The sequence below is a fragment of the Marinobacter sp. G5_S1_61_S3 genome (assembly GCF_054968585.1).
The window spans coordinates 1-115,343 of the sequence record NZ_JBQKUK010000013.1; the positions used below are offsets into that span (position 1 = coordinate 1).

At 56.4% G+C, this 115,343-nt stretch carries 95 protein-coding genes, 1 tRNA gene and 1 riboswitch; of the genes, 33 read left to right on the forward strand and 63 right to left on the reverse strand.

The annotated features are described in order from the left end of the window. Positions 1-201 (forward strand): hypothetical protein (locus ACTRWH_RS13735; protein ID WP_462826521.1); only part of this gene is annotated, 201 nt, incomplete at its 5' end. A gap of 28 nt (positions 202-229) precedes the next feature. Here the strand turns inward: ACTRWH_RS13735 and purT are convergent. From purT to ACTRWH_RS13830, 19 genes are all read right to left on the reverse strand, one after another. After that, complete coding sequence (purT, locus tag ACTRWH_RS13740) at positions 230-1,420, reverse strand: formate-dependent phosphoribosylglycinamide formyltransferase (protein WP_036206548.1); 1,191 nt, start codon at positions 1,418-1,420, stop codon at positions 230-232. A 38-nt stretch (positions 1,421-1,458) separates the two neighbouring features. Continuing rightward, positions 1,459-1,641 (reverse strand): DUF1289 domain-containing protein, encoded by a 183-nt coding sequence (locus tag ACTRWH_RS13745; RefSeq protein WP_007154793.1) that lies wholly within the window; start codon positions 1,639-1,641, stop codon positions 1,459-1,461. Between the two features lie 33 nt (positions 1,642-1,674). Beyond that, complete coding sequence (gene bluB, locus ACTRWH_RS13750) at positions 1,675-2,397, reverse strand: 5,6-dimethylbenzimidazole synthase (RefSeq protein WP_075194597.1); 723 nt, start codon at positions 2,395-2,397, stop codon at positions 1,675-1,677. Between the two features lie 9 nt (positions 2,398-2,406). Next, entirely contained in the window at positions 2,407-3,873 is a 1,467-nt protein-coding gene (locus tag ACTRWH_RS13755) for a cobyric acid synthase (protein ID WP_428398753.1), read from the reverse strand. Between the two features lie 15 nt (positions 3,874-3,888). Further along, complete coding sequence (gene cobO, locus ACTRWH_RS13760) at positions 3,889-4,500, reverse strand: cob(I)yrinic acid a,c-diamide adenosyltransferase (RefSeq protein WP_007154796.1); 612 nt, start codon at positions 4,498-4,500, stop codon at positions 3,889-3,891. After that, positions 4,493-5,821 carry a cobyrinate a,c-diamide synthase gene (locus tag ACTRWH_RS13765; protein ID WP_428398755.1) on the reverse strand — a complete coding sequence of 443 codons (1,329 nt, stop codon included), beginning with the start codon at positions 5,819-5,821 and terminating at the stop codon, positions 4,493-4,495. The genes cobO and ACTRWH_RS13765 overlap by 8 nt, the downstream gene beginning before the upstream one ends. A gap of 13 nt (positions 5,822-5,834) precedes the next feature. Then, positions 5,835-6,605, reverse strand: a complete 771-nt coding sequence (locus ACTRWH_RS13770) for an ABC transporter ATP-binding protein (protein ID WP_085681135.1) — start codon at positions 6,603-6,605, stop codon at positions 5,835-5,837. Further along, positions 6,605-7,558 (reverse strand): FecCD family ABC transporter permease, encoded by a 954-nt coding sequence (locus ACTRWH_RS13775; RefSeq protein WP_300498503.1) that lies wholly within the window; start codon positions 7,556-7,558, stop codon positions 6,605-6,607. Before ACTRWH_RS13775 ends, ACTRWH_RS13770 begins: the two co-directional genes overlap by 1 nt. Positions 7,559-7,591: 33 nt before the next feature. Next, complete coding sequence (locus ACTRWH_RS13780; protein ID WP_462826522.1) at positions 7,592-8,488, reverse strand: helical backbone metal receptor; 897 nt, start codon at positions 8,486-8,488, stop codon at positions 7,592-7,594. Then, positions 8,482-12,630 (reverse strand): cobaltochelatase subunit CobN, encoded by a 4,149-nt coding sequence (locus ACTRWH_RS13785; RefSeq protein ID WP_462826523.1) that lies wholly within the window; start codon positions 12,628-12,630, stop codon positions 8,482-8,484. Before ACTRWH_RS13785 ends, ACTRWH_RS13780 begins: the two co-directional genes overlap by 7 nt. 88 nt (positions 12,631-12,718) lie before the next feature. Beyond that, a complete protein-coding gene (locus ACTRWH_RS13790; RefSeq protein WP_462826524.1) occupies positions 12,719-14,440 on the reverse strand; it encodes a TonB-dependent receptor domain-containing protein in 1,722 nt (573 codons plus the stop codon). A 245-nt stretch (positions 14,441-14,685) separates the two neighbouring features. Beyond that, positions 14,686-14,887: riboswitch (cobalamin riboswitch) on the reverse strand. A gap of 47 nt (positions 14,888-14,934) precedes the next feature. Beyond that, a complete protein-coding gene (gene cobD / locus ACTRWH_RS13795; protein WP_462826525.1) occupies positions 14,935-15,954 on the reverse strand; it encodes a threonine-phosphate decarboxylase CobD in 1,020 nt (339 codons plus the stop codon). Positions 15,955-15,982: 28 nt separating this feature from the next. Next, complete coding sequence (locus ACTRWH_RS13800; protein WP_126810330.1) at positions 15,983-16,540, reverse strand: cob(I)yrinic acid a,c-diamide adenosyltransferase; 558 nt, start codon at positions 16,538-16,540, stop codon at positions 15,983-15,985. Positions 16,541-16,582: 42 nt separating this feature from the next. Next, positions 16,583-18,280, reverse strand: coding sequence for a methylmalonyl-CoA mutase family protein (locus ACTRWH_RS13805; RefSeq protein WP_075194588.1), 1,698 nt, complete (start codon positions 18,278-18,280; stop codon positions 16,583-16,585). Continuing rightward, on the reverse strand, positions 18,267-19,247 hold the full coding sequence (meaB, locus tag ACTRWH_RS13810) for a methylmalonyl Co-A mutase-associated GTPase MeaB (RefSeq protein ID WP_083637141.1): 981 nt from the start codon (positions 19,245-19,247) through the stop codon (positions 18,267-18,269). The genes ACTRWH_RS13805 and meaB overlap by 14 nt, the downstream gene beginning before the upstream one ends. After that, positions 19,248-20,669 (reverse strand): AMP-binding protein, encoded by a 1,422-nt coding sequence (locus ACTRWH_RS13815; RefSeq protein WP_462826526.1) that lies wholly within the window; start codon positions 20,667-20,669, stop codon positions 19,248-19,250. Positions 20,670-20,729: 60 nt separating this feature from the next. Further along, the gene (locus tag ACTRWH_RS13820; protein ID WP_007151650.1) at positions 20,730-21,155 is read right to left on the reverse strand and encodes a cobalamin B12-binding domain-containing protein; all 426 of its coding nucleotides are present in this window, start codon (positions 21,153-21,155) and stop codon (positions 20,730-20,732) included. A 15-nt stretch (positions 21,156-21,170) separates the two neighbouring features. Beyond that, positions 21,171-21,863, reverse strand: a complete 693-nt coding sequence (locus tag ACTRWH_RS13825; RefSeq protein WP_036206493.1) for a GntR family transcriptional regulator — start codon at positions 21,861-21,863, stop codon at positions 21,171-21,173. Positions 21,864-22,070: 207 nt separating this feature from the next. Further along, positions 22,071-22,658: an NUDIX hydrolase gene (locus ACTRWH_RS13830; protein WP_007151652.1), complete on the reverse strand. Its 588-nt coding sequence runs from the start codon at positions 22,656-22,658 to the stop codon at positions 22,071-22,073. A gap of 102 nt (positions 22,659-22,760) precedes the next feature. Between ACTRWH_RS13830 and ACTRWH_RS13835 the strand changes: the two genes are divergently transcribed. Continuing rightward, positions 22,761-23,309, forward strand: a complete 549-nt coding sequence (locus ACTRWH_RS13835; RefSeq protein WP_036206490.1) for an NUDIX hydrolase — start codon at positions 22,761-22,763, stop codon at positions 23,307-23,309. Positions 23,310-23,329: 20 nt separating this feature from the next. On the opposite strand, the gene ACTRWH_RS13840 is transcribed toward ACTRWH_RS13835, so the two are convergent. Next, positions 23,330-23,641, reverse strand: a complete 312-nt coding sequence (locus ACTRWH_RS13840; protein ID WP_036206488.1) for a YqfO family protein — start codon at positions 23,639-23,641, stop codon at positions 23,330-23,332. A gap of 467 nt (positions 23,642-24,108) precedes the next feature. Then, positions 24,109-28,014, reverse strand: a complete 3,906-nt coding sequence (gene purL / locus ACTRWH_RS13845; protein WP_428398770.1) for a phosphoribosylformylglycinamidine synthase — start codon at positions 28,012-28,014, stop codon at positions 24,109-24,111. Positions 28,015-28,550: 536 nt separating this feature from the next. On the opposite strand from purL, the gene mltF reads away from it, so the two are divergent. Continuing rightward, positions 28,551-29,945 (forward strand): membrane-bound lytic murein transglycosylase MltF, encoded by a 1,395-nt coding sequence (gene mltF / locus ACTRWH_RS13850; protein ID WP_319830334.1) that lies wholly within the window; start codon positions 28,551-28,553, stop codon positions 29,943-29,945. On the opposite strand, the gene ACTRWH_RS13855 is transcribed toward mltF, so the two are convergent. Beyond that, positions 29,940-30,407, reverse strand: a complete 468-nt coding sequence (locus ACTRWH_RS13855) for a regulatory protein RecX (RefSeq protein WP_085681149.1) — start codon at positions 30,405-30,407, stop codon at positions 29,940-29,942. The two genes, mltF and ACTRWH_RS13855, sit on opposite strands and share 6 nt — an antisense overlap. Positions 30,408-30,592: 185 nt before the next feature. Here ACTRWH_RS13855 and ACTRWH_RS13860 point away from each other — a divergent pair, with 185 nt between their 5' ends. Continuing rightward, positions 30,593-33,058: a DUF349 domain-containing protein gene (locus ACTRWH_RS13860; RefSeq protein ID WP_462826527.1), complete on the forward strand. Its 2,466-nt coding sequence runs from the start codon at positions 30,593-30,595 to the stop codon at positions 33,056-33,058. Positions 33,059-33,097: 39 nt separating this feature from the next. Here ACTRWH_RS13860 and ACTRWH_RS13865 read toward each other — a convergent pair whose 3' ends face one another. After that, the gene (locus ACTRWH_RS13865; protein ID WP_126810335.1) at positions 33,098-33,361 is read right to left on the reverse strand and encodes a late competence development ComFB family protein; all 264 of its coding nucleotides are present in this window, start codon (positions 33,359-33,361) and stop codon (positions 33,098-33,100) included. A 188-nt stretch (positions 33,362-33,549) separates the two neighbouring features. Between ACTRWH_RS13865 and ACTRWH_RS13870 the strand changes: the two genes are divergently transcribed. The 3 genes from ACTRWH_RS13870 (at position 33,550) to ACTRWH_RS13880 (ending at position 39,427) form a co-directional block, all read left to right on the forward strand. Continuing rightward, positions 33,550-34,758, forward strand: a complete 1,209-nt coding sequence (locus tag ACTRWH_RS13870) for an acetyl-CoA C-acetyltransferase (protein WP_075194607.1) — start codon at positions 33,550-33,552, stop codon at positions 34,756-34,758. Positions 34,759-34,790: 32 nt separating this feature from the next. Further along, positions 34,791-36,941, forward strand: coding sequence for a 3-hydroxyacyl-CoA dehydrogenase NAD-binding domain-containing protein (locus tag ACTRWH_RS13875; RefSeq protein WP_228210894.1), 2,151 nt, complete (start codon positions 34,791-34,793; stop codon positions 36,939-36,941). A 293-nt stretch (positions 36,942-37,234) separates the two neighbouring features. Then, positions 37,235-39,427, forward strand: coding sequence for a carboxy terminal-processing peptidase (locus tag ACTRWH_RS13880; RefSeq protein WP_193216587.1), 2,193 nt, complete (start codon positions 37,235-37,237; stop codon positions 39,425-39,427). 6 nt (positions 39,428-39,433) lie between these two features. On the opposite strand, the gene mtnA is transcribed toward ACTRWH_RS13880, so the two are convergent. Then, the gene (gene mtnA, locus ACTRWH_RS13885) at positions 39,434-40,498 is read right to left on the reverse strand and encodes an S-methyl-5-thioribose-1-phosphate isomerase (protein WP_075194582.1); all 1,065 of its coding nucleotides are present in this window, start codon (positions 40,496-40,498) and stop codon (positions 39,434-39,436) included. 159 nt (positions 40,499-40,657) lie between these two features. Between mtnA and ACTRWH_RS13890 the strand changes: the two genes are divergently transcribed. The 8 genes from ACTRWH_RS13890 to rdgC all read left to right on the forward strand — a co-directional run bounded on the left by ACTRWH_RS13890 (position 40,658) and on the right by rdgC (position 46,528). Continuing rightward, entirely contained in the window at positions 40,658-41,998 is a 1,341-nt protein-coding gene (locus ACTRWH_RS13890) for a TRZ/ATZ family hydrolase (protein WP_136633315.1), read from the forward strand. 34 nt (positions 41,999-42,032) lie between these two features. Further along, complete coding sequence (gene ubiG / locus ACTRWH_RS13895) at positions 42,033-42,761, forward strand: bifunctional 2-polyprenyl-6-hydroxyphenol methylase/3-demethylubiquinol 3-O-methyltransferase UbiG (RefSeq protein ID WP_036206458.1); 729 nt, start codon at positions 42,033-42,035, stop codon at positions 42,759-42,761. Between the two features lie 23 nt (positions 42,762-42,784). Then, a complete protein-coding gene (locus ACTRWH_RS13900) occupies positions 42,785-43,444 on the forward strand; it encodes an HAD-IA family hydrolase (RefSeq protein ID WP_228210893.1) in 660 nt (219 codons plus the stop codon). Between the two features lie 46 nt (positions 43,445-43,490). Then, positions 43,491-44,240, forward strand: coding sequence for a YciK family oxidoreductase (locus tag ACTRWH_RS13905; protein ID WP_036206452.1), 750 nt, complete (start codon positions 43,491-43,493; stop codon positions 44,238-44,240). Further along, positions 44,240-44,473 (forward strand): glutaredoxin family protein, encoded by a 234-nt coding sequence (locus ACTRWH_RS13910; RefSeq protein WP_007151668.1) that lies wholly within the window; start codon positions 44,240-44,242, stop codon positions 44,471-44,473. Before ACTRWH_RS13905 ends, ACTRWH_RS13910 begins: the two co-directional genes overlap by 1 nt. 12 nt (positions 44,474-44,485) lie before the next feature. Continuing rightward, positions 44,486-45,256 (forward strand): peroxide stress protein YaaA, encoded by a 771-nt coding sequence (yaaA, locus tag ACTRWH_RS13915; protein WP_036206445.1) that lies wholly within the window; start codon positions 44,486-44,488, stop codon positions 45,254-45,256. Between the two features lie 26 nt (positions 45,257-45,282). Beyond that, positions 45,283-45,483 carry a DUF2788 domain-containing protein gene (locus tag ACTRWH_RS13920; protein ID WP_036206443.1) on the forward strand — a complete coding sequence of 67 codons (201 nt, stop codon included), beginning with the start codon at positions 45,283-45,285 and terminating at the stop codon, positions 45,481-45,483. Between the two features lie 115 nt (positions 45,484-45,598). Then, positions 45,599-46,528: a recombination-associated protein RdgC gene (gene rdgC / locus ACTRWH_RS13925; protein WP_075194581.1), complete on the forward strand. Its 930-nt coding sequence runs from the start codon at positions 45,599-45,601 to the stop codon at positions 46,526-46,528. Positions 46,529-46,538: 10 nt separating this feature from the next. Here rdgC and ACTRWH_RS13930 read toward each other — a convergent pair whose 3' ends face one another. Beyond that, positions 46,539-49,283 (reverse strand): bifunctional acetate--CoA ligase family protein/GNAT family N-acetyltransferase, encoded by a 2,745-nt coding sequence (locus ACTRWH_RS13930; RefSeq protein WP_085681165.1) that lies wholly within the window; start codon positions 49,281-49,283, stop codon positions 46,539-46,541. Positions 49,284-49,455: 172 nt separating this feature from the next. Here ACTRWH_RS13930 and ACTRWH_RS13935 point away from each other — a divergent pair, with 172 nt between their 5' ends. Next, positions 49,456-50,382, forward strand: a complete 927-nt coding sequence (locus tag ACTRWH_RS13935) for a histone deacetylase family protein (RefSeq protein WP_036206435.1) — start codon at positions 49,456-49,458, stop codon at positions 50,380-50,382. A gap of 17 nt (positions 50,383-50,399) precedes the next feature. Here the strand turns inward: ACTRWH_RS13935 and ACTRWH_RS13940 are convergent, their stop codons facing one another. Then, entirely contained in the window at positions 50,400-51,323 is a 924-nt protein-coding gene (locus ACTRWH_RS13940) for a flagellar protein MotY (protein WP_410174377.1), read from the reverse strand. Positions 51,324-51,489: 166 nt separating this feature from the next. Here ACTRWH_RS13940 and pyrC point away from each other — a divergent pair, with 166 nt between their 5' ends. Further along, positions 51,490-52,521 carry a dihydroorotase gene (pyrC, locus tag ACTRWH_RS13945; RefSeq protein WP_228210891.1) on the forward strand — a complete coding sequence of 344 codons (1,032 nt, stop codon included), beginning with the start codon at positions 51,490-51,492 and terminating at the stop codon, positions 52,519-52,521. A 123-nt stretch (positions 52,522-52,644) separates the two neighbouring features. Next, positions 52,645-53,280 (forward strand): ribonuclease T, encoded by a 636-nt coding sequence (gene rnt, locus ACTRWH_RS13950; RefSeq protein ID WP_036206941.1) that lies wholly within the window; start codon positions 52,645-52,647, stop codon positions 53,278-53,280. 58 nt (positions 53,281-53,338) lie between these two features. Here the strand turns inward: rnt and ACTRWH_RS13955 are convergent, their stop codons facing one another. Continuing rightward, on the reverse strand, positions 53,339-55,324 hold the full coding sequence (locus ACTRWH_RS13955) for an SDR family oxidoreductase (RefSeq protein WP_036206426.1): 1,986 nt from the start codon (positions 55,322-55,324) through the stop codon (positions 53,339-53,341). 401 nt (positions 55,325-55,725) lie between these two features. Between ACTRWH_RS13955 and ACTRWH_RS13960 the strand changes: the two genes are divergently transcribed. Next, on the forward strand, positions 55,726-56,025 hold the full coding sequence (locus ACTRWH_RS13960) for a hypothetical protein (RefSeq protein ID WP_007151678.1): 300 nt from the start codon (positions 55,726-55,728) through the stop codon (positions 56,023-56,025). Between the two features lie 24 nt (positions 56,026-56,049). Then, on the forward strand, positions 56,050-58,902 hold the full coding sequence (locus ACTRWH_RS13965; RefSeq protein ID WP_228210890.1) for an insulinase family protein: 2,853 nt from the start codon (positions 56,050-56,052) through the stop codon (positions 58,900-58,902). Positions 58,903-58,909: 7 nt separating this feature from the next. Here ACTRWH_RS13965 and ACTRWH_RS13970 read toward each other — a convergent pair whose 3' ends face one another. The 3 genes from ACTRWH_RS13970 to ACTRWH_RS13980 are packed head-to-tail and all read right to left on the reverse strand — an operon-like array spanning position 58,910 to position 60,669. After that, entirely contained in the window at positions 58,910-59,548 is a 639-nt protein-coding gene (locus ACTRWH_RS13970; RefSeq protein ID WP_228210889.1) for a TIGR04282 family arsenosugar biosynthesis glycosyltransferase, read from the reverse strand. Further along, positions 59,532-60,275 carry a TIGR04283 family arsenosugar biosynthesis glycosyltransferase gene (locus ACTRWH_RS13975; RefSeq protein ID WP_228210888.1) on the reverse strand — a complete coding sequence of 248 codons (744 nt, stop codon included), beginning with the start codon at positions 60,273-60,275 and terminating at the stop codon, positions 59,532-59,534. The genes ACTRWH_RS13970 and ACTRWH_RS13975 overlap by 17 nt, the downstream gene beginning before the upstream one ends. Before the next feature lie 25 nt (positions 60,276-60,300). Beyond that, positions 60,301-60,669 (reverse strand): DUF488 domain-containing protein, encoded by a 369-nt coding sequence (locus ACTRWH_RS13980; RefSeq protein WP_085681177.1) that lies wholly within the window; start codon positions 60,667-60,669, stop codon positions 60,301-60,303. A gap of 87 nt (positions 60,670-60,756) precedes the next feature. Here ACTRWH_RS13980 and ACTRWH_RS13985 point away from each other — a divergent pair. Further along, positions 60,757-60,833 (forward strand) — tRNA-Arg (locus tag ACTRWH_RS13985). A gap of 22 nt (positions 60,834-60,855) precedes the next feature. Here the strand turns inward: ACTRWH_RS13985 and merR are convergent. The 14 genes from merR to ACTRWH_RS14055 all read right to left on the reverse strand — a co-directional run bounded on the left by merR (position 60,856) and on the right by ACTRWH_RS14055 (position 77,011). After that, the gene (merR, locus tag ACTRWH_RS13990) at positions 60,856-61,290 is read right to left on the reverse strand and encodes an Hg(II)-responsive transcriptional regulator (RefSeq protein ID WP_228210887.1); all 435 of its coding nucleotides are present in this window, start codon (positions 61,288-61,290) and stop codon (positions 60,856-60,858) included. A 97-nt stretch (positions 61,291-61,387) separates the two neighbouring features. Next, the gene (gene merA / locus ACTRWH_RS13995) at positions 61,388-62,791 is read right to left on the reverse strand and encodes a mercury(II) reductase (protein WP_228210886.1); all 1,404 of its coding nucleotides are present in this window, start codon (positions 62,789-62,791) and stop codon (positions 61,388-61,390) included. Between the two features lie 5 nt (positions 62,792-62,796). Next, positions 62,797-63,036, reverse strand: coding sequence for a mercury resistance system transport protein MerF (merF, locus tag ACTRWH_RS14000; protein ID WP_228210885.1), 240 nt, complete (start codon positions 63,034-63,036; stop codon positions 62,797-62,799). A gap of 527 nt (positions 63,037-63,563) precedes the next feature. Next, positions 63,564-64,403: an ABC transporter ATP-binding protein gene (locus ACTRWH_RS14005; protein WP_228210884.1), complete on the reverse strand. Its 840-nt coding sequence runs from the start codon at positions 64,401-64,403 to the stop codon at positions 63,564-63,566. A gap of 14 nt (positions 64,404-64,417) precedes the next feature. Continuing rightward, a complete protein-coding gene (locus ACTRWH_RS14010; RefSeq protein ID WP_228210883.1) occupies positions 64,418-65,494 on the reverse strand; it encodes a FecCD family ABC transporter permease in 1,077 nt (358 codons plus the stop codon). A gap of 1 nt (position 65,495) precedes the next feature. After that, on the reverse strand, positions 65,496-66,500 hold the full coding sequence (locus tag ACTRWH_RS14015) for a FecCD family ABC transporter permease (protein WP_075194565.1): 1,005 nt from the start codon (positions 66,498-66,500) through the stop codon (positions 65,496-65,498). Then, a complete protein-coding gene (locus ACTRWH_RS14020) occupies positions 66,497-67,420 on the reverse strand; it encodes an ABC transporter substrate-binding protein (protein WP_228210882.1) in 924 nt (307 codons plus the stop codon). The genes ACTRWH_RS14015 and ACTRWH_RS14020 overlap by 4 nt, the downstream gene beginning before the upstream one ends. Beyond that, entirely contained in the window at positions 67,420-69,528 is a 2,109-nt protein-coding gene (locus ACTRWH_RS14025; RefSeq protein WP_036206338.1) for a TonB-dependent receptor family protein, read from the reverse strand. Before ACTRWH_RS14025 ends, ACTRWH_RS14020 begins: the two co-directional genes overlap by 1 nt. 266 nt (positions 69,529-69,794) lie before the next feature. After that, positions 69,795-70,004 (reverse strand): hypothetical protein, encoded by a 210-nt coding sequence (locus tag ACTRWH_RS14030; protein WP_036206335.1) that lies wholly within the window; start codon positions 70,002-70,004, stop codon positions 69,795-69,797. A 13-nt stretch (positions 70,005-70,017) separates the two neighbouring features. After that, the gene (locus ACTRWH_RS14035; RefSeq protein ID WP_036206332.1) at positions 70,018-71,250 is read right to left on the reverse strand and encodes a TolC family protein; all 1,233 of its coding nucleotides are present in this window, start codon (positions 71,248-71,250) and stop codon (positions 70,018-70,020) included. Further along, positions 71,247-74,393 carry an efflux RND transporter permease subunit gene (locus ACTRWH_RS14040; protein ID WP_228210881.1) on the reverse strand — a complete coding sequence of 1,049 codons (3,147 nt, stop codon included), beginning with the start codon at positions 74,391-74,393 and terminating at the stop codon, positions 71,247-71,249. The genes ACTRWH_RS14035 and ACTRWH_RS14040 overlap by 4 nt, the downstream gene beginning before the upstream one ends. After that, positions 74,386-75,912 carry an efflux RND transporter periplasmic adaptor subunit gene (locus tag ACTRWH_RS14045; RefSeq protein WP_228210880.1) on the reverse strand — a complete coding sequence of 509 codons (1,527 nt, stop codon included), beginning with the start codon at positions 75,910-75,912 and terminating at the stop codon, positions 74,386-74,388. The genes ACTRWH_RS14040 and ACTRWH_RS14045 overlap by 8 nt, the downstream gene beginning before the upstream one ends. Before the next feature lie 80 nt (positions 75,913-75,992). Continuing rightward, a complete protein-coding gene (locus ACTRWH_RS14050; protein ID WP_136633538.1) occupies positions 75,993-76,388 on the reverse strand; it encodes a hypothetical protein in 396 nt (131 codons plus the stop codon). A gap of 221 nt (positions 76,389-76,609) precedes the next feature. After that, positions 76,610-77,011 carry a MerR family transcriptional regulator gene (locus tag ACTRWH_RS14055; RefSeq protein ID WP_085681284.1) on the reverse strand — a complete coding sequence of 134 codons (402 nt, stop codon included), beginning with the start codon at positions 77,009-77,011 and terminating at the stop codon, positions 76,610-76,612. Positions 77,012-77,859: 848 nt separating this feature from the next. Here ACTRWH_RS14055 and ACTRWH_RS14060 point away from each other — a divergent pair. Continuing rightward, entirely contained in the window at positions 77,860-78,129 is a 270-nt protein-coding gene (locus ACTRWH_RS14060) for a hypothetical protein (RefSeq protein ID WP_136633152.1), read from the forward strand. A gap of 76 nt (positions 78,130-78,205) precedes the next feature. Continuing rightward, entirely contained in the window at positions 78,206-78,712 is a 507-nt protein-coding gene (locus ACTRWH_RS14065) for a DUF411 domain-containing protein (protein ID WP_228210879.1), read from the forward strand. A 77-nt stretch (positions 78,713-78,789) separates the two neighbouring features. On the opposite strand, the gene ACTRWH_RS14070 is transcribed toward ACTRWH_RS14065, so the two are convergent. Together ACTRWH_RS14070 and ACTRWH_RS14075 are read right to left on the reverse strand one after the other, a co-directional pair. Next, entirely contained in the window at positions 78,790-80,502 is a 1,713-nt protein-coding gene (locus ACTRWH_RS14070) for a SulP family inorganic anion transporter (RefSeq protein ID WP_323133537.1), read from the reverse strand. Positions 80,503-80,577: 75 nt separating this feature from the next. After that, a complete protein-coding gene (locus ACTRWH_RS14075) occupies positions 80,578-81,444 on the reverse strand; it encodes an MBL fold metallo-hydrolase (RefSeq protein ID WP_228210878.1) in 867 nt (288 codons plus the stop codon). 258 nt (positions 81,445-81,702) lie between these two features. Between ACTRWH_RS14075 and ACTRWH_RS14080 the strand changes: the two genes are divergently transcribed. The 4 genes from ACTRWH_RS14080 to ACTRWH_RS14095 all read left to right on the forward strand — a co-directional run bounded on the left by ACTRWH_RS14080 (position 81,703) and on the right by ACTRWH_RS14095 (position 83,253). After that, positions 81,703-82,095 carry a YeeE/YedE family protein gene (locus ACTRWH_RS14080; RefSeq protein WP_228210877.1) on the forward strand — a complete coding sequence of 131 codons (393 nt, stop codon included), beginning with the start codon at positions 81,703-81,705 and terminating at the stop codon, positions 82,093-82,095. Continuing rightward, a complete protein-coding gene (locus ACTRWH_RS14085; RefSeq protein WP_036206247.1) occupies positions 82,092-82,493 on the forward strand; it encodes a DUF6691 family protein in 402 nt (133 codons plus the stop codon). Before ACTRWH_RS14080 ends, ACTRWH_RS14085 begins: the two co-directional genes overlap by 4 nt. A 134-nt stretch (positions 82,494-82,627) precedes the next feature. Then, positions 82,628-82,915, forward strand: coding sequence for a hypothetical protein (locus ACTRWH_RS14090; protein ID WP_085681298.1), 288 nt, complete (start codon positions 82,628-82,630; stop codon positions 82,913-82,915). Positions 82,916-83,019: 104 nt separating this feature from the next. Continuing rightward, positions 83,020-83,253: a hypothetical protein gene (locus ACTRWH_RS14095; protein ID WP_228210876.1), complete on the forward strand. Its 234-nt coding sequence runs from the start codon at positions 83,020-83,022 to the stop codon at positions 83,251-83,253. A 90-nt stretch (positions 83,254-83,343) separates the two neighbouring features. Here the strand turns inward: ACTRWH_RS14095 and ACTRWH_RS14100 are convergent, their stop codons facing one another. The 5 genes from ACTRWH_RS14100 to ACTRWH_RS14120 all read right to left on the reverse strand — a co-directional run bounded on the left by ACTRWH_RS14100 (position 83,344) and on the right by ACTRWH_RS14120 (position 90,288). Next, a complete protein-coding gene (locus ACTRWH_RS14100) occupies positions 83,344-85,656 on the reverse strand; it encodes a heavy metal translocating P-type ATPase (protein ID WP_228210875.1) in 2,313 nt (770 codons plus the stop codon). A gap of 30 nt (positions 85,657-85,686) precedes the next feature. Continuing rightward, positions 85,687-87,039 (reverse strand): APC family permease, encoded by a 1,353-nt coding sequence (locus tag ACTRWH_RS14105; protein ID WP_228210874.1) that lies wholly within the window; start codon positions 87,037-87,039, stop codon positions 85,687-85,689. Positions 87,040-87,168: 129 nt separating this feature from the next. Next, positions 87,169-87,918: a copper resistance protein B gene (locus ACTRWH_RS14110; RefSeq protein ID WP_228210873.1), complete on the reverse strand. Its 750-nt coding sequence runs from the start codon at positions 87,916-87,918 to the stop codon at positions 87,169-87,171. Next, complete coding sequence (locus tag ACTRWH_RS14115) at positions 87,915-89,672, reverse strand: copper resistance system multicopper oxidase (protein ID WP_228210872.1); 1,758 nt, start codon at positions 89,670-89,672, stop codon at positions 87,915-87,917. Before ACTRWH_RS14115 ends, ACTRWH_RS14110 begins: the two co-directional genes overlap by 4 nt. An 88-nt stretch (positions 89,673-89,760) precedes the next feature. Continuing rightward, a complete protein-coding gene (locus ACTRWH_RS14120; RefSeq protein WP_151981723.1) occupies positions 89,761-90,288 on the reverse strand; it encodes a cupredoxin domain-containing protein in 528 nt (175 codons plus the stop codon). Positions 90,289-90,501: 213 nt separating this feature from the next. Here ACTRWH_RS14120 and ACTRWH_RS14125 point away from each other — a divergent pair, with 213 nt between their 5' ends. The 3 genes from ACTRWH_RS14125 to ACTRWH_RS14135 all read left to right on the forward strand — a co-directional run bounded on the left by ACTRWH_RS14125 (position 90,502) and on the right by ACTRWH_RS14135 (position 93,387). After that, positions 90,502-91,167 carry a response regulator transcription factor gene (locus ACTRWH_RS14125; protein WP_228210871.1) on the forward strand — a complete coding sequence of 222 codons (666 nt, stop codon included), beginning with the start codon at positions 90,502-90,504 and terminating at the stop codon, positions 91,165-91,167. Continuing rightward, a complete protein-coding gene (locus tag ACTRWH_RS14130; RefSeq protein ID WP_228210870.1) occupies positions 91,154-92,509 on the forward strand; it encodes an ATP-binding protein in 1,356 nt (451 codons plus the stop codon). Before ACTRWH_RS14125 ends, ACTRWH_RS14130 begins: the two co-directional genes overlap by 14 nt. A gap of 209 nt (positions 92,510-92,718) precedes the next feature. Beyond that, on the forward strand, positions 92,719-93,387 hold the full coding sequence (locus ACTRWH_RS14135; protein ID WP_072676521.1) for a response regulator transcription factor: 669 nt from the start codon (positions 92,719-92,721) through the stop codon (positions 93,385-93,387). Between the two features lie 59 nt (positions 93,388-93,446). Here ACTRWH_RS14135 and ACTRWH_RS14140 read toward each other — a convergent pair whose 3' ends face one another. Beyond that, complete coding sequence (locus ACTRWH_RS14140) at positions 93,447-93,686, reverse strand: hypothetical protein (RefSeq protein WP_072676519.1); 240 nt, start codon at positions 93,684-93,686, stop codon at positions 93,447-93,449. A 302-nt stretch (positions 93,687-93,988) separates the two neighbouring features. Between ACTRWH_RS14140 and ACTRWH_RS14145 the strand changes: the two genes are divergently transcribed. Then, complete coding sequence (locus ACTRWH_RS14145) at positions 93,989-95,311, forward strand: sensor histidine kinase (protein ID WP_085681212.1); 1,323 nt, start codon at positions 93,989-93,991, stop codon at positions 95,309-95,311. 87 nt (positions 95,312-95,398) lie between these two features. On the opposite strand, the gene ACTRWH_RS14150 is transcribed toward ACTRWH_RS14145, so the two are convergent. From ACTRWH_RS14150 to ACTRWH_RS14185, 8 genes are all read right to left on the reverse strand, one after another. Then, positions 95,399-98,596 (reverse strand): efflux RND transporter permease subunit, encoded by a 3,198-nt coding sequence (locus ACTRWH_RS14150; protein ID WP_228210869.1) that lies wholly within the window; start codon positions 98,594-98,596, stop codon positions 95,399-95,401. A 14-nt stretch (positions 98,597-98,610) separates the two neighbouring features. Next, positions 98,611-99,861: an efflux RND transporter periplasmic adaptor subunit gene (locus ACTRWH_RS14155; protein ID WP_228210868.1), complete on the reverse strand. Its 1,251-nt coding sequence runs from the start codon at positions 99,859-99,861 to the stop codon at positions 98,611-98,613. Between the two features lie 24 nt (positions 99,862-99,885). Further along, positions 99,886-101,103, reverse strand: a complete 1,218-nt coding sequence (locus tag ACTRWH_RS14160) for a TolC family protein (RefSeq protein WP_228210867.1) — start codon at positions 101,101-101,103, stop codon at positions 99,886-99,888. 227 nt (positions 101,104-101,330) lie between these two features. Continuing rightward, positions 101,331-101,675, reverse strand: coding sequence for a P-II family nitrogen regulator (locus tag ACTRWH_RS14165; RefSeq protein ID WP_007151691.1), 345 nt, complete (start codon positions 101,673-101,675; stop codon positions 101,331-101,333). 17 nt (positions 101,676-101,692) lie between these two features. Beyond that, positions 101,693-104,800, reverse strand: coding sequence for an efflux RND transporter permease subunit (locus tag ACTRWH_RS14170; RefSeq protein ID WP_228210866.1), 3,108 nt, complete (start codon positions 104,798-104,800; stop codon positions 101,693-101,695). Between the two features lie 14 nt (positions 104,801-104,814). Further along, complete coding sequence (locus ACTRWH_RS14175; RefSeq protein ID WP_228210865.1) at positions 104,815-105,999, reverse strand: efflux RND transporter periplasmic adaptor subunit; 1,185 nt, start codon at positions 105,997-105,999, stop codon at positions 104,815-104,817. A 49-nt stretch (positions 106,000-106,048) separates the two neighbouring features. Continuing rightward, the gene (locus ACTRWH_RS14180; protein ID WP_228210864.1) at positions 106,049-107,350 is read right to left on the reverse strand and encodes a TolC family protein; all 1,302 of its coding nucleotides are present in this window, start codon (positions 107,348-107,350) and stop codon (positions 106,049-106,051) included. A gap of 290 nt (positions 107,351-107,640) precedes the next feature. Continuing rightward, entirely contained in the window at positions 107,641-108,867 is a 1,227-nt protein-coding gene (locus tag ACTRWH_RS14185) for a DcaP family trimeric outer membrane transporter (RefSeq protein ID WP_462826528.1), read from the reverse strand. Positions 108,868-109,226: 359 nt separating this feature from the next. Here ACTRWH_RS14185 and ACTRWH_RS14190 point away from each other — a divergent pair, with 359 nt between their 5' ends. After that, a complete protein-coding gene (locus tag ACTRWH_RS14190; RefSeq protein WP_228210862.1) occupies positions 109,227-109,523 on the forward strand; it encodes a hypothetical protein in 297 nt (98 codons plus the stop codon). Between the two features lie 186 nt (positions 109,524-109,709). Next, positions 109,710-111,023: an ATP-binding protein gene (locus ACTRWH_RS14195; protein ID WP_228210861.1), complete on the forward strand. Its 1,314-nt coding sequence runs from the start codon at positions 109,710-109,712 to the stop codon at positions 111,021-111,023. 30 nt (positions 111,024-111,053) lie between these two features. Here the strand turns inward: ACTRWH_RS14195 and ACTRWH_RS14200 are convergent, their stop codons facing one another. The 3 genes from ACTRWH_RS14200 to ACTRWH_RS14210 all read right to left on the reverse strand — a co-directional run bounded on the left by ACTRWH_RS14200 (position 111,054) and on the right by ACTRWH_RS14210 (position 115,310). After that, positions 111,054-112,592 (reverse strand): hypothetical protein, encoded by a 1,539-nt coding sequence (locus ACTRWH_RS14200; protein ID WP_228210860.1) that lies wholly within the window; start codon positions 112,590-112,592, stop codon positions 111,054-111,056. 73 nt (positions 112,593-112,665) lie between these two features. Further along, positions 112,666-114,072, reverse strand: coding sequence for a hypothetical protein (locus tag ACTRWH_RS14205; protein WP_228210859.1), 1,407 nt, complete (start codon positions 114,070-114,072; stop codon positions 112,666-112,668). 248 nt (positions 114,073-114,320) lie between these two features. Further along, positions 114,321-115,310: a porin gene (locus ACTRWH_RS14210; RefSeq protein ID WP_226909893.1), complete on the reverse strand. Its 990-nt coding sequence runs from the start codon at positions 115,308-115,310 to the stop codon at positions 114,321-114,323. Positions 115,311-115,343 lie beyond the last annotated feature (33 nt).

A 115,343-nucleotide genomic window follows, 5' to 3' on the forward strand; every position in this document is an offset into this window, starting at 1 on the left:
CTCGGGGCTTGCCCGATCAAGGTGGCGTATTCTACATCGAATCGCCGCCTTGTCAACCGCTTTCTGAAGAATTTTGAAATTCGAAATCTTCAATTAATTCAAACGGTTGTCTTTCAATTTTTGACCCACCTCAGTGGCGTGCCCCTCGAAAGAGATGCGTATTCTACAGAGCTCACTCCGACTGTCAACGGTTCGTTATAACTTTTTCAGGAAACCTGACGATTTATCGTCAAAGCTCGGTTTTCACAGCGGCCGCAGCCTGGGTTGCTTTCTCCCTGGCCTCGTCAATCGAGCTACCGGACGCAAGCGCGACCCCCATTCTCCGCCGCCCCTTCAGTTCAGGTTTCCCAAAGAGCCTGATAAAGATGTCAGGTTGAGCCAACGCTTTTTCAAGCCCGGTATAGGCAACCGCATCCGAATCACCCTCCGGCAATATCACTGCGGAGGCTGAGGGGCCCTGTTGACGGATCGCCGGTATCGGCAACCCGAGGATGGCGCGGGCGTGCAAGGCAAACTCGGACAGATCCTGGGAAACCAGAGTCACCAACCCCGTGTCGTGAGGGCGTGGCGACACTTCTGAAAACCATACGTCATCGCCCTTCACAAACAATTCCACACCGTAGACACCATAGCCACCCAGATTGCTGGCAACCGCTTCCGCGATTTCCCGGGAACGGGCCAGCGCCTTGTCACTCATTGGTTGCGGCTGCCAGGATTCACGGTAATCGCCGTCTTCCTGATGGTGCCCAATAGGATCACAGAATGAAATACCGTCGCGGTGCTTCACGGTCAGCAAGGTAATTTCGTAGTCAAAATCCACAAACCCTTCGACAATCACCCTTCCCTTGCCGGCTCGACCACCGGTCTGGGCATAATCCCAAGCGGTCTCAATATCATCGGCGGACTTGACCGTGCTCTGCCCTTTTCCTGAAGAACTCATAACGGGCTTCACCACCAGAGGCATTCCGATGGCTTCGACGGCCGCAAGATACTCCTCTTTCGACTCGGCAAATCGATAGGGTGACGTTGCAAGCCCGAGCTCTTCGGCGGCCAGGCGACGGATACCTTCCCGGTTCATGGTGAGATTGACGGCTCTTGCGGTGGGAATCACCCGATAGCCTTCCTGCTCGAGCTTTACCAGCTCCGGCGTGGCAATCGCCTCAATTTCCGGCACGATGAGGTTTGGCTTTTCCGCCTCAATAATGCTGCGTAAGGCAGCGCCATCGAGCATATCGACAACGTGACTCCGATGGGCCACCTGCATGGCCGGGGCGTTGGCGTAACGGTCAACTGCGATAACTTCCACGCCAAAGCGCTGGAGTTCAATCACAACTTCCTTGCCCAGCTCTCCCGAGCCACAGAAGAGAACCCTGAAAGCATTTCCTTTCAGCGGAGTACCAATACGAACTGTGTCAGTCATGAAAGTTTCTGCCTTTCCTGATATCGGGGGTCAAAGACCTAGATCAAAAATTTGCTTTCACGCTCGGCCACTTTGCGCAGCACTTCCTGGCGTTCTTCATTGCTCATCTGGGACCATCGCGTGATCTCATCACCACTGCGATGGCACCCAACACACATATCGTTGTCATCAAGGGCGCAAATACTCACACAGGGCGAGCGCACCTTATCAGCCACTTTCATTCCGCAACCTCACCTAACGTCTTGACCACTACTTTAACCTTTCCTGATCTCTGCTTCTAACGCCGGTTCCGTCAACGACTCACCCCAGGTGCTTCCATGCACAAGATCAGCCAGAGGCAACCGCGAGCGCCATCCCTTTTTCTGTAGTTCAGGCTGTTCAAGAAACTCGCTGACAAAGCCAAGGCAAAGATAGGCCAACGGGTACACGTGTTCGGGGAGCTTCAGTGTCTTCGCCAGCTTTTCCTGATCCAGAATACTGACCCAGCCCACACCGATCCCTTCAGCCCTTGCTGCCAGCCAAAAGTTCTGTACCGCCAGGCACGTACTGAAAAGATCCGTTTCGACGATCGAGTTACGTCCCAGCACATGGCTACCACCACGACTTCGGTCACAGGTGATGCATAGATTAATCGGGCTCTCCAGGATGCCCTGGAGCTTCAGACTCTTATACTGTGTATTGCGATCGCCTTCATAATTTTCCGCGGCTTTCCGGTTTTCTTCCTCGAAAATGGAAAGCACTGCGCTGCGCACTGACTTGCTATCGATCACGAGAAAGTCCCACGGCTGCATAAAACCGACGGAGGGTGCGTGGTGGGCCGCGTCGAGCAGTCGGGCAAGGACATCAGGGGGAATCGGATCAGGAAGAAACTGCGAGCGCACATCCCGGCGTTCATGGATCGCACGATAAAGCCCGCTCGTTTCTTCATCACTAAAGGGGCGATTCTGGTTTGGCCGGTGAGTTCTGTGGTCTGTCATTCTTTGCCTCTAATGCCGTCGGTTGAGTCCCAGCAAATGCTTCAGAAACCCCGTGTCCAGACACTCCTCAACGAGATCCGCCAGGCGATCCAGCTGTTCCAGGCGATGTGCCTTGTAGTCTACAGCCTGATGCTGAGCTCCCAAGCCCGCCCATTCGAGTATCTCACGGGTCGCTTCAGGCTGATCGAAAATGCCGTGAACATAGGTTCCAATTATCTGGCCATCCTCACTCACTGCGCCTTCAGGCTGTCCATTCAGCGTCGCCATGGGGCGTTCAAGCGCGGGGCCACAGGAAATACCGTTATGCATCTCATAACCTGTGAACCCCGGCCTTCCACTGCCAAGCGTTAACTCTCCGGAAACCTCCTTCAGCGTTTTGCCGGCAACCATTCGTGTGGTCATGTTGAGCAACTCAAGGCCAGGCGTGGTACCGGCATCCCCTTCCAGGCCGTCCGGGTCGGATACCGACCGCCCCATCATCTGAAAACCGCCGCAAATGCCTAACACCTTGCCGCCATAACGGAGGTGTTTCTGAATAGCCTCAGGCCAGCCCTGGGATCTCAGCCATCGCAGATCATGCCGGGTGCTTTTGCTGCCCGGTAACAGGATCAGGTCAGCCGGGGGAATCCGCTGGTCGGGGCCGATGAATTGGAGGTTGACGCCCGGGTGCAGACGAAGGGGGTCAAAGTCATTGTGATTGCTGATGCGAGGTAACACCGGGACGATCACATTCAGTGCATCGGGTTCATTGGTGCCACTGGTGCCAACGCTGTCTTCTGCGTCAATCACCAAGCCATGCAGATACGGCAATACGCCAGCTACGGCTTTATCAGTGCGTTCGGCCAGCCAATCCAGGCCTGGCTTCAACAAGGCAATATCGCCCCGAAAACGGTTGATAACGAAGCCTTTCGTGCGCGCTCGTTCGCTCTCGGTGATGAGTTCAAGCGTGCCCACCAGTTGGGCAAATACACCACCCTTGTCAATATCGCCGACGAGGAGCACTGGGCAATCGGCCGCTTCGGCGAAGCCCATGTTGGCAATATCATTCGCACGCAAGTTGATCTCGGCGGGGCTACCAGCCCCTTCGGCAATGATTACGTCATAGCGGGCACTCAGGTCACGCCATGCCTCCATCACCGAGGCCATCGCCTCGGCCTTGTAGGCATGGTAATCCAGAGCGTTCATATTGCCGTGAACCTTGCCTCGCAGGATTACCTGGGCACCGCAGTCACTCTGGGGCTTGAGCAACACCGGATTCATATCGCTATGCGGGGCGAGCCCGCAGGCCAGTGCCTGAAGTGCCGTGGAACGGCCTATTTCACCGCCGTCGACGGTAACCGCACTGTTCAGGGCCATGTTCTGGGGTTTGAAAGGCGCTACGGAAACACCCTGCCGCGCCAGCCACCGACACAGGGCGGCGACGACCGTCGTTTTGCCGGCATCGGAAGTCGTTCCCTGTATCATCAACGTGGTCATGGGTAGCAGCCTCTGTTACAGCTCGACACCTTTCTGGGCTTTCACACCTTGGTCCTTGAAGGCATGCTTCACCACGCCCATTTCCGTGACAGTGTCCGCCAGGTCCACCAGTTCCTGTGGTGCCGACCGACCGGTCACTACCACATGCTGCATCTCCGGGCGGCCCTGGAGGTCGTCCAGAACACGGTCGAGATCAATATAGTCGTACTTCAGGGCGATGTTGAGTTCGTCCAGCAGGACCAGGTCGTAGCTGTCGTCTTTCAACATGTTGGCGGCCACATCCCAGGCGGCATTGGCTGCCTCCACGTCCTGCTCCCGGTTCTTGGTATCCCAGGTATAGCCCTGGCCCATCACGTGATAACTCACGTTGGGCAATTCGCGGAAGAACGCTTCTTCACCGGTGCTGAATGCGCCTTTGATGAACTGGACAATACCCACTTTCATGCCATGGCCGAGCGCCCGGGCCACCATGCCAAAACCGGAACTGCTCTTGCCTTTACCCGGGCCGGTCAGCACCAGCAGCACACCCTGTTCTTTCTGGGCACGGGCGATGCGCTCCTGCATGATCTTCTGCTTTGCGTCCATGCGGCGGGCATGGCGTTCGGGGTCTTTGGCGCGTTCACGCATAGTCAGGCTCCTTATCGATAAGCGGGCGAATGGCCTGCCCGCGAAAAATTCCGGCCACCAGTTCTGGGGCGGAGGGGAAATAGCCGTGGAAATAGCTGGCCACCAGCCCCTTCCGGCAATACACCGGTTCAGCCTCGGTGCCCGCAACCTTGCGGGTTCGGGCCAGGGGTTGCCAGTCAGTTTCCAGTCGCGAGTGATGATAGGTATGCCCCCGCAACTGCCCCTGCTCGGTATTCAGGCTCTGCAGACCCAGCGCCTGCAGGCGGCCGGCCATACTGGCTCGACCCGGGATAATTCCGAGCAGGTTGTGGATCTCTCCGTCGTGGTCCGCCAGTTCCTCCACACAGGCCATTAACCCGCCACACTCGGCCAGCATGGGTTTACCGGCGCTGTAGTGGTTGCGAATCGCCTCCAACATCGGACGGTTACCGGCCAGAGTGGCACCATGAAGTTCCGGGTACCCGCCTGGTAACCAGAGGGCGTCGGCGTCTGGCAATGCAGAATCTATCAGCGGGGAGAAAAAAGACAGTTTTGCCCCCATCGCCTGCAACAGGTCCAGATTGGCGCGGTAAATAAAACTCAGCGCTGCGTCCCGGGCAATGGCGATGCGAACGCCCTCAAGCAACGGTGGTGGGGACTCCGGGGGTTCAGCTTCCAGCGTCACGGGAAGCGGCAGGCCATCCAGCCCTGCTTCCGCAAGAACGTCAGCGGCGGCGTCCAGACGCTGCTCCAGATCGCCCAACTCGCCGGCCTGAACCAGCCCAAGATGCCGGTTTGGGAGACTCATGGCCTCGTTTCGGGGAATGGCCCCTAGCAGACTGATCCCCTCAGGCAGGCTCTCCCGCAGCATAGCCCCATGTCGGGGACTGCCGATGCGGTTGGCAATCACCTGATAAACCGGAAGCGCGGAGTCGAATTTTGATAATCCCAGAGCCACCGCTCCAAAGGTCTGAGCCATGCCGCGGGCATCAATGACCGGCAGAGCGGGAATACCCATCAGCTTGGCGAGGTCCGCACTGGAAGGGTCACCGTCAAACAATCCCATTGATCCTTCCACCAGAATAAGGTCGGCATCCTGCGCGGCTTCCGCCAGACGCCAGCGACACTCGTCCTCGCCCGTCATCCACGGATGCAACTGGTACACCGGCTGTCCGGATGCGACTTCCAGCACCATCGGGTCCAGGTAATCCGGGCCGTGCTTGAACACCCGTACCTTTCGTCCGGCATTCCTATGCAATCTCGCCAGTGCTGCGGTCACCATGGACTTCCCCTGGCCAGAACCTGGTGCGGTAATCATTGCGGCTGGTACGGTTGCTTTCATATAGCTCCTACGTTCAATACTTAACAGGGACAAATAGCGGCGCACCATCCACGTCCACTGTCAGAAGTTCCTGATCATAAAGCCGTTCAAGTGCAGCCGGCACGAGCATTCGTTCTGCAGGCCCCCAGCACGCTTCGCCGTTGGGGTACAGCAACAACAGATGGTCACACCATCGTGCCGCGAGATTCAGATCGTGCAAACACATGAATACCGAACGCCCACTACGCGCCTGCTCGGTCAGTAACTGGAGTACCGACACTTGATGGTGCAGATCAAGATGGTTGGTGGGTTCATCCAGAAGCCAGGTATCAGGCGCCTGGGTCAGCACTGTGGCAATGGCTACTCTCTGGCGTTCACCGCCGGAGAGTGTGTTCACCAGCCGATCACTGAGATGGCCCACATCCAGCTGTTCCAGAGCGCCTCTCGCAAGACGTTCATCGGCCCCGGACTCCATCTGCCAGGGTGACAACCAGGGGTGGCGTCCGATCAGCGCCGTTTCCAGTACCGTCGCGGGAAAACCGTCCTGCCGTTCCTGGAAAACCATCCCCAGTTGTTGCGATATTGTCCTGCGCTTCAGGTCTGCCAAAGGATGCTCTCCCAGGCAAACCGATCCGTGACGTGGTGCTCGCAACCCCGCCAGTGTGTGCAAGAGCGTCGTCTTGCCGGCACCATTTGGCCCCAAAACGCCCCAGATCTGCCCGGGTTCCACGGCAAAGTTCAGCGCTTCCCCATCGCCCCGCCCGGGAATGTCGATGACCAACTGTCTAGCCTGCAACGGATTCATCAGCGGCTCCGGTACAACAGGTAAAGGAAGGTGGGTACACCCAGCAAGGCCGTAATCACACCTACCGGCAACTGCTCGGGCGCAATCACCACCCGTGCCAGGGTATCCGCCAGCACCAGCAGCGTGCCGCCACCCAATGCACAGGCAGGGAGGATCAGGCGCTGGTCATTACCGAGGACCAGCCGCAGCATGTGGGGCACCACCAAGCCGACAAAACCAATACTGCCAGCCATGGTGACCGCGGTGGCCGTGAGCAGGCTGGCAAGGATATAGATCGTCCATTCCAGCGGTCGCACCGCCACTCCAAGGGCTGCCGCCTGCATGGGACCGCGTGCCAGTACGTTAAGGCTCCGCCCCAGGGGCACCACCAAAAGACACACCAGCACCAGGAAAGCCAGTGCGGGCCAGGGCGTTCTAGCGTAGGACACATCGCCCATCAACCAGTACAACATTCCCGGTAAGCGCTGGGCCGGGCTGATCGCTAACATCAGGGTAATCACCGCGCCCCAGCCTGCGGCGACCACCACACCGGTGAGCAACAAACGCGACGGCGTCCAGCTTCCGGTGCCATGGGCCAGGCCGAACACCATCAGTGTGGCCAACAACGCACCGGCAAAAGCCGATCCCGAAATCATCAAACCGCCCAGGCCCGCCAGCATCGCAAACAAGGCCCCGACGGCAGCACCGCCAGACAGCCCCAGAACGTAGGGGTCCGCCAACGGATTGCGTAACAGCACCTGCATCAGAGCCCCGGCCACGGCCAGCAAACCGCCCGTTGCGAAAGCAGACAGTGTCCGTGGCAGGCGCAATTCCAGCACCAGGGTTTGCTGCAGGTTGCTGCCCTCACCCAGAATGACGGCGACAACGTCTCCCGGTGCCACGCTGACACTGCCAACACCCACCGACAACATCATGGCGACGAGGCTGGCCAGAGCCAACAACACAAGTGGCATGGTCAGAGGCCTGCTCAAAGGGTCTGTCTCCCACTAACGTTTGGCACGGGCATCATCCAGTTTCTCGCAAAACAGTTGTGAACCTTTCAGAATACGCGGCGTCGGGCGCTGGATCAGCGACGGTGGAACGAAGTACAGGTTCTCCTTCGTGGTGGCATCGATACTCTGGAAAGCCTCCCAGCGGGTCAGCCAGTGCCGGTTCTCTTCACCCATGCCACCGGCCAGAATGGCCTCAGGGTTGGCGCCGATAACCGCCTCGGCACTGATCCTCGGCACCAGGCGATCAAGATCACCGAATACGTTCACGCCACCGCATAGCGTGATCACCTTACCAATCAGGTGCTCGTCGTTCACGGTCATCAGAGGCTCATCCCACACCTGATAGAACACCGAGACCGGCTCCGCACCCTGATATTGTTTTTTCAGTGCGGCCATTCCCTTGCGGAAACGATCCGCTTCGGCAAAGCCTTCATCTTCGGTACCCGCCAGAATCGACAGCCGTTCGATGGTGCTTGAAACGCCCTCAAAACTTCGGGGTTCAATGGAGAATACCGGCAAACCCAGGTCCTTCAGGGCCGCAATCTGTTCCGGCGGGTTGCCTGTCACCCAACCAATGACCAGATCAGGTTTCAGTGCCATCACGCGCTCAAGGTCCATGCGAGTGTGGCTACCCACAGAGGTGACCTGCTTCGCCTGCTCGGGGTAATCACTGTACGAAACCACCGCGATGACCTGATCACCGGCGCCTGCAGCCCAGACAAGTTCGGTTGCTCCGGGAGACAAGGCCGCGATCCGGCTGGCCGGTTGTTCAAGGCAGACTTCCTGGCCGGTGTCGTCGGTTGCACATCGCTCAGTACCGGCCACAGCCCCCGGTGACATGGCCAGAGCTAACGACATCAGCGCAGCGGTATGCCGGAACGATTTCAACATGAGGCCCTCTGGTTTCCGGGAGTCTGACAATCATCGTTGGCAGCGCCTATCGGGGGAAAGTCGGCCGACCCACCTTTTCGCGCGGATTCGAAGGCTTCCCGCTGCCGGGGGTCCAACTGGTCCGCGACCCAATCCATCAGCGGGTGATCCGGACGGGTGTGGCCACTGCCGGGAAGGCCATGGTCGATGATGTTTCCCGCGAAGTCACGTGCCAGGGCCTGACGGGTGAAGACGTCCGCCTCCCAGAAGCCCCGTTTCGCGGCCAGGAGCGCAATCGCCTGCATGTGGGTTTTGACATACACGTTGTGGCCCTCTGCCAGGAAGTCGTCCAGGCCAAGGCCGTGGCGATCCTGAAAGTACACTTCATTGACCTCGTCCCACACACTGGAACGAAGCACTTGTGGGCTTGTGATCTGCCAGCCCCAGAGGTTGTCGAGAAAATCACTGCCCATGGTGCGGGCACCGGCATAGCCGTGCTCCATCAGTGGGGCCAACCATTGCGGGTTCAGATTACGGGCTCTCAGCTCTACCTGCAGCGCTCGCTGAAGCGAATCCACCCGGGGATTTCGTGGGTCTGCGTACTGGAGCACCCGGTTCTGCGGTGGCTTGCCGCGCAAGTGCTCCACGGCGTTGGACAGCCCGCCCTGGAAATCGAAACCGTCATCGTTGTCCAGCAGGCCATAGAGGTGGCTGGCCCGCCCAAGATAGGTATGGTTCACCGACCGCAATTGTCGGTCGAAAGCATCGTGAGCCGGTTCACCCTGGCTGCCCTTGCCATAGACGTGCCCCATGCGCCGGCGATAAGCGTCACCCAGTTGCTCCCGGTCCTGCCAGGCGCCCGTGCGGGTAGCAAGCCGGTTGACCCCCGCACCGTATGCGCCCGGAGCCGTACCGAAGACCCGGTATGCGGCCTTTGCCCCCGCATCCCGAGCCGACGCACCTGCGGCCAGCAGTACTCGTGTATCAGCGACCCAGTGGGCGGCAACACCGTTGGTGGACAGGGATTCCTCGCCCGGCTTACGCATGTCGACCGGCAGAACCGATAGCGCCTGATCCAGTGCCTCTTCCAGCTCGGGGTGCTCGGCCCTGATGGATCCCGCCGCACCCGCCAAGGCGTAACGCGATGCCATATCCAGCCATTCCAGTTGGCTTTCATAGAGATCCCGGAACAAGCCGGACGTGGTGAAAACCACATTGCGGCGAATGGGTGTATCGGTTCCCGGGCCCGCTGGCAAACGCTCCAGGCCTTTCACGATGCCCCGACTGTTCCACACCGGGCGCACACCTAATAGCTTCATGCCAAACGCGATCATGACCCCTTCGTCTCGCACCGTATCCGAGGCCCAGAGCACCAGTGCATCGCTTTGTTCTGAGGTGCTGTCTTTTGTGGCCCTGGCCTCCTCGACCAGTTCTTCAGCCAGCGACCAGGCCACGCGGGTTGGAATCAGGTCATCCGACAAGGCGTGAAAATTGCGCCCCGTTGGCAATACCGCCGGCGTTCGCAATGGATCGTTGCCCTGCCCCGGAGCAACAAACCGGCCATTCAACGCGTTGAGAAAGCTGGTGCGCTCAGAAGCAGGAGACGCTTCAAGATCGGTGCGCCAGGCTGGCTCTGGCTTGCCGGCCTTACCCGCCATGGAGTCGAGCATGGTGTCCACCATGTCTGTGCTCCAGTCCCGGCCAAACACATGCAGCCCCAGAGGCATAAAGTGTTCCTGCATATCAGTGACGTAGTGGCCGGCTTCGTGAACCAGCAGGTCGGGTGAAAGTTCATCGAGGGACACCTCCTCCACCGACAATCCCATCTCGCCAGCGATTTCCTGTTCGAGATCGTCGGAGATATCCAGCACCTGGATTTTCTCCCGCAGCATCTTCAGCGCCCGCTCTCTTGTAGGACTGTCGGGCTCATTGGCGGACTCCCAGGTTTCCACGAGCTGTCGAAGCTCCAGCAGTTCGTCATAAAGCTCCGTCGCGGCCAGTGGCGGCGTCAGGTGACTGATCATGACTCCCAGCGCCCGGCGCTTGGCCTGGATGCCCTCGCCCACACCGTCGACGATGTAAGGGTAGATCAATGGCAGGTCGCCCCCCAGCAGGTCCGGGTAGTCATCCCCTGTTAAACCAGCACGGCGGCGTGGCAGGAATTCCCTGGTTGAATGGCGCCCAACGTAGACCAGCGCATCAGCCTGGTAGTGATCCCGTAACCAGTGGTAGAAACCCACGTACTGGTGGGTCGGGGGGAAGGTGGTATTGGCGTGCAACAATTCTTCATCCACTTCCCAGCCCCGGGGCGGTTGCGGACCGATGTAAATATTACCGAATCGAAGCCCAGGGAAAATCAGCCTGTCATCAACCACCATGGACTGGCCCGGCGCTTCTCCCCACCCCTTGAGTCCGGGAATGCCCGTATCGGCCAGCGCAACCCGGCTGTCATCCAGTTCCGCACTGTGACCACCTTCATCGAGACGTGCTTGCCAGAGCGCTTCGTACTCGTCCAGTCGGCTCAGGGCCGCCTTTCGGTTCGGGTGCTGGAGGTGTTCAATCAGGTGCCGCAAGTCACGAATTCCCCGACTCAACAGACCGGTTGCCAATTCTTTCTCGCCCAACCTATGTGCCTGCTCAAGTCGCTCATGCAGATAACCCAGGGGGCCATGGACCATTTCCTGCTGGACAACCCTGGGCAAGGTTTCGAGATACTGACGATAGGTTCTGCCCGCCATTGAGGCAACGTCACCGGCCATTTCCCTCAGCGCGCGAGGATCATCCGGCAGGCTCACGCCTCGTTGCTGGAGGAGGTCGGTGAGGGCTTCCGGACTCTCCGGCAGTGGGCCGGTTTCGTAGCCCTCGGCTTTAAGCCAGTGCAGCATTTCATATAGGGAAGCTGGCACATCGAGATTGTCCGCCCCAATATTCTGCCGGCCCGGTGGATGATTGTAGTAGATGATGGCCACGCGCTTGTCGGCGTTGCCCTTGGCTTGCAGCGTCTGCCAGCGTTTCAGGCGGTCCGCAACGGCGTCCACCCGCTCCGGCACCGGCTGGGTAAGCGTCAGAGCCACACCGGTGTTTTCGTCAATCACTTCCGGCTCCGCCGTAGCCAGCACCATAGGCTGACTGACCCCCTGGAGCTCGGGCATCGCCAATTTGTAGTGCACCTTGTCAGACGGAATACCATCGATCGACAATTGCCATTGGTTGGTGGTGCGGGAGGCCAGGCGCAAGCCCTTGATCACCGGCACATTCAACCGGACCAACGCTTCCGTGACCTGACGCCGACCCTCGCCGCCTCCAATAATAAAGTCCTGAAGACTGACAATACCGGATAGTGTCGCCGGGCCTACCGTTTCATTCAGGGCACGAACAGCCTCCAGGCTGGCACCACCCCAACGGGACAGAATTGCAAAGCATTGCATCCCTCTGGATTCCATCGCTGCACAGGTTGCATCCAGCAGTGCCCGATCGCCCGGGCGATCACCGCTATCCAGATCCAGAAGTGCGACCACAGGGCCGGATTGCAGGTTAAGGTTCGCCGCGCTATCCGTAGCTTCCCCATAACGGTAATAGCGGATCAGCGACCGGGGCGGCAGATCCGGCACGTCAAGCTCTTCGCCCGCCTGAACAAGCAACCAACGCAATAAGGCATCCAGGTGTTGCGGGGTGCGTCCCTGGTAAAGGGCCCGGCCTTCAAGCCAGGGTTCCTGTTCGGGGAAGCGGGCCTTAAGCTCTGCCTGATGAGCTTTCAAGTCCGTGCCGGGGTCCGGCGCTTTCATCAGGTTGTTCAGGGTTGTGGCATCCAGCCCTTCCAGCAGGGGCTTGCGCCCCTGTAATCGTGACAGCACAGTCAGCGCCCTGTCGCCATTCACCCCCAGAACCGGAAACTCGCGAACGGCGGCCTGCTCGCCCACAGCACGCTCAATCCGGCCCACCTGCTCTCCGAAAACCGCCGCCATCAATAAGGCATCGGCCTGGCTCACCAGATCGTCGAGAGCGCTGTTGTCCAGGTTTGCCAATTGCTCCGGTGTTCGCAGAATAATGCGGTGATCTGGCTGGGCTGCCAGAAAGCGTTCCGCACCAGCAGCCATCTCCGCAGCGGAACGCTCAGACACTACCCCAAATACCGTGGCGCCGGACACTGGTTGGGAAAGCATTAACAGAAGCCCGAAAAGGCAGCCGAACAACGGGCGTCTCAGAGTCCTATACAGGCGCTCAATCATGCCCTTACCTCTCCATGGTTGATCATAGGTCGTAGCGAATCGTCAGCATTGCGGTGCGGCCAGCGGCTATGTAAGCACTTCCATCAAAGCGCTGCGCCGTGGCGTATTCTCTGTCCAGCACGTTGTCGACCGTCAGATTGGTGGTCCAATGGCTGTCGATTTCCCACTTTGCTCGCAGGTCCCAAGTGACAAAGCCGGCGAGGCGCTCTTCGTTTTCGGCATCGTCGTAACGATACCCCTGGCCCTTAACGGTGGTTCCCAACGACACTCGGCCGAAGTCCCGATCCAGGTCCACCCGGAACTGTTTCGCGCTACGGCGACGAATTCTATTGTCGGTCTCACGGTCGCGGGGGTCGGTTACCGACGCCCCAGCCTGCACGGTCCATTCGTCCAATTCCAGGCCAGCACTCAGCTCAACCCCCCTGATGCGTGCTTCGTTAACATTGAATGGTGCGAACCGACCGTCCCTAAAGACAAATACAATCAGATCATCAGCGTCTGTCTGATAGATCGCGGCATCCCAGAACCAACGGGCGTAATTTCCGCCAATACCAAGCTCCACGCTACCTGCGGTTTCCGGTTGAAGATCCGCATTGCCGAAGTTCGGGAAGTAGAGGTCATTGAACGTGGGCGCCCGGAAGGATGTGCTGTAGCTCACCCTTACTCTATGGTTGCGATCTATATCGACACCCATGGCGATCGCACCAGTTTCCTCACGACCAAAAGCTTCGTTATCGTCGGCGCGCAAACTCAACTGAAAGTCCGTCGGACCAAAATTCAACAGGGCCTGGCCAAAAACAGCGGCGTTGGTGCGGCTGGTTTCGTCAAAGTCGGTGGTGCTGTCTACTTCATCCATCAAGAGCTCACCGCCCAAGATGTACTCATGGCGGCCGACACTGATCTGGTTCTCCCAACGGGCACTGCGGGTTTTGGTATCGAAGGTGCTGTCACCAAATTCGTCCCGTGTATCCTGCTCATCAATGGATTCGGCCAACAGGATACGGCTCCGCCAATAGTCGCTGATGGGCGCGTCCAGACGAACACCAACGGTTTGGATAGCAAAATCTGTATCACCGCCCTCGAACTCGGTATTGCCCTGGGCACGCATGAGGACAACGCCGGCTTCCCCACCGGAGTCGAACTGGTGAGCAACGGACGCCAGGGCTGAGGTGTTACGAAAGCCCTTGTCTTCGCCCCCTTCAACGATGGCCGTGCCGTCGGTCTCCAGATGGCTTGCGCTCAGACTGTATGTCATCCGGCCTTCAGAGCCGGCGGTCCCGGCCACATATTCCTGGGTGTTAAAGTTGCCGCCGCCGGCCTGAACCCATCCCTCGCGGCCCTTTTCGGCGCTGTGGGTGAAGGCCTGGATAACACCGCCCACGGCATCGGCCCCGTACAGGTTACTGCGGGAACCCCGAACAATTTCTACCCTTTCCACCATTTGCGGCGGGAAATACTGCCAGGCAGCACTACCACTGGTGGCCGAGCGCAAACGAATGCCGTCCACCAGGAAAACCGTGGATTCGCTGCCAGTGCCCCGGGTGTAGACACTGGTGTTCTTACCGAACGAGCCGTTGCTGGTGATATCAATGCCGGGTTGCCCCATCAGCAGCTCGTCGAACGTTTGAGGCTGCAAACGTTCGATCGCCTCTTCATCAATCACAGTGACCGATGAGTCACTTTCGCCCCGGGTCTTCGGCCCAAGCGTGGCCGTCACAACAATGGGGTCAAGTGCCGAGACCATTACCTCTTCGTCGGCTAGCGCACTGGAAACTGGCAGGAACACAAGGGGGAGGCCGGAAAATAGAACCGGCAAAGACTTCGAACAACTCATAATCAACACTCGCTGGCAAACCACGCGCACCCGCGTGATGGTTATTGTGTTGCGGAGTTTGAGTATGAGATTGGGGAGGCAGGATACGAGTCAGAGTACGGGTGTGAGACCGACGCAACTCTCCCACCGCCGTCGCCCTCCGCAACTTCCGGTGTGCATTCAGGCCGGTCTCCGGGCTTGCGAGTGGATCAGCCTGTTGGACTGGTCCGGGGCAATCACCTTCCCATGCATGATGCACAGTGGCTTTTTCGATTGCCTTTAGCTCGCTTACCGTTGCGGGGGCAGCGTCGGACTTTAACCGACTTCCCGTTTTACGCTTTCCGGCGGGGATACCGCAAAAAAGCGTTACCTGAACACGGTGTTCATCGAATCGGGCGCCAAACTAGCAGCCCTTATGTGCTAAATCAATACAGATGGCTTAAATACAGTGCCTGCTCTAACCGCGTCCATTCCGGTTCTGAGCCGGGCAATCCAAACCGCAGCGCAGCAGGATTCTCGAACTCCCGAACGAGGATTCCCCGCCGTGCGAGTTCGCCTGCAATGTCCGCCGCCCGGCCATGCCGAACGTATCGAAAGAGCGCCGTTCCTGCGGCTCCTTCAAGGCCATGCCGCGACAGGCAGTCCGCCAACCGCTGACTTTCACTGTGCAGTCGCTCCATCGTCGCAGCTTGCCACTGGGTGTCCGCCAGCGCCTGGCCCATGATAAATCGCGCAGGGCCACTGATTGACCAAGGCCCGATCATTGCACCCAATCGGCGAATAATATCCGGGTCTCCCACCGCAGCTCCGGCCCGCAGGCCCGCCAGGCCGAAAAACTTACCCAGGGATCTCATGACGATAAGACCGGGTCTGTCGGTCGCATACCCGACACTGAGTTCCGGAGTGGCATCGACGAACGCCTCGTCTACAATCAGCCACCCACCGCGACGTTGAAGCCGCTGATGCCAGCTCAGCAACCGGTCCGGATCAACAACCTGGCCAGTGGGATTATTTGGATTGATCCACACCAGCACGTCCAGTTCATCCAGCCAGCTTTCGTCATCATCCTCTAGCTGATCATTGCCAATCTCGATAACCCGATGGCCGGCAACAGCCCAGTTGTGGCCATGCTCCTGGTAACCCGGAGAGGGCACACCTACCCGGCACGGCTTTCGTAAACGGGGCAAGTGCATGATTGCCGCCTGGCTACCAGCCAGGGCCATACATGCGGCGCCATCCGGTGCACCCACCCATTGTCTGATGAGTGGCTCCAGACCATCGTCAGGCTCCGGCAGGCGACGCCAGACCTCTTCCGGGATCGCCGGAACAGGCCACCCATGCGGATTGATACCGGTGGACAGGTCCAGCCATTGATCCAGCGGAATCGCCCACCTCTTAGCCGCGGCGCGTAGCCGGCCACCATGCTCCGGCGTGGACGAACTCACGCTTCAGTACCCTGCTCGTGGGCCAGCATTATTTTCCCGGCACCCAAAGCACGTCGTCCTTACCCTGGTTGTTGGCGTGTCTGGCAAGGACGAACAGCAAATCAGACAGCCGGTTCATGTATTCCAGCACCAATTGACTGATGTCCTGCTCTTCCTGCAGTTGCGCGATGATTCGCTCAGCGCGCCGCGTCACGGTGCGCGCATGGTGTAGATGCGTTGCGGCCGCATTGCCCGCGGGCAATATAAAGGAGCGAAGCGACGGAATATCCGCGTTGAACCGGTCGATTTCCTGCTCAAGCTCAACGGTCTTGCCCTCGGCAAGCCTGAGTGGCGGATACTTCGGGTTCTCCACGATCGGGGTGCACAGATCCGCCCCGACATCAAACAGGTCGTTCTGGATGCGTGCCAGTATCACGTCCAGTTCGTCGTCCACATGCAGCCGCGCGAGACCAATCACTGCGTTGGCCTCATCCACCGTGCCGTAGGCTTCCACACGCAGGTCATGCTTGGCGACGCGGCTGCCGTCGCCAAGACCGGTATCGCCCTTGTCTCCGGTTTTTGTATAGATCTTGGTGAGCCTGACCATTCATGTCTCCCGTGAACCGGTTCTGTCAGTATTCAAAGCCGGTCAGATTACAGGTTTTTCGCGATAGGTTCCCCATATCCCTTTCAGGGTTTCAACAATATCGCCCATCGAGGCGCCCTCTTTCACCAGTTCGATGGTGATGGGCATGAGATTGGCCGATTCGTCTTCGGCCTGCTCTTTCAGTTGCCTGAGCATGTCCTGGACTTTCTCCTCGTCGCGATTGTCCTTGACCCTATTCAGGCGCTCAATCTGCCGGCGTTCGGTTTCCGGATCGTGGGGATGGGTTTCGATTTCAACATCCTCTTCATCCTGCACGAACATGTTGACGCCGATAACCGGACGCTCACCGCTGGCCTTGCGCAGCGCGAAATCGTAGGCGGAATCGGAGATGCCCCTCTGGAAGTAGCCGTCATCGATGCACTGCAGCGTGCCACCGAGCTCTTCCACTTCGTCGAGAATCTTCCAGACTTCCTTCTCGATCTCATCGGTAAGATTCTCGACATAGTAGGAACCGCCCAATGGGTCCACCACCTGGGTGATGTTGGTCTCGTAGGCGATGATCTGCTGGGTTCGCAGGGCAATACGCATCGCCTCTTCCGTTGGAATAGCGAACGCTTCATCCATGCCGTTGGTGTGCAGGGATTGGGCGCCACCCAGTACCGCAGACAGTGCCTGAAGCGCGGTACGGATCGGGTTGATGGTGTATTGCGGCTTGGTCAGGGTGGCCGCGGCAGTCTGGGCGTGAAAACGAAGCCGGCTGGCCTCGGGTTTGGTGGCGTTGAATTTTTCGCGCATGATCTTGGCATAGACCCGCCGGGCTGCGCGGAACTTGGCAATTTCCTCGAAGAAGTCGGCCTGGCTGACGAAGAAAAAGGACAGGCGCGGCCCGAACTCATTCACATCCACACCCGCATCGATGGCGGTCCTGACATACTCCATGGTGGTTGCCATGGTGTACGCCACTTCCTGGACCGCTGTCGAACCGGCTTCAGAAATGTGATACCCGGAGATATTGATAGGGTTGTACCGCTTCATGTTTTCGGAGCCGTACTGGATGCAGTCCCGCACCAGTCGAACCGACGGCCGCACCGGGAATATCCACTCTTTCTGGGCAATGTATTCCTTGAGAATGTCGTTCTGGATGGTGCCCGACAGGTCATTGAGATCGTATCCCCGCTTCTGCGCCAGGGCGATGTACATGGCGTAGAGAATCCAGGCGGACGGATTGATGGTCATGGATACCGAGATCTTGGTCAGATCAATATCGTCGAACAACTCCTCCATGTCGGCAAGGGTGTCGATGGCAACGCCTTCTCGGCCCACCTCACCCTGGCTCATGGCATGGCTGGAGTCGTAACCCATAAGCGTCGGCATATCGAAGTCGATGGACAGACCGGTCTGGCCCTGGGCGATCAGGTACTTGAAGCGACCGTTGGTTTCCCTTGCCGTACCAAAGCCGGCAATCTGGCGCATGGTCCAGTTCCTGCCCCGATACATGGTGGGGTACGGCCCCCGCGTAAACGGGTATTGCCCAGGGAAACCAATATCCTCAAAGGGCGTATTCTTCAGGTCCAGTGGCGTGTAGGTACGTTTCGTCGGCATTCCCGAGGCGGTGGTGTATTCCGTCTTGCTCTCCGGCGCCCGCTTGATAAAGGACGACACCTCGTTCTGTTCCCACTGGTCGAACTCTTTTTCCATGTGCTTGAGTGCAGCGGGGTCATACTGGTCAGTGCGCTTCATGAATGGTCTCCTTCATGGCTTTTAACAAGGTTACTGCGGCTCCATGGGGGTCCAGTTCGCGCTGGGTAACCTTCTTGAGCAGCTCTTCGGTCTGCGACCTGCTGTCACGTGCAAAATTATCCCGGACAATCTCTTCAGCAACCTTCACCACCCGGGTTAATGCAATCTGGTGCCGCCGCTGGGTGATTTCGCCGCTTTTTTCCAGGTGCTCAGCGTGACGATCAATGGCGGCCATCAGGTCGTCAAAACCGGTATGCTTTTCGGAACTGGTAGGCACCACGGGCACCCGCCAGATTCCCTCGCCCGGCTCCAGGCTCATCATCAGCATGGCCTTGAGTTCCTGAATGGTTTTGTTGGAGTCCGGCCGGTCCGCCTTGCTCACCACGTGAACATCGGCGATCTCCAGAACGCCGGCCTTGATGGCCTGGATGTCGTCGCCCAGCCCGGGCGCGTTGACGACCACGGTCGTGTGGGCGGCACGGACAATATCGACCTCGTCCTGCCCCACCCCGACCGTCTCGATCAAGACCACGTCGAAGCCGCCGGCATCCAGAAGATCAACCGCATCCAGGGCTGGCCTGGCGAGGCCGCCCAGGGTTCCCCGGGTGGCCATGCTGCGGATGAAAACGCCGGGGTCGGACACCAGGTCGCCCATGCGGATACGGTCACCGAGGATCGCACCGCCGGAGTACGGGCTGGACGGGTCAATAGCAACAACGCCGACCTTGCGGCCGCTGGCCCGGTACTCATGGACCAGTTGCGTGACAAGGGTGGACTTCCCGGCTCCTGGCACACCGGTAATGCCCACCACATGGGCGTTGCCGGTGCTTTTGTAAAGCTCGGCCAGGGCTTCGCGCACCTCAGCATCACCGCCGCTTTCAACGCGGGTAATAAGTCTGGCGATGGCGCGAAGATGCCCTTCCCGCACACGTTCAGCGAGCTTCATCGAGGGTATGCGGTTAATCATTTAACCTCCTCGCTTCTGGTTGAGGCTCTGGTAAAGATCGCGGTCGTCAACCACACGCTGGGCTTTGAAGTCCGTGCGAGGAAAGGTCTCGGGGTCAACCATGACGACCCGTGCGCGCACGCCCAGTACCCGGCTAAGTTCAGCCTCTGCTTTCTCACCGAGAGATCTGATCGCATCCGGGCCCCTGCCTGCGACCTCCTGATCAAACTCCGCTTTGACAGCCAGCTCATCCATAGAGCCACCCCGTGAAATGATGATCCGGTGCTCGCCACCATAACCAGCCAGGCCTTCCAGAACTTCCGCAATGGCGCTGGGATACACGTTTTCACCGCGGATCTGGAACATGTCGTCAATCCGGCCGTAGATGCCTTTGGGCAGCCTGGGATAGGTGCGACCACAGGGATTGTCTTCCATCACCCAATGGGTCAGATCGCCGGAAACCATCCGGATCATCGGCTGGGACGTTCTCTCGAGATGGGTGTAGATCGGCGTTCCCTGATCGCCGTATGGCACCCGGCGATGGGTGTTGGGATCAGCCACTTCGGTGTAGACAATGTCCTGCCAAAGCAGCATGCCCTCGGTGTCTGCGCTGCCGGAGGCATGCATCCAGGGGGTCAACTCTGCCATCGTTCCGCAGTCAACTACCTTGGCACCGTAGATCTCCTGGATCTTGTCGCGGATGGACGGAATAGAGCCGCCCGGTTCACCGGAGAAGAACAGCACCTTGATGCCGAATTCTCTCGGGTCTACCCCTTCCTCGCGGGCCACTTCCGCCAGCCTTAACGCGTAAGACGGCGTTGAATACAGCCCGGCTGGCTTCATCATTCCGAGCCAGGTTACCGCTCGCGCAGTCATCCCGGGCGCACCAGCGCCGAAGGGGAAGGCTTTGCAACCCAGTCTTTCAGCCCCGATCAACGCCCCCCATGACCCCATGTAGAGGCTCAGGATCGCCGCCACAAATACCGTATCACCGGGGCGCAACCCCATACCCCACATGATCCGGGCATGGTTGTTGGCAATGGTTTCCCAGTCACGCCTGGAAATGCCAAAAGCGGTGGGTCGGCCGGTGGTACCAGAAGTGCCGTGAATATGATGGATGTCGCTTTCGGGACAGCAGAGGTAATCCCCGAAAGGTGGATTTTTCGCCTGGGAATCGCGCAGTTCCTGCTTGGTGACGACGGGCACTTCCTCGAAGTCTGCGAGGGTACGGATGTCATTGGCCTTTATACCGGCCTCATCCCATTTGCGCTGGTAAAATGGCGAGTGGTCGTAGGCATAGGCCATCACCTCGCGGATGCGCGCAACAATCAACTCATCGCGTTTTTCCGGGTCCATCGTCTCCCGGTCCCGGAACCAGTAGGGACTGTTCGTATCCGGAAAATAGTCGTTGCGATAACTGGGGGGGAAATTCCACTCTTCCATCGGAGACTCCTGATATTGTTATTGGTTGTCGTCTGAGGAAATCTGCGGCCACGGCCCTGACTATCGGGCACCTCGATCTGCGACCATTTGCCGGAACGAATCGATGATTTCTTGCGGAGGAGTGTCCTGAAGAAGAATCTTGTGGACGCCCATCTGGTAGAGTTCTTTGACATCGTCGTCGGGGATGACACCGCCACCGGCAACGATCATGTCTTCAGCTTCCTTGTCTTTCAGAAGCTCCAGTACCTTGGGGAAAATGTGCATGTGCGCACCGGACAGCAGGCTGATGCCGAGGATGTCCACGTCTTCCTGAATGGCAGCGTCCACGACTTCTTCAGGCGTGCGATGCAGTCCGGTATAGACCACATCCATGCCGGCATCACGCAGAGCACGAGCGACCACTTTAATGCCGCGATCGTGACCATCCAGACCGATTTTTGCCAACATTACCCGAATCACAGCTGCATTTTTGTCATTGTTTTGCATCGCGTTCTCCTTGGATTAACTAATCGTGCTCCCGCTTCTTTTCAGGGGTTCACGGCAGACTTGAATCTCTTTCTGAAGCCATTTTGATGCGGTTTCCACATGCTCTCTGGCAAGTGTTTCAGCAGTCCGTGCATCACCGGCCAATACCGCGTTCAGTATTGCCTCGTGCTCTTCCCAGATCTGTTTCTGGTTTTTCTCGACAATGAGAATGTCACTCATGACGCGCCTTACGTGGTTCCAGTGCGCCTCCATTGAGTCAAGGATGAAGGTGTTACCCGCCAGCTCGTAGATGAAGCCATGAAAGCGCATGTCAGCATCGATCAGAGCGGGGAGATCATGTGCTTTCCCTGCCGCGAAACCTTCGGCAATGATGTCCTCACCTCGCTTTCGCGCCCCGGCATCCACTCGCTGGGCGGCAAGCCCGGCACTCACCAGATCGATCCCACACCGGAATTCGTACAGCTGCGCCACAAAACTCTCATCAAGCACCGACACCATCAGGCCCCGACGCCCTACCGCTGACAGAAACCCGTCATCACGCAGACGCTGCATAGCCTGGCTTACCGGCAACCGCGAGACATCAAGTCTCTCGGCCAGCGTCTCTTGTGTGACCCGCTCACCCGGCTTAAGCAAACCTTCAACGATCGCATTGACCACAGAGTCGTAAATCAACTCCGGCAGGTTTTTTTCGGTTTGAATTTTTTTCATTGATCGCACCCCACGACGCAACTCCTTTTTGTCGTTTGCATACAGTATTCACCATGTAATACCTGATCGATTTACAAGCATATTAGACCTTTGTCTAACACTTGAGCATTCAGGGACACATAAAACGTCAGCGGGCCCAAGAAATGGGCCCGCTGATAAACGCGAAAAAAAGAGGAGAACTCGAAAGGAGGGGGCAGGAGACGCTGGTCAGCGTTTCGGCGGCGGCTCCAGCAAATCAATACCGGCGTCGTAAACCGCATTGAGGAAATCCACCAGAACGACCGCAGACAGGCCCCATATCTGATAGCGTTCCCAGCGATAACAGGGGACATAGAAGGTATTGTTGAGGAAGTTGAGCGGATCTGTGCGTTCTCGATTGTCGTCCAGGAAAAACTCAACGGGCACCCGGAAAATACTATCGATTTCCGCCGGGTTGGCTTGAAGAGGGTGATCGCCGGGTATCACCCCTACGTAAGGCGTTACGAGAATCTGATGCAGCGACATGACCTGGCTCAGCGGCGCAATCAGTTCCACTTGGTCTGGTGGCAGCCCGATTTCCTCGTGGGTCTCGCGCAGCGCGGTATCGGCCAGGGAATGGTCTTCCGGATCGCGCCGCCCGCCTGGGAAAGACACCTGCCCCCGGTGGGTACTCAGGTTTTCCGACCTCAGGGTAAACACGATTTCAGGGTTTCCGTGGTCATTGGTGACCGGGACGAGTACGGCTGCTTCGGGGTAATCCAATGTCAACAAACGGGGTACATAGCCTGACAGGCGTTTGGTGAGAAGATCGCGCAAAACACGGCTCCGTTAAGACTTCTGACTGTTGAATGAGACACCGGCAGCGCAGATAGTTACACTTGCTACCAACACACATTTGTCCAGTATATGGTGAAACAGATGAAATACTGCAGCACATGCGGCCATCCTGTCGAACAGCGCATCCCCCAAGGCGACAATCGCCACCGCTACGTGTGCATCAGTTGTGAAACCATACATTACCAGAATCCCCGCATCGTCGCCGGTACGGTTCCCGTCTGGAAAGGGCGGGTTCTGCTATGCCGCCGCGCTATCGAGCCCCGCTATGGTTACTGGACGCTGCCTGCAGGGTTTATGGAAAACTCGGAAACCACCCTCGAAGCGGCCACCAGGGAAACCCGGGAAGAGGCGCTTGCAGAAGTGACGGTGGACAATCTCTACACCATCATTCATGTGCCACACATTGATCAGGTACACATGTTCTATCGCGCCACCCTCACCAGCGAAGACTTCGGGGCCGGCGAAGAGTCGCTGGAAACCCAGCTGTTTGCGCTGGAAGACATTCCCTGGGATGAGCTGTCGTTCCCCACTGTCCGTCGCACCCTTGAGCTCTATGTGGAAGACGTTCGCAATGAGCACTTCCCAGTGCATGTGGACGACATTCGGTACCGGATGGGGCCTCGTGCCTAAATATCCACGCCTGGCCGCCGCTACAGCGCTTCCATACGAAACACCTCATAGGCGGGCTCTTCATAGGGATGCGCCTGTTTCAATGCTCGAAGTGCCGCCTGAATAAGGTCGTCCTTGCACACCAGCTCAACGCGGAATTCGTCCACACGCTCAATTTCCCCTGCCTGGCCCAAAAAAGGCTGGCTGCCATCCAGCGGACGAAACTGCCCCTGACCTTTACATTGCCAGGCACAGCAATCGTAATCTCCAATACGCCCGGCACCCACTTCAAAAAGGGCGCTTTTGGTCGTTTCAAGATGACTCTCAGGCACGAAATAACACATCTTGTACATTCGTCAGATCCTCCCTTGAACACCGTTGTGTCAGAACAGAATCGGGCCATTCCGACACCCTTCCAACGGATAATTTTTGTACAGATTAAGCATTTAGCTACTTACCCACAGAATCTGTGGATAACTCTGGGGAAAGTTTTGGGGAACATGCCCCCATCCCCCGGAATTACTGCACTTTTGTTAAATTGGCGACAAATTCACCTACTTAATTAAGTTCTTATATTTCATATAGTTATAGTTGTCGAACAAAAAATGAACCTAAACCCAGTGCTTTGTGCACATTGCACACAGCATGGCACCAGGAATGTGCATAAACCGTTTGAGTCAAGGGGATTTTCGCACTTATAAACAAAAATTTCCCTTGAAAATTCTTGAAAACTCCCGTCGCCAGAAACAAAAAAGCCGGCCCTGGATGAGTCACCTTTATGGTGCGTCCGGGGCCGGCTTTTTTAGCTCAGGCTATGGCTTTAGCTGAACCAACGCCTCGCATTACGGAACATTCGGATCCATGGCGCGTCTTCACCCCAATCGGCAGGGTGCCACGAAAGCTGGGAGGTTCTGAATACCCGTTCGGGATGGGGCATCAAGATGGTGACCCGTCCATCCCTTGTGGTCACACCGGTTATGCCCGCCTCAGATCCGTTAGGGTTCCATGGGTAACGTGTGGTGACCTCGCCGCGGTTATCCACGTAGCGCAGCGCGATCAGCTCGCTATCACTCAATTGGTCTGCAGACGTTCCAGCCGGGAACTCAACCCTGCCCTCACCATGGGCAACCGCTATCGGCATCCTGGAGCCGGCCATGCCTTCCATGAACGCCGACGGAGAAGCGGGCACCTCCGCCATCACCAGCCGGGCTTCGAACTGCTCCGACTGGTTACGTACGAAACGCGGCCAGCCTTCGCTGCCGGGAATCAGTTCGTGCAGGTTGGACAGCATCTGACAACCGTTACAAACGCCAAGTGCCAAGGTGTCCTGACGGTTGAAGAATGCGGCAAACTGATCACGAACCCGATCATTGAACAGGATGGACTTGGCCCAGCCCTCACCTGCACCCAGAACATCCCCATAAGAGAAGCCACCACAGGCAACCATGCTGTTAAACCCTTCCAGGGAAACCCGGCCGGAGAGCAGGTCACTCATGTGAACATCCACGGACTCGAACCCGGCACGGTCAAAGGCGGCGGCCATTTCAACCTGTCCATTAACACCCTGCTCCCGCAGCACCGCCACCCGAGGACTGGCCCCTGTGTTGATGTATGGCGCGGAAACATCGTCGTTGAGGTCAAACGTCAGTTCCGCGTGAAGCCCCGGGTCACTGCTGTCCAGCAGGTTGTCGAACTCCTCCTGAGCGCAATCGGCGTTGTCACGGAGCGACTGCACGCGATAGCTGGTTTCCGCCCAAAGACGCTGCAGGTCCGCCCGCGGTCGGGATATGACCGACTGTCCCTCAAAGGTATAGCGGATGTGGTCGTCCTGGTTGACGGTACCGATTACCGAGGTGTGGTCACCAAGACCCGCTGCCGAAAACTGCTGTAGTACAAACCCGGTATCCTCCCGACGAACCTGGATCACGGCGCCAAGTTCCTCATTGAAGAGCTCACGAGCGAACTGGGACGCATCTTCCGCAAGACCATCGAGTTTGATGTCGACACCGGTGTGCCCGGCAAAGCTCATCTCAGCCAGGGTGACGAACAGGCCACCATCCGAACGGTCATGATACGCCAGCAGCTTGCTGTCTGCGTTCAGGCCCTGGATAACCGCGAAAAACGCCTTGATGTCTTCCGGGTCGTCCAGATCCGGTGCTACCGCACCTACCTGCCGGTAAACCTGTGCCAGTGCCGAACCACCGAGGCGGTTCTGTCCCGCCGCAAGATCAACCAGAATCAGATCCGTATCGCCCGCATCTGTCGCCAGCTGAGGGGTCAATGTTCTGTCCACATCCGTCACCGGTGCGAAACCGCTGATGATCAGCGACAACGGGGCCGTAACACTTTTTTGCTCGCCGCCATCCTCTTCCCAGACCGTCTTCATGGACATGGAATCCTTGCCCACCGGAATGGTGATACCCAGTGCAGGACAAAGCTCCATACCAACCGCACGAACGGTTTCATAGAGGTTTTCATCCTCACCCGGGTGCCCTGCCGCGGCCATCCAGTTGGCGGACAGCCGAATATCCGACAATTTGGCGACAGGGGCGGCCGCCAGGTTGGTAATCACTTCGCCCACTGCCATGCGCCCGGATGCAGGCGCATCGATAACCGCAACCGGTGTGCGCTCACCCATGGCCATGGCTTCGCCTGTTTTCACATCAAAAGACGACGAGGTAACCGCCACATCACTAACAGGCACCTGCCAGGGGCCCGCCATCTGGTCACGCGCGACAAGCCCCGTGATGGTCCGGTCACCAATGGTGATCAGAAAACTCTTTGAGCCCACTGACGGCAGCCTCAGAACACGGCTTACCGCATCGTTCAGATCAATCTTCGTGGAATCAAAAATAGGCTTGGTGAATGAAGACCGCGACACGCTGCGGTGCATGCGGGGCGGCTTTCCGAACAGCACGTCCATCGGCAAATCAACAGGGCGATCGTCGAAATAGGAATCCCCGAGTTCCAGATGGTGCGCCTCGGTGGCTTCGCCGATCACCGCATAGGGGCAACGCTCACGGCGGCAAAGGGCATCAAACTGTTCAAGGTTCTCCGGCGCCACCGCCATCACGTAACGTTCCTGGGATTCGTTACACCAGATCTCCAGGGGCGACATGCCCGGCTCGTCGCTGGGAATGTCACGCAGTTCGAAACGGCCACCGCGACCACCGTCCTTGACCAGTTCCGGCATGGCGTTGGACAGGCCGCCGGCCCCTACGTCATGAATAAAGCATATGGGATTGTCGTCGCCCATTTGCCAGCAACGATCAATCACTTCCTGGCAGCGACGTTCCATTTCCGGGTTATCCCGCTGGACCGACGCAAAGTCCAGGTTCTCGTTGCTGGATCCGGAATCCATGGACGATGCAGCACCGCCACCCAGACCAATCAACATGGACGGGCCGCCGAGGACGATCAACTTGGCCCCCACAGGAATATTGCCTTTCTCCACATGGTTCGCCCGGATATTACCCAGGCCGCCAGCGATCATGATGGGCTTGTGATAACCGCGTACCTCTTCGCCACCGGCACCGGGCGCCACTTCCTCAAAGGTCCGGAAATACCCGGCGAGATTGGGACGGCCGAACTCATTGTTGAAGGCAGCACCGCCAATGGGACCTTCAATCATGATATCCAGAGGCGAGGCAATTCGTTCCGGCTTCCCGTAACCAAGTTCCCAGGGCTGCGGGTCATTCGGGATGTTAAGGTTGGATACCGTGAACCCGCTGAGGCCCGCCTTCGGCTTGGAACCACGCCCGGTTGCCCCTTCATCACGGATCTCACCACCAGAACCGGTTGCAGCACCAGCCGCCGGCGCTATCGCGGTCGGATGGTTGTGGGTTTCCACTTTCATTAGGATATGGATATCTTCCTCATGATAGCGATACACACCGGTTTCGGGCTCCGGGAAGAAACGCCCCCCACGGCTGCCGGCGATGACCGACGCGTTGTCCTTATAAGCGGAAAGCACGCCCTCGCTGTTCATCTCAAAGGTATTGCGAATCATCGCAAACAGGGATTTCTCCTGCCCTTCGCCGTCGATATCCCAGGAGGCGTTGAAAATCTTGTGGCGGCAATGTTCTGAGTTGGCCTGCGCGAACATCATCAACTCAACATCGGTGGGATCACGTTCCAGGTCCGAGAAGGACTTCACCAGGTAATCGATCTCATCTTCAGCCAGCGCCAGGCCCAGTGAGCGATTGGCATCTACCAGTGCCTGACGCCCACCAGAAAGCACCGGAACTCGGTTAAGGGTGCGCGGCTCGTCGGTATGGAACAACAATTCCGCACCGCCCATCTCGTGGAAGACTTTCTGGGTCATGCGGTCGTGAAGCAACGCCGCAATCTTCTCCCGCTGCTCGAGGCTCAGCTTGCGGTTGGCTTTCACGTAATAGGCGATACCCCGCTCAATCCGCCGAATCTGCCGCAGGCCACAGTTGCGGGCGATGTCCGTCGCTTTGCTTGACCAGGGTGAAAGGGTGCCCGGGCGCGGAACCACCAGGAAAAGCACGCCATCAGGCTCTTCAGCGGAAACACTGGGACCGTATGTCAACAGGCGATCAAGTACCGCCTGATCGGATTCGGACAGCGGGAACTCAAGATCCGTGAAGTGCATGAACTCGGCATACACATGTTCCACCGCAGGCACGATGTCCTGGAGGCGAGTATGCAGCTTGCGGGAACGAAAGGGCGAGAGCGCGGGAGCGCCGCGAAGTTCAAGCATGATCAAAACCTGTACGCGCGAGACTGGGAGCCGGTGCAGCATCCTGTGTTCCGTATCGACGGAGTACAAGGCAAACAGGAAAAGGCCGGCCATCTGAAAGGCCGCAATGATACTTGAAACACGCACCGGGATACAGCGTCAAAAGGTTATAAACCGGCCGCTATAATTTACATTGTTTTGCACATTAACCGAGCAGATTCATTGACCACCCCAGTATGACCGGGGATCATTACAGATGAGCCAGGGAGGCTCCGTATTGAGTGAACATCGGTTAAACTCCCCAAAGCTGTGCTGGCATGCCACTTGCTGCTTTTTTAGTAACGCAAGAAGTGCGAGCGAGGTAGCAGGGAGTGATCGGACATCAGGGGAAACACCGTAACACTCAGCGTCCTGCATCAAGGGAGTTCAGGAATTTGCCTAAGAACCGTCGTCAGCCGTACACGGCCATCGCGAAATTCACCTGCCTACTGTCAATAATCCTGACAGTTGCAGGATGCTCAAGGCCAAGCACTCTTCAGGAGATCCGTTCCGAGGGTGTGCTCCACGTTATCACCCGGAATGCGCCATCGGTTTATTTTGAAGGCCGTGATGGCCCCACTGGTTATGACTACGAACTGGCGCGCCTGTTCGCAGAGGACCTGGGCGTTGAGCTCAAGGTTCGCGTTGCGAAGGACAACACCAGCGTGCTGTCGATACTCGATCAGGACTACGCTCACATCGGTCTGGCAGGACTGTCCTCGCGCCCCGATTTTCAGCAGCGCTACCAGAAGGTTGCCAACGGCATCGAAGCCGAATCCGTGGTGGTCTACAACCGCGAAGTTGACCGCCCGGAATCCCTGGAGGATCTTGAGGGGCAGACTATCCATCTGGTGGCGGACAGCAATCACGAACACCAATTGGAACAGTTCAGCGCCAACAACAGCGGCCTGCAGTGGACCATGCACGCCGGCCTGGACGCGGCTGGCATCCTCTCACGCGTGGAGTCCGGCGAGTTCCCGCTGGCCATCGTATCCTCCAACGAACTCGAGCTGAACCATGTGTTCTTCCCGAAGGTCAAGAGCGCGTTCAGCCTCGGAGAGCCCGAACCATTACTGTGGCTCTTTCCCAGCGAGCAGGACCAGAGTCTGGCCAATGCCGCCGAACAGTTTATTCAGGAGCTGCGGGACGACGGCACACTGGCGCATATTTCCGAGCGATTCTACGGTCATCTCGACCGCCTGGACTATGTTGGCGCGCGGACCTTTGTTCATCATGTGGAAAACCGCCTGCCCAAGTACGAAAGCCTATTTCGCGATTACGCCAAGACCTACGAACTGGACTGGCGACTGCTGGCCGCCATGGGCTACCAGGAGTCCCACTGGCGCCCTAATGCAGTCTCTCCGACCGGTGTTCGCGGCCTGATGATGTTAACGCGGAACACAGCCAGCCATATCGGCATCAATAATCGTCTCGATGCCGAGGAAAGCATCCAGGGTGGCGCAAAGTATTTCACCATCGTGCATAGCCGGGTCCCCGATCGCATTCCCGAACCGGACCGTACCTGGTTTGCCCTCGCCTCCTATAACGTTGGCTGGGGGCACGTGGAGGATGCCCGCAGGCTGACCGAGGGGGCCGGCAGAAACCCTGACCGCTGGATGGACGTCAAGGAATTCCTGCCTCTGCTTGCCCAGAAGGAATGGTATTCCAAAACGCGGTTTGGCTACGCCAGGGGGCATGAACCGGTGATTTACGTTCAGAACATACGCCGCTACTACGATTTCCTGGCCTGGCTGACGGAGCCAACAAAGGTAGCGGAAACTGAGGAAAAGCCCTGGTTCAAAGAGCTGGAGGGTATGGAAAAGATTGTCGGCCCCGTCGATGGCAAGGAAAACAACAGCGACATCAGGGCGTCGCTGCCAGAGGAATTCGGTTTCGTCCCACCAACGCTATAGCCGTTGCTCAAGCGCGTTTTCCACGTGCTCGGAGGAAAACCCCCGACGGGCAAGAAAGCGGGCCTGGCGAGCTTTTTCATCCCAGTCATCGCGGATATCGCTGAGCCCGAACCGCTTCTCCCGAAGCAGCGTCGCCCGGTCGGACCAGTCCGTGTCGTTCATTTCCCGGACGCAGGACGGCGTCTCCTGGATCCCCCTTTGCTGGAGTTCAGCCTGGATTCTCAGCGGCCCGTAGCCCAGATCCATCCGCTGCCGGGCATAGACCTCCGCGAATCGCTCATCACTCAACCAACCTTCGGTTTCATAGTCGTCCAGAACCTGCTCAATAACATCCGATTCGATCTTCCTCTGCTTGAGCTTAAGCGCGAGTTCCAAACGGCTGTGCTCCCGTCTGGCGAGCAGTCGCAACGCGGCGGAACGCGCCTTGTGGTCCTGATCTTCCGGATTTGATGCTTTTCCCATTCAGACTCTTCCCGCAAATGCCGACAAAACGCTAGACTAGCCCCCACCTAATACAGCTGACCGTTCAATTCCATGGATCGATCAGCTGACGTACCCGGCACCCGGAACTCCGGACAACGCCGATGGCTGGTGCCTGCTTACTTTGCCGGCACCGGGAACTGGTTTCAATATCAAAGGATAACCCCATGGCCGCATTCATCCAGAAACTGTTTGGAAATCGCAAAGCAACCGCGACTGCCGTTACCCCTCGCAAGGAAGCTACGAAGGAAGAGGCCGACAAGACAAGCAGGCAGGATGACCAACGAGAGCTGCAGGCAGAAGCACTGAAAGCCAACCCGTCCGAAGGCGAACTCGAGGAACTGGCCATTGGCGGCCTGACAGCAGGTATACGCAGCGAGGCGGCGGAAGCACTGACAGAAAAAGCCACCCTGCAGCGCGTCCAGAAGCTTGCCAAAGGCAAGGACAAAGGGGTCTATCAAATCGTTCGCCAGAAGCTGCAACGTATTCGCGACGAAGAAGATCGACAACGAAAACTGGCCGAAACCATTCAAACCATCGTGCGTCATGCGGTTGAGCAGGCCCGCAGCGACGACACGAAGTTGTTTGAGGCGCGTCTGGACGCACTCCTCCAAAAGTGGGCTGATGTGGAAACTCAGGCCTCACAGGAACAAACCACGGAATTCCTGCAGGCTGTTCACCAATGCCGCGAACGGCTGCGCGAGATGCAGGCCGAAAAGGATCAGCTGAGGCATCAGCAAGAGCAAAAGAGCCAACGGGCGGAAACGTTGTCCTTACTGGAAGACACCCTTGACGAACTGAAACATCAGGATCCGGACCTGGAACCCTCCCTGGCCTCCCTGGATGCCTTGCAGAAAACCCAGGAGAACCGCTGGCTGGAAGCCACCCGGGACACCCAGGTGGAGAAACAGGAACAGAAAGTCTACGAAAACCTGATGCAGTCGCTGCGAAGTTATATATCCGCAGTCAAGCGCCTCGGCCAGCACCGCGACGAGATCATGGCACTGCAGGCCACCGATAGCAGTGACACCGATGATAGCAAGCAGACCGACCAAGCCAGTGCGATACTGGAAACCGTCGACTGGCCCCGCGATTTCAGGCGCCCCACCTTGCTGGACGCTCTGAATCGCCTTGCGGGAAAACCCCGCCCTGCAAAAACCAACAAGCCAGACTCGGAAGAACAGAAGGCCTTGGCTGATTCGCTTCGGCAGGTGTTGGATAAGCTGGAGGAAGCTCTCGAATCCAAGCAGTTGAAGGAGTCCCGCCAGCACTTCAAGGCCGCACAACAACTCGCAAAAGGCCTTGATCATCGCCACGGCAAATCACTGCAACCACGAATGCACCTGCTCGGAGGCCAGCTTCGCGAACTGACAGACTGGCAGGGCTTTGCAACGCGCCCGAAACAGGAGTCGCTCTGCGAACAGATGGAATACCTGGCAAACCAGCCCATGGAACCGGAAGCCAAGGCTGAGCGAATCAAGGAACTGCAGAATGAGTGGCGGGGTTTGGGAGGTTCTTCCGATCGCGACTTGTGGTCACGGTTCAAGCAGGCCTCGGATCAGGCGTATGAGCCCTGCAAGGCCTATTTCTCTGCCAAGTCCGGGCTGAAACAGGCAAACCTGGAAACCCGCAAGACGATTTGCGATCAGCTGGGCACATTCCTCGACAACGCCGACTGGAATAACATTGACTGGAAAGCGGCCGAACGCATACATCAGACCGCACGTGAAGAGTGGAAAGCGGCCTGGCCCGTGGAATTTCGCGACAATCGCCCGGTTCAGAAACGGTTCGACGACCTGCTGAAACAGCTCGAGGCGCCGCTGGATACCGAGCGTAAGAAGAACGAAGCTCTTAAACAGGGCATTGTTGAGCGAGCGGAAGCCCTGATTGAACACGAGCCCCTGGGCGATGCCATGAGCCAGGCGAAAGCCCTGCAAACAGAGTGGACGAGCATTGGCATTACCCGACACCGCGAAGACCGAAAACTGTGGCAAGCGTTCCGCAAAGCCTGCGACCAGATCTTCGCGCGAAGGGATGCCCGCAAGAATGAGCAGGAACAGCTTTCCCGTGAGGCGGATGAAAAAGCGGGGCCGGTGCTTGAAGCCTGCCAATCGGCGGGCTCCGATAGCAGCCTTGATGTGCTCAAAGCGACACTGGCTGAACTTGACTCGCTCAGAAACGAGCCATTGTCTGCGGGCAGCAAAGAGCGAGTCAGCCAGGAACGCAGTCGCCTTTCAGGGCTGGTTTCGACCCGCCAGCTGCAGGATCAGATAGATACCTGGAAAACTTGGATCAACGCCCGGAGTTCAAGCACCCTGGACAGCGAGGCACTGCCACAGCATTGGGCCGGTCTGGCTGCCGATGTGGGCCAGCCAGACCCGGTAGAACTGGTGATTCGGGCGGAGATACTGGCGGAAGTGCCGTCACCGGCGGAAGACCAGGGCCGTCGCATGGAAATTCAGGTACAGCGACTTGCCGAAGGCATGGGCAACGCTTCTTCGGACAGCGACAAATCAAGGCAACTGGAAATGCTGGTTGCCAACTGGTGTGTGGTTCAACCAGTGGATGTTGTCAGTGAGCCCCTGGCTGAACGGCTTGGCAAGGCGTTGGAGGCTGTACTGCGCGAGAGTTAATCGTCCCGCTGATGGCTCTTTATTCGCGCTGATGGCTCTCTATTCACGCTGATGGCTCCTCACAAACTCCCTGGCCTCCCGAACGGCGGTCAGGGCCTGTTTTTTCATGGTCTCGAGTTCGCCGTCGGCGAGGTAGAACATCATATCGATGCTGTGGCGGTAGTATTTGGCTGGTAGCCGATTCAGCGCCACACACATCACGTCGGTCAGGTAGTCCTGGCTGTCACCATCCCCTCTCGTTTCATCAATGGCTTCCGCAACCAGCGGCTCGTAAAAGTTATCGATGGCATCTCTCAGGGACATCGCCTTGCTCCTGCTTGTGATGGGTACCTGTCTACACCATAGAACCCTACCCTGAAATTGTCATGACCGGATTGAGCAGTTTCGCCAATTCGATTGGCAGTGCTCGTCATTACGCTTACCCGTCAGGACCCGCTATGGTTATCCTTCGCGATGCTATTACTGAGTCAACGACCAACAGAGGACAGGAAATGACCACCGAAGCCTATATCTTCGATGCGGTTCGTACGCCCCGGGGGCGCGGCAAGAAAGACGGTGCCCTGCACAGCGTTAAACCCATTACCCTGCTGACCACCGTTCTCAAGGCGCTACAGGAGAGAAACAGCCTGGACACCGCCCAGGTGGACGACATCGTTATGGGCTGCGTGACCGCGGTTGGCGACCAGGGTGCGGATATTGCCAAAACCGCCGCCCTGGCCGCGGACTGGGACGAAGTTGTAGCCGGTGTCACCCTGAACCGCTTCTGTGCATCCGGCCTTGAGGCCGTCAACCTGGCGGCGATGAAGGTTCGTTCCGGGTGGGAAGACCTGGTGGTTGCCGGCGGTGTTGAAGGCATGTCCCGTGTCCCCATGGGTTCCGATGGCGGTGCCTGGGCCACGGACCCGGCCACCAACCTGCACACTGGCTTTATGCCACAGGGCATCGGCGCGGACCTGATTGCGACACTGGAAGGCTTTAGCCGGGAGGATGTAGACGGGTTTGCGGTGAAGTCACAACAAAAGGCCGCCAACGCCTGGGAAAAAGGCTATTTTTCAAAGTCCATCGTTCCGGTTACCGACCAGAATGGCGTGATGATCCTGGATCGTGACGAGCATGTACGCGGCAACACCACGGTGGAATCCCTGTCCAGCCTCAAGCCCTCGTTCCAGATGATGGGTGAAATGGGCTTCGACGGCGTCGCCCGGGAAAAATACCACTACGTGGAGAAAATCAATCACGTACATCATGCCGGCAACTCCTCCGGTATTGTGGATGGCGCCACGGCGCTCCTTATTGGCAGCGAAGCCAAGGGCAAGGCCATGGGGCTCAAACCCCGAGCACGTATCCTGGCCACAGCGGTCACCAGCACCGACCCCACTATCATGCTGACCGGCCCTGCCCCGGCGGCTCGCAAGGCGCTGGAAAAAGCCGGCATGACAGTCGACCAGATCGATTTGTTCGAAGTAAACGAAGCGTTTGCCTCCGTGGTGATGCGCTTCCAGAAGGAGTTGTCGGTTCCGGACGAAAAAGTGAACGTGAACGGCGGTGCTATCGCCATGGGCCACCCACTGGGGGCCACTGGCGCTATGATCCTGGGCACCCTGCTCGACGAACTGGAGCGGAGAGAACTGCGCTACGGCCTGGCCACCCTGTGTGTGGGTGGCGGAATGGGTATTGCCACCATCATTGAGCGCGTCTGAGCCGACGACTGATTCTGAGAGGAGAACCAACTATGAGCGCCATTCACTACGACCTGGGTTCAGACCAGATCCTGACCCTGACCATCGACATGCCCGGCCAGTCCGCCAACACCATGAACGCCGATTTTCGAGCGGCACTGACGGAGACAGTGGGCAAGGTTAAAAGCGATCTCGACAATATCCGCGGCATTATTGTCACCTCCGCCAAGAAAACCTTCTTTGCCGGCGGTGACCTGAAAGAGCTGTACAAAGTAACCCGGGAGGACGCCGGTGCCTTTGAAGACATGGTCAACGGCATGAAAGCCGAGATGCGCGTCCTCGAAACCAGCGGCAAACCCATCGTGGCAGCCATCAATGGCTCTGCCCTTGGTGGCGGTCTGGAAATCTGCCTGGCGTGCCATCACCGGGTTGTTCTGGACGAAGACAAGATTCAACTGGGCCTTCCGGAAGTCACCCTTGGACTGTTGCCCGGTGGCGGCGGCACTCAACGCCTGCCCCGTATGATCGGTTTGGAAGCGGCCTTCCCCTTCCTGATGGAAGGCAAAAAGGTAAACCCAAAAGCGGCGCTTAAGGCCGGCATTGTTAATGAACTGGCCTCGTCCACCGACGACATGATGGCCAAGGCACGGGCCTTTATCGACGCCAATCCAAAGAGCCAGCAGCCTTGGGACCAGAAAGGCTTCAAGTTTCCTAGCGGCGCGCCTCACCACCCCGCCATGGCCCAGAAACTGGCTATTGCGCCGGCAATGCTCAAGCAGAAAACCAAAGGCTGCTACCCCGCCCCGGAGCGTATCCTGTCCGCCGCCGTGGAAGGTGCCCAAGTGGACTTCGACAATGGCAGCCTGATCGAAACCCGCTATTTCGCGGAACTGGTTATTGGTCAGGTCGCCAAGAACATGACCGGCACTTTCTGGTTTCAGCTTAACGCGGTCAACGCCGGCGAAAGCCGCCCGCAGGGTGTTGAGAAGGAGACCTTCCGCAAAGTGGGCGTCCTTGGCGCCGGCATGATGGGCGCGGGCATCGCCTACTCCACCGCAACCCGAGGCCTGGATGTGGTCCTCAAGGACGTTTCCACGGAAAACGCTGAAAAAGGCAAGGCCTATTCCGAGAAACTGCTGGCGAAAAAAGTCAGCCGTGGGCGCATGACGGAAGAACAGAAAGCCGAGATATTGAACCGCATTAAGGCCACTGGTTCCGCGGACGACCTGGAAGGATGCGACCTGGTCATCGAGGCCGTTTTTGAAGACAGCAACCTGAAAGCAAAAGTAACCCAGGAAGCGGAAGCGAAACTGGCCGGGAACGGTCTCTTTGCGTCCAACACCTCCACCATTCCCATTACCCAATTGGCCAAGGCCTCGGCTCGGCCCGAAAAATTCATTGGGCTGCACTTCTTTTCGCCGGTGGACAAGATGCAACTGGTGGAAATCATCGTGGGTGAGAAAACATCTGACGACACCCTCGCCCGCGCCTTTGATTACGTCCAGCAGATCGGCAAGATCCCCATTGTGGTCAACGACAGCCGCGGGTTCTTCACCTCACGGGTGTTTGGCACCTTCGTCAATGAAGGAATCGCCATGCTGGGTGAAGGTATCCATCCGTCCAGCATCGAAAACGCAGGCGTATTGGCCGGCATGCCGGTCGGCCCGCTGGCGATTTCTGATGAAGTCAGCATGACCCTTATGCAACATATCCGCGACCAGAGCAAAAAAGACACGGAAGCGGCCGGTCAAACCTGGAACGCGCACCCGGCGGAAGCCGTCATCGACCGGATGGTCGGCAGCCACGACCGCAAGGGCAAGGCCGCCGGTGCCGGCTTCTACGAGTATCCGCAATCCGGGAAAAAGCACCTCTGGCCGGAACTGGACACACTGTTTGTCGATCGGGAAAAAGCCCGGAACACGGACCTCCAGGAGCTGAAAGACCGCATCCTGTTCATCCAGGCCATCGAAACCGTACGCTGCCTGGAAGAAGGCGTACTCCGGACCGTTGAAGACGCCAACATCGGCAGTATATTCGGTATTGGCTTTGCCCCCTGGACCGGCGGTGCCATCCAGTTCATCAACCAATACGGTGTCAGAGCCTTTGTAGAACGGGCAAAAGTCCTGGCCGAGCGCTTTGGTGAGCGATTCAACCCACCCCGTCTGTTGCTGGACAAGGCAGAACGCAACGCGGTCTTCGAGTAATCAACCCCATCCCTTGCCGGAGCTGCACCTGCGCGCTCCGGCAAGGGGGTCACCAAAGGTTTCTCGCTGGCTTTCCGCCGGCCCCCGCGTTCACAAATCTGACGACTTCATGGACAGATTGTCACGTATCGAAACTTCCCCACTATGGCAACCGGTTCTGTGCTTGCCTACAATAAAACCATGAGCCAATCCAGCGATATCCAAAAAGCGCTTAATCAACTGCCAGCGGCCGCTCATCATGGGTCCCTCTCCGCAGCGCACGGTATCGTCCACACCGTCAGGTAACAAAGCTTATGAGCATCGCGGAACGATTTGTCACCCGTTACAGCACGACCATGGGTGGAGTCATGCCCGGCAAAAAAACCTTTGCCCTGGCTCTCACGCTCGCACTCGCTGTGCCTGTATCGGCCAAGCTGGATACCGACAAGGTCTACCAGCCGGTGTCTCCAACGGTGGAGCAGGCCCGCGCCAACATATTGATTGCCCGCCAATTGCAGTTCACCCACTTCCGCGATTTGAGCATCAACGACTCGCTGTCTGGGGATGTGTTTGACGCTTATCTTGACTACCTGGATGGCCAGCGCGTCTACCTGACACAGAAAGACATCGACAAGCTCAGTGCGATTCGGCTTGGGCTCGGATCGGCGCTCAAAACCGGTCAACTGCAACCGGGTTTTGATATCTACAACCTGGTTCAGCAACGCATCATTGAACGCCTCGAGTTCGCTCTTGACCTGATCGACAACGGCATCGACAAGCTCGACTTCAGTGCCGACGAACGCATCCTGCTGGACCGCTCCGATGCCGATTGGGCCGCCGACAGGGAAGCACTGGACGACCTGTGGGTAAAAAGAATCAAGAACGCCGTCCTGGCACAACGTCTCAACGATTCCGATGACGAATCCATCAAGGAGGCTCTGCAGCGGCGCTATGAAGGCCAGTTGAAGCGCGCCTACCAGGCACGTAGCGAGGACGCGTTTCAGGCTTACATGAACGCCTTCGCGGGCATGTGGGACCCGCATACCTCCTACTTTTCACCGCGCACGTCCGAGAATTTCAATATCAACATGAGCCTGTCCCTCGAGGGCATCGGCGCAGTGCTGCAATCAGACAACGAATACACCAAGGTGGTTCGCCTGGTGCCGGGTGGGCCTGCCTCAAAGCAAGGCCAGCTTGAGCCGGCAGACCGTATCGTGTCAGTCAAACAGGACGACGAGGAAAAGCCCGTCAACGTCATCGGCTGGCGCCTCGACGAGGTTGTGGATCTGATTCGCGGCCCCCGCGAATCCACGGTGACCCTGGAAGTCATTCCCGCCGATGCCCCGGATGAAACCGTCACTGAAACCATCGCCATTGAGCGGGACAAAGTGAAGCTGGAGGAACAAAGCGCCAGCAAGGAAGTCATCGAGTTCGAACGCGGCAATACCACTTACAGCATCGGCGTCATTAACATTCCCACCTTCTACGCCGACTTCAAGGCAATGCAGGATGGCGATCCCAACTACAAGAGCACCACCCGGGATGTTCGCAAACTGATCGACGAGTTGAAGGCAGATGGCGTCGATGGCGTGGTGATGGACCTCCGCAATAACGGCGGCGGCGCACTTCATGAAGCCAACGACCTGGTCGGCCTGTTCATCGAGGAAGGCCCCACGGTACAGATTCGCAACTCCAACAACGACGTACAGGTACTCAACGACGAGGACCCATCCGTTGCCTATGACGGGCCGCTGGTGGTGCTGGTCAACCGAATGAGTGCCTCCGCCTCGGAGATTTTTGCCGGTGCCATCCAGGATTATGGCCGGGGCCTTGTGGTCGGCTCCCAAACCTTCGGAAAAGGCACGGTACAGGCTGTTCGGCCGCTGAATCACGGCCAGCTGAAGATCACCCAGAGCAAGTTCTACCGGGTGTCCGGCGGCTCGACCCAGCACAAAGGCGTGATTCCGGACATAGAAATTCCGTCGCGCGTGGACAAGACCCGTATCGGCGAGGATGCGCTGGACCACGCCCTGCCCTGGGACCAGATTGAAGCCGTGCCACATGCGCGCTACTTCGACTTCAGCGGTGTTATCGATGAACTCCGGAAGCGCCACGATACCCGATTTGAGGAAAACCCGGAGTTCAGCTTGCTGCAGAAGGAAATCGAATTCCTCAAGCAACAACGCGAACAGGAATACGTCAGCCTGAACCTTGAAAAGCGCAAGGAATATCAGTCACAGATTGAGAGCACCCGGTTGACCATCGCCAACGCACGCCGCGCCATACACGGTGAAGAAGCCTTCGAAAGCCTGGATGCGCTGGACGACTGGCAGGACGAGCAGGCGGCGGAACCAGACAGCGCAGACGACGAACTGGATTTCATTATCCGCGAAGGCGGTAACATCATGGCGGATATGCTTGAGCTGGATCAGCGCATGGCGTCCATCCTGGCCCCCAAGCAGATCACCGCCCAGGCGGATACGCTGAGCGGCAAGTCAGGCCAGTAAAGGGTTTCAGCTAAACAATCCCGCCATACCGGTCAGGTTCGGGGTGCTGACCACACCCTTCTCAGTGACGATGACGTCGATCAGACTGGCCGGCGTCACATCGAACACCGGGTTAAACGCCTTCACGCCGGCGGGGGCGATCTGAACGCCCCGAACCTGCCTGAGCTCCTCCCCCTCGCGTTCTTCAATCGGGATGTCCTTCCCCGATGCGAGGGCCATATCCACCGTACTGGACGGTGCCACCACCATAAAACCGACTTTATGATGCCGGGCCAGGACCGCCAGGCTATAGGTGCCAATCTTGTTGGCCACATCACCGTTGGCCGTAATTCGGTCCGCGCCGACAATCACCCAACGCACATGACCCGCCGCAAGTATCGACGCCGCCGCCCCATCTGCGTTGAGCGTCACCGGAATCCCATCCCTTGCCAGTTCCCAGGCGGTCAATCGGCTACCCTGAAGCCACGGCCGGGTCTCATCGGCAAACACATCCTTCAAAAGCTTTTTCTCATGCAGCCGCCGGATCACTCCCAGCGCTGTGCCGTAGCCGCCGGTGGCAAGCGCCCCGGTATTGCAGTGGGTCAGAACCGAAAACGGTTTGCTGGCATCCATGTGGGCCAGTGCATAGTCCGCCATTGCCAGATTGGCGGACAGGTCGTCCTTATGGATTTGAACCGCCGTTTCGGAGAGGCGCTTTACCGCCTCCTCCAAGGAGTGACATTCTGAGAACACCTGCTCCATTTTCTGCAGCGCCCAGAACAGGTTCACCGCCGTTGGCCGGGAGGCCGCCAGTTCGCGAATGGCCTGCTTGATCTCCGCTTTCCAGTCACCGCCACCAGCGTGCCGGGCTGCAAGGGCAACACCGTACGCGGCGCTGATTCCGATCGCTGGCGCCCCACGCACCACCATATTGCGGATACTCTGAGCCACCCCGGCTGAGCCCTCCAGCGTGATCCAGTGTTCCTGGTCCGGCAGCAGCCGCTGATCCAACAATTCAAGACTTCCGCCATGCCAGCGAATGGCTACGGTGCCGATAGCACGGTCACCAGATGAAACAGGGGCGCGACTCATTCATTAACTCCTGAGGGTTACAAAACGGCAGTATACCTGTGTTAATACGGTAAACTCAGCCCCCAGGGTAGTTCTCAACCGGGCCGGTCGCTATACTTTCGGGCTACATTTCAAGACAGCGTGGCTCCGTTCCAGGCTGCACGTACAAAGGTAGGGTTAATGACGGCAGACACCATTACCGCAGCGGACATTCGCATCAACGCACGCTGGCTGATTCCCATCGAGCCCGCCGATGTGGTTCTGGAACATCAGGCGGTTCTCGTCCAGGGTGACAGGATTGCCGCCATCGTATCGCAGGACGAGGCGGATGCCCGCTTCCGTGCCAAGGAAGTGATCGACCTTCCCAGCCATGTGGTGCTGCCCGGCCTCATCAATATGCACGGCCACGCCGCCATGTCACTGTTCCGTGGCTTGGCCGATGACCTGCCCCTGATGACCTGGCTTAACGACCATATCTGGCCCGCCGAAGGCACGTTTGTCAGCGAAGCATTCATTGCCGATGGCACCCAGCTTGCCATGGCGGAAATGCTGCGCACCGGTACCACCACGTTTTCCGATATGTACTTCTTCCCGGAAATCGTTGCCCAGCTTGCGCACGACGCCGGCATGCGCGCACAGATCTGCTTTCCGCTGCTGGACTTCCCCACACCCTGGGGGAGCGGGCCGGATGAATACCTGTCCAAAGGCGAAGCGTTCATAAAACAGTGGCAGGACAACGCCTTCATCATGCCGGCCATTGGCCCCCATGCACCCTACACCGTATCCGACGAGCCACTGAGAAAAGCCGTAGCGCTATCGGAGGCGACGGGTGCCCCGATCCAGATTCACCTGCATGAAACCGCCTTCGAAGTTGCGGACGCCATGGAAAAGTCCGGCAAGCGCCCTACTGCCCGCCTGGCGGAGCTGAAAGTACTCGGGACCAACACCCAGTGCGTGCACATGACGCAGATTGATGAGTCAGACATAGCGCTGCTCCAGGCGACCGGTGCCCACGTTATCCACTGCCCGGAATCCAACCTGAAACTGGCCAGCGGCCTGAGCCCGGTGCAAACATTCCGCAAGGCCGGCGTCAATGTCGCCATTGGCACGGATGGCGCGGCCAGTAACAATGACCTGGACCTGTTCGGCGAGCTTAACACCGCCGCCATGCTGGCCAAGGTGGTCGCAGACGACGCCTCGGCACTGTCCGCCCACGAGGCACTGGCTATGGCGACCATCCAGGGCGCCAGAGCTCTTGGGCGCGATCATGAGTTGGGATCGTTGGCCGCTGGCAAACTGGCGGACATTATCGCCGTGGATCTCGGCGACCCGTTCCTGCAGCCAGTGTATGATCCTGCCTCCCATCTGGTTTACAGCAACCATGGCCGCCAGGTAAGCCATAGCTGGATCAACGGCGTACCCCAGGTACAGGAAGGCAAACTCACCCGCATTGACGTCCCGGACCTGATGCTACGCGTCCAGGGCTGGGCCGACCGTATTCGCGAACAGCAAACCAGTTGACGCTCACTCTCTCAGCGACCAGGCAGAACGGCACATGAGTAACCACAACGTAGACCAGAACGAAATCGCCAAGTTCGAGGCACTGGCCAGCCGCTGGTGGGACCCCACTAGCGAATTCCGGCCTCTGCACGACATCAATCCCTTGCGACTCAACTACATCGATGAACGCGCGCCCCTGGCCGGTAAGCGGGCGCTGGATGTCGGTTGCGGCGGTGGCCTGCTCTCCGAGGGCATGGCACTGCGCGGTGCCCATGTCACCGGCATTGATATGGGAGAAGCACCGCTATCCGTCGCCAGACTCCATGGTATGGAAAGCGGCATTGAGGTGGACTACCGTCAGATCACTGTGGAAGAGCTGGCGCAAGACCCGGAACATGCGGGCCAATACGACCTGGTGACTTGCCTGGAGATGCTTGAGCATGTGCCCGACCCGGCGTCGGTGATCAGCGCCTGCGCCACCATGCTCAAACCGGGCGGGCATCTGTTCGTGTCTACCATCAACCGCAATCCAAAATCCTTCCTGTTCGCCATCGTCGGCGCGGAATATATGCTCCGCCTGCTGCCCAAGGGCACCCATGAGTGGCGCAAGTTTATCCGGCCGTCCGAGATGTCCGACCATCTCCGCCACGCTGGCCTGGACATCCGCGACCTGACCGGCATGACCTATAATCCGATTACCAAAGCCTACCGCTTGGGGCGGGATGTGGACGTGAACTACATGATGCACGCCATGGACACACGAGAGGACAGTACGCCGTCGTGAACGCCACACCCCCAGAGTCAGCCATGCCAGCAATCCCGTCGACCGTCCTGTTTGACCTGGACGGTACGTTGATCGATACCGCACCGGACTTTATTCGTTGCCTGAATGAGCTGCGACTCTCTCACGGTTTACCAGGCCTGCCCGCACCGCATATACGGCGCTCTGTCTCCAACGGGGCCCGGGCCATGATCAAGATTGGCTTCGGCCTCGACCCGGACCATCCCGACTACCTGGAAAAACACACCGCGTTTCTCGACCTTTACGAGGCCGGCGTCGCCGTGGAAACCACTCTGTTCGAGGGCATGGACAACGTGCTGAAAAGCCTCGAAGCACGGGGTATCCCCTGGGGCATTGTCACCAACAAGCCGGTTCGCTTCGCCGTTCCGCTGGTGGAAGCCCTGGGACTTGCAAACCGCTGTGCAGCAGTGGTCTGCCCCGACCATGTCACCCACCGCAAGCCGCATCCAGAAGCTCTGTTTCTTGCCTGCAAGGAAGTGGGCGTCGAACCGACAACGGGCGTATACGTGGGCGACCATGAGCGCGATATCGAGGCCGGGCGCAACGCCGGGATGACAACCATTGCGGTTCGGTACGGTTATATCGAGCAGCCGGAAACCGTTGACCTGTGGCAAGCCGACCTTATTGCGGACACCGTCAGCGACCTGGCAAAACTGTTACAATAGCGCCGATGGCAGCACTATTTCAGCATTTCCCAAATGGAGACTCAGAATGCAGGACTATCAAGCACCGGCCGACCTACTGAAAGAACGCATCATCATGGTGACCGGTGCCGGCAGCGGGATAGGAAGGGCTGCAGCAAAGGCCTATGCGGCTCACGGCGCTACCGTCATTCTCGTCGGCCGCACCGTCTCCAAACTGGAATCCGTCTACGATGAGATCGAAGCGGCCGGTCATCCCAAACCAGCCATCGTACCGCTGAATTTTGAAGGCGCCGCGGTGAAGGAGTATGAAGAGCTGGCCATGACCATTGAAGACAACTTCGACCGGATCGACGGGCTTCTCCACAACGCAGCCATTCTGGGCACTCGCAGCCCGATCGAACTGTACGATCCGGAAATCTGGAACAAGGTCATGCATGTCAATGCCACCGCGCCTTTCCTGCTGAGCCGGGCGATGATTCCGTTACTGCGCAAATCCGACGATGCGTCGGTGATTTTCACCGCCTCCGGCGTCGGACGCCGGGCCAAACCCTACTGGGGCGCCTACGCCGTTTCCAAATTCGCCATCGAAGGCCTGAGCCAGATGCTGGCAGAGGAGCTGGATGACGACCGCCACAACGTCCGCGTGAACAGTCTTAACCCCGGCGCCACCCGTACCAATATGAGAGCCACCGCGTACCCGGCTGAGAACCCGGACCAGAATCCAGCACCGGAGGAATTGATGCCGGTGTATCTGTACCTGATGGGTAAGGACAGCCACGACGTGAATGGCCAACAAATAGACGCACAGCCGAAATAATGGAACTGATTTTCTACACCACGTCCCAATGCCACTTGTGCGAACTGGCGGAAGCCCTATTGGTCAGAACGCCCATGCCGGAGCCGGTGCCCGTGGACGCCGTGGACATTGCCCAGTCCGAAAAACTGGTTGAGCGCTATGGCACCCGGATTCCGGTGTTGCGCCGTAACGATACCGGTGAAGAACTGGACTGGCCGTTCACCAGTGACCAGTTAATGAATTTTCTTCGATGAGGACAGCCCGACATGTTGATGGTGATATCCCCCGCCAAGACACTGGACTACGAGAGCCCGCTGGCGACCCAAAAGACAACCCAGCCGGACTTTCTCGACGATGCCTGTGAACTGATAGACCAGCTTAAAGACCTGGAACCCCATGACATCAGTAACCTGATGGGGATCAGCGACAAGCTCGGTCAGCTCAATGCTGAACGCTTTCGCACCTGGCACACCCCCTTCACACCGGATAACGCCCGCCAGGCGGTGCTTGCCTTCAAGGGCGATGTTTACACCGGCCTGGATGCGGAAAGCTTCAGTGAGAAAGAATTCGAGATTGCCCAGAAGCGGCTGAGAATTCTGTCCGGCCTCTACGGTGTGCTCAAGCCGCTGGACCTGATGCAACCCTATCGTCTGGAGATGGGTACCAAGTTCGAGAACCGCCGGGGCAAAGATCTGTACGCTTTCTGGGGCAGCAAGGTCACCGATGAGCTTAACCGCTTGTTGAAGGCTGATGATGGCGTGCTGGTAAACCTGGCCTCTAACGAATACTTCAAGAGCGTTCGCAAAAAGGACCTTGAAGGTCGCCTGGTTACACCGCAGTTCAAGGACTGGAAAAACGGCCAGTACAAGATGATCAGTTTTTACGCCAAAAAGGCCCGGGGCCTGATGTGTCGCTACGCCATCCAGAACAACATCACCCAGGCCAGTGACCTGAAAGGCTTTGACCTGGAAGGTTACCGGTTCAGCGAAGAGCAGTCCGATGCGGACAGCTGGGTATTCCTACGGGATAAGCCGTAAACCGTTCACTGAATCCGGAGACATTAATGAGTGAAGCCGTTTTTTCCCAGCTCGCCATGCTGGTCTTTCTCACAGGCCTGATCGTCTGGATGGGATTCATCGTGTGGGATCTGGCCAAAAAGTCCCAGGCCGGGCGGTTTGGCACCATCATTTTGTTCACCATACTCGGTGCTGGCGTGGTGGGGTTCATCATCAAGACCGTGATGGTGGAGATTATGAATCTCTAACTGCCCAAGATGAGGTTTTCAGCATTGTCACTTTACGGCCACGGACCCGTGGCCGTATCATCCCCACCCTTTTCAGACTCTCACCATCATCGAATAACCAACAAGGATCCGGACCATGTGGTTTCGTAATGCCCGCGTATTCCGTTTTACCAAGCCATTCGAAATAACCGCCGAAGCCCTGGAAGAAAAACTCCAGGAAGACGCCTTCAAACCCTGTGGTCCCCAGGAAACCTCACGCCAGGGCTGGGTATCGCCCATGGGTAAGCACAGCGATCTGCTGGTTCATAGCGCCGGCGGCTATCACCTGATTGCCCTGCGCAAGGAAGAGAAGCTGCTGCCCGCCTCCGTCATCAAGGAACTGGTGGACGAGAAGGCTGAAATGATTGAAGCGGAACAACACCGAAAGGTGCGACGCAAGGAAAAGGACGAACTGAAAGAAGAAGTGACGCTGGAAATGCTGCCCCGTGCATTTTCCAAGAACCGTCGCTGCTACGCCTATCTGGCACCGGCAGACGGTGTACTGGTTGTTGACGCGGGCTCCTCCAAACAGGCGGAAGATCTCGCCTCAACACTTCGCAAAAGCCTGGGTTCCCTGCCCGTTCGCCCGCCAGCCGTGGAGCAGGCACCCGCCTTCACCTTCACCGGCTGGTTGAACGAGTCCATTGATCTACCCGTGAGCATCGAGCTGGGCACCGAGTGCGAACTGAAAGACACATCCGAAGACGGTGGCGTGGTGCGCTGCAAAGGCCTGGATCTTCAGGGTGATGAAATCCGCAGTCATCTGGACGCCGGCATGCAGGTGACCAAGCTGTCTGTCACCTGGGACGACAACCTGTCATTCGTGCTGGACGAGGAACTGGGCATCCGTCGCCTGAAATTCGGCGACACCCTGCAGGAAAAGCTGGACGATGTGGATGCGGATGACGCCGCAGCACGCTTCGACGCCGCATTTTCACTGATGACCCTGGAGTTGGCCAGGCTGATTCCTGGCCTGCTGGAAGCCCTGGGCGGCGAAGACCGTTCCGCGATTGTGGAAGAAAGCTGAACCTGGATATTCAGTGGGACGTCTGTTCCAGGCGTTCCCGCTGCCAGTCCTTCTCCGGCTCGTTCAGTACCAGCGTCAGGTCCATTACTTCCTCTTCCGTGTTGTAGTGGATCTCGAAGCCCAGATGCTCAGCCAGTTGCAGCATCGGACGATTGTCCGGCAACACATCACCCACCATCTCCACCGTGCCCTTGGCACGGCAATAGTCGATCATCTTCTGCATCAGGGCCACACCCAGTCCCTCGCCTTTCATCCTGTCGTGCACCATCACCGCGAACTCACAGCGCAGGTTGTCGGCATCGGTCCAGGTTCGCACCGTTCCCAGGGTCTCCTCCCCCTCGCCGTCCTCCCTTGGCGCGTTGGCAATAAAGACCATTTCGCGGTCATAGTCGATTTGCACCATCTGGGCCACGTCTTCACGGGAGAAGTGCTTGCGGTACTGGAAAAAACGGTAACGGATGGACTCCGGGGACTGGAGTTCATGAAACGCACGGTGTGCCGGTTCGTCTTCCGCCAGCACCGGGCGAATGATCACACGGCGCCCGGACTTCGGCAGCACGATCCACTCCTCTAGCTCCCTGGGGTACGGCTGGATAATCGGCCGCCCCGGCTTGTCCGCCAGGTCGATCGCCACGTTCACCGCAACCGTGCCCTGGTCGTTGAACAACAGCGGTGAGATCTCCAGCCCGCGAATCTCCGGAATATCGATCACAATCTGGGACAAAGTCACCAGGGTTTCCGAGACCGCGCGAATGTCCTCCTCGGGCTTCAGGCTGTGTTCTTTCAGCAACTTGTACATGTAGGTACGCCGCAATAGCTCCCTGGCCAGCACCATATTCAACGGCGGCAACGCAATCTGTCGATCCGTCATTACGTTGATATGCGCCCCCGAGGCGCCGCAGACTACCAGCGGCCCAAACAACTTGTCCCGGGTGATCCCCACACTGAACTCGATGCCACCGACGTGCTGGTAGGAACGTTGCACCGCAAAACCCAGAAAACCGCTGTCAGGGTAATGTTTCTGGTATTCGTCCATCAGGAAGCGACAGGAATCCATAATCGCCCCCTCACTGTTCAGTTTCTGAACCGTGCCCTTGTAACGGCGCTGTCCGGGGCTGAGCTCCACAAGCGGATGACAGGCCTGTTCATGGATCAGCGTGATGTCCACCGGACGACGCTCCACGGCGAAGACCTCCAGCACTTCCTCCATATCGTCGCAATACATGGTCTCGACGGCATTAATGCCGTAATTCCGGATCACGTCGCGGGCTTCCTGGTTGGACAGATGCGCCCGACCGGAGCGAATGGCATTCACGACGATACGCCGTGTTTGGGTATGGTCGGCCAGGTGGTCGGTAAAGGACTCCGGCGTTTCGGTCAGCAACCGTTGCACGCGTTGGTGTCGCACGTGCTGCATGAACGCCATAACGGCCTTCTCAGGGTTGAAGAACGACGGTAAGCCCGCCCGATAAAACTCATCGCGGGCATCCAGCACCGTACTTTGCCCCAACCAGCAGGTGAAGACGTTCAAGCGCGTGCCCTTGGTAGCCTGAACCACCGCATCGGCAATCCGCAGGCTGTCCTCGGTCAGGCTGGGCGCGTACATCACGAGAACGTTGGCCACTTCCGGGTCTTTGGCAAGAATCTTGATTGCTTTGGCGTAGAGCTCCGGTGAGGCGGCGTAACCGAGGTCGATAGGATTCTTTCGGGTCCAGTACGGTGGCAGCAGTTCCGCCAGTGAATCGATCGACTTGCCCGACAACTTTGCCAGTTCACCACCCAGATACGCCAACCGGTCTACCGCCAGTACCCCAGGGCCAACGCCGTTGGCCATAATGGCCAGTGTTTCCCGCCGCAGGGGACGCATTCGTGTCAGCGTTTCCAGCGCATCAAACATCTGCCCCAACCCATCCACTCGCAGCACACCAGCACGCTGCAACATGGCATCGTATATGGGGTCACTCTGGGTCAGCCCTGCGGGCAGCTCGTGGGGGAACCATTCCGATTCCGGCACACGGCCGCTTTTCACGGCAATCACCGGCTTGGTGCGGGAAGCCACACGTACGGCGGACATGAAGCGGCGTGGATTGGGAATATTCTCAATGTGCAGCAATATTGCTCGGGTCTGGCTGTCCTGGGCCAGATAATCAATCAGGTCGTCGTGATCGATATCCATCCCATCGCCCAGTGTCAGGAAGTAAGAGAAACCCACACCCCGGGCGAACGCCCAGTCGATTACCGAACTGGCGATGGTGCCGGACTGGCCCACGAACGCCACCTTACCGGGAATGGCGCCCATGTGGGCGTAGGTGGCGTTCAGGCTGCGGGCTGGCACCATCAGCCCAATAGTATTGGGGCCAAGCACGCGTATGCCGGTCTCCCGCGCAGCATCGCGAACCGAATACATCAATGGCTGACCGGTTTTACTGTGGCTCCTGGACATGCCACCTGTCATCACAATAGCCGTGCGGACGCCTGCCTCGCCCAGTCGCTTGATCATCTTCGGCACGGTATCCGGAGGGGTACAGATAATCGCCAGATCGGGGCTAAACCCCATGCGGGATACTTTCTTGACGCAGGGTACGCCGTGGACGTTGTCGTAATGGTTCTGGTTGACCACCATCAACTGGCCGGGATAACCACCACCGAGTAGGTTCCGCAGAACCATGCCACCGAGGTTGTCTGCCCGTTCCGAGGCGCCGATCACCACAATAGAAGACGGGTTGAAAAGGCTTTCCAGATAACGGGTGCTCAAGTTTCACTCCTTGATTCGAGTCGACCGGGCGTGTGTACACCTTATCTTAGGCGCTTGCCTGACGATGTAAAACGGCTATCTCCGCCATAAGACCAAAGAAACGCAGAAAGCCCGGTCTATCCCTGATAATATTGGACAAAATACAAGCACAACCAGAGTGTTCGGGACCAGTATGACAACGGGATTCTTCTCTCACGACGACTGCATGAAACACAATATGGGGGCGGAGCACCCTGAGTGCCCCGAGCGACTGGCAGCCATCACCAGTTACCTGGCCGACACCGGCCTGGGGCAAGATCTCGACTGGGTGCGACCTGACGAAGCCACCCGGGACCAGTTGCAGACCGTGCACCCCGAACGCTATCTGAACCAACTTGATCTGATGCAGCCCACCAGGGGACGGGTGTATACCGACCCCGATACCGCCATGATGCCTGACACCCTGAGAGCCGCCCGACTTGCCGCTGGCGCCAGCATTGAAGCTGTCGATATGGTGCTCAGCAGCCAGCTTACCAACGCGTTTGTGTGCGCCAGGCCACCCGGGCACCATGCCGAACGCAGTAAATCAATGGGTTTCTGTTTCTACAACAACATCGCGCTGGCCGCCATGCGGGCGTTGAACTTTCACCAGTTAGAGCGGGTAGCGATTATCGATTTCGACGTACACCAGGGCAACGGCACGGTGGATATCGTGGGCGGTGATGAACGCATCCTGATGTGTTCCAGTTTCCAGCATCCGTTCTACCCGCATTCCCACGTGCATCGCCAGGCAGAAAACATCATCAATACGCCCATCCAGGCAGGCACTCCGGCAGACGAGTACCGGAAGATCGTGGAAGCAGCGTGGCTGAAACGGCTGCAGGACTTCCGCCCGCAACTGGTGCTAGTCTCCGCCGGCTTTGACGGCCACCGACTGGACCCAATGGCGGAGCTGAACCTGGAAGTAGAGGATTACCGCTGGTTGACGGAAATGATCACCAGCGTGGCCAGCGACCATGCCAACGACCGTATTATCTCGACCCTGGAGGGTGGCTATCATTTGAGGGCGCTGGCCGAGAGTGTCAACGCTCACCTTGAGGTACTCAACGCCATCCACTGAGATTGCCGCACGCAATGTCAGGTATTTGGCGTTGCAGCCTCGTAGCCATTGGCTTGCTGCAGGTCCGGCCGTTCGCCTTCCCGCTGAAGGCGAATTGTGGTGCGCCGGTTGTCTGCCGCGCGGCGTGATACCGGGTACTGGTCCGCATGGGCCCTGGTGGTCACGAGATCAGCATCAATGCCCTGCCCGATCAGGTAATCCGCCACCGCATTGGCCCGCTCTTCGGACAACGCGCGATTGTCGATACGGCTACCGCTGCTGTCGGTATGCCCATCCACGAACACCCTTTCCACCGTGGAATCTGCCTGGATGTAAATCACAATGTTGTCGAGAAACCGACGGTCAGCTTCAGACAGGCTGGTGCTGCCTGACGCAAAGGAAATGCGGGACCGCTTGATCTGATCGTAGTTGACCGGCAACAGGCCAGCGGTGCAGCTTCGATAACCGGAGAACTGGCCCGCAAAGTTAATGTTGGACACTTTCACCCGAACCGGGCTGCCGTCGTACCAGGACTCACGCGTAACCGTTGGGTCCATCCCCTCCAGCAGGCTCTGGACAAGCACCATGGCCAGACGTGACTCAAGCATCAGCGGCCGACGACTGTCGTCTACGTTAACCCGACCAAGGGGACGGGGGGCGGTTCCCGGGCGCCAGGACGGCGCTTCCATCACCAACTGAGCCTGACCAGGACGCATAAGCGGCGTTTCCGACTCCAGAAAGAAGGACAGCGACTCACCCGCCTTGTGGCGGAATACGGCACGGCCGTAGCCCGGAACCTGATGCACTAAAGTACACTCGAATACGGACTCCGACAGGTACCACTGGCTGTTCTCGATACCCGCGCCAAAGGTGGCGGCCTGCACCGCAACAGAGCCTGCCGTCAGTGCACCAATCGCACTGGAAACCACTGCACCACGCAGGAAGGCGGAAATTCGTGCCATACCATCCATCCGTCAGAAAAGATTCACTATCCTCGTAACGGCCGAAGTCAGTCTTTCTTTAGGACGCCCGCCAAAACAATCGCTGTCGGCTTCTGATATAATTTCGCCAGATTTTTTCTTTCAGGGGTTCACGTTTGACGGGCCCCAGCAGATCCCGGAACCGTAAATGACCGAACGACTGATCATCACCCGTCCTGACGACTGGCACCTCCACGTGAGGGACGGCGACATTCTCAAAGACGTCGTACCCGCCACCGCCCGTTGCTTTGGCCGCGCCATCATCATGCCAAACCTGGCGCCACCGGTGACGGAGGCAGAACAGGCCATGGCTTACCGTAGCAGGATACTGGCCGCAGCCGGCGACACCGGGTTCGACCCGCTGATGACGCTGTACCTCACAGAAACCACTACGCCTGCACAAATCAGGGATGCCAAGGCTGCGGGCGTGGTTGCCGCCAAACTGTATCCGGCTGGCGCCACCACCAACTCCGCATCCGGTGTGACCGACATCCGCAACATCTATCCGGTACTGGAGGCCATGAGTGACTGCGGCATGCTGTTGCTGGTCCACGGCGAAGTCACCGATGCAGAGATCGACATCTTCGACCGGGAGAAGATCTTCCTCAAGCGCGTACTGGCGCCGACCATGGAGGCGTTTCCGGATTTACGGGTGGTTCTGGAGCACATTACCACCGCCGATTCGGCTGAATTCGTACGTGACCATGACGGTGACAATCTGGGCGCCACCATCACGCCGCAACATCTGATGTACAACCGCAACCACATGCTGGTCGGCGGCATTCGCCCTCACCTGTATTGTCTGCCCATCCTCAAACGCAACCGGCACCAACAGGCGTTAAGGGATGCAGTGGTCAGCGGAGACCGCCGCTTCTTCCTGGGAACGGATTCTGCGCCGCACTCGAAAGACAAGAAAGAAACCGCCTGTGGCTGCGCCGGCTGCTATTCAGCGTTCAGCGCCATGCCCCTGTATGCGGAGATTTTCGAAGACCTGGGCGTGCTGGACAAATTGGAAGCCTTTGCCAGCTTTAATGGCGCCGATTTCTATGGCCTACCCAGAAACAGCGATACCATCACGCTGGTGAAAGAATCCTGGGAGATGCCCGACGAACTGCCCCTGGCTGACGGTACCATCGTGCCTTTGAAGGCCGGCGAAAGCCTGAGATGGCGGCTTGTCTGAACATCAGCCGACCAACCGTTCCCTGTTAATCGTTCCTTATCAATCATTTGTTTACCAGGCCGGCAACCCTGGCCAGAGACTCCAGGAGTTTAAGTGACTGAAGAACATAAAGAACCGCATCCCATGTCCCGCCGCTTCCGTGGTTTCCTGCCGGTTGTGGTGGATGTGGAAACCGGCGGCTTCAATCCTGAGAAGGACGCCCTGCTGGAGATCGCTGCGGTCATACTGACAATGGATGAGGACGGCTGGTTGAAGCGGGCTGAAACCCACGTTCAGCAGATCGACCCATTCGAGGGCGCCAACCTGGAGCAGTCTGCGCTGGACTTCACCGGTATCGACCCGTGGAACCCGGAGCGGGAAGCCGTTCCGGAACGAGAAGGCATGAGCGAAATTTTCGGGCCCATCCGCAAGGCGGTCAAAGCCCACGATTGCAAACGAGCCGTGCTCGTTGGCCACAACGCAACCTTCGACCACAACTTTGTGTTCGCCGCTGCCCTGCGTTCAGACATCCGCCGCAACCCGTTTCATCCGTTTTCCACCTTCGACACGGCAACGCTAGCTGGCTTGGCCTACGGCCATACCGTACTGGCGCAAGCCTGCAAGCTGGCGGGCATTCCGTTCAGCAACAAGGAAGCGCACTCGGCCGCCTATGACGCAGAGAAAACCGCAGATCTGTTCTGTGGCATCGTCAACCGCTGGCGCGAAATCGGTGGCTTCCCACCGCCGCCCATACCGGACGACACAGAAGAGGCGCCTTGATAGACAGCCACAAAAAACCCCGCGCGAAGCGGGGTTTTTTTGATCTCCAAGGGCAATACTACCAGTAAATACCCCGCATGATCGCCGCAAAGGCCACCTGCTCGGAGGACACCTTGGGCTTCTCGCCGGAACGGCTGCCGGCAGCGGCCGGAGAGTCCGGGAACATGCGGTAACCCGTGTTCATCACGATCTCGCCCATCTTCGGCGCCAGCGCCTGCATGACCTGGGCAAAAATACCCAGACGCGTGGCGATGCGCTTGGGACGGTACACGATGGCGTCTGCCACCATTTCCGCCGCTTCGTCCGGTGTCAGCGTGGGCACCGAGTCGTAGATTTTGGTGGGCGCGATCATCGGCGTTTTCACCAACGGCATGTTGATGGTGGTGAAGGTCACGTTGCGATCCGACCACTCCGCCGCCGCACAACGGCTGAAGGTATCCAGCGCTGACTTGGACGCGACGTAGGCTGAGAAACGGGGCGCGTTGGTCAATACACCGATGGACGAAATATTGACCACGTGGCCGCGACGACGCTCCAACATAGCCGGAGCAAAACCCATGATCAGGCGAACGGAGCCGAAGTAGTTCAGCTGCATGGTACGCTCGAAATCGTGGAAACGGTCGAACGAGAGCGCCAGTGAGCGACGGATGGAACGGCCTGCGTTATTGACCAATACGTCCACATGGCCGTGATTGTCCAGCACCGTTTTCACGAACCGGTCGCAGTCATCCATGTCGGCAAAGTCACATTGGTAGGCATGAACGTTGCCGCCACGGGCTTCCAGTTCAGCAGCCACTTCCATCAGGCGCTCTTTCTTGCGCGCGCCAATCACCAGGATAGCGCCGGCATCCGCCAGCTTTTCGGCTGTCGCCAGACCGATACCGGAGGTACCACCGGTGATCACACAGACCTTTCCTTCCACGGTGCCACGCAGGGTGCGGTCCTTGAACAGATCAGGGTCCAGGTTACGCTCCCAGAAATCCCACAGAACCGCTGCATAGCTTTCCAGGCGCGGCACGACGATGCCGGTATCCTTGAGGACTCTCTCTGTCTCACGGGCGTCAAACCGTGTGGGATAATTGATAAACGACAACACCGAAGGCGGAATGCCCATGTCGTCCAGCAATGCGGTAGTCAGACGCTTAACGGGCGGCAGATTCTTCAGGCTCTGGCGGATAAACGGCGGCACAAACCCGAACATGCGCGAGTCAATCCGCATCGCCATACGGGGAGCATGACCAGCTTCGGAGAAAATATTGAGAATCTCGCCCACTTTGTACGGATCAGAATCCACCAGGTGGAAGCAGTTACCGTCCTCGCCTTTCAGGTGCGCGATGTGGTCCATGGCGTTCACCACGAAATCCACCGGCACGATGTTCAGGCGCCCGCCCTCGATGCCGATCGTCGGCACCCACTGGGGCAGTGCGTGGCGGATCTTCTGGATCATCTTGAAGAAGTAATAGGGCCCGTCGACCTTGTCCATCTCACCGGTCTTTGAGTGGCCAACCACCATACCAGGGCGGTAAATCCGGAACGGAACGGTGCAACTCTCGCGAACCACCTTTTCAGATTCGTGCTTGGTCAGCAGGTAGGGATGGTCGAGCTTTTCCGCCTCCTCGAACATGTCCTCGCGGAAGGTGCCCTTGAACAGGCCAGCCGCCGCGATGGAGGAAACATGGTGGAAGCAACCGGCTTCCATAGCGGCTGCCGCATTGACGGCACTGTGGGTGCCCTCGATGTTCGTGGCCTGCTGGGACTTTTCGTCCGCCCCCATGTCATACACTGCAGCAAGGTGGAAGAAATGATCAATGTTACCCTTGAGCGATTTCATCGTCTTGGCATCGATGCCCAGGTTCGGGCTGGTAAGGTCGCCGATCACTGCTTTCACCCTGGACTCATCCGCGCCCCAGCGCTCCCTCAACGTGTCCAGTTTTTCCTGTGATTGCTCGCGCACCAGTACATGCACTGTGCCACCGCGAGCCAGCAGTTTTTCAACGAGAAAACGGCCGATAAATCCGGTGCCACCCGTCAGAAAGTAATTCATTGATAGTCCACCCTGCTTGTTGCTCAGTTGTTGTCTTTTTCCTTTGTTGTCATCGACAGTATTAGACCAAAGTCTTATACCGCCGAAGCACGCCGGCATTGTACTTAATTGCAACACTCATGTATCGAACTTTTTTAGAGTATTTACTCTGTAAGTTCTTGTTTTAATTAGAGCGTTTACTCTAGTTCATGCATGCAATACACGCCGGAACCTTTTCGGTTTACCGGTACGCTGAAATTGAGACTAGCACAAGGTGGGCAGGCTGCCCGCAAATCCTTACCATTACCGGAAGGAAATGAAACCTGACGGTTGCGGTGACATAATCGGAACCTTCAACGGCAGTTTCTGTCTCTATACTCTCTACACACTCTCTACATTTCCCGCACTTCGGAACCCGGAACATGCACAAAGACGATCCCAACGCTGAACGCTACATTGCCATTGCACGTGCCTGCCTGAAGGCCATCAACGACACAGCCGCCGACGCCGGCACCCGGGAACAGAAAATCCAGGCGGTGTATCAGGCCATTGACCACGCCTTCCAGGCCGAATTCGCGGATTATCGCCAGTCCGTTGCGGTGATGGGGACAGTTCTTGAGCGCATCGCCTCTGGCCAACTCGATGCCGATGCAGCCGCCAGCCTGGCGAAGAAAACCCTGGATCAACAACCGGAAAGTACCCGTAACGCCCTGATTCATTAACGTTTCAAAGCAAAGAGAGACTGTATGCACCCTGGCATCCATGGATTTGCCCAAGGTTTCCTTGGCCTGAAGCAAGGATTTCTCCTGGCGCTGGTATTGGCCTTCAGTTCGGTTGCCCTGGCGAGCCAGTCGCCCACAAAAAGCCCGAATGACGCCAACCTGTACCGTTATGTGCAGTTGGACAACCAACTTCGGGTGCTTCTGATTTCCGCGCCGGGCTCCGACAAAGCCGCAGCATCCATGAACGTTGCCGTCGGCAGTGGCGATGACCCCGCCAACCGCGAAGGCCTCTCTCACTTCCTTGAACACATGCTGTTCCTGGGCACGGAAAAATACCCTGACCCTGGCGAGTACCAGCAGTTCATCAAAAGCCATGGTGGCAGTCACAACGCATTCACCGCATTCCAGGACACCAACTACTTCTTCGACGTACAGGCCGAGCATCTGAAGGAAGCCCTGGATCGCTTCGCCGAGCAATTTTCAGCACCGCTGTTCACGCCAGAACTGGTGGATCGCGAACGCCGCGCCGTGCACTCGGAGTACAGCTCGAAACAGAAAGACGACAGCCGTCGCTTCTACTCCGTAAAAAAGGCCGTCAGCAATCCCGACCACGCGTTCCACCAGTTTGCCGTCGGTAACCTGACCACCCTGGAAAACACCGAAGAGCGCCCCTTGCGCCCGGACCTGATCGACTTCTGGAAAGCCCATTACTCGTCCAACCTGATGACGCTTGCCGTCTACGGCCCACAATCGCTGGATCAGCTCGAGGCCATGGTACGAGGCCGCTTCGACCGCATCGAAAACCGCAACCTGAACGCGAAGGTCCACGACGAGCCACTGTTCAGCCCAGGCACCCTGCCCGCCCGCGTGCATGCGGATGCGCTGAAGGATATCCGCAACCTGACGCTCACCTTCCCCATCCCGTCTCAGGAAGACCACTACCGCGACAAGCCGGCCAACTACGTTGCCAGCCTGCTTGGCCACGAAGGCCCGGGCAGCCTGTTTGACGTTCTTAAGAAGGCTGGCCTGGTGGAAAGCCTGTCCGCAGGTAGCGGCATGGATACCGGCCAGGAAGCCACCCTGGAACTGAACATGGCACTGACCCCGGAGGGCCTTGAAAATCAGGAAACCATTCTGGAACTGACCTTTGCCTACATCGACAAGGTGCGCGAGGAAGGCATTTCCCGCACTCGTTTCGAAGAAATGAAACAACTGGCACAGATCGATTTCCGTTTCCGCGAGAAGAGCCAGCCAGTGCAGGAAGTGATGCATCTGTCGCGACAGATGCGGCATGTGGCGCCAGAGGACGTACTCCAGGCGCCATGGATGATGGAAAGCTATGCACCCGATAAATACCGGAACATTCTGAACCGGCTTACTCCGGATAACGTGCTGGTGTCCGTCCTGGAAACAGAACCGAACCTTGAAGACCCCAACCTGACCCAGTGGTACGACGCCGCCTGGAAACTGAAGCCCCTCGCCATCCGGGACATTCGGCAACGGGACGACAACCCCATGGTGTCCAGGCTGGCCCTGCCGCTCGACAACCCTTTTATTCCCGAAGAACTCGACATGATCGACGGCGCAACCATGGAGCAGCCCGTTTCCATGGGGACCGTCAGTGGCATGGAGGTTTGGTACGCCCGGGACACCCGGTTTGAGACGCCCAAGGCCAATGTGTACCTAAGCCTGCGAACCCCGGCGACACGGGCATCCGCTCGCAGCAATGTGCTGTCGTCGCTGTTGGTGGATGCCATCAACACCAACGTGAACGCATGGGCCTATCCCGCCCAGCTGGCGGGACTCGACTACAGCATCTACCCCCACCTTCGGGGCATAACCGTCCGCGTCGGCGGTTACAGTGACAAGCTCCACACCCTGATGGCCCGCATCCTGACCCAGGTGGCGGACCCCACACTCACCGAGCAACGCTTCCGCATTGCCCGGCAAAACATGATCGATGGACTGCTAAACAAGGCCAAAGAACGGCCTGTGCAGCAGACCTCTGAACGCATTCAAAGCCTGCTTATCGAGGGTGCCTGGAGTACAGAGGAGAAGCTCAAGGCCGCCCGGGAAGTCACGCTGGATGAACTCAAATCCTTCTCCGAGGCGTTCCTGGCCCAGGTTGATCCTGTGATGCTGGCACACGGCAACATGACGCAAGCGTCCGCCCTTAACCTCACCAATCGTATCCATGCCATGGTACTGGACGACAGTGAGCTGACAACGGTCGAGCGCAGCCGAGTTCGCGCCTTACCGGAAGGTGAAACCGTGTTACCGCTGGAGGTAGACCATCCGGACACCGGCTACAGCCTTTATGTGCAGGGCGATAACACCAGCTTTGAAGAACGCGCCGTGTTCCGCCTGCTGGGGCAGATTATCAGCAGCCCGTTCTATGAAGAGCTCCGTACCAATCGCCAGCTTGGCTATATCGTTTACGCTACCCCGTTCGAAATGCTGGAGACCCCGGCGCTGGGCTTCGTGGTGCAATCCCCGGAAGCCAATGGCGACCAGATCGACCAAGCGGTGCGGGAATTTTCCAAGGTTTTCAAGGACACGTTATCCAACCTCTCGGAGCAGGATCTGGCGCGAGAGAAACAGGCTGTCATCAGCCAGTTGATGGAACAGGATCGGCAACTTGGCGAGATTTCGGAGCGTTACTGGCGTGAAATCGACCGCGGCGCGACCGACTTCAAATCAAGGGAGAAACTGGCTAAGGCGATACAAAGCGTGAGCCGGGAAGCCCTGGTTAATACTTTGCAAAAGCAAGTCATTGACCGTAAACAGGCACTGCAGGTGTTCACTACAGCCGAGGCAAAAAACAACGCCAGCGTGGTTGAGCTGTTGCTGCAACGCAGTGCTGTTCCCGACGCCTGATCAGCTCTCAACCCGAAGACTGGCCCGTGAACCGGTGCCAGTCTTCGGGTTCATCCACGTCCCATCGTTGCGGAAGTAACCTGAACGACATACCCGCTTGCGTAAGGCGGTCACAGGTTTGCGACAACGCCTTTTCCGTTCCCCAGGCCACGTCGGCCAGCATGCCCGGGATGACCCGGCGAGCACCGATGAGAACATAGCCGCCGTCCTCCGACGGCCCCAGTACCACGTCCACCTCGTCCAGCGCAGCCACGGCTGTTCGCACGTAGTCCGCATCCACGGAGGGGCAATCACTGCCCACAATCATCGCCTTGCCAAAGCCACGCAACCCTGCGTCCAGTGCCTGTGACATGCGTTCCCCAAGGATGTCGCCCTCCTGTACAGCCTGAGCAACGCCGTGAACGTCAAGCCGTTCCAGTACAGGAGCAGCACCCGTGGGCACATTCTCCAGCGCCCGGTCCCACAGGAACTGGACGGTATAACCACTGGCCACCAGATTATCGAGCACGGCCAGACTGAGCCTGACGTGTGCCGCCATTGCCCCCTCGGCGCCCAGTGCCGGCATCAGACGGGTTTTCACCCTGCCCGCCTCTGGCCACTTGGAAAACTGCATAACCAGCGCTGAAGCATCAGGATTGACGGGCATTACGAACATCCGATCGGTAGAGGGTAACAAGGGTTTCCGGCGAGTCGCCGCGCCAATAGCGCCAGCGCAATCGCCACATCAGCAGGATGGTACGCCAGGCACCTTGCTGTTCCCAGCGCCGGCTATCCGTGACCACGGGATCGGTAATACGGAAAGGTCGTGACACCAGTCTCAGACGAGACGATAGTTCCACATCCTCCATCAGCGGCATATCTTCAAAGCCACGCAAGGCCTCGAACACCGGCCGACGCACGAACAGAGCCTGGTCGCCAGTGGCGATACCCGTCAGCCAGGAGCGTTGATTCATGAACCAGGCGATCACCCGGTATAGCACTCTCTTGCCGCTGAGACGCACATCAAACCGCCCCCATGCCTTACGGCTGGCATTAAATTGCTCCAGTGCCGCCAGCGTAGAATCCGGTAAACGGGTATCAGCGTGCAGGAACAGAAGGACATCGCCACGGGCTGCTTGTGCGCCGGCGTTCATTTGCGGCGCCCTTCCACGGCCACACTGGATGACACGGTCACAATGACCCTGCGCCAGCCTGGCTGTTCCATCATCACTGCCACCGTCCACCACAATGACTTCATGGCCCGCCGCTCTGAGCGGCTGCAGATGATCCAGGGTGTCGCGAATGGTGGCGGCTTCCTGCCAAACAGGCACAATAACGCTTAAACGCAACGGCTGGGGCGGTGTCTTGGAAGTGTGCTGTGCTGCTGTCTTCAATGCGCCTGGTATCCCCTGTGCCCGATCAAACCGGTAGCTGCCTCGCCTCAATAAACTGTTTCAACGCTACCGCATTATTATGATCTGTATCCTTGGCTGCAAATACCAGCGTGATTCGTTCGTGCTTATCAACGTAGGATGCCAGAGTGCAAAGGTCCGCACGATCGGACGATACCAGTTCCTGCAGGTACTTTTCACGAAACCCGTCCCATCGGGCCGGGTCATGGCCAAACCACTTACGCAATTCAGTGGATGGGGCCAAATCCTTCAACCACTCGGCCAGACTGGCCTTTTCCTTGGCAACGCCTCTCGGCCACACCCGGTCAACCAACAGCCTCGGACCATCAGAACGGGCCGGTTCATCATAGGCACGCTTCAACCGAATTTCTGTCATAGCGATCTCCTTCTATTCCGGAAGTATTCCCGCAAGCCCTTGAGACACATCACTCAGCCCGCTATCATACCCGCCTTCTGACGATCAGCCCCCGTAGCTCATCTGGATAGAGCGTCCCCCTCCTAAGGGGAAGGTAGCAGGTTCGAGTCCTGCCGGGGGTACCATACCAGCAATAAAATCATATGGTTAGAGATCTGTCTCTGGGACTTTACTGATTCCGGTGTGCAATGACGCAATGAGAGGGCACGCGATGTCCCCTTTTTGCTCATGACATCGAGCGACCATATCGCTCAGAACACTCTCAATCCTCACCAGCTTTTTGATCTTTCCACGCACAGACTGCAGTTTGTGCTCGGCTAGGACACTGGCTTCCTGGCAGTGGGCACCATCTTCCAGCCGAAGCAGGTCGATAATCTCATCGAGACTGAAGCCCAGGTTCTGCGCCGATTTCACGAACGTCAATCGATCGATATCAGCAGAACCATAGCGTCTGATGCCACCGGGAGGACGCTGGGGTTCCGATAACAGGCCCCGCCGCTGGTAATAGCGAATGGTCTCGACATGGACACCGGTGGCCTTGGCCAGCCCACCGATGGTCAGTGGATTTACTTTATTCACCATGCGGGCTTACTCCGTAGTTGACTACGGCATCAGTTTACGTCATCAAACAAGGTCACTAATAGAGCATTTGCCCATGCTATCCAAGGGTTGCCTTGCCTTAGCCCGCACAGCAGGATAATTGTTTAACATCCTTGGTAAAGGTTTGAGCGCACAGCTTCAAACCTTCTACCATCGTCAGGTACGGGAACAGCTCATCGGCAATCTCGTTGACGGTCATGCGCGCACGTAGCGCCATCACCGCAGTCTGGATCAGTTCGCCGCCCTCACCCGCCACGGATTGCACACCCAGTAACCGCCCGCTTTCACGTTCCGCGACCAGTTTGATGAAGCCGCCGGTATCAAAGTTGACCAGGGCCCGTGGCACGTTGTCGAGGGTCAGGGTACGGCTGTCGGTGACGTAGCCACTTGCCTCAGCGTCGGCTTCAGACAAACCGACGGTTGCAATCTGCGGATCGGTAAAGACCACTTCGGGCATGGCGCTGAGATCGAGCCGCGCATCACCACCGGTCATATTGACCGCTGCCCGACTTCCGCCCGCGGCCGCCACATAGACAAACTGCGGCTGGTCGGTGCAGTCCCCAGCAGCATAGATGTCGGGCACTGTGGTACGTAGACAGTCATCGACTAAAATCGCCCTGCGGGCAGTCTCGACGCCGATAGCCTCCAGGTTCAGCCTGTCTGTGTTCGGTGTACGTCCCACGGCCACCAGCAGCTGATCGGCCAGCAGTTCCCCCGCGTTCGTAGCGAGAACGAACTCCCCATTGGTATAGCTGATTTGGCTCGCCTGCGTGTTATTCAGAACCTTGATACCCTCGGCCTGGAAAGCCGTTTCAATGGCCTCGCCAACAGCCGGGTCCTCCCGGGAAAACAGCCGGCTGCGCGCCAGAATGGTCACTTCGCTGCCCAGCCGGGAAAACGCCTGCGCCAATTCTACCGCCACGACGGACGCCCCGATGACAACCAGTCGGTCCGGAATGGTGTCGCTGGCCAGTGCCGTGGTGGACGTCCAGTACGGCGTATCGAACAGGCCTCGAACCGGGGGGATGGTAGGCCGCGCCCCGGTACCAATGAATGCTCTGTCAAAGCGTACCTCGCGTTCCGTGCCGTCGGTTCCAGTCACCGTCAGCGTATTGGCATCGGTAAAACGGGCCTCACCCTGCAGGACAGTGATCGCCGGATTGTCTTCGAGAATCCCCTCATACTTCGCGTGACGAAGCTCATCGACCCGGGCCTGTTGCTGGGCGAGCAACCGGGGCCGGTCAATAGAAGGCTCGACCGCCGCAATGCCCTCGTCGAACGGACTGCGGCGGCGCAAATGGGCAATACGGGCGGCGCGGATCATGATCTTCGAGGGCACACAGCCGATATTGACGCAGGTGCCACCAAGGGTGCCGCGTTCGATCAGCGTCACCCGGGCTCCGCGTTCCGCCGATTTCAAAGCGGCGGCCATGGCGCTGCCGCCACTGCCAATCACGGCAATGTGCAGATCGTCATTACTCATTAACATCACTCCTTAACGGATGAACTGTTGCAGCAGGCGTCGTATTTCTTTTTGAGCCAAAGGGCATAACAAGTCATGCCAATAAAAACGGCGAGCGTGGGCAACAGCACGTAATCCAGGTATCCGGTGAGCGCAGCCAGACCGACGGCCCCAAATAAAATCACCAGAACCGGCGTGAAACAGCACAGCGCCACTATGACAGTTCCAATAACACTCATTCGCAAAAGGGTCTTAGGGTTTTTCATGGCGACTCCTGATTTCGACATAACGCTTATACCTTCACTGCTTTCGTTCGACTAGATAAGCTTACTTCCGTACTTAACTACAGAGTCAAGACAATGTCGGATACAAGGATTTCACTCACTGCCAGAAAGCGATTGATCTGACGAAATACAAGTTGCAGCAGGTGCGGTAGAGATCGACAGGTTGGAAACATCGAGAAGGTCTCAGAGAAGATGGACCAGAAACCTAGTCTCGCTCCTTCGGACGCAAGCTATCGATGACGGAGGTATGGGCATGCTGACGAGGGAGGCAAACTGGAAGCCGCCTGTCATAAAAAAGCGTCAGAGGACTGGCAGAGAACCAGTCCTTTGCTCTACCCAGATTGTCGAGTTCGGATCCAGAAATTCACGGCTCAGGACGACTATCTCATCGCATTCGGAACGCCATCCAAAAACCCCGGCCACATGGCGATGGCGGTTGCCGCTGGCCATGATGGAGCGGTGTGGAGCGTAAATTTTGCCGACAATCTGGTCTCGAGGTGGCAGCGGGATTAAGTGGTCTGATGCTCAGCCGTTCCGGGGATCAGACCGTGATGGTTCGGTGTCGGGCTGTCCCGGAAAGACTCGGCAAATCCGGAACAGAATGGTCGGCCGTCCCGCCCCGTTGAGACGTGTGTATGCACCCGAAAGACCCGGTTGATCAGGGGCTCGGTAATAACCTCTCCGGGGCTGCCGATGGTGTCGAGCCGGCCGTCCGCCAGAACCGCAATCCGGTCGGCAAACTGTGCGGCCTGATTCAGGTCGTGCAATGACATCACCACCGTCAGTCCGTGCTCACGATTCAGCTTGGACAACAATTCCAGTACTTCCAGCTGGTAGCCCCAGTCCAGAAACGTGGTGGGTTCGTCCAGCAGCAGAATGTCGGTTTCCTGGGCCAGGGCCATGGCGATCCATACCCGCTGCTGTTGCCCTCCGGACAGCGCTTCCACCGGCCGCTCCGCCAAATCCGAAACCCCCGTCATTGCCATGGCATCGAGGGTGGCGTTGTCGTCGGTGGTGAGGTTGCGCTGCCACCATTTGCGGTGTGGGAAACGCCCCAACGCCACCAGATCCTGAACCCGAATGCTATCGGGAACGATCGGTTTCTGGGGCAGCATGGCGAGCCTGAGGGCCAGTTTGCCCCGGTGCCATTGGTCAACCGGCTGGTCGTCCAGGTAGACCTGACCGGTCCGGGCCGGCAGCAGGCCCGCGAAGCTTTTCAGCAAGGTACTTTTACCAGAACCGTTGGGACCCAGCAGGCAGGTAATCCCACCCTCGGGAATGGCCAGCGAGACGTTGTCCACGACCGGCTTGGAGCCATAGGCAAGAGAGAGCTGCTCGGTTCGTAACATGGAGAATCCCGGCCTCAGGGTTGACGCGATAACAGATAAAGAAAGAACGGTACACCAAGGACGGCGGAAACCACCCCCACGGGCACTTCGTAGGGCGTAAACAGCGTTCGACCGAGTAAATCCGCCAACACCGCCAGCACCGCTCCCAATAGTACACACAACACCAACTGGGCTGGAAGATTGGCCCCCGCCAGTCGTCGGCTGATGTGCGGAATCAGCAAACCAATGAAGCCAACCGGCCCCACCACTCCCACGGCACTGGCCGCCAGCAAGGTGGCAATCAGCAGCGCAAAGGCGCGCCAGCGGTTCAGGCCCAGGCCCAGAGTGCGAACGTGTTGATCGTCAAGCTGCATGACTTCCAGGGGACGCACTAGCACGCCGACACCGACCAGACCAATAAGCGTCCATGGCAGCAACATGCGGAGGTGCTGCCATTCGGCGCCGTACAGTGAGCCGGCCAGCCACTGGGCCACCAGTTCAGTATGGGCGTGGCCCCAGAACGCCAGTGCACCGGTGGTCAGTGCATGCAACATACCGGCAATGACCGCACCGGTCAGCGTCATTTTGACCGGCGACAGCTGGCCATGCCGCATGCCCAGGAAGTACACGGCAAGCGCCGTTACCAGCCCGCCTGCCATGGCAAACAGGGGCAAATATTGAAGGGCAAACGACGTATTGTTGTAAGGATCGGCACTGGACACCAACCAGTCTCCGATAATAAAAGCGACGACCGCCACCAGGCTAGCGCCGGCGGAGATGCCGAGAATGCCGGCTTCTGCCAACGGATTGCGGCTAAGCAACTGTAACAGCCACCCTGACAGGGCAAAGTGAATACCAATCAGGGCGCCAGTCAGGGTGCGGGGCAACCGTAATTCGAAGACCACTCGCTGCACGTGTTGAGTGCTGTCACCGGTCAGCCCGGCCCACACCTGGGACCACGTCAGGTCCACCGCCCCCAGCTGGACGCCTGCGACGATGACAACAACCAGACTGAGACCGCCCGCCAGAAGCAGTCGGGCAACGGGGCCGGCGCCTGGAATCTGCATTCCACGGCGGTCTGCCCGAGGCGTTGTCGTAGCCGGATGGGTCACGTTATGCGCTCCGGGGTGAGGTTCGCGAGTTAAGCAGATAGATCAGCCAGGGGGCCCCAATAAGGGCCGTCAGCATACCGACGGGTAGTTCCTGGGGAAAGGCCAGTTGCCGAGCCAGGATATCCGCTGCCAGCAACAACAACCCTCCAAACAGAGCGCTCAGGGGCAGCCAGTGCTGGATCTGGTTGCCGGCCAGCCGCCTGGCAATGTGCGGCGCCACCAGTCCAATAAACACGATCGGGCCGGTGAAGGCGACCAGTGCGGCGGCCAGCAATAAGGCCAGCAGCAAAAATATCAGTCGCCAGCGGCCGACCGACAACCCCATGGCCAGCGCCAGATCATCATCAAGTTGCAGTAAGCGGAAGGGTCTCTGCATCACAATCAGGGCACCGAGCGGAAGCAGCAGCCAAGGCAGCACCATTTGAAGCTGAAGCCAGCCCCGCCCCATCAGGCTACCCGCCAGCCAGTAATACAATTCCGCCGCCTCCGCCCCGGACACCAGTAGAAGGCCCGTGGTGAGAGCAGTAGCCAGTGACGTGACGGCGATGCCGGCGAGTACCACACGCTCGGGCTGAAGCTGACGGCGGCCAGCGATAGCAAACGTCAGAGCACCACCGAGCAGCCCCCCGGCAAGAGCCATCAGCGGCAGCCACAGTGCGCCCGGCGAACTCAGGGTTCGAAGCGACACCACCGCCAGGGCAGCAGAAGCAATCACGCCGGTGAGGCCGGGGGATGCCAGCGAATTCCGGGTAACGCCCTGCATGACAGCACCCGCAACCCCTAGGGCCGCCCCACCAAGGATACCGAGCAGGTTGCGCGGCAGCCGCAGTTCCAGCACGGTGATGCGCGTCAGCAAGTCGCTGCTGCCGTCGATGGCTGACAGCAACGAGGTCGGTGACACCCATCGGGAGCCCGCCATCAGGCCAACGAAGAACAACAGCACGAGGAGAAATACCGTTGCTCCATAGAGGCCCATCGGGCGTATGGCTGAATCGTCACCCGTCATTTGTCGGGTTCCGACGTCAGCAGCAGTCGCTGTATGTCGTCCAGGATACGCTCCCGGGCAATCGGACCGGCACCTTCTTTCCAGTAATGCGGCACTTCGTAAACCTGGTCAGTACGCACGGCTTTGAGATAGGGCCAGATGGGGTTCATCGTGAACGCGCGCTGTCGGCTGGTGGGCAACAGCAGAATGGTTTCCGGATTCAGCTCCAGCAAGGCTTCGAGACTGATCCGGTAGCCTAGTGGGATGCCACTGTCCGGATTCGGCGTCTGGCCACCGACATTGTCGAAGCCCAGACGTTCCAGCAACGCCGTTGGCAGAAAATGGTCGTAATAAACGAAGGGGGTTTCACTACCGCTGGTCAGCAGCGCCACCGTCTCGGCAGGCTCTGGTTTGTTGCGGTCCGCGAGTAATTGAACGCGATCACGAAAGCGGGTGTTGAGTGCGCTGGCTTTCGCCGGTGCACCCAGTGCCTGCCCCGCCAACTCTAAGCCCCGCAAGCTGTCCTGGACCGTGATCAGGTCCAGGGCCAGCATCGGGGCGATGGCTTCAATCTGGTCACCGTCTTTCTCGGTATAACGGCGAATGGCGATGACAAGATCCGGCCGGACCGACGACAGTACCTCCAGGTTTGGCTGATGTCGGGGGCCGAGCCCCGTCACCCCATCTAACCGTGACGCCAGGTAGTCGGGCACGCCCTGAAGTCCGTAGTCGGTGACCGCAACCGGCGGTGTATCCAGCGCCAGTGCGACATCCGCCCCAAAGGTCGAAATCGCAGCGGGCCGGACCGCCGGTGCGGACAACCGCAGGGTTTCCCCGCGGTCATCCGTCAACCGGATATTCTCGTCTTGCGCCCATCCTGACGCAGGCGATAGCAACACAACGAGCAGGATCTTTGCGATCCGGTTCCGTAAGCAGGCCATCAGAAGTCGAGCTGTGCCTCAAGAATAAAGCTTCGGCCCGGCTGGGGCACACGGCCGACCGGGCTGACGTCCACGCCCCGGAAGTAGTAATCCTCATCCAGCAGGTTGTTGACGGCCAGGCCCAGGTTCAGCACACGATCACCGCCAACCGCAAAATCGCGACCGACTCTGGTTGTGACCAGATGGTAGTCCGGCAACTCACCGGCACTGCCATTGCTGGTTTCTTCTTCGGTGTTGTCCGCATCGCTGTAGCTTTCGCTGACGTAAACCCAGTTCAGGCTGGCGTCCCAGGCCTGGTAACTGTACAGCGCCTCCGCACTGACTTTATGGGTCGGTGCGTTGGGAAGTTCGTTGCCCTCGTTGTCACCGGTCAACTGCTCGGTGTCGAGGAAGGTATAGCCAAGGCCCAGTTCCCACTGACTGTTGAGGGCCCAGCGGTTCGACAATTCGACCCCCTGGTGGCGGGTTTCTCCCAGGTTCTCGAAACGACTGGTCGAGCTGTTAAATTGGATCTGATCCTCATAATCGATGCGGAACAAGGTCGCTGAAGACAGCAGCTCGGGGGTGACCTGCAGGCGTGCGCCCAGCTCGTGGTTCCACGCTGTTTCATTGGCAACTGCACCGTCACGGGTGGTCTGGGCAATCTGTACCGGCACCAGAGAGCGCTGGCTGTTGGCAAAGACAAACAGGTCATCAGACGCCTGATAGCCTACGGTCAGGCCCGGCAACAGCTCATCAGCGTTGTTTTCCTCGGTGTTGCCAGTCAGGTTGTCACGGAAGTCCATGTCGACATCTTCATAGCGCAGGCCCGGTGTCACCGTCAGGCGGTCATCCAGGAACGACACAGTATCACTGATGTAAAATGCCATGGCCCGGGTGTCCAGGTGCCAATCGCGCGCCACGGAACGGTTACCGGAGGAAAATTCCAGGCGATTAACGTCGAACTCCACGTCCTCGCTGACAAATCGTGCACCCACGGTAATGTCGTGGCGGCCGTGGCGAATAGCAAGCCGTGGTTCCGTGCCCAATACGGTGAACAATCGTGGTGAATCCGCGACATGGGTGGAATCCAGCCCCGGGTCCGCCCAGTGGCCGGTGCCGCTGAGGTTTTGGCCGAAGTAGAAGGTGCGGTCGGCATCGTGCACAAAGTTGCGCCACTGGAATTCCACGTTATCGGCCGGCGTGTATGTCCAGGTGAAGGTCGCGCGGCTCATGTCCGCTTCGTATCCGTCATGTGGGCGCTGGCTCTGGGTGCGATCCTCTTCATAGGCTTGCGGTGTCAGGGCACCGGGCAGTTCGGCCTCGACGCGATAGTATTGCAGCTGGGTGGCCAGTTCATGCTGGTCGTTCAGGTAATAGCGGGCGTCCAGGATCAGGTTATCCACTTCGGTATCGGAGTGATCGCGAAATCCGTCGCCGCGCTGGACGTTGGCCTGGAACTGCAGGTCGAGTTTGTCGGTCGCCCGGCCGCCAACACGGTAATAGGTATCGGTAAAGACATTGCCGGTCTCTTCCGCAATGGTCACCCGCTCACGAAGGGTCTGAGATGTTTCCGCCGGAATCGGTTTGGTGACGAAATTCACCACGCCGCCCACGTTGTTGGGGCCGTAATGAACGGAGGCGCCGCCCCGGACAATATCCACGACTTCCAGGCTCGGAAGTGTAACCGGGAAAAGCGACACGCCGACGTTGCTGTAGGGGCCGATGGCAATCGGGTAACCGTCCAGCAGAATCTGAAGCCGTTCACTGCGCAGCGGGTTCAGACCACGCACACCGATGTTGGGAAGGATGCCCGTGCCAGTTTCATCAAGCACCGTGAGCCCCGGAACCGGGCGCAGGGCGTCGTTCAGATTCAGCGCTCCGGTCGCCTGGAGCTGATCTTCCTCCACCACCGTGCGGGCCCCTGTATAGGTCTTCTCGGACTCTTCGGTCGGTGGACCAAGCCAGTCAGCGGTAACATTGAGGCCGGGTAGCTGGGTGGGCGCATCAGCCTGCTCCTGTGCCAAAGCGGACGCCGAGCCAACAGCCAGAAACGACACCGGGAGCATAGCTATGGCAACAGACAGTCGATGGCGGCGCAGCGGCGTTGAAACTTCGGACTTTGACATTGGATTCTCCAGCACATGTTATTAAATTTGATTGCGCATTTTACTGATAATAATTCGCATTACAATTAAAACAGATTGTTCCTGCCTGAAGTCCCGCTTCCCGGACTATTCGATGAAATATTCGTTTGGGTGGGGATGCATCAGAAACGCCTGATGGGAAATATTCCAGGCGTAGGCACTGCGTTTCGCCGTCCGTAGGCGGAGTGGCCATGTCGGGGACATGGCCGCTTACCTGATCTCCTTCTTCAAAGTGAATCGTTTCGTCGCTACCGGTTTCGCAAGTATTTGATCAGTGCCAGGATGCCCAACACCAGTAGCGTGATCAGCAGTAGCGGCATGATCATCATGGGCAACATCATCCAGCCCATGCCAGGCATCATGGAATTACAGGCCTCCCAGAACCCGGCATCAGGGGCTGCGAGCGCCACTCCGGGTAACAGGATCAGTGTGAATAGCATTGCCAGTAATCGCTTCATGGTGAGTCCCCTTCTAGTTTGACACGCTGATGGCTTGCGTTGGTTGCAAGGCTTCGTATCTTGCCCTGGCATTAAATAGGTCGCGAATGACCGCTTCCCGAGTGAGCTTTACGCCAGTGAGCTGTCTTGCGCTGTTGATGGCGCTTTCCAGTCTGCCAGTGCCGCTGGCCAGCTCGTTCAGGCTGGCTTCCCAATGGGCACGCTGGTTGGGAAGATGTCGCTGGTCAAGAATTTCAAGGCGGCCGTAGCCAGCCTGAACGGACGCCTTTACATCACCAATTGACGCCAGCAAATCGCGGTGGGCTTGAGTGGTTTGCCACTGTCGCTGAGAGACTTCAGCCGCCGCCCTGCGAACGGCACTGCTCTGTCGTTGTCCGCTAAACGGAATCTGAACGCCCACGCCCACCATCCAGCGCTTGCTTTCGTCAGCCCACAGGCTGTTGTAGCCTGCACTGGCTGAAAATGTGGGTCTGCGGTCGGCTTCCGCTGCATCCAGCCGGGCCCGTGCTTTTGCGGTTCGTGCCTCCGCGGCCCGGACCAGCGGATGATCAGTTGCTAAAGGGATTTCCGCCACCATTGGCAAGCGGGAAGGCACGGGCAGCACCAAGTCGAATGGTTTCGGGCGACGCCCCAACAAAGGAATCAGGCTGGCGGAGAGGCGCCCCTGATCAGCCCGAAGCTCAACCAGTTGCGCATCCAGACTATCCAGTTCCGTTTCTATCCTGAGCAACTCGCTCTGGGTGCCTTCGCCGTATTCCAATCTTTGCCGGGTTATATCCGCTAATTGTTCCACCAGGGCGCGGGTCTCGTGATGCAACTCAATGGCCCGGTCCGAATACCACAAGCGGGCATAGGCCTCCTTAACGGAAGCAGTCAGTTTCCGTGTCTGCCACAGGGTGTCCTGTCTTGCCGCACGCACGCCCGCCTCCGAGGCTCCACGGGACGCCGATAGCTGATCCGGCCAGGGCAGCTTCTGACTGACCTCAAACCGGTGCCCGACCACATTGGGACCTGCAAGCGTTTCGGGTGCGATGCCGTACTTGACGACAGGGTCAGCCCAGGTATCCGAACCTTCCACGTTCGCCTCCGCTGCCTCGATTGCGGCTTGCTGCGCACTCAGGGAGGCGTTGTTGGCCAGCGCCTCCGCAATCCATTGCTCCAACGTTTCACGGGGTTCTGCCACAGCCGGCATCGAAAGTGCGATGAATGCCGCCAGAGTTGCCTGAGTTCCAAGGCGTCGAATCATTGGATCGCTCCTTTTTGGGCAAGCTTTTTCAAACGGGCGCGCTGCCAGAGATAGAAAATCACCGGAATCAGCAGCAGGGTCAGGATCAACGTGGTCACCATGCCACCGATCATCGGGCCGGCAATCCGTTGCATCACTTCCGAGCCGGTGCCACTGCCCAGCATGATCGGCACCAGGCCAGCCACAATGGCAGCGAAGGTCATCATGATCGGGCGCACACGTTGCGCGGCCCCGTGGCTGATGGCCTGGCGCAGGGCATCAGCCGATAATTTCCCTGGCTGATGATCGACGGCTTCCAAAGCGTTTTGCAGGGACTGGTTCAGGTACACCAGCATCAGTACACCGATCTCCACCGCCACCCCGGCCAGGGCAATAAAACCGACGGCCACGGCCACGGAGAGGTTGTAACCCAGCAGATACATCAGCCAGATGCCGCCGATCATGCCGAATGGCAGGGTGCCGAGGATAATGCCCACCTCTGTCAGGTTGCGGAAGTTCAGGTACAACAGGATGATGATGATCGCCAGGGTCAGCGGGACCACCAGCGTCAGGCGTTCCTTGGCACGCTGCATGTACTCATATTGGCCGGACCAGGCCAGGGAATAGCCGGCGGGCAGATCGATCTGTTTCTGCACCACGGACTGCGCTTCTCTTACCCAACTGCCCAGATCCCGGCCCTCGATATCCACCAGAGTCCAGCCATTGATACGGGCGTTTTCCGACTTGATCATGGGCGGCCCCTTGTCGATCCGGATATCCGCGACATCCGCCAGCGCGATACGCTGGCCGTTGGGTGTCACCATCGGCAGCAGGCGCATTTGCTCCACCGAATCCCGGTAACCCTGGGGATAGCGCAGATTGATGGGATAGCGCTCCAGACCCTCCACCGTGCTGGCCACGTTCATGCCGCCAATCGCGGTGCGTACAACCGATTGAATGTCTGCGATATTCAGTCCGAAACGGGCAGCAGCCTCGCGCTGTATATCCACCTTGATGTAGCGTCCGCCGGCCACCCGCTCGGAAAACACAGAGGCTGTGCCGGGTATGTCAGTCAGCACCCGCTCTAGCTCCTCCCCTATGCCCTGGATCACCGCCAGGTCAGGGCCGGCCACCTTGATGCCGACTGGGGTCTTGATGCCCGTGGATAGCATGTCGATACGAGTTTTAATGGGCATGACCCAGGCGTTAGTAAGGCCCGGAAGTCTGACGGTTTTGTCCAGTTCCCGGCGCAGGGACTCGGGGGTCACGCCGGGTCGCCACTGGTCCCGTGGTTTGAACTGGATAAAGGTCTCAATCATGGTCAGCGGGGCCGGATCGGTGGCCGTCTCGGCGCGGCCGATTTTGCCGAATACCGTTTCCACTTCCGGAATACTGGCGATCAGCTTGTCGGTCTGTTGCAGGATCTGCCGGGCCTTGCCAATGGAGATACCGGGATAGGTGGTGGGCATATACATCAAATCCCCCTCGTCTAGGGGGGGCATGAATTCACTGCCCAGCTTGTTGGCCGGCCAAAAGCCGATGATCAACACCACCAGGCCTCCGGCAAGCATCAATGCCGGCCGTCGCAAAGCCCAGCCGATAATCGGCCGGTACAGGGCGATCAGCATCCGGTTGATGGGATTTCGATGCTCTGGCAATACCCTGCCACGGATGAAATAGCCCATCAGCACTGGAACGAGAGTGATGGCCAGCCCCGCTGCTGCCGCCATGGCGTATGTTTTGGTGAACGCCAGGGGCGCGAAGAGTTTGCCCTCCTGAGCCTCCAGGGTGAAGACCGGCAGAAAGCTCACGGTGATGATCATCAGTGAGAAAAACAGCGCCGGCCCCACCTCACCCGCGGCCCGCGACATCACGGCCCATCGGTTTTGCGGTGTCAGCGGGGTTCGCTCCATGTGTTTATGGACGTTCTCCACCATCACGATGGCCCCGTCCACCATGGCACCGATGGCAATGGCAATACCCCCGAGGGACATGATATTGGCGTTGATGCCCTGGGCATGCATCACCACGAATGCCGCAAGGATACCTACGGGCAGGCTGACGATGACCACCAGCGAGGAGCGAAGGTGAAACAGAAACACCGCGCAGATCAGGATGACCACCAGGAATTCCTGCAGCAGCTTTCCATACAGATTGTCCACGGCGTTGTTGATCAGGGTCGAGCGATCGTAGGTGGGCACGACTTCTACCCCATCCGGGAGGCTGGCCTTAATCTCCTCAAGACGTTGTTTGACCCCCTGAATGGTTTCCAGTGCGTTTTCGCCGAAGCGCATCACCACGATGCCACCGGCCACCTCGCCTTCTCCATTCAGTTCGGCGATACCCCGACGTATCTGGGGTCCTAACTGGATATCTGCCACATCCTTCAGTAACAGGGGCTTGCCATTGTCATTAACACCCAGCGGTACCTGGCGCAGATCATCCTCGTTCTGCAGATAGCCGGTAACCCTGACCATGTATTCCGCCTCGGCCATCTCCACCACGGAGGCGCCGGTTTCCTGGTTGGCGCGGTTGATGGCGGCATGAATACGCTGCAGCGTGATGTTGTGGGCTCGCAGTCGGTCCGGGTTCACCACCACCTGGTATTGCTTGACCATGCCGCCAACGCTGGCAACCTCGGACACACCGGGCACGGTTTGCAGTTCAAATTTCAGGAACCAGTCCTGAATAGCCCGCAGTTCCGACAAGTCATGCTGGCCCGTGCGGTCTACCAGGGCGTAGGAGTAAACCCAGCCAACGCCGGTCGCATCCGGCCCCAGCTCTGGTTTGGCGGCATCGGGCAATTCTCCGGCCACCTGGCTCAGGTACTCCAGTACCCGGGAGCGGGCCCAGTACAGGTCGGTGTCGTCATCAAAAATCACGTAAACGAAGGAATCGCCGAAGAAGGAATAACCCCGAACCGTCTTGGCGCCCGGTACCGACAGCATGGCGGTGGTCAGGGGATAGGTCACCTGGTCTTCCACCACCTGGGGTGCCTGGCCCGGATAGGGGGTTTTGACGATCACCTGCACATCCGACAGGTCCGGGATGGCGTCAATGGGTGTTTCCTTGACGGAATACAATCCCCACCCCGTCAGGATGAGGGTGGCGAGCAGCACAAGAAAACGGTTATGGAGTGACCACTGGATAATACGGTTAATCATGAGCTGAGTCCGGTCTGGTGATCGAAGTCACCTGCTGGCCCTTGCCAGCGGGCGTCAGGGTGAAGACCACCGTGTCATCCTTGCTCAGGCCATCCAGCGTTACTTCGGGCGCGACTGAAAACCCCATGGTCATGCTCGGCCAGTTCAGCGCCGGGATGGGCTCGTGATTCAGCGTTACCTTGCGTTTTTCAGTGTTGATCTCGGTGATCACACCCCGGCTCTGGATCGGGTCCGCGGACTCGTTGGTGTCCATACCGGACATCGAACCCATACTGTTATCTGTCATCCCGGCAGTGTTCTGCTCCTCGAGCTCCAGTCGCAGCATGGCGGCCTCAAGGCTGGTTTCTGAATCAATCAGGAACTGGGCGGACACCACTACCTGCTGCCCTTCTTTCAGCCCCTCGCGAATGACCACCCTGTCGCCTGCTTCCTGGCCGGTCTTGACGGGCACCGGACGAAAATAGCCGTCCTCCTCTGCCAGCAGCACGTGCTGACTGCCGCTTCGCTGGATGAGTGCCGGGCGTGGGATGGTGAGCAAGTCCTCACCGATGGGCGCGTCCATGGTGAGATTCACGAACATATTGGGGCGCAGCCGGCCTTCAGGATTGGGGACGCGCACCCGAGCCCGCAGAGTCCGCGTCTTCGCATCCAGCTCCGGATAGACGTAATCAATGGTGGCTTCCCAACGGGTGCCCGGCATGGATGGCGTGGCGAATTCAACGGCCTGGCCGGCCATGACCAGCCCGGACTGACGTTCGAAAAACTCGGCGATCACCCACACCGTATCGCGGCTGCCAATGGCCATGATTTCGGTATCCGGGCGCACGTACATACCCGCACGGGCGGGCAAGGCCGCCACATAGCCAGAACCGGGGGCAAACACGGTGATGCGTTCACGCACTTTCCCGGTTTTTTTCAGGTTGGCAATCTGGCTATCCGTCATGCCCAGGGCGCGCAGTTTTCCGCCGGTGGCCGTCACCTCTGACCCCCGCCTAAGGCGCTCAGACATCAGGAATTCCTGCTGGGCGTTCACCAGCTCCGGTGAATAGATCTCGTACAGCGGCTCACCACGGTTGACCGTTTCCCCCAGTGAGCGTACGTGCAGTACCTCAACCCAGCCGGCAATGCGGCTGTGAACGTGGATCAGTTGGTCTTCATCATCGGTGACGTAGCCCACGGTTCGAACCGGAACAGAAACCGCACCCCGGGACACCGCCTGGGTTTTAACGCCCAGATTGGCCCGGACGGCTGCGCTTATCGTCACCCCGCCGTCGTCCCGTCCGCTGTTTTCCTCGGCGTATACCGGCACCAGGTCCATACCCATGGGAGACTGGCCGGGCTTGTCACGGCGGTAGTTGGCGTCCATGGGTGCCACCCAGTACAAGGGCTTACTATCAGATGATTCCTCAGCAGGGTTACCAGAACCGGCTGACTCAGACATCGGCATGGTTTGTTGACTGGTCAGCCAGCCAAGACCAAAGCCGATAGCGATTACTATCGCCACCAAGGCAATGCGCATTGATGTTTCCTCGTTTAAAGCTTATGAGCGCACGTTCGCCGCCCACAGGGCCGACTGAACGTGCAAATTAAAGACTCAGTTCAGGCTTTTGAGGAATTGGGGGGTGGTGTGAGGGTATCGAGGATGATGCTGAGATAGCCTTCATGGGGACGACGATGGGCGGGGTCTGACAGAGATTGCACCGGCGCGACTGCTTTTTCAGAAACCAGTGCACATAGCACCGTACCGCAGTTGCCCTGAGTGGCGGCGACAGCACAATCCGCCGATGCCATATCGCCACAGGCCATATTCTGTTCCAAATGCCCGTTAGTACTGGCTAAATCAGCGTTGCAACAATCCATCATGGCCATTTGGCTGAAACGGGCAGGAGGTTCCGTTGCGTCTGCCGTAAATTGCCCAAATGCCAGCACCGGCTGTATTGCCATGATCAGCAACAGCAGGTTAACAATGGCTTTAGGCGTTATTGAGCGTGGCAAGTGGAGTGACCTATATTGATGATTCTAAAAATGCTTTGACAAAAATGTGCGCATATCAAGACTTGGTGCGTATCACTAACCCGCCCCGACGGTTGATCACCATTACATGGGTTCGCGGCGGCTTACGCTGTGTTACTTCCATTCGCCAAGACGGTATCCTTAGAGTTGGCTTTAAGGTCAAGTCTTTTGTTGCCTGGATTTTAGTGGAGTGGGCCATGACATTACCCTCTCTGGGCAATAGCTTCGACAATCGGACAGTCGTCCATCGGCCCCTCGCCGGAACATGCCTCCAGAGAATCCGACAGGACCGCCTCAATGCGGGATAGACTCTGGATCTGATGTCGAATCTTCTCCAGTTGCTTTCTGGCGATGCGTTTGGCATCGGCTCGATCACCATTGGCATCCTGAAGCATCAGCAGTTCGCGAATCTCATCCAGGGTGAAGCCCCATTGCTTGGCGTGAATAATGAATTGCAACCGGGCAATCGCATCCTCCGGGTAACGGCGATAGTTGGACGAAGTGCGCGCAGGCTCGGGCATGAGATTCTCCCGCTCGTAGAAGCGGATTGCATGGCTGGCAACACCACTTTTTTCGGAGAGCTCACCGATATTGAACGTTTTCATCCACGCACCTCAGGCGTAATCTTGGAAGCACAGGGCTAACAATAACCTTGAAGTACACTTTAAGGTCAAGAGCTTTTCTGAAGGCCTAGCGCTTCTGGCTGCCGGACATGTTTGGCCTGGACCTGGAAAACTACGATGTGGAACTGAGCCTGCGCGCCACTCCCGATTCTGTTGGCATACTTCCCGGCGACTCCACTGAGCTATGGCGTTACAAGGCGGAACTAGAAAAGGGTCCAGACGATACGATCACAGAATGTAGCGGTGTCATTGAAATAAAAACTGCTAGCATCCGGCGAACTAAACGATTTACTGGGTGTCACAGCCACTAATGTTCACAGTGTGGTGCTAGAAATCAGGATGACCGCAACAAACCGCCGAATTATGTCTCTGTTGCTATCACTGATTATGGTGATAAGCGGGCCGGCGTTGGCGATTTCCGAAATGGCCGGCGATCAGGCGGATGCGCCCATGATGATGGATTGCAGTTCCATGATGTCCGATGCAACCGGAACCAGCGACTCTGCCTCTGATGGCAGAGTCAGTTGTTTCACAGGTTCAGACATGGCCTGTCAGGCCGCCAGCGGGCTGAACAGCTGTGGTGTCAGTATCGGTCTTTTGCCAACAGGCCCCAGCGGCTTGATTGATGCCGGTTCCCAGCCGGTTTTAAGCGCCCTTGAGAACGACTACCAAGATCCTTTCCTGGTTTCTATCACACCCCCTCCACAATTTCGCTCCTGAGTCTTAACCCGGACTTTTGCCCATTGCGGCAATGTCATTAACGTTAATTCTTACAAGAAAGCCTCGTGTTCACACCTATTCGTCACGAGTCTTTAACTGGAGCAAACCAAATGCGCAATTCAAATATCAAGCTTTCAATCACCGCTGCCATTTTCGCGGGTAGTGTTGCTTTCTTCTCTGTCTTCGCCCATGCCGAAGGCAACGGCATGATGGACCCTGACTCCGAGGAGAATGGAATGATGTCCTCCAAAGGCATGCACGGAATGGGTGGCATGATGGGCAGGATGTCCGACATGTCTTCGGAAGATCGCAAAGCGATGACGGAAGCCTGCATGAAAATGATGCAGAGCCAAGGCGGCGAGAAGGACCAGGACGCCTAAACCCATTGCCCGGGGAAGCCAATGTGCCTGCCCCGGGCCTTGCATTGCCGATGACCGAATCAAATCGAGGTTTACCATGAACACCAAGAAACTTGCCCTGTTTACAGGTGTAGCCGCTGTCGTTGCAGGCGCTACCACACTGGCAATTCAGGCTGGTGAGTCTGCCGAGCCATCAGCCGCAGTCGCATCTACTGCAGAGACTGGCACAGCCATCACTATCTACAAGAGCCCCAATTGCAGTTGCTGTCAGTCCTGGGCTGAGCATCTTGCGGCCAATGGCTTTGAGACCGACATTGTTGAAACCGACAACCTCAATCAAATCAAGCAGACCCATGGCGTGCCCCGCGAAATGGCATCCTGCCACACCGCATTGATTGGTGATCTGGTGATTGAGGGCCATGTGCCGGCAGATGATATCGTCGCTTACCTCGAAAACCCGCAGTTCAACACCCTTGGTCTCTCTGTGCCCGGCATGGTCCAGGGCAGCCCCGGCATGGAAACCGGCCGGAAAGAGGATTATCAGGTCATCGCTTTCAGCGCCAATGATCAGCAGCGCGTTTTGCGCGAACACAAGGATTACTGAGGAGAGCCAATAGCAAGAAAACTGGCCTCCATGAGCTAATAAGAGGCTCCTTCGTTCTGCACCATTTTGAATTTGCTTCAGGATAGACAGAGTGATTTCCAGGCGTCATACGTGCTCAGGAAAACCTGCCCCGTGAGTTCCTCACAGAAATGAGTGCGGCGTAGACCGTCCATCACAGGGCCTTTCACCTCACACATGTGCAAGCGTATATCCATAGCCTTGAGCCGGCCATTTATTGCCTCCAGGCTCTCAAGTGCTGAAGCGTCAATGGTATTTACCGCCTGACAAGCCAGAACCAGATTCTTCATCTTCGGTTGTTGAGACGTCAGCGCCATGACGGTCTCTTCCAGATAGCGTGCGTTGGCGAAATAAAGACTTTCATCAACTCGCAGGACGACGGATTTCTCGTCCGTTTCAACCGTGTGGCGCTCTACGTTTCTGAAATGCTCGGTACCCGGCACCCGGCCAACAATTGCACTGTGCGGACGACTGGTGCGATACAGATAAATCCCTATCGATAGACCCACACCGACCAGGATTCCAGCTTCAACGCCCTGAATCAGCGTAAGCACAATGGTTGCCAGCATCGCGGCGAAGTCCGCTTTTGAGTAATGAAAGGTGCGTCCAATGGCTTTTACGTCAATCAGGGTGCTCACTGCAATCATGATTGTGGCGGCCAGTGTCGCCTTTGGAAGGAAAGCGAGTATGCCGGTGAGTGTTAGTGTGGCAAGTGCAATCCCGACTGCGGTAAACATACCCGCAAGTGGCGTCCGGGCTCCGGCTTCAAAATTCACAACCGAGCGTGAAAAACCACCTGAGACTGGAGAGCCCCCGCTTACGCCGGAACCTATGTTCGCCAACCCCATAGCAATCAGCTCAGAATTGGGATCGATCCTCTGGCGCCTTTTGGCTGCAAGGGTCTGGGCAACGGACACTGATTCTACAAATCCAACCAAGCTGATCAGAACGGCTGCGGGGACCAGAGCCGCCCATATGCTGGGGTCCATGGAAGGTAAACGGATCTCCGGAAGTCCGCTTGGAACTTGCCCCACCAGATTGACTCCGGCACTCCCCAAGTCAAAGTGCCAGGCCGCTGCTGTTGTCACAAAAACCGCTGACACGGGGGCGGCTTTCGCAACGATATCTGCCCCCCGGGGCGCCAGACCGAGCCCGACCAGTGCATTTTTCAGATATTGGCGACACAGAAACAGGTATAGGAGAGTGCCGGCTCCAATAGCAAACGTGATCAGGTTGAAGGAGCCAAACTGGCTGATCAGGCTTGCGCCCATTTCGATCAGATTGTGACCACCACTCTGTATACCGAGAACATGGCCAAGCTGACTGCCCGCAATAAGAATTCCGGAAGCGGTGACAAACCCTGAGATCACGGGGTGGCTCAGAAAATTTGCGATAAAACCAAGTCGCAAGACGCCCATGGCAAACAGAATCAGCCCCGACAGCGTAGCCAGTACAAGAGCGGCACCAACGTATTCAGGCGATCCTGTAACAGCAACGCCTCCTAACGCAGAGGCTGTCATCAGTGACGCCACTGCGACAGGACCAACTGCCAGCGTCGCACTGGTGCCGAATAAAGCGTAGACCACCAGCGGGATCATACTTGCGTACAACCCAACTTCAGGCGGAAGCCCTGCCAACAGAGCATAGGCCAGGGCCTGAGGAACAAGCATGAGTGTGACGATAACCGCCGCAAGGCCATCGCTTAGCAATGTATCTCCACGATAACCTTTCAGCCAATCAACAATTGGCAAATACGCCGCGATTCGCTTCACCGGCAACCTTCCACGGCCGTCAGAGTCTTCGCTTTAGTGGTCTCGCCAACCATTTGCGCCCATCCAGACCTTTGTTTAAAACCGGTTGATCGGAATTTTCAGGTACACCTGTCCGTTATCCTCGGAGGGGGGCATTTTCCCCGCCCTCATGTTGACCTGAACGGCCGGTAGTATCAGTCGGGGCATTCCGAGCTTGGCGTCACGCTCTGAGCGAAAAGCGACGAAATCGTCTTCACTCATACCTTTACCCACATGGATATTGCTGGAACGTTGTTCGGCGACGGTCGTCTCATGAATAAACTCATCGCGCTCCGCAGCTTTGTAGTCATGGCAAAGGAAAATGCGGGTTTCTCCGGGAAGCGCCAGAACTTTCTGAATGGAGTGGTAAAGGGTATGGGCGTCGCCCCCTGGAAAATCGCAACGGGCGGTCCCGGCATCCGGCGCAAAGAGTGTGTCGCCGACGAAGGCAGCATCTCCGATGACGTACGTCAGGCAAGCCGGAGTATGTCCCGGCGTGTGAAGTACACGTACTTTAAGGTTCCCAACCTGAAACACATCGCCTTCCCTGAACAGTCGATCGAATTGGCTACCATCCCGCGCAAAATCTGTTTCGGCATTGAAAGCTTTGCCAAACACCTCCTGAACGACAGCGATCTTTTCACCAATGCCTGTTTTTCCGCCGAGACGTTCATGGAGGTAGGGTGCAGCAGACAGGTGGTCAGCGTGCACGTGGGTTTCTAAAACCCATTCCACACTCAGGTCATTGCTTTGAACGTACTCAATAATTTTGTCAGCGGAGCGGACATCGGTCCGGCCCGCGGCATAGTCGAAATCCAGCACAGAATCGATGATCGCGCAGGCGAAGCTATCAGGATCCTGAACGATGTAGCTGAATGTGTTTGTAGGCTCGTCAAAGAAATGCGTGACCAGCGGATGTTGCATGGCGTCACCCTCGTCGCATAGAGAATAGATAGGATTTCAACGTATCAGGTTTTATGTTATAACGATAGACCTAACGGTTATATTAAATAATTGAGATTATAGGTTGCAACAATCTCGTGGTATGCCTCCGTTACGTGGAGACGACACACTGTCCGCTGGGCAAATTGTGGCATTTGAAGAGGTATAGAAATGGACTGGAGCTCTTTTATTCAAGGTGCCTTCGGAGGTCTTTTAATAGGCTTGTCCGCAGTGATGCTTATGGTCACATTGGGACGTATTGCAGGCATCAGTGGGATGGTATCTGGTCTGATCTTTGATCGGTTTACTGCGGAGTCTGCCTGGCGACTGGCATTTTTGCTGGGCCTTATCAGCGGGCCTCTGTTGTTGGTTGTCCTGAACGGCTCGCTTGGAAATGTGGCGGGCAATCCGGAAGCCGTGGTCGGCGCGCCCATCGGTGGCGTGCCGCTGATGGTCGTGGCTGGTTTGCTGGTGGGCTTGGGGTCTGGTATCGGCAACGGTTGCACCAGTGGGCATGGTGTTTGTGGTATCGCCAGGCTATCCCCCAGATCCATGCTGGCAACGCTGGTTTTCCTCCTGACGGGTGTTGTAACCGTCTACGTCGTCAGACTCATGACAGGACACTCTTTATGAAACTGATTTTTGGTTACCTGGCTGGTTTGTTGTTTGGCCTGGGTCTGGCTATCGGCGGTATGACTGACCCCCATCGTGTTCAGGGGTTTCTCGACGTCTTTGGTAACTGGGACCCAACGCTCATATTTGTTATGGGCGGAGCGGTGATAACAACGTTTATCGGCTACCGATTGGTGTTCCGTCGTCAGGGCCCTCTTTTCGCAGAAACGTTTATCGTGCCCACACGTCGTGATATTGATACCCGTTTATTGATTGGTGCCGCTGTGTTTGGGATAGGCTGGGGTCTATCAGGTTATTGTCCGGGCCCAGCCTTTGCGTCAATAAGCGGTATAACCTGGCCTCTCGTGGCGTTATTGCTGTCGATGGTCGTCGGTTGGTGGTTGGCTCGCCGAGTCTGAGGTAGCGCAGCATAATTCACGAACGTTATAAATCCTCCTCATATATTTAAATCAACTTTAATTTTATCGTTTTCAGGACCATTTCAGAAACTAGTGATTAAATATAATCGACAACCAAATAGGAGGTGTCGATTATGAAGAACATACTTTTATTTACCGCAACAATCGCTCTCTCAACATATACATTTGCTGGCAACATGTCATCAGATGAAGATATGAAAGCCACACACGATCAGTCTAAAGATAAGCGCTCCTTCGAAAACATTCTCAACAATGACGAAATGAAACGCTTACACAAACAGATGACTCGCTATGGCATGTCCGAACCTGGATTCGAGGCACGCCTGGAGATGACTACCACTGACAAAGGCCGGGCGTACCATAGAGCACTTGAAGAAGCAGAGAAAAATACCGCAGGGTGAACCCTGCGGCCAAGTTAACTCATGGAGACATGAGAAATTTAACCATACGAACCTGAAATCAGGCTGAAATACTAAACTGGTTTTATGGTCAAAAGGGGAATGTCATGAAAAAACTAATGGTGATCGCAGCAATCGCAGCTTTGTTTTCAACTATGACCTCAGCCAATTCAGGTTTAGCGGACCGTATTAACGAGGCTCGCACTTATCCTAATAAAATGGTTGAGGATAAAAAGGTTGAAACTTGCATGGAGCATATTAAGAAAAACGAAAAAATAAGCCAGGTTAGATCGCAGAGCACTGAAAAGCATGCAAGCGACATGAGCCATAAATACTCATAAACTGAAGCGGATAATTTAGTTGCAATAAATAACCGACCCCCGTTCAAATGGCGGTGGTCGGTTATCGCTCGTTACCCGAACATTGAAGTGTCACCGTTTTGGCGCCAACCGTACTACCCTCAACCGCAATGCGTTCACGATCACGCTAACCGACGACAGCGACATGGCAGCCGCCGCGAAAATTGGAGAAAGCAGCACGCCAAAAAACGGATAAAGAACACCCGCTGCTATCGGAACGCCAGCGGAGTTGTACACGAAAGCAAAAAAGAGATTCTGCCGTATATTGCGCATGGTCGCCAGGGACAACCGGCGCGCTTCGACGATACCCATAAGGTCGCCACGCAGCAGGGTAATTCCCGCGCTTTCGATGGCCACATCGGTGCCCGTACCCATAGCCACCCCGACATCCGCAGTTGCCAATGCGGGCGCGTCGTTTACACCGTCTCCCGCCATCACCACAACGCGGCCTTCGTCTTTCAGGCGCTGGACAATCTTGCCCTTGTCTTCCGGCAGCACTTCCGCTTCCACTTCATCAATATGCAATTTGCGGGCAACCGCCTCGGCTGAGGTGCGGTTATCGCCAGTCAGCATGACCACTCGAATGCCATCTTCTTGCAGGGCCAAAATGGCGGCCTCGGTGGTTTCCTTAACCGGATCGGCAATGGCCAACAACCCAGCAATTTTTCCATCGACGGCGGCAAATACCACGGTGGCACCATCTTTGCGGAGCTGATCGGCTTCGCCGTCAAATCTCGTGGTGTCGACATTGTCCGATTCCATCAAAAGGCGATTGCCAAGCAGCACCCGCTTGCCGTCGATTTTTCCGGTTACCCCTTTACCGTTGGGAGAATCGAAGTCTTCCGCATCCGGCAGCTTCAGCTCCATGCCCTTGGCTTTGTCCAGAATGGCGTGGGCCAGTGGATGCTCACTGCCTTTCTCAAGTCCGCCCGCAAAACGCATCAAAGCATCGTCATCGTACCCATTCGCTGTGACAATTCGGGTGATTTGTGGCTGCCCCTCCGTCAACGTGCCGGTCTTATCCACTACCACCGTATCTACCTTTTCCATGCGTTCAAGGGCTTCCGCATCGCGGATCAGCACACCACTTTGGGCGCCGCGGCCAACACCTACCATGATCGACATGGGCGTTGCGAGACCTAACGCGCAGGGGCAGGCAATAATCAGAACACTGACCGCCGCAATCAGCCCGAACGCCATGGGCGGTGTCGGCCCAAGGAATGACCAGGCGATAAAGGCAACAATGGCAATTAGGATCACGGCGGGCACAAACCAGCTCGCCACCTTATCGGCAAGCCCCTGGATCGGTGCGCGGCTGCGTTGGGCGCTGGCCACCATCTGCACGATTTGGGAAAGCATGGTGTCCCGGCCAACCTTGTCGGCCCGCATGATAAAGCTGCCCTGTTGGTTAATACTGCCGCCAATCACTTGGTCGCCAGACTTTTTGCTGACTGCAAGAGGCTCACCGGTCACCATGGACTCATCCACGTTGGAGCTGCCTTCAAGTAACTCACCGTCCAGCGGCACCTTGTCCCCCGGGCGCACTCGCAGGCGATCACCCACCTTGACCTGATCCAGCGACACATCGGACTCGTCGCCCTGGTCATCCAGCTTTCGGGCCGTCGCCGGTGCCAGATCCAGCAGCGCCTTGATCGCGCCCGAGGTTTTCTCCCGGGCCCGCAGTTCAAGCAACTGGCCTAACAGAACCAGCACCACGATGACCGCAGCCGCCTCGAAGTAGACGGCGACAGAACCGTCTTCCTGCCGAAAGGCGTCGGGGAAAATCTGGGGCGCCAGTGTCGCCACCAGGCTGTAGATCAGCGCCACGCCAGTACCAATGGCAATGAGCGTGAACATGTTCAGATTGCGGCTGACGACGGACTTCCAGCCTCTGACAAAGAAAGGCCAGCCACACCAGGCCACTACGGGCGTCGCCAACACCAGTTGAATCCAGTTGGACATTTGCGGGGCAACGATCTGGTCAAGGCCGGTGAGATGTCCGCCCATTTCCAGCACCAATACCGGCAGGGCCAGCACCAGGCCAATCCAGAATCGACGGGTCATGTCTTTGAGCTCTGCCGAGGGCCCGTCATCCAGACTTACCTGCTCGGGCTCCAGGGCCATACCGCAGATAGGGCAATCTCCGGGGCCCTGCTGGCGAATTTCCGGATGCATCGGGCAGGTGTACATGGTGCCCGGAGCCACCGGTTCGTCCTGTTTCTGTTCTCCACTGAGGTAGTGTCCCGGGTCGCCGTCAAACTTCGATTTGCACCCCGAAGAACAGAAATACCAGGTTTTCCCGCCATGCTCGCTGCGATGCTCCGCCGAGTGTGGATTCACCGACATGCCGCAAACAGGATCTTTGACCGTGTGCTCAGCCGTCATGGCCGATCCCTCCCTATCGAGTTCTGGTGATTAGTGATGATGAGCATGAGATTCTTTGTGTCCCGCTTCTTCGGCTTCTGTGGCCTTTTTCAGAAACAGTTGCTCGGCCACTGCGATAACAATCATGGTGACAACCGCCACGCCAATAACAAACGGGTCAGTATTCAGTTTGACCCAAACGAAGCCACCAAGAGCGAGCAAATCCAGAACAATTGCCACCGTGGGCACCCACACATTGGCCTTTACATCCTCCCGTAAATAGCGCAGAACGCCCCAATGGATAGCAATGTCCATGATTAGGTAAAAAATGATGCCCAGCGCTGCAATTCGGGACAGGTCGAAGAAGGCCGTGAGGATAAGCCCAAGCACCACGGTATAAACCAACGTGTGCTTCTGGATGCTACCGGGCATTCCGAAATGGCTGTGGGGGACCAGCTTCATTTCAGTCAGCATGGCCAACATGCGTGAGACGGCGAAAATACTGGCCAGAATGCCACCGGCGGTGGCCATCATGGCAATGGCGACGGTAAACCAGACGCCGTAATCGCCCAATGCGGGACGCGCAGCGGCCGCCAGAGAGTAGTCCTGCGTCTTGATGATTTCCGCCAGGGACAGGTTACTGGCAACGGCGAAACCGACCAGGGTGTAGATCACCACGCAGGCTGCGATGGAAATAATAATCGCTCGCCCCACGTTTCTCTTGGGGTCTATGACTTCCGAGCCGCTGTTGGTGATGGTGGTAAAACCTTTGAAGGCCAGAATGCCAAGGGCCGTTGCCCCCAGGAAATTGCCAAAGGTTCCAGCCTCACCGGGGCTAGAGAAATCAACAGAAACACTGTCGGCAATCCAGATACCCACCAGCCCGAAAACCAGAATGCCTCCGATCTTCAGGATACCTATAAAGGAAGCCACGCCCTGAATCATTCGGTTGCCCAACAGATTGATCAGAAACGCGGCCAGAATTAGTGAGACGCCAAGAATGGGCACCATGCGGCCACTTTCATCGCCACCCAACAGTTGCATGGTGTAAGAACCGAAGGTTCGCGCAAGAAAGCTCTGGGCAATCACCATCGAAAAATACATCAGCAAAGCGTTAAACGCTGTCGGTAGCCGGTTGCCATAGGCTTTGTGCAGGTACATGCCGATGCCCCCGGCTGACGGGTAGGCATTGGAAATTTTGATGTAGGAATAGGCACTGAAGCTTACGATTACCGCCGCGGCCAGAAAAGCCAACGGGAAAAGAACGCCGGTCATCTGCGCCATCTGCCCGGTAAGGGCAAAGATACCGGCGCCAATCATGACACCGGTGCCCAGCATAACGGTTCCCGGAAGTGTAAGACTGCCTTCCTGATAGCGCGTGGTTCTGTCGTGCGTGCTGCTCATACAACCTCCTGTTGTTTTGAACGGCGTTTGATACTCAATAAATAGCCAATGCTGGCTTGGGTAGCCCCCACTTGCATCAATGTCGAGAAAAACGGGCCAAAGAAATATCTTTAGCCCCTAAGTACCTGATCAGAATGCGATGCGCGCGCCAATCACAGCAAACCAATCTGCTGTACTGCCGCCGTCCGCTTCGGCAAAGTCGGCACTATCGCCGTATTTGCGCTCATGCACCACGCCCACATAAGGCGAGAACGCACGGTCGATCAGGTCATAGCTCAACCTGAGTCCGGTTTCGGTAGAAACCAGTCCTTTACCAACGCCAATTTCCCGGTCCTCGCTAAACGCAACCGTGGCATCCAGCGTTGCCGCCAGAATCCAGTAGTTGGTGAGAAGCAGCTCGTACTCTGCATCCAGTTCGGCTGACGTATCGCCATCCTTGCTGACATAAAGGTTTGCGTCGATCTCAAACCACTGGGGCGCCAGCCCCGCGATGCCGAGGACGGCGTACGTGCGGTCCGGTCCCTCCGGGGTGTCGAAACGCACACCCGCTTTGGCGTCGAAGAACTTGGAAATGGGGATCTGGCCGACCAGCTGGTTTTCCAGTGTTTCGTAGGCCTGCTCCTCTATCTCGTATTCCCCGGTTGTGAGCAGCCGGACTTTGAACTCGTCGGTGCCATAGAAGGCGTCCGCGTTCCAGACTCCAAGTTCCTCGTTATCGTCGCTGTAGCGGTATTCAAACTCCTCGAATTGAACACCCCAGGTTGTGAGCGGCTGTTTACGAGCGGTGGTGTCGGAGATCATTTCCTGAGCTGTCACCGCCGTTGAGAATCCGATAGAGGCAAAGAAACTGACCGCAACAAGTGATCGAATACAACTCATGCCTCACCTCCTTCTTCAGCAGCCGCGTCTGTTTTGGCCTGCGTCGACTCTGGCCCACCTTCAACAATCACCTTACGGAACATACCAGCGGCCGCGTGGTAAGAGAGGTGGCAGTGGAACGCCCATTGGCCTGGCTCGTCGACTTCGGTTTCCATGTACACCGTAGTGCCTGGGTTCACGCTAATCGTGTGCTTGATCGGGTTCCACTGGCCTGCGCCAACATCAAGGATGGACCACATGCCGTGCAGGTGCATGGGGTGAGTCATCATGGTTTCGTTGACAAACTTGAAGCGAACCCGCTCGCCGTATTTCAGGCGGATCGGATCGGCGTCTTCGTACTTAACGCCGTTAATACTCCAGGTGTAGCGCTCCATATTGCCGGTCAGGCGAAGTTCGATTTCCCGGGTCGGTTCGCGGTCTTCGTACAGTGGGTTCTGGGCTTTCAAGTCAGCGTAGGAGAGGAACTTTCCGCCATTGGCCGCCGTGGGCACGAGGCCACTGCCCTTGGCATAGAAAGGGTCGCTTGGGCTTTCCTTCCCCATCGCCATGGAACCATGATCCATGCCGGCCATGCTGGAGTGATCCATTCCTTTCATGTTGGAATGGTCCATATCGGTCATGTTGGAGTGATCCATCGCCGACATGTCTTCCGAGCTGCCCATATCCATGTTTCCATGATCCATGCCAGCCATGCTGCCATGGTCCATACCGGGCATACCGCTCATGTCAGCCATGGTCAGGCGCGCCGGTTCGCGCAGTTGCGGCACGGCCGCTTCCATACCCTCTTCTGGGGCCAGTGTCGCTCTGGCATAGCCCGAACGCCCCATGGATTCGGCGAATATGGTGTAGGCCTGCTCATCTTTCGGACGGACGATCACATCGTAGGTTTCCGCCACACCGATCCGGAACTCGTCCACACTAACCGGCTGAACGTTGTTGCCATCAGCCTGCACAACCGTCATATCCAGACCCGGAATCCGGATGTCGAAGTAGGTCATGGCCGAGGAGTTAATGAACCGCAGCCGGATGCGTTCGCCCGGCTCAAAGAGTCCGGTCCAGTTCTGATCCGGTCCCTTGCCGTTAATCAGGCCTGTAAAACCATGTATGTCCTCAACGTCCGCTTTCATCATCCGCATGCCGCCCCAGGCCATACGGTCACTGACGGTGTTCATCAGGCCATTTTCTGACACGTCCGAGAAAAACTCGCCGACGGTTTGCTGCTCGCGGTTATAGTAGTCCGGCATCATTTTCAGGTTACGCATGATGCGATCACCGGAATGGGGGTGCTTGTCAGTCAACTGCACCACGTATTCACGATCGTAGCGGAACGGTTCACGTCCCTCGGGTTCGATAACGATGGAACCGTAGGCGCCATCCGGCTCCTGAAAACCGGAGTGGCTGTGAAACCAGTAGGTGCCTGCCTGCTGAATAGGAAATTCGTAGGTGAAGGTTACACCCGGCTTGATGCCTGGAAAGCTGATACCAGGCACACCGTCCTGATCAAAAGGAAGAATCAGGCCGTGCCAATGAATGGACGTCATCTCATCCAGGTTGTTGGTCACGTTGATCTTTACGTTTTCGCCTTCTTTGAAGCGCATCACCGGCCCCGGAGATGCGCCATTGTATCCAATGCCTTCTTTCACGAAATCGCCAGTATCAATTTTTACCCGGTCGACCGTCAGGTCGTACTCACCGGCCATAACCATGGCAGGCATCAGCAGACTTAAAAGTCCTGTCAGTAGGCGTGTTTTCATCTTTTTCTTACTCCAAACTGCACTTCGTTGAAGCAGGGCTGGAAAACAGTCCCAACCCGTGCATTCGCGGGGTTGTCAGTACGCATGTTTACTCAAAGTTAACGTCACCGTACATGCCGGCCTGGTAGTGGCCTGGCACGTTGCAGGCAAACTCAATGTCGCTTTCTTCGGTAAACTTCCAGACAACCTCCTTGCTCTGCCCTGGTTCCAGCAACACGCTGTTCGGGTCGTCATGCTTCATGGTTTTACCGTTGCCCATGTCCATATTCATCATATCCTGATTGAGCTTGCCGCCCTGGATCACGCCGTGTTCTACCATCATCATCATTTCTTTCTGATGGCCTTCATGCATGGAAGGGGTACCAATGTTGAACTCGTGGACCAGGCTACCCTCGTTCTTGACCACAAAACGCACGGTTTCACCGGTCTCAACACTGATTTCTTCCGGCTCGTAGTAGTTGTCGTACATTTCCACTGTGATAGTGCGAGAGGCCTCCGAGGCTTTACCCGGTTCGCCGCTGCTGGCGCCATGGCCGCCGCCATGAGCACCGGCGGCGAGGGTCACTGCCGACATCGACATGGCAGCGGCTGCAACAATCAACTTGGATGCGTTCATATTGTTTTCTCCATTAGTAAAGTGGCCGGAAATTCCGGCGTCGGTTAGCTCTGAACAAAGAGGGATGCCAAAATACGAAACACACCATCGCGCATTAACCTGAATTCTTGCTGAAAATATCGAACTAATTGGTCGTTCAGGCTGAATTCAGGTTGATCGGCGACACTCGTTTCACATTTGGCTCACAGCCTGGTTCAAAGAAGGAACGTCGTGATGCGATTACTGCTCGTTGAAGATGACCGTTTGCTGGCTGACGGACTAAGTGGACAGCTTGAAAAGGCGGGGTTCAGCGTTGATACAACCTATACAGCCAGAGAAGCCGCGATCCTGGGCGAGCAGGAGGATTATCGGGCCGCCGTTCTTGATCTTGGCCTGCCTGACGGCAACGGATTAGACGTATTAAGGAAGTGGCGAAAACACAAGATCGCCTTTCCGGTGCTCATTCTCACAGCAAGGGGCGACTGGCATGACAAAGTTGAAGGCCTCAAAGCGGGGGCAGACGATTACTTGGCAAAACCCTTTCAGACCGAGGAGTTGATTGCCCGGCTCAACGCCATTGTGCGCCGAAGCGAAGGGCGTATTCATTCAATGGTAAAAGCCGGACGCTACGAATTGGATGAGAATCGTCAGAGCTTGAAGTCCGACGACGGCAAGGAACACAGCCTCACCGGCACCGAATTTCGCCTGCTGCGCTGTCTGATGAGCCGTCCCGGCCATGTTTTCTCGAAAGAGCAGCTAATGGAACAGCTTTACAACTTGAACGACACTCCGAATGAGAACGTGATCGAAGCTTACATTCGCCGATTGCGGAAACTGGTTGGCAACGACACCATTGCAACCCGTCGCGGCCAGGGATATCTGTTCAATGACGCTGTTTAGTAAGCCGAGATCTGTCAAAGGCACGTTGCTTTTATTGCTACTGCCTGCCGGCATTGCGTTAATGGGGCTTGCATGGCTGGTTCACGGCCTCTTACTGGACCGAATGTCCCGGGAGTTCGTGGAGACACGTCTCAAAGATGAGGTCGCCTTTCTGGAGCACCAGATTCGTGATTCTGGCGGTCAATTGGATAGCCTCCAGACCGGTGACTACTTTCAGGAAGTCTTTCACCACGCCTTCGCCATACATTCTCCGTCCAAGACTATCATTTCCCCGGATTCGTGGGCGCCGGTGTTAACGTCGTTGATTGAATCAGCGGAGGATGGAACCCTTCGTGTGCAGAACGGAGATACAGTCGAAGGACCCAAGAACATTCTTGCGTACCGAAAATCGTTCCAGATGGACGATACGCCGATTGTAGTGATCGTGTCCGAGGATCTCGGCGCACTGAAACGCAGCCAGGCAGAGTTGCACGCGTGGACGGCCATTGTCTCTATTCTGCTGATTCTGCTCCTGGTCGTTGTGATCTGGTTCGGTATCAATTTGTCCATGCGCCCTGTCGTCGAGCTAAAGGCTACGCTAAAGCGACTTCAAGATGGCAAGGTTTCTCGGATTCATGTTCAGGCGCCTGAGGAGTTTCGACCACTAGTCCAGCAGCTCAACCAATTACTCGATTCGCTTGATCAACGACTGGAACGGTCAAGGGATGCGCTGGCGAATCTCTCTCACAGCGTCAAGACCCCGATTGCGGCCGTCCGGCAGGTTCTTGAGGACACCAGCCGTCCACTCTCCAACGATCTCCGCCTTCAGATGACCTCGAGACTCAATGACATCGACAAACAGCTTGAAGCCGAGATGCGCCGAAGTCGCTTTGCAGGACCACAGGTTGGAAAAAGCGCTTACCCTCTGAAACAGGCGAGGGATCTACTTTGGATGCTGGGGCGGCTATACCCGGAAAAGTCCTTTGAACTGTCGAGTTCTCTGCCGGAGGAAGCCCGCTGGCCGATTGAGGAACACGACCTGAATGAAATCATGGGCAATCTCCTGGACAACGCAGGCAAATGGTCAGAACGATGTGTAGAGCTGTCACTCGTTCAGAATTCCGGAACACTGAAGATCTGCGTGACAGACGATGGGGCAGGCGTCCACGAGGCAGAAATCAGCAAGCTGGGTCAACGGGGATTGCGGCTGGACGAGCAGACCCCAGGCCATGGCCTTGGGCTGGCGATTGTTCGAGAGATTGTCGAACGCTACAGTGGAACCCTCCACTTCTCACCTGCTCCGAAAAGTGGGTTGTCCGTGATAGTTGACCTTCCCAGGGCGGTGCCGGTGATCAATCGTTGACCCGGCCACCTGGTATGTGGTTAAGCGATCACATGTGGATAGTGTTTGTATAGAAAACTTTCCTCACAGTAATGCCTTTTTCAAGCTAGATTCAGCTTCGTCTGTTGTTATAGCGGGTCGCTTGAAGTCCGATCTCTTAGCTAATTTTGATTTGCTCTCGAGAAGGGCGACAGCCACAATTTTCCAACATCCAGAGACGGCGCTTATAGATGAAGGTTCTAATTGTCGAAGACAACGCGGTACTCGCAGAAAAAATCTCCGTTTGGCTTGCGAAGGAAAACTTTACTGTAGATGTTGCCCAAAACGGAAAAGAGGCAAATTTCTTCGTAGAGACAAGCAGTTATCAGGCGATCATTCTGGATATAGGACTGCCCGACGAGAACGGGCTTTCTTTGATGCAAAAATGGAGAAGCAACGGCAAAGATGAAGCCATCCTGATTCTAACTGCCAGGTCCAACTGGACAGAGAGAGTTGAAGGCTTGAATGCCGGGGCAGACGACTATCTTCCAAAACCGTTCGAATTTGATGAACTGAAAGCTCGACTTAGCGCCATCATAAGAAGAAAAGACGGGCGAACAACTGATAAGATAGCGGTTGATGGGTTTCTTCTAAGTTCAACCTACAGAACGCTAACAACCCCTGATCATAAAGAATTCAGGCTAACCGCAACAGAGTATCGCCTTCTTCAATGCTTCCTTCGATCTCCTGACAGAGTCTTTTCCCAGGATGATCTTGTTGAATCACTTTACAATATCGAAAGATGCCCAACGCGAAATGTTGTTCAGGTATATATTGCGAGGCTTAGGAAAATACTTGGGAAAAAAAGAATAAAAACGTTGAGAGGGCAAGGTTACTATTTCGCGAGAGAGACCCACTAAAAAATTTATACTGCGAGTCACGTCAGTAACTCTCACCTGACTCGCAGAAAACCAAAAAATTACTGTTTCTTCAATAGATCAGCAACTAGCTCCTTGATTACTCGATGCTCTTCCTTCAACTTCTTGACCGTCTCGCTTTCTTCAGAACGATAGTCGGAGGACCGTTCATCGATGCTCTTATCAGGGTAGCTTCTTGCCTCATTATACCTATCTGCTTGTCCGCCATTGCTGCCTGCGAGGGCTATGGAAGCCCCGGTTCCTAGAAAAGATGCTATTAAAATTACAGACACTTTTTTCATAAACAGCTCCGATATGTCATTCTATTCAACCAACGAAATTCAATCGCCTTACGCAGTTAGTAGAACATCGAAACCTTAAACACATTTGAATGTGGACGTATTTTAAAGATCTTCACATTCCGTAAACTACAGGCCCACAGCTATTCAGGCAGATTTTGACAAGACTAAACGAACGACCAAAGCACAACCCCTCCAGCGTCAGGTGAGTTGCGACACGCATCAATCCCATCTATGCTTTCAAGCTCAGTCGCCTCTCTAGCCCGCAGCTAGCTCCTCCCGCTCAATCGACCATAACTAATACCATGACAGCGCAGAAAAGCATCCGAAAAACTGCACTCCAATATGGCATCGTTTTCAGCCTCTTGTATTTTCTACTAATTTTTTTCTCGCACACTTATGTAATAGAGCAGCTCTCGAACGAGTCCAGAAAACATCGCCTTGACAAGGAGGTGGAGAGTTTTCAAACCATCATTGAAAACGAAGTTCCGACGCCCGACGAGATTGGCAGCATGATTGATCGATTCCAATTGCTACTGGAGCACGCCCTCGTCGTCGAAATGAAAGACGGAAGCATCATTGCCAGTAGCAACATAGATCAAACAACGTTGCGCATGGTTTCAAGAAAGCCGGCGGGCTTTGTAGAAATATCCCAAGGTGCAGATGGCCTTCTTGGATTGAAACGAGGTGTCGGAATTGATAGTCCGCTTTCGTCAGTCACCATCCTGGAAATGGAAAGCGGACTAGCTGAGCGATCCAGTGGGGCTCACCTGACCTTGCTGGCTGCCTCCGCATTATTACTTTTTGTTCTCTTGGCTCTGGTAGGCACCACTACTTACCTCGCTTTGAAACCGATCGAACACATCAAGGAAGACATGAGGAGACTGCAATCTGGCAAACAACCTCGTTTGAATCCTGACGCACCAGAGGAGTTCAGTCCGCTGATCAAACAGTTCAATAACCTACTTGAACTAGCAAGTCGTCGCCTTGACCGCCATCGCCGCCTCAATTCCGATCTTTCTCACATGGTCAAGACCTCGATCTCTGCCAATCTCGCAATCTTGTCAGACACTGGTTCATTACCTCCGTCCCGCGACGACATAGAGTTCATGACCTCCAACCTAAAGGATCTAAGCCGGTCCTTGAACTACCGCATGAGCAAGGCAGATATCTCCGGCAGGCAGATGGGGCAAACATGTTTGCCGATTGAAATAGCGAACAACGTCATTTCTGTCATGGAAAAAATCTTTCCCGATAAGAGTTTCCGTATCAATACATCCTTGCCGAATAACTTCAGTTGGCCCATGGAGCGTCAGGACCTATCAGAGTTATTCGGTAACCTGCTCGAAAACGGCGGGAAGTGGAGTCAGGCTGAGATTGACGTTTCAATAAGCCAGACCGATTCCGGGCTAACGATAGAAGTTGCAGACGACGGCCCTGGGATTACTCCAGAAGCGGCCTCAAAAGTGATGGATAGAGGTTCCCGGCTTGACGAAACCGTTTCTGGATTTGGATTGGGACTGTCCATCGTGTCCGAAATACTAGAAGACAATTTCGGACGGATGAACATTGGCCCCTCAGAAACAGGGGGCGCCAGGATTACAGTTGTGCTTCCTTTCCCAGAGTAGAGCACAACCATAATTCCTCCGCCCCGCTATGACGGAGGGATTACCCTCCCCTGCTGGCGATCAAAACTGTGTATTTCCACCTCTCTTCTACCGTTGCATATCATCGAGTTTAGCCCTTGAGAAGCGCGTGAATAGAGCCGGTAAAACAAAAAGCGTTAGGAAAGTCGCAGTCACGAGACCACCTACAATCACGCTGGCCAGTGGCTTCTGGATTTCCGCACCCACGCCCGTCGACAATAGCATCGGTATCAAACCGAGTGCCGAGGTTATTGCTGTCATCAAGACAGGGCGCAAACGGGAGACGGCACCTTCAAACACCGCGGCATCCACGCTTAACCCATCCTGTATTCGCTGATTGATGCTTTCGACCATAACGACCCCGTTAAGCACCGCCACACCGAACAGCGTGATAAATCCAACGGAACTGGGCACTGAAAGATACTGACCGGAGATCCAGAGTGAAAAGACGCCACCAATAACGGCAAGCGGCACGTTGACCAGAATCAACAATGCTTGACCGACCGAACTGAAAGCAAAGTACAGCAACAGCGCGATCAGGCCCAGAGATACAGGAACCACAATGGTCAATCGCTTCTGAGCTCGCTGCTGGTTTTCAAACTGACCACCAATATCAACCGAGTAGCCGGGGGGAAGGTTCACTTCTGACGCGATGGTATCCTGAATATCGGCAACCACACTGCCCATGTCACGACCCTGCACATTGGACTGAATGACCACACGGCGCTGAACGTCATCGCGGCGCACCTGAGGCGGGCCAGACTCAATAGACACATCGGCCACATCGCCGAGTCTCACCCAGGCTCCGGACGGCGCCTGTAACCTGAGATCGGCAATGGCATCCCGGTCTTCCCGGAAACGTTTGGCCAGACGCACATAGATATCATACCGCTCATTTCCGTTGATGATCTGGCCAGCGGCGGCACCACCCAGTCCATCCCGGACGACACTCATCACATCAGACACGGCGAGTCCGTACCGGGAGAGTGCCTGACGGTCAGGCTGAACCACCAACTGCGCTTCACCAGCAATCTGCTCCATGGCCACGTCTCGTGTTCCCTGAACTGTTCGGACCGCCGCTTCAATCTTCTGGCCTTTCTCCGCCAGTACGTCGAGATCCGGGCCAAAGAGTTTGATGGCCAACTGCGCACGAACACCTGACAACAATTCATCAACCCGAGTCGCGATAGGCTGAGAAAAGTTAAACAGTAGCCCCGGGTGCTGTTCGAGCTTCTCCTCAAACAGAGCCTGCAATTCATAGCGATTACTGGCGCTGGTCCACTCCGAAGTGGGTTTTAAGCCAATATAGATCTCTATATTGTTAACGGGCTCCGGGTCGCCGCCTATTTCTGCTCGGCCAGCCCGGGATAGAGCGTAAGTCACTTCTGGAAACTCCATCAACATGGCTTCCAGTTTTGGCGCAACTTCAAGCGCCGTATCAAGGCTTGATGAAGGGGCGAGCGTCACCCGGAGGTTGATCGTTCCTTCTTCCAGCTCAGGGACAAACTCAGTGCCGAGTCGAGGCACGACCAGAGCCGCCAGCACCACAAGAACAGCGGCAGCACCGACAACAGATCTGGTGTGTTTTAGCGACCAGTCAAGGCCCTTGCGGTAGAGCTTCTCAAGAGGTTTTAAAACGAAGCTTTCCCGCTCCCGAATACCCTTGCGAAACATAAACGAAGCCAACGCAGGCACAACCACCAGAGCGACGATCACAGCGGACACAATGGCCAGCATGATGCTGATCGCCATTGGCTGGAAAAGCTTGGCTTCCACACCTTCAAAACTGAACAGAGGCATGAAAACGACCAGAATAATCGCCGTCGCGAAAAAGATGGGGCGCGCCACTTCCCGACCGGCTTCCTGGAGTCTAAGCGCAATGCCATGATCATCATGTGACGCGTCCAACGGATCGGGGTCGTTTTCAACCAATTCATCCCGATGGGCGTCATGCTCAGCATCGGGATGCGTCAGATGTTTGAACATGTTCTCGACCATAACAACAGAGCCGTCCACCAGCATGCCAATTGCCACAGCAATGCCGCCCAGAGACATCAAGTTGGCCGAGAGACCGAACCAGGCCATGATCATCAGCGCAATACCGATAGAAATCGGTATAGAAAGCAGCACGAGCGTTGTTGCCCGAAGATTCATCAGACACAGGGCAAGCACGATAGCAATGAACACAAAAGCCAACAGAAGCGCATTGGTCACCGTCTCTACGGCCTTGGTCACCAGATCCGCCTGGTTGTAATAGGGCTCAAAACGAACCCCACTCGGAAGCGCCTGATTTATGCGATCAATGCGGGCCTCGATGCCGTCGATGGTGGCTTTTGTATTGGCCCCCATTCGTTTGAGTACAATGCCAGAAACCACTTCACCCAGTTGTTCAACTTGACCGTCTTCATCCTTCCGGGTCATGGTCACCGCACCCTGGCGAATTTCAGTGCCCAGCGCTACTTGGGCGACATCGCTCACCGTCACTGTAATGCCATCACTGGTTTTAACGGGCACTTGACGGATCTGCTCCAGCCCCTGCTCGCCATTACCCAGCCAGCCCATACCGCGAATAACCAACTGCTCCTGTCCGCGGCCCATATACCAGCCCCCAACATTGGAGTTGTTGTTCTCCAGGGCGTCCATGACGTCGTTCTGTGATAAGTCATAGGACAGCATTCGCGCCGGGTTCAGGTTGACCTGGTATTGACGGACCTCCCCGCCAAACGACAGAATCTCTGTTACCCCTTCGGCGGGTATCAGCAACAGCTTGACCAGCCAGTCGTGCAAGCTGCGTAATTCCATTGCGTCGTACCCAGAATCCGGGTCAGCTATTAGCAAGTACTGGTAGACCTGGCCGAGACCGGACGTATTCGGGCCCATTTCAGGCACCCCGACCCCGTCCGGAATCAGCTCCCGCGCGGCCTGCAACCGCTCGAATACCAGTTGGCGCGCGAAATAGATATCCGTGCCCTCTTTAAAGACCACGGTGACACCAGACAACCCGGTTTTGGAGATGGACCGAACCTCCTCAACATCCGGCAATGCATACATCACCGCTTCAATGGGATAGGTGATCAACTGCTCGACTTCCTCAGCCGCAAGTCCGGGCGCCTCTGTATTAACAGCAACCTGGACGTTTGTAACGTCAGGGAAAGCATCAAGATTCAGTTTTGGGATCTGAAACGCAGCCGTGGCGATAAGCACTGCAAGCGCAATAAGAACCAACAGGCGGTTCTGAACCGCCCAGTCGACAACTCGGTTGAACATAATGGCTCCCGGAATCAGTGGTTGTGTGGGTCAAAGCCGCCTTTGGCAATTTCAGAGGCCACAAAAAACGCGCCCCGCGAAACGATCCGTTGGCCCGCAGTCAGGCCGAAAATTTCACGGAGTCCGCCAATTGAGCGACCCAGTTCCACTTCCACAGGCTCATACTCCCCTTCAGCCTCTTCCACATAGACCGTCCAGTCGCCATCGGCGCCTCGCATCAACGCACTCTCCGGCACCGCAAGCACCGGCTCCGTGGTTTTAAAAAGGAAATACACATCTGCAAACATTCCGGGATGGAAACGATCTTCAGGATTGTCCAGCTCCAACCGGACAATCCGCGTGCGGGTCACAGCGTCAATGGTATGAGCTTCCTGGGATACCGTTGCCGCAGCCACACGACCTGCAACTCTTACTTCCGCTTCTGCCCCTTGCTTAAGGACAATGTCGGAGTTTGCTGGCAGGTGAGCCTCTACCCAAAGTTCGCTTTCATTAGCCAGAGTCACCAGCGGTTGGCCTGCCTCAACTCTTTGTCCCTGCTCAAACTCATCGGTCAGCACTGCGCCATCCACGCGAGCCCTGAGCGTGTATTCACCGAGACTACCTACGCCGCTGGCCTTCAACGCACCAATGTCATCATCGTTTAGCCCATAAGCAAGCAGAGTTGCCCTCGCCGCTTCAATATTGGCTTTCGCGGTATTGAACCGTTGATCACCAACCACGGAACGACCCAGTCCGCTGATTCGCTCCCATTCAGGAAATGCTTTCCTGTAATCAGCCTGCGCCTGTGCCACCGTCTCACTGAACAGGGTTACCAGTTGCTGACCTTTGGTTACGTGCTCACCCAATTCCACGTGACGTCTCAACACCACCGAGGCAACCCGGGGGGACACGTGGTAGCTGGTATAGCCGTTGGTCAGCAGCTCACCGGGAGCGTAGATTTCATAGTCAACGCGCTTGCTCTCGAGGGTTGCTACCTCAATGCCGGCGAGCTCTTTCTGTTTGGCATTGATGCTTGCGGTAGTTGCTTCTTCATGACCACCATCGCTCTCCTCTTCGTGACCATGACCTTCTTCCTCTTCATGCTCACGTTCTTCAGCATGCCCGCCCTCATGCTCATCCTCTTCACCGGTGCCTTCTCGATGATCGTCGCCTCCGGCGGCATGATCATGGCCCGCCTCGTTATGAGTATCTTCCTCTGCCTGCACCAATGAAGGGGGAGCTATAAACAGCGTCAAAACAAATACTGAAATCAGAGTTTTTTTCATGATGAATATCCAGTTTCCAGAATATTATTGGAAGGGGGTGGTCAGTTCGCCTGACTGGCTCAATAGCTCAATCAGGCCCAGCTGCGCCAGCTTTTCCAGTTCAATACCGGTTTTCAGGCTCTCCGCGCGCTGGCCCAGCGCCTGGAGATACTCAGAGGTGGAGAGGTCGCCGACCTGCCACTGCTTCTCAAGCAAATCGGCACTTCGCTGTACACGCCCCTGGGATAGTTCTTTCCATCGACGGAGTTGCTTGTCGTATCGCTTCCAGGAAGCGCGAGCGCCTGCCAGGTCGTATTGTTGTTTCCGGTAGAGCGCCTGAAACCGCGCTTCGGCCTCCAGAGCCCGTCGATTCGCAGCCCGGATTTCAGCGCCGTAGTTATTACGGACGTTCAGAGGGATCGAGAATGTCAGGCCAACCACGTTCTCGCCGCCGTCACGCCCTCCGCTCAGCCCTACTGTCGGCGATGCTGTGGCTTTGCGTCTGGCAACCTCTGCCTCACTTTTCAGCACCTGCCACTCGGCTCGAGCGGCTGCAATTGACGGGTGTGCCAGCAGATCAGCCTCACCAATCTGGGACTCCAGCGCTGACCATATATACTCGGGGATTCCCCCATCCTGAAACCTCCAGTCCGGCAGACGTTCTCTAACCTGAGTTTCTGCCCGATCAACTGCGGCCTTTGCCTGGGCGACTTCGCTCAACTGACGGGATAGATTTAAAAACAGAAGCTCTGCGTCGGCACGCCCCAGATCACCTGCCTGCTGGCGCTGTTCAACCTGGTCCAGCAAGGCATCCAGGCGCTGCTGTTGGGATTCAGCAATTTCCTCAAACAGCGTAGTAGCGCGCCACTCGACAAGCGCAAACAATGATTCAGACGTTTGTGTCAGAACTGCTTCGCTCAAGCCAGCTTGCGCAGAAAGCCTGATCAGCTTTGCCTTCTCCTTTAATGCGCCCTGTTGATCAGACCAATCGATCGTTTGTGACAGTCCTGCCTCAAAGTTATTCTCACTGCCCGTTCTGTCTGCTCCCACGGACAATTCCGGGTTATACAGCGGTTGTTCGCTTGCCTCAGCCTCCTCTTTCCGCGCTGCCGCCTGCTCTGTCGCTGCCAGTACCTCCGGGTGCTTGCTTATCTGGCCATTGAGCCAATTCGCCCAATTAACAGTCTCCGCTTGACCTAACAGAGGAATGGACAATAGTACTGAACACAGCAACGCCCGAGGCGAGTGCTTGCTTGCCTTCATCGTCTTTCTCCCGAAGCGATTAATAGCCAAAAATCATAGGTGTAAGGCGCCTATGACGAGGTAGGAAAAGATCGAGATAATAAGTGCAAACTTTGAAATGAGTTTGAATTCGGAAAAACAGTTCAGATATGAGTCGCTAAAAACTCTTTGTAACGCTTCTCAATGAGGCTAAGAACGGCAGCTCGCGACCAATCGCCGCGATGCCACCGTCTCATTCCAGGAAGGGGCTAGATTGAAGTGGGTTGGAGTGCGCTTTCGTCGGTCGCACCGTCTTCAATACGAACGGCCTGGACCAGGCGGGATACAAGTACCTTGCCATCCCCCGGGTGCCCATCCCGGGTCCTGCTCGTTCGCACAATGATGTCCACAACTTCATCGGCAACAGCATCGGTCGCTACATCTACTTCCAGCTTGACCATCTGCACTTTCTCCAGAGGCGATTCATCGCCAACCAGATGACCAAATTCGTTGAGAGACACGACAGCAATGCTTGCCACCCCCTTAACTTTGGCCAGAGCATCAACCACATGCTCTGCCATCACTTCTCTGACATACGCTTTTATTTCATACATAAACCGCCTCCTGACTATCAGACTTCAACGTCACGACGTTCGGATGCAAACCACTGATACACGCTGGGCAACACTACCAACGTCAGCAGCGTTGACGTGATCAGACCGCCAACCACAACCGTTGCCAGTGGCCGTTGGACATTAGAGCCAATGCCATCTGCCAGCAGCAGGGGAATCAGCCCCAGAATAGCCACAGAGGCTGTCATCAGAACCGGCCGCAAACGGCGTTGAGCGCCCAGCTTGACTGCTTCAATGACTTCGTAGCCTTCGTCCCGCAACTGATTGATGTAGCTCACCATTACCACACCGTTCAGTACGGCTACGCCAAACACCGCAATGAACCCCACAGCAGCGGGCACGGAGAGGTAAAGCCCCGTCACAAACAACGCGACAATGCCACCAGTAACCGCAAAGGGCACATTCATGAAGATCAGCGCCGCATAGCGAAGACTACTGAATGCAGAAAAGAGAAGCAGGAAAATAAGCGCCAGAGTAATGGGCACAACGATCGCTAGCCGCGCCATGGCCCTTTCCTGGTTCTCAAACTGACCGCCGAACTCCACGAAATACCCCGGCGGCATATCCACTTGCTCCTCAATCCGCTTGCGCAAATCCTGAACAACACCGCCCATATCGCGACCACGCACGTTCATCTGCACGTACTGACGGCGACTGGCATTGGAGCGTGAAATTTTCTTGGGGCCTGCGTACATTTCAACATCGGCCACCCGTGAAAGCGGGATAAGCTCGCCACTGTTGCCCCTGAGGGGAAGCTTTCTGATTTCATCGATGGACCCGCGATAGGACTCTTGCAGCCGGGCGAAAATCTCAAATCGACGGACACCGTCGAAGACCAGCCCGGCGCCTTTACCACCTATACCGGTTTCAACCGTACTCATCAGGTTATCGACGCTGATGCCGAACTGCGCCAGCACTTCACGGTCGGGGCGAATAACGATCTGTTTTTTACCCGCACTCTGCTGAGCGCGGACGTCCGTTGCACCCGGCACCTCTTGCGCCAGTGCCGCCACTTCCCTGCCGATCCGGCCCAACTCGTCCAGGTCGTCGCCGAAAATGCTGGCAACCAGTTGCGCCTGAACGCCTGACAGGAGTTCGTCGGTTCTGAGCTGAATCGGTTGGGACAGATTGTTGGCAAGCCCGGGAACCCGCTCATCCAAAGCATCCGCAATCCTGCTTTGGAGATCCTCGTAGCTCACGTCCTCTCGCCACTGATCCAGGGGCTTCAGATTGACAAGCGTCGCAACAACGTTCACAGGTTCAGGATCACCACCGACCTCGGCACGACCGATCCTGGCATAGGTGCCGGTGACCTCTGGAAATTCGTCTACAACGGACTGAATCCTTTTGCCATATTTGATGGCGGATTCAAGACTGGCTCCAGGAGGCAGTGTCGATCGAATCTGGAACGTGCCTTCCCTGAGCGTGGGCACGAATTCGCTCCCGAGATAGGGAAACAGCAGAAGACTGCCGGCAAAAGCAATGACGGCAACGCCCATCACAATCTTAGGGGCTTTGACGACAGTATTCACTACCGGCTTGTATAGCCGGTTCAGGAACAGAACCAGCTTCGGCTCTTTGTGACGCCCGCCCATCTTGAATGACAGGGAGGCCAGAACAGGCACCAACGTCAACGCGAGTAACAGCGCACCGACCAACGCAAAGCTGATGGTGTAGGCCATGGGCGAAAACAGCTTGCCCTCAACGCCCTGTAGCGTAAACAACGGAAGAAAAACGATGATAATAATGCCAATCGCAAACACGATCGGACGGGCCACTTCCCGGGCTGACTCACCTACAAGCCTCAGAACGCTGATCTTTTCATCGGATCGCTCCTCAAGGTGTCGGAAGATGTTCTCTATCATCACGACAGCGCCGTCCACCATCATGCCGATGCCGATAGCCAGCCCCCCCAGACTCATCAGGTTGGCCGACAGGCCCGACATGCGCATAGCAATGAACGCAAAGAGTACAGACAACGGCAACGTCGCCACCACGATCAGTGTGGAACGAATATTTCCTAGGAACAGATAGAGAAAAACCAGCACCAGAACCGAGCCTTCAAGCAGCGCTTTCTCGACAGTGCCTATAGCCTTGCCCACCAAGTCTGCCTGAGAGTAGTACGCTTCTATTTTCAGCCCTTCGGGAAGTGACTTGTTCAGATCATCGATTTTTGCATTGACGTCCTCAAGTACCTGACTGGTGTTGGTCCCGATCAACTTCATCACGTAGCCGCCCACGGATTCCTCACCTGAGGACACCTCTGCGCCACGACGAATTGCCGGTCCAAGGCCAACCTCCGCCACATCCTTGACGTAAATAGGAGATTCTCCCTCACTTTTGGACACAATGATGTTCCGGATATCTTTGATGCCTGCGGTACCGGAGTTGACCCAGCCGTAACCGCGGACAATGTACTCTTCACCTCCGCGAGTAATGAATGAGGCGCCGACGTTACGATTATTCTGGGTGAGGGCGCCGCGAACATCAGACACCGTCAGGTTCCTTGCCTGAAGCTTCTGCGCATCAATATTGACCTGGTACTGCTTTACCTCGCCGCCGATAGAAAGCACACCGGTTACGCCCGGCACGGTCCTGAGCTGGGGTTTGACAATCCAGTCCTGAATCGTGCGAATTTCCTGCAGGCTGTATTGCTCTTTATCCTCAGCTTCCAGGGAATACATCAGGATGCGCCCAAGACCGCTTGCGATGGGCCCGAGTTCAGGTTCCCCCATCCCTTCGGGAATCTGGCGCTTGGCCTCGGATAGCCGTTCGTTAACTAGCCGCCTGGCGAAGTAGATATCGGTGCCATCTTCGAAATAGATGGTCACCCGCGAAAGTCCGAAAATCGACGTGCTCTGCACTTTTTCTAACTTGGGAATACCATACATGCTGATCTCAACGGGATAGGAAATCAGCGTTTCGATATCAACCGGCGACAATCCAGGACTGGTAGTGAATACCTGAACCATGGTCGGTGTCGCGTCCGGAAACGCATCCACCGGCAGTTTTTGAAATGAAAATACGCCGGCAACGATCACGGCGATAGCAAAGACAAGCGTCATCAGACGATTGTTCAGCGCATAATTCACAATTGCGTTGATCATGCTCCCCCCGAGTATTAGTGTCCGTGAGCGGCGCTGCGGCCACTGGCGGTAATGGCCGACATCAGATCAAAAGCGCCCACTGAGACCACTTCCGTGTTTGCGCTGATGCCGGACTTAATTTCTATCCAGTCGTTAGCCTCCTTGCCAAGAGTGACTGGAACCGCCTTGTAGGCTCCCCCTTCATTACCCGGAACAAATACAACGGACTCGTCATCGATGGTTTGCACGGCATCGTGTGGAACTAGGGGCAGTGATGCCGCCGATTGAGTCATGACTCTCGCTTTGGCATAGGTATTTGGACGAAGGTCGCCGTTGGGGGATTCGAGTACAACGCGAACCGGAATGGTGCGGGTTTCCTCATCAAGCTCATTTGAGATCCAGGACACTTCCCCGGTGTGAAAGCGGTCTGCAACCGACTTTGAGAAGACCTGAACTTCATCTCCGACGGATACCCTGCCAATGTCAGTTTCGGCAACTTGCAACATCACCCACACCACAGAGGTATCAGCTACGGTAAAAGGCGTATCTGAAGAGCTTAAGGTTTGGCCCAACCGGGCATCCATGCGCTCAATGCGACCTTGGATAGGAGAACGGAGCTCGTACTGTGCGAGACTGCTATCTGCGCCTGACGAATCACTGCCAAAAACCGCCAGTTGCTCACGAATCGAATCGTACTCCGCTGTAATCTCAAGATAAGCGGCCTTGGCGTCCAAGAACTCTTCTTCGCTGGTGAAGCTTTCACTCCGCAATTGCTTTTCTCGCTGATACTCCGCAGTCGCGGCTTCTTTCCGAGCTTTCAACGAGTTCAGGCGGGAACGAATGCGGGCCAACTCAACGCTGTTCAACGCGGCCAACAACTGGCCTTTTTCAACCTGGTCCCCCAGATCAACAGCCAGTCTCGTAAGCTTTCCCTGCAATAGCGGCCCTACCTCAGCGACGCGATCCGGAACATAGCGAACTTCAGCTGGCGCAGTAACGATATTGTCAGCACGGCCTCGGGGCACCGTTACAGTCTGCACGGAGAGCAACTCCCTCTGCTCTGGGGTCAGATGAACTTCGCGGGCCTCACTGCCTTCAGACGCGTGCCCGGCCTCTCCCTTTTGGTGCTGCCCTCCTTCGGCTTCTTCGGCGCCGTACGCCAGTGGCTGATAGACCAGAAAACTGATCGCGACAAACAATATCTGCATATTTCGAATCATCTAAACACCTTCGACGTAAAAGAATCTTCAACCATTAATTTTCTTGTCATCAGGAACCGGATGACATTGAAAGGGCACCACCGGTGCTCACTTCCAAGGCCCGGACGGCGTCGATATAGTCGTGTTGCACTTGGACGTATTCCTGCCTCACCGATAAAAGATTGTCCTGGGCGGCCAGGACATCGGAAGCATCGACTTTTCCCGCTTGAAGGGCTTTCTGCATCAGTTCCAGCGTTTCCTCCGAACGCTCGAGAATCGACTCGTTCATCTGGCGCAATCTGTGCGCGGCGGATTCGTACTGGGCCACAGCGGATACGACCTGGCGCTCAGTCGCCAAACGCAGCGCCTCAGCCTCAAGCTCGGAGATTCTTAACTGAGCCGAAGCCTCCCTTTTTTCACCGGAGTAATCATGAAACACGGTCAGAGGCATCGACACACCTGCACCAAAAAGGTTGGATCTTTCCTCCCGCTCGTAGAATCCGAACACTTTCAGGTTCGGAGTCGTTAGACTCTTGGCCAGTTTCAAACTGGACTCATTCGCAGCAATTCTGGCGGCTGCCGCTTTCAGATCCCCTCTCTGGCGCTGAGCCGTCGCGACAAGCCGATTAGTTGGTGGCAAGTTGGCACGAGCTACATTAAGTTCTCCCGCGACCCCTACCGCATCGGAGGGGGACACCCCAAGAACTTCCGTCAGGTCAATTTTTGACTGCCTAAGCTTTTGCGCCGCTTCGGCCTTTTGGTTCTTAGCTCTTGCCAAGCCAATGACGGCGGTATTGAGCTCAATCCTGGTCTGCTTGCCCCGCTCAACGGACACCTCAACCAGCTCTTTGGTTCGCTGCATCAGCTCAACGGTGCGGGTTGCGGTTTCCAGCTCTTTCTGAGCAAGCAGTATCTTGAAGTAGGCTGACCGCACTCGGGCCTTGGTCGCCACCTTCAGGTATTCAAGTTCCTGCTGTTGAGAAGTGAGAGTGCTCTGAGCACGCGACTGACCGAGATCGCCCCGATTGCCCATCCAGACTTCCTGAGTAACCCGAACCTCGTAATTCAGTGACTGATCCGCCTGATCTGGATTGTCACGGCCACTCAGCTCAAGCTCGGGGTTGCTGGGCGCCCAGCGGCTGGCATGATCGAGCTCAGCCTCTTGCATGGACACCGCAGCCCTCCTCAAAGCCAACACCGGGCTATTCTCAAATGCCATTACCATTGCCTCTCTCAAGGAGACAGCCTGGCTGGCCTTGGCTCGTTGGTACTCCTTGAGTGAAACGCTCTCCCCGGCCGTGGCCGCCGCCGAAGGCATGACGTTCAAGACTCCGGGTACTATCAGCACCCACAACAACAGTCGTTTGTTCATTCAATATCATCCTGGCTATTTGACTGAGATACATGAATCAGCGTTTTCGCCGTAAATGCCAGGACGACCCTACAGACAGACCTTTAAATCAGTCTGAATTCGGCGCCATCAAACCTAAACTCGTACGGAGTTCAACGAAACTATGGCGGGGTATACGCCAAAAAGAGGTGAAAGAAAGAGACAAAAGAGGAGGGCATCGTCCAGCGCATGGGAGGGAGCGCAGATAAAAAACGACGGGCCTATTTCAGCCCGTCGTTGGGTCCAATTATGTGAAGCAACACTATGAACGATTAAAAATCGAACTGCGCAGCCAGTTGCAGGCGAGTGTTATCAGCAGATTCGCCATTGGCCAACTCTTTGTCTGCGAAGGAAAGCTCCAATCCCAGCGTTACCGGGTCAGCAACTTTGTAGAAGTTGCTGAAGTGAACGCTTTGCAGGGTTTCAAAGGAGTTTGGGAACAGATCTGCTGGCTGATCGCCCTCTACCCGCCCATAGGACAGACCAGAGGAGAACTTCGGCGTCCACTGCTGACTGATAGCAACGTTGGCACCGTATGCCTCAATGGTTTCAAGATCGCCGTTGGCGTCGATGTATGCTTCACCAATACCAGTGCGGCCAGCGCTGCTGTCGTTATTGCTGAAGGAACTGTAGATGTAACGACCCACGCCGTCACCAAAGATCGCCCCTGCCATGACCGTGGTGGCGTCGGTCAGGTTTAGCCGACCAGCGATCAAAACGCCATAACCAAAGGCGTTATCGTCGCCCGTAGCAGCTGCAGAGTCAGTCTGAAGCGAACGTGCCAGACCGGCAACTTCAATGCCACCAGCACTGCCGGCCCACTTGTACTTGGCAGTCAGATCCGGCGCATTATCGCGGGAGCCGTCAAAACCCGTTGTTTCCGGATTCTCAGCAGAAACGGAAAAATTAGCACCGCCGCCAAGAGGCATGGTGTAGCGCAACTGTGCCTGACGAATAAAAGAAACACCTACTGGACCGTCGAAATCAACCGTGGACGGATAGGCGGTAAATTGCATGAAGTTACTCCAGGTTTGACCGGCGAGCAGGCCGTTCAGCTCACCATAGGCGTGACGAAGACGCAGCCCTCTGGAGTTGGAGAAAATTTCATTACCGCCACCACCGTAGAAGTCACCTTCAACGGTCGTTTTGACATCACCCACTTCGGTTGGCGTGGTTGTCTTAATCCGAACCCGTGATTGTCGAGCATGGGCTCGGAATGAAGGGTCGCTATCGCTATTAGCAGTATCAAGGCCTGCTACGAACAGGCTGTCACCCATGTCCTGATCAAAATCATAGATCATGTCCAGCTTGACATAGCCACCGATTGTTACAGTGGTGTTAGTGCCAGGCACCATCCAACCTTCCGACCCCTTACTTTCCGCCATGTCATCCAATTGGCGCTGCAAATCATTAATCTGTGTCTGAAGTTCAGTTGCAGATTGCGCATGAACAGACGGGGCCAGCAGACCCGTAACCGCAAGCGCTAGTGTTGCTCTCATCGCTAACCTGAGTTTATTAGTTTGCATTGTAAATCAGTCTCCATGAGCTTTCGTTGTATGTCATCTGACCGGTACTTGGCCCTGAACAAACAGACAGCTAATGCGCTTCAGTTGTCGGCCACTACCGGTAAGTGGTTCATTGATCTCGCACTTTCCGCCAGAACAACGACTCGCCATTGATAGCAGATGAACTTGAAACGAAATTGAAAAAGAGCCCCCTTAATACCTTTGTATTAACGCCCCATCGCAACCGCTCTTATAACTGTGCCCTTTTCATCATCTAATTTTATTTTTTCAAGCTGAGTTAAAGTTCATCTGTTTCCATCGGGATGCAGACCATTCAACTTAAAGGTGACTCTATGAGAAAACATCTCTTGCTCACATCTCTAGCATTAACCTTGGCGGCAGGAAGTCTCCATGCCTCTGAGGCCAATGACGGCAGCCTGGCACAAAACATGCTCTCCGAAAGCAGCGTTCAGGACATGAAGAGACAGCATAGGGTAATGACTCAGGCAGCCTTATCTAAAGTAGGCATGGAAGCTCGCCGAAAATTGATGCAATCGAATAAAGACGACATTTATCACGAGATGATAAAGTCGGGCGATATTAATCTATCTAAATCAGACCAATTCTCAAAAGATCAGCTTACTCATTAGAAATAATGTCGCACCAATAGCTTTTTCGATTGAATAATAGAAACTTGTCGATACACGACATTCTAAAACCAGTTGCATCGTGAATGGTCTCCACCATTCCGTCTTGCCGCACTACTTTTGTAGTGCGGCTTTTTTAGGCCTAGATTTAGTCGATAACAAATTCTAACCACCTGCTTGGCAGACAACATGCCCAGAAAACAACAACGCCCTTCAATAAAACGGAAACTGCTTACTTTTCTGACACTAACGGGTTTCGCGTGTACCGGGCTAATATTCTTCTCACACACCCTTTTAATCGACTATATCCATGACGAGCTTCACAGGCAGCAGCTAGAGGCTGCAGCTAACCGACTCTCAAAGATGCTAACAAATGATAAAGAAGAAATTACAAAATCCTCTCTCAGAAATTTTTCATTGTCTCAATATTCTGTTCACATCGAAGACAGTCAAGGTCGGAGTTTTACAAGCGAGAACATTAAACCGAAATTACAGGTGGTAGAATCGTTCAAAAAGCCTGGAATTTTTCACATATCGGATGATGATCGCTCAATCCTTGGCTACTACAAAATATTTAATAACAGACAAGATAAACTAAGCGTTACTATAATTGAAAAAAGCTCCTACTCCCCAAACACGCTTGACAAAATTCACATTCTTATATGGATAATATCTTTTGCAATTCTCGTTACGATATCAATGATCATATTTATTGGGGTAACTATCGCACTAAAACCCTTAAAAATGATGAGTTCCCAATTAACGTCGCTTAAAAAGGGTGAGCGTAATAGACTGGATGAGAACGTACCTGAAGAATTCAATGAACTTGTCAAACATCTTAATCGTCTATTAGAGTCGTACGACAAAAAACTTACCCGTTCACGCCACCTAGCCGCAGATATTTCTCATAGCTTAAAAACCCCCCTTGCCGTCATAAACTCCATGATCAATGACGAAGCCATTCCCACCACAATCGCGAGTCAAATTAAGTCTCAACTGTCTGAAATGCACGAGCTGATCGACACTCAAATGAGAAAAACCGAAATGTCCGGTCAGTACATTGGAAAGGCGACACCGATCATTGAGAGAACTCTGGCACTGGTGGACGTAGTCAGTCGAATCTATCCTTACAAACAGATCCATCTTCAAGAAACATTACCCAGAGAGCTTGTCTGGCCAATTGATGAGCGTGATTTTAATGAGATCTTGGGTAATGTGCTTGATAACGCAAGCAAATGGTGCTCTCAGGAAGTTCATCTACACTTGAAACTTCACGATGACACTTTGACCATTCTTGTTGAAGATGACGGCCCCGGAGTAGCGTCACACCAACTCGCCGATCTTACCAGGCGCCAGAAAAGACTGGACGAAAAAACCCCTGGCTATGGCCTTGGCCTATCAATCGTTGAGGAAATCATCAATGACTACGGTGGCGCCATGCATTTTTCTATATCACCCAAAGGTGGTCTTCGGGTTCTAATCGAGCTTCCCAGAAGCATTTGACGACTACAAGGGCAACTTATCCAGCTTTAGTCAGCGACCAGTAGGCATAGCAGCCCGATACACCAACGTCTCAACGTCAAAACTGTCACTTTGAACTGAGTTTTCATCCGGCGACATAAAGAATAACTCTGTATTGCCTGATACGGGGGACACCGGAGCCGACGTTAGAAGACTTGTTGACTGCGTTTTAGGAGATTTCCCGGATCTCAGCGTCAACCAATCAACTCGAGTATCATAAACACCTATCATATCTTCGGCTGCACTGGATTCCTGTGGAATCCCGATATTAACTGCGTCCCCACCGGAGCGTACGAGCAGGTTCGGCAAAAATAGTGTTTGCCTCGGACTAAACACCAACTCAGGCGACACGTCGTAAGTCATACTCGTGCCTGACACCCGGTTTCCAATCTCATAGTCCAGATGTGGGCCCTCAGTGCCAGCAGGGAAAAATGAAACCTTCCCTTGGGAGACGGTCACCATATTCAAAGGTCCCGGTTTGTTCTGAACAACGGCACCGATTACCCGAAACACCGGCGTGTATCGGCTTAACTTTTCATGATCGGCCTTATCAAGGTCAGGCCCGTTCGGTGAGATTAATATCTCATAAACCTCTGAACCAAACCCCTGCTCTGAGTAGAAAGACTGCCCGAGAATAGTTTCCCGGCGACCGTCAGCGTCCAAATCCTGCAATCCCAAAATTAAGGGAATGAAACCGATGGCTTCGGCCTCCCCCTCGGCCAACTGGATCAAAGAACTTGAAACACTACGGCCATTCCACTGATTTAAAATGAGGTAATATGAGTTCTCTGAAACGTACCAGTCCATTCGGATAACTTTCTCCCGACGGGGCACCTCAATGGACGCCAGGCTCTGAACAGCCCCGCTGGAATCAACAAGGAAAAAGCTGAGTTTGTTTCCATGCTCCGCCGCAAAATAGTAATCGCTGCCAGAACGAAACGCGGACAACGACTTTGCGTTGATGGGCAGTCTGGCAAATGGAGACGCTAAAACCTCCTCCTCAACTGAACCTACCCGACGTTCTTCATCATCGGTCTGTACGATGCCGACCAACCAGGTGTTATTGTAGGTCGCAACGGCTTGACCTCTCCCGGTAACTTGAAAGCGCACCAATGGCACATCGTTTGACGCCTCTGGCTCGTCCCGCCACAAAAGATCAGGAAATCGGGCTTTCAACGCCGGCGTTACCGCCCTGGGGTCGCCGGCTCTGTCAGTAAACACCGCCGGGATACCGTAAAAGCGTTTCGCTACAGCTCCAACGGAGGGCATCGTTCCAAACAGCACTTTCCCTACTGCTTGATCCTTTCCGATACTCTCGATACCGATGACTGAAGGATTTTGTTCCGGGATGCCTGCATTATCAGGCTCCCGCAACACAACAAATAAATCACCCACCTCAGCAGTGGCATCGTCAACTGTGAGGGAAAGCACTTTTTGATCACGATCTACCTGAGTGACCTTTGCCTTTGCGGGATGCTCACGCTCAACCGCCTGTACCGCACCAGCTAGTAGTAGCATCAGGAACACAAATACTGCAGAACGAGTCATCATAGGAAAAAGTCACTTAATGCGGATTCATTTCGTATAACAAAAGCGGGGTGGCGCTCCCACCACCCCGCTTTTGTTAGAACTTGTACCTTACCCGACCAGCAACATGAACAATGTCCTGATCGCTTTTGCCGTCCTGTAAGGCAGTTTCCTCCAGCGCATCCATGGCATCGCCTGATGCCAGGTATGCAGCTTCTGCCGACAGCTCAAGCGAAGGGTATGGGAGGTACGAGACCTTGGAGCCAAATTCCAGTCCGAGATCTTTTGAGGACGATCCATCGGCAAGTGCAATGTCCTCAGCCAAGCGGTTGTAGACAATCATTCCGCTGACCGTAATATTGGCCGCTACTTTATGATCGAGCTGTAGCTTGTTCATGAAATACCCTTTGTCGAGGATATAGGGCGTTTCGGCGAAGTAGTCATCGCTCGTCATGTTTTCCTGAAAAATCATACTGTCGCTGAAGTCGACATCCGTGGCGATGAAGGCGTCGAAGTCCGCGTCTTGCTCATTGCCATCGCCCGATGCGTAGAGCACGGTGTACGTCAGTTGGTTTGGTCCAAATTGCAGCCCGAGCTCGCCGCGTCCCAGAAAGGTCGAAAGGTCATAGTTCGTATTGGGATTCCTAGCACCATTCAATGGGACGAAATTTACACCTTCTATTGTTCCGCTTTGGCCAATCACCGTACCCTTCACGAACATGCGGCCTAGCGACGTCTCCTGACCATAATCCATCTCCACCCCAAAGCTGGAAACGGAATATTTGGAGTTATCAGCGATACTCTTCAGTTCATACTCCCTGCTATTTACCGTACCTACTCCCTCAGCAATTTGATCATTCATCTGATAGAGATAGAATAGGCCCGCGCTCAGGTTCGGTGAGTAACGCTTGTTCAGGTTGATCGCGAAGTTGTCCGCGCCATCCCAGCCTTCGTCCTGTTCTGAGTCGACGCCGCTCTCATTGGAAGAGTCACCTCGCCCCCATAACAACTGATAGTCAAATCCAGAGCCCAGTGAGCCTTTCCAAACAGCGGCTGTGGCGGTTTCAGTCCAGACATGTCGGTTCACTGACACTGGCTGCAAGCCCAGCGATACGCGCTGGGCTAGCGTGTTGGGCACCAAGAAATCCACATAAGCCCACCGTGTTTCGATGTTCACACCATCACCGGAATAGTCGCCACCCGCCCCCTCACCGTAGCGGATGCCACCAATCTCCGTCGCGAATACACCGGTAACTTTCTTGTCGTCGGAAGTTGCCTTCGCCCAGAAGCGATATTTGACCTCGCCGAAGCTCTCGGTCGGCTCGTCATCTTTCAGCGTACCGCCACCTGAGTTACCACCAGAAAACCAGTCTCTTTGATTGGTGTAAGCCTGAAAGCGGTTATCCATATCACCGTGGAATTCAATCTCCGCTGCCGTCGCGGCCCAACTTCCCGACAGTGTTGTCATCCCTGCAATCGCAGTGGCCAGAATGTTGCGTTTCAATGTAATCCCCTCCAGTTTCTTTCTTGATTGTTTGTGATATCCGATTCGTACGGATCGTGGCGTAAATCTTAAAACCAGCTAGAACAACGGACTAAAGGTCAAAAAAAAGGCGGGAATGAAGCATTCCCGCCATTAAATAACCTTAGTTAACTCGCAAGTAGGTTCTCACACGAACCTTAAATGAACTTGAAATCCGGAAAAGATTTCAGATACGTCGGTCTCCCTGTATTCAGCGATCACGCTCGACCCTACATGGAAAACTTATGCTCGAAGCCCACACCAAATGTGGAGTCCTCAGAGTCAGCCAAGTCCGCCTCCACCTGAGACACGTAAGCATAAACCTTACTCTTGCTAGCCAGTTTATAATCGAGCCCCAAGGCCAGCAGGGTTAGCTCCTCGTTTGTTGTCTCGGCTTCTGTCAGTCCGTACTGCGCCTTGATCTTCCAACGCTCAAGGTTAACGGCACCGCCAACCAGATAAGACGTATCTTCTCCAGGGCCATCGCTTTCTTCTGCCAACTGGTAAACTGCGCCGATCTCGAAGTTGCTTAATCGGACCTTCCCTACGGTTCGCAGGATATTGAGACGACTATCGCCACTTGAATCGGCTTCCAGTGAATCTTCGATATCAGAATCGTAGGCAATACTGCCGTAGAAATGGTCGTTCTCAAACGTAAAAGAGCTGGAAACTGCATCCGCAGGTCCGTCGTTCTCTGCCCCAGCTGACTGCTCTTCACCCGGGATGACGGCAACACTAACGCCCACAGCATCAAACAGACGTGGAGAACTGTATTGAACAATGTTGCTGGTCCGATTTTCACCAGCCATGATATTTTTTATATCCGCCTGTAGGTCGTTGAACTGGTCAACCTTGCCCTGCGCTGACTTTAAAGGTGTATCAAATTTTCCCGCAATCAGTGCACCAAGGTTCGCCTGCTTGAAGCCACCGTAAATATTACGCTGCGAGAAAGTCTGGCCATCCTTATCTCCATCATCAATCGATATTTCAAATTCTGCCTTGTAGATCGCCTCCAAGCCTTCGAGGTCGGTATTGAGCGCCCCTTTTACCCCCAGACGGGACGCATTACTCTGGAGCTTCCAGGTATCGCTATTACCGTCGTCCTGGTTTTCATACGAAACATTGGCTTTGCCATACAGGATAGGACCTTCCGCCGCTAGTGCATTCATTGAAGTTACTGCAACCCCACCAAACACCAACATTGATAGACACTTTTTCATGAGCACCTCTTCAGATTAGATAGATTCAAAATG

Bases quoted from the DNA above. Each gene is read 5' to 3' on its own strand.
- purT (WP_036206548.1), bottom strand. From the start codon at position 1,420: ATGACTGACACAGTTCGTATTGGTACTCCGCTGAAAGGAAATGCTTTC.
- ACTRWH_RS13745 (WP_007154793.1), bottom strand. From the start codon at position 1,641: ATGAAAGTGGCTGATAAGGTGCGCTCGCCCTGTGTGAGTATTTGCGCC.
- bluB (WP_075194597.1), bottom strand. From the start codon at position 2,397: ATGACAGACCACAGAACTCACCGGCCAAACCAGAATCGCCCCTTTAGT.
- ACTRWH_RS13755 (WP_428398753.1), bottom strand. From the start codon at position 3,873: ATGACCACGTTGATGATACAGGGAACGACTTCCGATGCCGGCAAAACG.
- cobO (WP_007154796.1), bottom strand. From the start codon at position 4,500: ATGCGTGAACGCGCCAAAGACCCCGAACGCCATGCCCGCCGCATGGAC.
- ACTRWH_RS13765 (WP_428398755.1), bottom strand. From the start codon at position 5,821: ATGAAAGCAACCGTACCAGCCGCAATGATTACCGCACCAGGTTCTGGC.
- ACTRWH_RS13770 (WP_085681135.1), bottom strand. From the start codon at position 6,605: ATGAATCCGTTGCAGGCTAGACAGTTGGTCATCGACATTCCCGGGCGG.
- ACTRWH_RS13775 (WP_300498503.1), bottom strand. From the start codon at position 7,558: ATGCCACTTGTGTTGTTGGCTCTGGCCAGCCTCGTCGCCATGATGTTG.
- ACTRWH_RS13780 (WP_462826522.1), bottom strand. From the start codon at position 8,488: ATGTTGAAATCGTTCCGGCATACCGCTGCGCTGATGTCGTTAGCTCTG.
- ACTRWH_RS13785 (WP_462826523.1), bottom strand. From the start codon at position 12,630: ATGCTTTCCCAACCAGTGTCCGGCGCCACGGTATTTGGGGTAGTGTCT.
- ACTRWH_RS13790 (WP_462826524.1), bottom strand. From the start codon at position 14,440: ATGGTCTCGGCACTTGACCCCATTGTTGTGACGGCCACGCTTGGGCCG.
- ACTRWH_RS13800 (WP_126810330.1), bottom strand. From the start codon at position 16,540: ATGGTCAGGCTCACCAAGATCTATACAAAAACCGGAGACAAGGGCGAT.
- ACTRWH_RS13805 (WP_075194588.1), bottom strand. From the start codon at position 18,280: ATGAAGCGCACTGACCAGTATGACCCCGCTGCACTCAAGCACATGGAA.
- meaB (WP_083637141.1), bottom strand. From the start codon at position 19,247: ATGATTAACCGCATACCCTCGATGAAGCTCGCTGAACGTGTGCGGGAA.
- ACTRWH_RS13815 (WP_462826526.1), bottom strand. From the start codon at position 20,669: ATGGAAGAGTGGAATTTCCCCCCCAGTTATCGCAACGACTATTTTCCG.
- ACTRWH_RS13820 (WP_007151650.1), bottom strand. From the start codon at position 21,155: ATGCAAAACAATGACAAAAATGCAGCTGTGATTCGGGTAATGTTGGCA.
- ACTRWH_RS13825 (WP_036206493.1), bottom strand. From the start codon at position 21,863: ATGAAAAAAATTCAAACCGAAAAAAACCTGCCGGAGTTGATTTACGAC.
- ACTRWH_RS13835 (WP_036206490.1), top strand. From the start codon at position 22,761: ATGAAATACTGCAGCACATGCGGCCATCCTGTCGAACAGCGCATCCCC.
- ACTRWH_RS13840 (WP_036206488.1), bottom strand. From the start codon at position 23,641: ATGTACAAGATGTGTTATTTCGTGCCTGAGAGTCATCTTGAAACGACC.
- purL (WP_428398770.1), bottom strand. From the start codon at position 28,014: ATGCTTGAACTTCGCGGCGCTCCCGCGCTCTCGCCCTTTCGTTCCCGC.
- ACTRWH_RS13855 (WP_085681149.1), bottom strand. From the start codon at position 30,407: ATGGGAAAAGCATCAAATCCGGAAGATCAGGACCACAAGGCGCGTTCC.
- ACTRWH_RS13860 (WP_462826527.1), top strand. From the start codon at position 30,593: ATGGCCGCATTCATCCAGAAACTGTTTGGAAATCGCAAAGCAACCGCG.
- ACTRWH_RS13865 (WP_126810335.1), bottom strand. From the start codon at position 33,361: ATGTCCCTGAGAGATGCCATCGATAACTTTTACGAGCCGCTGGTTGCG.
- ACTRWH_RS13870 (WP_075194607.1), top strand. From the start codon at position 33,550: ATGACCACCGAAGCCTATATCTTCGATGCGGTTCGTACGCCCCGGGGG.
- ACTRWH_RS13875 (WP_228210894.1), top strand. From the start codon at position 34,791: ATGAGCGCCATTCACTACGACCTGGGTTCAGACCAGATCCTGACCCTG.
- ACTRWH_RS13880 (WP_193216587.1), top strand. From the start codon at position 37,235: ATGAGCATCGCGGAACGATTTGTCACCCGTTACAGCACGACCATGGGT.
- mtnA (WP_075194582.1), bottom strand. From the start codon at position 40,498: ATGAGTCGCGCCCCTGTTTCATCTGGTGACCGTGCTATCGGCACCGTA.
- ACTRWH_RS13890 (WP_136633315.1), top strand. From the start codon at position 40,658: ATGACGGCAGACACCATTACCGCAGCGGACATTCGCATCAACGCACGC.
- ubiG (WP_036206458.1), top strand. From the start codon at position 42,033: ATGAGTAACCACAACGTAGACCAGAACGAAATCGCCAAGTTCGAGGCA.
- ACTRWH_RS13900 (WP_228210893.1), top strand. From the start codon at position 42,785: ATGCCAGCAATCCCGTCGACCGTCCTGTTTGACCTGGACGGTACGTTG.
- ACTRWH_RS13905 (WP_036206452.1), top strand. From the start codon at position 43,491: ATGCAGGACTATCAAGCACCGGCCGACCTACTGAAAGAACGCATCATC.
- ACTRWH_RS13910 (WP_007151668.1), top strand. From the start codon at position 44,240: ATGGAACTGATTTTCTACACCACGTCCCAATGCCACTTGTGCGAACTG.
- yaaA (WP_036206445.1), top strand. From the start codon at position 44,486: ATGTTGATGGTGATATCCCCCGCCAAGACACTGGACTACGAGAGCCCG.
- ACTRWH_RS13920 (WP_036206443.1), top strand. From the start codon at position 45,283: ATGAGTGAAGCCGTTTTTTCCCAGCTCGCCATGCTGGTCTTTCTCACA.
- rdgC (WP_075194581.1), top strand. From the start codon at position 45,599: ATGTGGTTTCGTAATGCCCGCGTATTCCGTTTTACCAAGCCATTCGAA.
- ACTRWH_RS13935 (WP_036206435.1), top strand. From the start codon at position 49,456: ATGACAACGGGATTCTTCTCTCACGACGACTGCATGAAACACAATATG.
- ACTRWH_RS13940 (WP_410174377.1), bottom strand. From the start codon at position 51,323: ATGGCACGAATTTCCGCCTTCCTGCGTGGTGCAGTGGTTTCCAGTGCG.
- pyrC (WP_228210891.1), top strand. From the start codon at position 51,490: ATGACCGAACGACTGATCATCACCCGTCCTGACGACTGGCACCTCCAC.
- rnt (WP_036206941.1), top strand. From the start codon at position 52,645: ATGTCCCGCCGCTTCCGTGGTTTCCTGCCGGTTGTGGTGGATGTGGAA.
- ACTRWH_RS13955 (WP_036206426.1), bottom strand. From the start codon at position 55,324: ATGAATTACTTTCTGACGGGTGGCACCGGATTTATCGGCCGTTTTCTC.
- ACTRWH_RS13960 (WP_007151678.1), top strand. From the start codon at position 55,726: ATGCACAAAGACGATCCCAACGCTGAACGCTACATTGCCATTGCACGT.
- ACTRWH_RS13965 (WP_228210890.1), top strand. From the start codon at position 56,050: ATGCACCCTGGCATCCATGGATTTGCCCAAGGTTTCCTTGGCCTGAAG.
- ACTRWH_RS13970 (WP_228210889.1), bottom strand. From the start codon at position 59,548: ATGCCCGTCAATCCTGATGCTTCAGCGCTGGTTATGCAGTTTTCCAAG.
- ACTRWH_RS13980 (WP_085681177.1), bottom strand. From the start codon at position 60,669: ATGACAGAAATTCGGTTGAAGCGTGCCTATGATGAACCGGCCCGTTCT.
- merR (WP_228210887.1), bottom strand. From the start codon at position 61,290: ATGGTGAATAAAGTAAATCCACTGACCATCGGTGGGCTGGCCAAGGCC.
- merA (WP_228210886.1), bottom strand. From the start codon at position 62,791: ATGAGTAATGACGATCTGCACATTGCCGTGATTGGCAGTGGCGGCAGC.
- merF (WP_228210885.1), bottom strand. From the start codon at position 63,036: ATGAAAAACCCTAAGACCCTTTTGCGAATGAGTGTTATTGGAACTGTC.
- ACTRWH_RS14005 (WP_228210884.1), bottom strand. From the start codon at position 64,403: ATGTTACGAACCGAGCAGCTCTCTCTTGCCTATGGCTCCAAGCCGGTC.
- ACTRWH_RS14015 (WP_075194565.1), bottom strand. From the start codon at position 66,500: ATGACGGGTGACGATTCAGCCATACGCCCGATGGGCCTCTATGGAGCA.
- ACTRWH_RS14020 (WP_228210882.1), bottom strand. From the start codon at position 67,420: ATGGCCTGCTTACGGAACCGGATCGCAAAGATCCTGCTCGTTGTGTTG.
- ACTRWH_RS14025 (WP_036206338.1), bottom strand. From the start codon at position 69,528: ATGTCAAAGTCCGAAGTTTCAACGCCGCTGCGCCGCCATCGACTGTCT.
- ACTRWH_RS14030 (WP_036206335.1), bottom strand. From the start codon at position 70,004: ATGAAGCGATTACTGGCAATGCTATTCACACTGATCCTGTTACCCGGA.
- ACTRWH_RS14035 (WP_036206332.1), bottom strand. From the start codon at position 71,250: ATGATTCGACGCCTTGGAACTCAGGCAACTCTGGCGGCATTCATCGCA.
- ACTRWH_RS14040 (WP_228210881.1), bottom strand. From the start codon at position 74,393: ATGATTAACCGTATTATCCAGTGGTCACTCCATAACCGTTTTCTTGTG.
- ACTRWH_RS14045 (WP_228210880.1), bottom strand. From the start codon at position 75,912: ATGCGCATTGCCTTGGTGGCGATAGTAATCGCTATCGGCTTTGGTCTT.
- ACTRWH_RS14055 (WP_085681284.1), bottom strand. From the start codon at position 77,011: ATGAAAACGTTCAATATCGGTGAGCTCTCCGAAAAAAGTGGTGTTGCC.
- ACTRWH_RS14060 (WP_136633152.1), top strand. From the start codon at position 77,860: ATGCGCAATTCAAATATCAAGCTTTCAATCACCGCTGCCATTTTCGCG.
- ACTRWH_RS14065 (WP_228210879.1), top strand. From the start codon at position 78,206: ATGAACACCAAGAAACTTGCCCTGTTTACAGGTGTAGCCGCTGTCGTT.
- ACTRWH_RS14075 (WP_228210878.1), bottom strand. From the start codon at position 81,444: ATGCAACATCCGCTGGTCACGCATTTCTTTGACGAGCCTACAAACACA.
- ACTRWH_RS14080 (WP_228210877.1), top strand. From the start codon at position 81,703: ATGGTCACATTGGGACGTATTGCAGGCATCAGTGGGATGGTATCTGGT.
- ACTRWH_RS14085 (WP_036206247.1), top strand. From the start codon at position 82,092: ATGAAACTGATTTTTGGTTACCTGGCTGGTTTGTTGTTTGGCCTGGGT.
- ACTRWH_RS14090 (WP_085681298.1), top strand. From the start codon at position 82,628: ATGAAGAACATACTTTTATTTACCGCAACAATCGCTCTCTCAACATAT.
- ACTRWH_RS14095 (WP_228210876.1), top strand. From the start codon at position 83,020: ATGAAAAAACTAATGGTGATCGCAGCAATCGCAGCTTTGTTTTCAACT.
- ACTRWH_RS14100 (WP_228210875.1), bottom strand. From the start codon at position 85,656: ATGACGGCTGAGCACACGGTCAAAGATCCTGTTTGCGGCATGTCGGTG.
- ACTRWH_RS14105 (WP_228210874.1), bottom strand. From the start codon at position 87,039: ATGAGCAGCACGCACGACAGAACCACGCGCTATCAGGAAGGCAGTCTT.
- ACTRWH_RS14110 (WP_228210873.1), bottom strand. From the start codon at position 87,918: ATGAGTTGTATTCGATCACTTGTTGCGGTCAGTTTCTTTGCCTCTATC.
- ACTRWH_RS14115 (WP_228210872.1), bottom strand. From the start codon at position 89,672: ATGAAAACACGCCTACTGACAGGACTTTTAAGTCTGCTGATGCCTGCC.
- ACTRWH_RS14120 (WP_151981723.1), bottom strand. From the start codon at position 90,288: ATGAACGCATCCAAGTTGATTGTTGCAGCCGCTGCCATGTCGATGTCG.
- ACTRWH_RS14125 (WP_228210871.1), top strand. From the start codon at position 90,502: ATGCGATTACTGCTCGTTGAAGATGACCGTTTGCTGGCTGACGGACTA.
- ACTRWH_RS14130 (WP_228210870.1), top strand. From the start codon at position 91,154: ATGACGCTGTTTAGTAAGCCGAGATCTGTCAAAGGCACGTTGCTTTTA.
- ACTRWH_RS14135 (WP_072676521.1), top strand. From the start codon at position 92,719: ATGAAGGTTCTAATTGTCGAAGACAACGCGGTACTCGCAGAAAAAATC.
- ACTRWH_RS14140 (WP_072676519.1), bottom strand. From the start codon at position 93,686: ATGAAAAAAGTGTCTGTAATTTTAATAGCATCTTTTCTAGGAACCGGG.
- ACTRWH_RS14145 (WP_085681212.1), top strand. From the start codon at position 93,989: ATGACAGCGCAGAAAAGCATCCGAAAAACTGCACTCCAATATGGCATC.
- ACTRWH_RS14150 (WP_228210869.1), bottom strand. From the start codon at position 98,596: ATGTTCAACCGAGTTGTCGACTGGGCGGTTCAGAACCGCCTGTTGGTT.
- ACTRWH_RS14155 (WP_228210868.1), bottom strand. From the start codon at position 99,861: ATGAAAAAAACTCTGATTTCAGTATTTGTTTTGACGCTGTTTATAGCT.
- ACTRWH_RS14160 (WP_228210867.1), bottom strand. From the start codon at position 101,103: ATGAAGGCAAGCAAGCACTCGCCTCGGGCGTTGCTGTGTTCAGTACTA.
- ACTRWH_RS14165 (WP_007151691.1), bottom strand. From the start codon at position 101,675: ATGTATGAAATAAAAGCGTATGTCAGAGAAGTGATGGCAGAGCATGTG.
- ACTRWH_RS14170 (WP_228210866.1), bottom strand. From the start codon at position 104,800: ATGATCAACGCAATTGTGAATTATGCGCTGAACAATCGTCTGATGACG.
- ACTRWH_RS14175 (WP_228210865.1), bottom strand. From the start codon at position 105,999: ATGATTCGAAATATGCAGATATTGTTTGTCGCGATCAGTTTTCTGGTC.
- ACTRWH_RS14180 (WP_228210864.1), bottom strand. From the start codon at position 107,350: ATGAACAAACGACTGTTGTTGTGGGTGCTGATAGTACCCGGAGTCTTG.
- ACTRWH_RS14185 (WP_462826528.1), bottom strand. From the start codon at position 108,867: ATGAGAGCAACACTAGCGCTTGCGGTTACGGGTCTGCTGGCCCCGTCT.
- ACTRWH_RS14190 (WP_228210862.1), top strand. From the start codon at position 109,227: ATGAGAAAACATCTCTTGCTCACATCTCTAGCATTAACCTTGGCGGCA.
- ACTRWH_RS14195 (WP_228210861.1), top strand. From the start codon at position 109,710: ATGCCCAGAAAACAACAACGCCCTTCAATAAAACGGAAACTGCTTACT.
- ACTRWH_RS14200 (WP_228210860.1), bottom strand. From the start codon at position 112,592: ATGATGACTCGTTCTGCAGTATTTGTGTTCCTGATGCTACTACTAGCT.
- ACTRWH_RS14210 (WP_226909893.1), bottom strand. From the start codon at position 115,310: ATGAAAAAGTGTCTATCAATGTTGGTGTTTGGTGGGGTTGCAGTAACT.